Genomic DNA, 115,343 nt, shown 5'->3' on the forward strand with positions numbered 1-115,343 from the left:
GATCTCGCCCGAAACCGGCGCGTAGATGTCCGAAGCCGCTTTCACGGATTCGATCACCGCGACGGCGTCACCGGCCGTCACCGTGCGGCCGGCTTCCGGCAGTTCGAGAAAAACGATGTCGCCGAGCGCTTCCTGCGCGTGGTCGGTGATGCCGACCGTCAGCGTGCCGTCGGCTTCGGTGCGGACCCATTCGTGCGATTCGGTGTATTTCAGATCGGCCGGGATGCTCATCGGATGCTCCTGTTGCGTATGTTGGCTGTATTGGGCTTGAAGGATGGACGCGCGCGCGGCTCAGGCAGCGAGCACCTTGCCGTTGCGCACGAACGGCAGTTTTACCACGCTTGCGGGTAAGGCTTTGTCACGGATCTGCACATGGACGACGTCGCCCGGCTGCACGCCCTTCGGCACGCGCGCGAAGGCGATCGACTCCTGCATCGTCGGCGAAAACGTGCCGCTCGTGATTTCGCCGTCGCCGTGGGGCGTGACCACCTTCTGGTGCGCGCGCAGCACGCCGCCCGCCTTGCCGTTTTCCTTCTGCAGGATGAGACCGACGAACGCCGAGCGCGCGCCGTCCGCCTCCAGTTTCGCGCGTCCGACGAAGTCGCGCGCATTCACGAGATCGACGGTCCACGCGAGGCCTGCGTCGAGCGGCGAGACGGCGTCGTCCATATCCTGGCCGTACAGGTTCATGCCCGCTTCGAGGCGCAGCGTGTCGCGTGCGCCCAGACCGCACGGACGCACGCCCTGTGCCTGCAATGCCTTCCACAGCGCGTCGACGTGCGTGGCCGGCACGATGATCTCGAAGCCGTCTTCGCCCGTATAGCCGGTGCGCGCGACGGTCAGTTCGCCAAACGGCGTATCCGCGACGCGCGCGGCGTTGAAAGGCTTCAGTGCTTCGGTAGCGGCGCGGGCGGCCGGCACGGTCTGCCAGACCTTTTCGCGCGCGTTCGGGCCCTGAACGGCGACGATCGCGTAATCTCGGCGCGCTTCGATCTTCAGGCCGAAGCCCTGTTCTGCGTTCAGCTTGTTGAACCAGGCGAGGTCTTTGTTGGCGGTTCCGGCGTTCACGACGACGCGGAAGTAATCTTCGCTGAAGTAGTACACGATCAGGTCGTCGATCACGCCGCCTTCGGGGTTCAGCAGGCAGGAATAGAGCGCGCGGCCGGCCGTCTGCAGTTTGGCGACGTTGTTCGCAAGCGCGAAGGCGAAGAATTCGCGGACTTTGGCGCCCGTGAAGTCGACGACGCACATGTGCGAGACGTCGAACATGCCGGCGTCGGTACGCACGGCGTGATGTTCGTCGATCTGCGAGCCGTAGTTGACGGGCATGTCCCAGCCGCCAAAGTCGACCATGCGGGCGTTGAGCGCGCGATGCGTCGCGTGGAGCGGGGTGTGTTTGAGTTCAGTCATGGGGCCTCGGGCGTCTCGCGAATCATGAAAGGCCATGTGACGACAACGCCCGCAGCGCATGGCGGCGGGTGCTTCGATACATGACCCCTCTGTCCTCGATACCTGAGAGATTGCGCTACCGGATCAGTGAGCCTGCCACGGTGAACGCGCGCCCCTTCGGTGGGCAGCCTGCCGGTCGCGCGATGAAAGCGCAACGACGGCTACTGCCGCTCTCCAGAGTGCGAAAAACGCGGGATTGCGATGAGTCTGCAAGCCGGTTCTTCGACGCAGTCGGTCCTTTTGCCTGAGAGTTTGCGGGTGTGCCCCTTCGGCGGCGCGGCCTGCGATATTCAGCGGCCAGCACGCTCTCCCGACGCGTGCGGCGAATGTACGCGAGGCCCCCAGCCTTGTCAAATTGAGACGGCTGGCCCGCGCGGACGCTGCGTCAGCCGGGTTTGCGCACCCAAATGCCGGCTGCGGCTGGCGTCGCCGGAAGGCAGCGCCAGCGCCGCGTTCCGGCTCCCGTCGGCGCGCTCAGCCGATACGCTGGAACGGCAGGCGACGGCCTTCCTGCGCGCTCTCGTTTGCCAGCTCGATGATCGTCATGACGTCGACCGCTTCTTCCGGGCAGACCGGGAACGCGACGCCGTCGTGGATCGCCGCGGCCAGCGACCGGTAGAAGTTCGCGTATTCGCCGTCGCGGGTCGGAAGCGGGCGCTCGACCTCGAGCTCACCGTCCAGCTCGCGCAGCAGGCCGGGCTCGTTGCCGCCGCCGAATTCGACGTCGCCCGGATGCAGGCCGGCTTTCAGCTGGTCTTCCTGGGTGTCGAGGCCACATTTCACATAGCTGCCGCGTGTGCCGTGAATCGCGAAGCGCGGCGGCGCGATGGCCGCGAGCGCCGTGGCGTGCAGCACGACTTCCTTGTCCGGATAGCCGAGTTGCAGGTGAACGTAGTCCGGCGCCGTGCCTTCGTCGCGACGGATGCTGACCGTCGCCATGACCGTCGACGGCAGGCCGAACAGCACGAGCGCCTGGTCGATCAGATGCGGCCCGAGATCGAACAGCAGGCCGCCGCCGCGCGCCGCTTCCTCGCGCCAGCGTTGCTTGACGGCGGGCCGGAAGCGGTCGAAGTGCGATTCATAGTGCGTGATGCGCCCCAGTTCGCCGCTCGCGACCAGATCGCGCACCGTCAGGAAATCGCCGTCCCAGCGACGGTTGTGAAAGGGCGCGAACACGAGCTTCTTCTGGCGCGCGAGTTCGGCGAGCGTGCGGGCGTCGGCGGCGGAAAGCGTGACCGGCTTGTCGACAACGACGTGTTTGCCCGCTTCGAGCACGCGTTTTGCGAGATCGAAGTGCGTGTCGTTCGGCGTCGCGATGACCACGCATTCGATGTCGGGGAGGGCGAGCAGCGCACCGAGGTCCGGGACGATCGCGGCGTCCGGATAGTCGGCGAGCGCCTTGTCGGGCTGGCCTGTGGCGATCGCCGCGACACTCGCGCGGCCGCAGTTCTGGATTACGGGTGCATGGAACGTGGCGCCGGCAAAACCGTAGCCCATCAACCCTGTTTTCAGCGATGAAGACATGCGAACTTCCTGCAAGAGCGGCGCGCGGCGGGGGCGGCGCGCAACGCTGTAATTGTGACACGGTGGCCGGCGGCAGCGTTCTCCCGCGCCGCGTCATTGGGGCTTTCATCCGTGTTAACATCGCGGGTCTCGTGCTGGCGGTCCGGGCCGGAAAAGCGTGCCGTAGCAAGCGCTTACACGCAGCCGGAGCCCCGCCAGGCCGCATGCCTTCCGGGCGAGTGCTTACTCGCCCTCAACCGCACTACCTTCCACTCAACGATGTCCGCAGGCCTGAACTCCGCCCAGAACGAAGCGGTGCGCTATCTCGATGGTCCCTGTCTCGTGCTCGCCGGCGCGGGCAGCGGAAAGACGCGCGTGATCACCCAGAAAATCGCGCACCTGATCGAAGCCAAGGGTTTCGAGCCACGTCACATCGCCGCCGTTACGTTTACCAACAAGGCAGCCGCGGAAATGCGCGAGCGCGTCGGCAAGTTGCTCGAAGGCAAAACGCTGACGACGCCCGGCAAGGAAGGCCGCAAGGTGCCCGTCAACCAGTTGACCGTGTGTACATTCCACTCGCTGGGCGTGCAGATCCTGCGCCAGGAAGCCGAGCACGTCGGGCTGAAGCCGCAGTTTTCGATCATGGATTCCGACGACTGCTTCGGCATGATCCAGGAACAGGTCGGCTCGACGGACAAGGGTTTCATCCGCAAGATCCAGTCGATCATTTCGTTGTGGAAAAACGGCCTGATCATGCCCGAAGAGGCGATGACGCTCGCTTCGAACGAAGACGAGCATCAGGCTGCGATTGTCTACCGTAATTACGTCGCGACGCTGCACGCGTATCAGGCGGTCGATTTCGACGACCTGATCCGCCTGCCCGCCGAACTGTTCGCGAAGAACGAGCAGGTGCGCGACCGCTGGCAGAACAAGCTGCGTTATCTGCTGATCGACGAGTATCAGGATACCAACGCCTGCCAGTACGAGCTGCTCAAGCAGCTGGCCGGCCCGCGCGCCGCCTTCACCGCGGTGGGCGACGACGATCAGGCGATCTACGGCTGGCGCGGCGCCACGCTCGAAAACCTCGCGCAGCTCGGCAAGGATTTTCCGAAGCTGCACGTGATCAAGCTCGAGCAGAATTACCGGTCGACGGTGCGCATCCTGACCGCCGCGAACAACGTGATCGCGAACAATCCGAAGCTCTTCGAAAAGAAGCTGTGGTCGGAGCACGGCATGGGCGACACGATCACCGTCACCGGCTGTAACGACGAAGAGCACGAGGCCGAATCGGTGGTGTTCCGATTGTCGGCGCACAAGTTCGAGCGGCGCGCGCAGTTCCGCGACTACGCGATCCTGTATCGCGGCAACTTCCAGGCGCGCATCTTCGAGCAGGTGCTGCGGCGCGAGCGGATTCCGTATGTGCTGTCGGGTGGCCAGTCGTTTTTCGACAAGGCTGAGATCAAGGACATCTGCGCGTACCTGCGCCTCATCGCCAACGCCGACGACGATCCCGCGTTCATCCGCGCGATCACCACGCCGCGCCGGGGCGTCGGCAATACGACGCTCGAAGCGCTCGGCTCGTTCGCCGGCCAGGCGAAGGTGTCGCTGTTCGAGGCGGTGTATATGGGCGGCATCGAGGCGCGGCTGTCCGCGCGTCAGGTCGAGCCGCTGCGCACTTTCTGCGATTTCATGCAGCGCCTGACCGACCGCGCCGACAGCGATGCAGCGACCACGGTGCTCGACGACCTGATGGACGCGATCCACTACGAGGCGTACCTGTACGACGCGTTCGACGAGCGTCAGGCGCAGTCGAAGTGGCAGAACGTGCTGGAGTTTCTGGAGTGGCTCAAACGCAAGGGCACGAAGCCCGAGCCTGCAGCGGGCACTGAGCAGACCGGCTTCGACAACGCGGATGGCCTCGCCGACACCGGCAAGAATCTGCTGGGCCTGATCCAGACGGTCGCGCTGATGTCGATGCTTGAAGGCAAGGACGAAGACCCGGACGCCGTGCGTCTTTCGACGGTGCACGCGTCGAAAGGGCTCGAGTATCCGCACGTGTTTCTGGTGGGCGTCGAGGAAGGCATCATGCCGCACCGCGGCGGCTCCGATGACGGCCCCGTCGACGAAGGCCGCATCGAGGAAGAACGCCGCCTGATGTATGTTGCGATCACGCGTGCGCAGCGCAGCCTGCATCTGAACTGGTGCAAGAAACGCAAGCGCGCGCGGGAGACGGTGGTGTGCGAGCCATCGCGATTCATCCCCGAAATGGCGCTCGACGAAGGCCCGCCGCCCACGCCGGAAGAAGCGCCCATGTCGCCGAAAGACCGGCTGGCGAGCCTGAAGGCGCTGTTGCAGAAGCCTTGAACGTTGATTTTTACGTGATGCGGGGCGGCTAACGGCCAGCGAGGCAGACGAAAAAAATCCCTGCGACGCGCGATGCGTTCGCAGGGATTTTTGCTTTGCCTGCCTGCCTGCCTGCCTGCCTGCCTGCCGGCTTCGGTTTCGGACCGGTTTACTTCACCGCGCTGACCATGTAATCAACGGCGGCTTTCACGTCGGCGTCGGATGCGTTCGAGCCACCCTTCGGCGGCATTGCGCCCTTGCCGTGCAGCGCGTAGTTGTAGACCGTATCCATCGGCTCCTTCAGACGCGGCGCCCAGGCGTCCTTGTCGCCGTACTTCGGCGCGTTGAGCACGCCAGCCGCGTGGCACGCCTGACATACCTGCGTGTAAAGCGCCTTGCCGGCCTGGGAGGCGTCCGCGCTTTGCGCGGCGCCGGAAGCGGGCGCCGCCTGCGGGACGCTCGCCATGGCGGCCATGGCCGCAGCGGCCTGCGCTGCACCGGCATCTGACGCACCTGCCGCGGCTGCGCCCGAAGCTGCGGCGGCGCCCGATGCGCCTGCGGCCGCGCCGGCAACCGGCACCGGCGGATCGGTGAAATTGGCGCCCGCGTTGTTCGCCATGTAGGCGACGGCGCGGCCGATTTCGTAATCGCTGTAGTCGTCCGGGCTCGTGCCGCCGCGCGCGGGCATCGCGCCCTTGCCGGTCAGCGCCGTGTGCCACAACGTGTCGAAGCCCTGCGCGATGCGCGGCGCCCAGTCGCCGGTATTGGTGAATTTCGGCGCGCCCGCGGTGCCGGCGGCGTGACACGCGGAACAGACGGCTTTGTAGACTTCCTCGCCGGTTTTATAGACGCGCGGCGCATTGGCGTCGCGGATGTCGACCTGGGCTAGCGGGGTGATCCGCTGGTCGACGGCGGCGTCGGTGAGTCCATCGGTGCCGGCGCCGATGCGCGTGCCGTTGTCGACGTAGTAGGCCAGCAGAACGATGATGACAATCGGGACTGCAAATCCGGCGATGATCGCAGCGAACAGCTGTGCGGGGGTTTTGATCGGATTTCCGTGGGGTGCTTCGCTCATGCTTGTCTCGTCTCCGGGGATATTGTGAGCGGTACAGCGTGACGGCTACGACCTGTTCTTTTATTACGAGGACGATTATAGACGCAGAGTTTCGGCGGCGGCGAGCCGGCAGGACGCTCTTCAGTAGGCGTTTACGCGAATCGTCTGATGTGCGGTTGTTTCCGGATGACGCGCGTCGAAGGCCGCTGGACGGGCTTCAGCGGCCGGCGCGGTGGACGGGTCACCCGAAACCGGGTATCCTCTCGGTCTTGCTTTGGCGCTGCCTTCGTTGATTTTGCGGCGCTTTTTGTGAAATGCGCCCGTAGCTCAATGGATAGAGTACTGCCCTCCGAAGGCAGGGGTTGCTGGTTCGATCCCAGCCGGGCGCACCAATAGCCGTATGGCTTTTAGCGGTTTCTCTGCTTCCCCGACATAGCTGGCGGCGAGATAGCTTGCGACTTCCGGCCTGATATTGAGTCGGATGTTCACGAGTCAATCGGGATTTACTTCCCGAAGCCCCAGTTGAATCGCCCCTAGAGTTCGTTCTCCACGCACTAACGTCGTCCAACAGGCTCGATCTGGATAATAAGGGGTAATTTTGCCTCCTTCTCATCGCATCTCGGGGATGTCAACCGCATCAGCATGATACGGATGCTCGTCGGGCCTCTGCTGCCCTCGCATCGTCGACAAACAAGTTCAAAAACAAACTTAGCTCGAGGACTGTCAATCGTGAACTTCCTCGTGAAAAAACTGGCTAGCATTGCGGCCGTATTTTTGAGTTGCTCAGCAAGCGCTTATGCTGATCCTGCAGTCGTTGGTTATTGGCAGATGGACTCCTACTATCAGCCAGCTGGCGGTCATTTCAGCACGCAGATGATTTGCCTGAACGCCGACAATACCTGGTATTCAACGACCCAAGGGCCCTGGAACGGTAACTGGTTCCAAAACGGCAGTGGAGTTCAGATTTATGGCAGCCTCTCGGCAGGCGTTTCGGGCCAGATTGCGACATTCGGCACCGTCCAGTTTATGCAATCGACCACCATGAATGGCGAGTATGTAGAGTGGAGCGTTCCCGGTATGCCGCCCCTTCAGTGGGACCGACACTACACGATCACCATGACGTATCAGGGCTCAGCTTGTCCAGGTCCCGCCTGACGCTGTCAGTCGCGAGACGTGCAGCGCTGCGCCGCACGTCCCGCGTCATTGGCATTGCCCCATCGTTACGATTGAAATAGCCTCAAACCGCATGTGCGCCTCCAAAATGAGAGGGGCGCATTGTTACGTTTCAAGATTCAAACTTTCCTCATTTCTTTCCCCCGCGTTCGCACATAAGGAAGATGCTCGAGCACAGATCCGGATATTGCTGTCCAACCTTGTAACATCCCTCAAGATACTCTTTGGAGATGATGTCTGTTTGCAGCAGTCGATCCCACTGGAAGTTCGCTAGTGCTTTAAAGAAGATCCCCGACCGGTGAACCACCTTCAGCCCAGCGGCAGCGGCGTCGCGTTCAAGGGCGTCCAGTGTGTAGGTGCGTCTATGACCATGCTCTGCCTCAGCGGGTGTTACGGCGGAATTGTGCGAAATCAATCCCATCTTTACCGCAATCTGCCTTGATGGCGCGTTGGCATTTGGGCACACCAGAAAAAACCGGCCGTTCTCGGCCAACCAGTCATCATTGATACGCTTTAACACCCGTACCGGATCATCCAGATGTTCCAGCACGTGGGTTAGCACGATGTTGTCGTAGCGGCGAGGCAGGACCGCTTCCTCAAACGTCGCATTGACGAACTGAACGCGTTTGCCCAGTTTTTGCTGCGCGTCGCGTATTGCCTCATCGGAGGCATCCACACAAGTGATGTCGTGAAAGTGGTCGAGAAAACGCTGGGTAAACTGGCCTTGATAACTTCCAAGTTCCAGAAGGTTCCCCTGACGGAAGAACGGCTCAAATGAGCGGATCATGTATGGGTGCATCACGTCAAAGTCGAAGCTATAGGCATACTTCTCCTTTGCGACGTTGTCCCCGTCTTTCAACTCCTGGTTATAGTCTCTTGGTTCTGACATGATCAATTCCCTTCTTGCTTAAGATTCCAGTACGGCCAAACCAAACCCATGGCGGCCGAACTCATTGCCGTTGTACAGCATGTAAACCTTATCGTCGCAGTCGAACACATGCGGGTAACACTGCATTTGCGAGTCCCACCCTTCGGCGGAGACATCGATGCCCGCCAGGCTGTCGTCGCGCACCCAATTTTCCAGGTCGGTGGACCAGGCATAGCCGATGCGATAGGCGCGGTTGCTGTCTTGCCGAAAACCGTAAGCCTGCCGGTAGCAAAAATACATGTGATAAACGCCATTCAGACAGATTACTGTCGGCAAGGCTTGGCACTCGTCGGCATTCAACCGGTCGCTGACGATCTGCCGCCCGTCGCGTCGCCAGTTGACCCCGTCCTGCGATGTGGCATGGGCGATCTTGTACACGCGATCTGGCGGCTCGGACGCGGTGAACTTTTCCCACTTCGTGCCGAAGATGTACCACATGTGATAGTCGTCGCCGTATCTGGCGACGAATGCATCGCCGACCAGAAATGGCTCTTTCAGCGAGGCAGTCAGCAGTGGCCCGCTACCGTGCCGTGTGAAAGTTTCTCCTTCGTCGTGACTTACCGCGAGGCCGATAGACGCATCCACCGAAACCGAAACCTTGCGATTCCAGCCCGTCGTATACGCCACAATCTGCTTGCCATCTCGCAGCACATTGAACGGAAAAATGCCGTGCTCGTCGAAACAGCCCAGTCCGCCTAGCGCGATCACCGGCTGGGACGACACGCCCAGAAGTCTGCTCATGTCATGCGAATAATCGGCATACGCCACATGACTGAGATATTTGCCCACGTTGTCCCGTTCTCGGGTTGAAAAGTAGACCCGCACCCGGTCGGCCAGAACTAGCGTCTGCGGTGACTGGGCGAACTCCACACAACGGTTGGGAAGCTCGTGCTCGGTTGGGTTGAATATCTTGCCTAGCTTCCTCCACTTCATGCCTGCCCCCACTCTTCCGAAGATTGCAGCAACGCCAGCCCGAACCCGGCGCGCCCCATGCCGTTGCCTTGGTAAAGCATGTACGTCGAATTATCCAGTTCAAAGATATGCGGATAGTTGACCATTTCCGAATCCCATCCTGTTTCAGACAGTCCGATATTCAGCAGATCGTCATTGCGTTGCCAATTGGTCATGTCCGTCGATGAAGCGTAGCCGATGCGGTAGCCGCCCTCACTACTCTTGTAGTTGCGGATGTCACGGTAAGAAAAGAACATGTGGTATCGACCATTACGGTAGGACACATCCGGGCAGGCCTGGCACTCGTGCTCGCCCAGTTTGTCCGCAATCAGGTCGCGGCCGTGTCTGACCCAGTCGATTCCGTTGTCTGAAGTAGCCATGCGAATTTTATATACCGGCTCCGGCTTGCCGTCGGTCATTCGCCATTCCTTGCCGGCCACATACCAGAGCTGCCAATGTCCTTCGAACTTGCGGATGCGCGGGCTGCCAAGCAGGAAGGGCTCGTCCGGACTGTAGGACAGCACCGGTCCATCTCCCAGCCGGTTAAAGGTCTCGCCACCGTCATGGCTGATTGCCACGCCGATAGCAGCGTTGAATGGCACCGATTCGCAGCGAGTCCACCCGGCGTAATACGCGCGAACTTCGGCACCGTCGCGGATCACGGACGCTGGATACGTGCCAAACTCATCAAAAGTGCCGTATTTTCCCAAGTCCAACACTGGGTTCTCGCACACCCGCCGGATGTTGAGCAAGTTGTCGCGATCGACATCTATGAAGGAGATATAGCTGAGGTATTGTCCGTCCGGCGCCGGGGCCGGACGCGAGCAGAAAAACACTCGCACGAAACTATCTTCGATAAGTACAGACGGTGATTGTGCGAATTCATGCATCCAGCTTGCAGTCTTCAAATCCTTGGGATCGAATACTTTGCCAAGCTTCTTCCATCTAAACATAAGAGTCTTGTCCTAGTCGTCGGCCAACCGTCGCAGGTTACGCGCGCCTGTCTTCAGGCTGCCATAGTAGTAGTCGTTGAAACCGGCTGCGTCCATCAAGTCAAAGACCTTCTGCATGTCATATTCAACGCGATGCAGGGTGAAATCCCCTGTCTCGTAGACGGCGAATGCAGCTCGTGGATCGCCGTCCCTGGGCTGACCTACCGAACCGGGATTGCAGTAAATTTTCTCGCCGAACCGCTGAACGGTTTGAATGTGGGTATGTCCGGAGACGAATACGCTGCCTTGCACACGGTCGAAATACTCGGCGGTTGGCTTCAGATACTCGTCAATGGGGTCCCCCCAGCCACCATGCACCAGTCGTATCTCGTCGATACGCATTTGAACTGGAAAACTGCGCAGCCATTCGAGATGGTCATCCTCGATGATGGTGCGTTGATAAGCGAGGCAGTCGTTGACGCTGCGCGAGCGTGGGCAGAAGCCGCCGCCCGCCATGTACCAGTCGTGGTTGCCCATTACGCAGGGAATCTCACGCTCGCGCAGAGTCCGACAGCACTCGTTAATTTGCGAGTAGTAGCCGACGACGTCGCCGGCGCAGTAAATGCGATCTACGTCGAGCCGGTCGATATCCGCCAGCACCGATTTGAGCGCTTCGTAGTTACCGTGAATGTCAGAGATAAACGCCGTCTTCATAGAAAATCTGCTCGTCAGTGTAGCGGACTGCCCGACCGCGCCTGATCGCGGGTTGCGTCGGCTTTCGTTGATCCAGAAAGTAATCCAGGGCCATCGCGCTTTCGTTATAGCCGAATGCGGTTCGGATGGATGTAGAGGAAGAAATTCTCGGGTTAATCTCTAGCAACTTCGGACCGCCTGGGCAACGTCGAAACTGGAAATTGGTCGGCCCCAACGGGCGAAAAAGCTGACACAACTCGGCGATCGCCGGCGAGAATTCCGCCGTGTCCGCCACTTCGGCCTTGTCAGTAAAGCCGTCGGGCGACAGCTTGCGCCGCAGCGTCATGCCGGCAAAATAGCCGCCAAGCCCGTCACAAAACGCAGAGGTGGTGAACTCTTCTTCATCATTGCCCACGATTGGCTGTGCCATCAGGATAGTTCCGACGTCCTCGCGGTACCTAAGGAAAATCTCTTCCGACGTGACCCGTACGATTCCCTTCGATCCAAAACCTCGACGCGGCTTCAGCAAGAACGGTAGACCAAACCTTCGCGCCAGCGTATTGAAGTCCGGCTCCAGAGAGCTTTCAATGGCGCACGCTACGCCGGCCGCCTTCAACTGCTGGTAGAAGCCCCATTTATCCTTGCACAGTTCGATCAGTTCCTGAGCGTTAAGCAATGGCAACGCGCCGGTGGCGCGAATCTCGGATACGTGCTCGACCCAGTGATACATGTCGATTTCGATGGCGGGTATCAGCAGGTCGATGCGGTGCATGCGCAACGTGGCGAGCAGCCAGTCCAGGTATTCCGGTGCGTTGGTGGGTTTGGCCAACTCAAACGCATCGCAAAATGCAGGCGCCACCGAGTCGTTATAGATTGACGTGCCCACCAGGAAGCACGGCTGCCCGACTTGCCGCAGCGAGCGCAATACACCGTAACCGACGATGCCGCTGGCACCGGAAACCAGCACCCTCTTCATGACAGTACCTTTCTTCGCGCCGCTTCCTGTGGCATGCCTCGGGCCATCGAGATCTGCACGAAATGGGTGGTCCGATGACGCTGCTCGGCTTCAGCAGCAAAAATGTCCGTCGGAACGTTCAACTCATCCAACATGAAACGGATGCTATTGCTGTGATTGAATGGTGCGATAGACGCTGCCGCCGTTGCGGCAAGCGACTCAATGACAGGCTTCCGCCCGTGCGCGATCGAAGATTGTTCGCTCAAGATCTTTATCTTCATTCCGGCTTCCACATCATTTGGCCGAAACTTCAGCAAGTATCCCGCAACTCAGTTCGGGATAGTCGATACCAACCGCGCACAGACCATCAATGATCTTCCGGTCCAGTTGCAGATTAAGCAATTGGCGAGTGGTGAAAGGTTTCAGATATATGCCTTCAAGCCGATCGATCTCGCAATCCGCCTTGGTCACTTCGGCGCGCAAGCTCGACACGGTGTAATAGCGCTTGTGACCCAGCAAGTGATCATTTTCGGATAAGGTGGTCACGTCGTCCAATAATCCAGCCAGATGCCCCAGCCTGCGATTCAGTACTTCTGCGTTCGGCACGGCCAGGAACATCTTTCCGCCGGGCGCGAGAAAGGATCGATAGCGGCGCAAGATCTGCAGCGGATCATCCACGTGCTCAAGGATGAATCCCATGACGATCACGTCAAACCGTTCGTCGGTGGAAAACTCCTCGAAATAGGTTTCAATGATCTGCGCCCTGCTGGCCGGGTGTTTCTGACGGAAGTTCTGGATAATCGCGGGTGAGCCCTCCAGCACGACATGCCGTGGGAATTTGCTGGAGAAGATATCGACGGTGTGCCCGTGTCCCAGGCCCAGCTCCAGTAGCGAACTTCTGGCGCCTGCCTGATGCAAAATTCTTTGCGGATACCAGGTCATCAATATCTCGTTATCGAAATCGTACAGGTTGTCGCTTTGATAAGCGGCCACATGCGAATCCAGCGTATTGCTCATTTCATCCTCAAGCGGTAGTGCGTCTCACGTCAGATCAATTCGTAGCTATCTCTTACCTCGGCACGGACACGCTCTGGCGGGTTGAACATCAATACATCCACAATGGAAAGCCAGGGCACAAATGGCGCGTCAAACTGCGCGTATTCAAATGAAGTCGACCGTACGAATTTGAGTTCCATGCCCTGCGCCTGAAAGTCGCTTCTCGTATAAAGTTCGATCCCACCTATTGAGTTGACATAGGTTTTTGCACCCAGCGCCCTACACAGCCCTAGCACTTTGTCCTGCCCCCTCAGTTCGTGATCAATGTCGATTCCGGACGACACGCGGATTTCCGTATCCAGTTCGAGGTGCGCACATACACTGACGATGGAATGATGCAGATAGCGGAACAGATTGACATCGTCGTAACGCACAATCCGTTCAATCAGTGGGAATGTCTGTTCAAAATGCGGAGCATGTCTGTACGAACCGATGATCTGATTCAGTAGCTTGTCGCGTCTGAAATCCCCTGCGAGCTCACGTTCGCAAACGTCCAGCGAGTCCGAGCCGCTTTTCAAAGGCAAAGAAAAGATTGCATCGTGTCCATTCTGCAAAATCCGGTTGCGGTTGATCCAGCCTTTCTTTGTGTATTTGATGTTGTCGTACACAACAAACAGATCCACCGCCGCGATGAGCTGGAAATACCCGATGTAGGGAAGGAAGTATGGCTGCATGATGGCCAGTTTCATCCCCTCCCTCCCGACGCCGCTCGCCGAACCCGTATTCACGTTTTACTGGTCCGCAATGAAGCGAGTGATCTCATCGACCACCGATATTTCCAGGTCGGGGTAGATCGGCAAGCACAGAATTTGTTGTGATGAAGCTGTTGCCACTGGCAGATTCTCCCGATGGGCAGAAGGTAATCCGCGATACATGGGGAAATCCGAAATCAGTGGATAGAAATAGCGACGCGGATGAATGCCCCTATCCTTGAGCTTCTGATAAAGGTCGTCACGGCGGATTGGATAGTCGGCCTGGACCAGAATCGGAAAGTAGGCATAGTTAGCGATTTTCTCTCCTGCGCCCTTCAGACAATGAATGCCCTTTACGCCCTCCAGACGTTCACGGTAGGCAGTGTCAATCCTCTTTCGCCGGGCAAGCGCCTGATCAATGTACTTCAACTGCAGCAACCCCAGGGCCGCGTTGAATTCACTCATTTTTCCGTTAATACCAGGGGCCACTACAGTCACTTCGCCCACGTGACCGAAGTTTTTCAGTTGATCGATGCGTACTTTGGTTTTGGCATCGGGGCAGATGATGGCGCCGCCCTCAAACGTATTGAATACCTTAGTGGCATGAAAGCTGAGCACTGACAAATCACCGTGCCTGAGCACGCTGCCGGAATCGCATTCGACGCCAAAAGCGTGCGCCGCGTCGTAAATGACCTTCAAATTGTAGTTATCGGCGATTTTCTGAATGGCATCGATGTCGCAAGGATGCCCGTAACAATGCACCGGCATGATTGCCGTAGTCTGTGGAGTGATTGCTGCCTCGATCTTCGCAGGATCCAGGTTGAGCGTATCGCGATCGATATCGGCGAAAACGGGCTTGATGCCGTTCCACAACAATGAATGGGAGGTCGCGACGAATGAATAGGGCGTAGTGATGACTTCCCCTGTGATTCGCAAAGCCTGCAAGGCGGTAACCAATGCGAGGGTGCCATTCGTAAACAGGCAGATATGTTCTACGCCGAGATATTCACAAAGCTCCTTTTCCAGCTGTTCGTGGAACGGGCCTCCATTCGTCAGGACCTTGTTGTTCCAGATCTGTTGCAAGTAAGGGGCGAACTCGTCCAGGGGCGGCAAGGTCGGCTTGGTGACGAAAATGTTCTCGTTTCTCATGTATCAATCACTCAATGTTTGCGCTCAAGCCAGCACTTCGTTCATTCCCAGATGCGAAAGTCACTCGCGAATAAACAGTCCCCATACGATGCCTGCTCAAGCTGCTGAGGAAACGGTGCACCATCGGTCACGATTTCCTCGTTTTCAACCTTCTCAACCGAAGAGCGAGCCCGCGCGAGCGGCGGGAGGTGTCGCGAGGCAATGATGATTCGCTCGACTATGCACCTCGGGACGACGCGAAGTAATGTATTGGCGCTCATTTGTTCCTCTCGTCCCGCAAAAAAGTTGTCTGTTCGCACTCCGACGCGCGCGACGCCCCAAAGCGAACTCCGGTTCGACGGATCTCCTGGGGGATGGGCGGCATCGGAGCGGCCGGCGACACACAGGAAAGAGTCAAGGTTTCGGTAAGGGAGGCGATCTGGGTGGATTATGCAACCCGGCCGACCGTGCTGAACTGCGGATATGAGCCCGAAAGCCATGCCTGTTTGCGGGATCGCGAATGAGCCCGGAACCACTCCACAGCTTGCGGCCGCGCCCCGCAGGAATGGGCGCGACCCTGCAAACGTATCGGAGAGGAGCGCCCGCGACCAGGTCGAAAATAGCCCCTAAATCCGCCCCTGTTCCCCTGATTGAAGCGCCGTACTTGAAGCTACGATCCTGCCATCGAAAGACCGCATTGCGCGCCTGGCTGTATCACAACAGGCCACTGGCATGGCGGTGAATGCCGGCTGAAAGCATTGAATACCCAGGCAACGCAAAGGCAGTTCAATTACAGGAAGGATTCGCTTCAATGGCTACCGTCAGTATTCTGATTCCGGCATTCAAGGCCCAGTTTCTCGGCCGAGCGCTGATAAGTGCACAGCAGCAGACGTTCGAAGATGTCGAGATTCTCGTGGGCGATGACACGCCCCATGGCGACCTGGAAGCGCTTGTTCGGCGCGTTGGGGATTCGCGCGTGCAGTATTTCCATCACGGGTTTCAAAACGGTTCGGAAAACGCCCGCCAGTTGTGGCGGCGCGCGAGCGGTAAATACGTTAAATGGCTGTTCGACGATGACGTCTTGATGCCGAACTCGGTCGAAATCCTGATCGCCGCACTGCGTGAAAATCCAGAATCCGCGCTGGCGTTTCATGGCCGCGTGTTTATCGATGGTGATGATCAGGTGACGTTCGTTCCGCCCGCGCTGGTCAACGAAGGTGAGCGCGTGCTTCTCGATCGGGCATTCCTCGCGGAGCACATGGTCGCCAATCAAAATAATTTCGTGGGTGAGCCGAGCAATATCATGCTCAATCGCGAACTTGTCGAACTGGATGAACTGTTCGGTTATCGCGATCTCGACTTGTTGTTCCTCGCCGATGTAGCGATGTGTCTGAACCTCTCCGGGCGTGCACCGATTGTCGCGGTCGGTGGATACGGAAGCGCCTTCAGGCAGCACGCCGGTCAGAATTCCAGCCAGAGCAGCCCGCGCTTCAGCGCCGGGCTCTTCGAGTGGGAAATGATGTTGCGCGGCGAGGCCGCGGATGGTCGCCTGCACGGCGAGGCCCTTGCGGCGGCGAGAGATCGAATGAAAGCGATCTATACAGGCTGGGCAGGTAAACTCCCGGAACTCGGCGCACTGCTGGGCAATCTGGACGAGCTGACACAGCTTCCGTCAAACGAACTGTTTAACTCGGTGCAGTATCAGTCGAACCTGAAGAGCGCGCGCGACGCCGTAATGGAGCGAGTAACAGCACGCAAAAATCCAGCTGATACCCAGGACTTCTGTGTGATCTGCGAGCAACCCGTCGATACATGGTTGGCGCACCCGAACATCAATATGCGCATGGATTTCATGGAGCATACCGAGACGATCGGCTCGATTCTCGACAAGCACAACTGCCCGCATTGCTACTGCAACGACCGTGAGCGCCATGTATGGCTATATATCGCGTACTCCGGAATCCTCGAGGACGCGCCGGGAAAGCGCATCCTCCATATTGCCCCCGAAGTCCGAATCGAACAGCGCATTCGCCGGCTCCAGCCACGAGAGTACATCGCCGGCGACCTGTTTCCGCGTTCCCCGGACCACCGCAAGATCAACGTCGAAGCCCTCGATTTCCCCGACGGCTACTTCGACCTGATCATCTGCAATCACGTACTGGAGCATGTCGACAACCCAGATGTCGCGCTGGCCGAGTTCAGCCGTTGCCTCGCGCCCGGTGGTCACGTCGTGGCGCAGACGCCTTACTCGCCGATCCTCAAGCGCACGTTCGAACTGAACAAGCCGGCCTCGGTTCCGTTCAAGACGTGGTACTTCGGTCAGGACGACCATGTACGCCTCTTCGGCGCTGACATCGTCGATTACTTCCGCGACGCGGGTCTTAACGGCGACCTGTACCCTCATGCGACGGTACTGGGCAACATCGATGCAGATGTGGTGGGTTGCAACGTGCGCGAACCATTCTTCCTGTTCGCCAAGGACGAGGCGCCCGTGTTTGCGTCGTGAAGCGCGATAACAAACCTCGACTCCAGACCCGATCCATTCATGAAGCCCATTCGACTCGTCTGCGCCACCCGGCACTCGCGCGAACAGTTCGCCACGGAGTCAGCCCTTGGGCGCTCGCTGTCGATCTACAGACACACCACGCCGCCCGAATTCCTGCTCTATGAGAAGAATTCGTACGGCCTCTCGACCGTCTACAACGCCGCGATCGACCACGCCAAAGACAACCCCGCGATTCTGGTCTTCATCCACGACGACATTTCGCTCGTCGACTTCTACTGGGTCGAGCGCATTTACGAAGCCGCGGCGAAGTTCGACATCGCCGGCCTCGCGGGCAACACACGCCGCGTTCCATACCAGCCGGCGTGGGCATTCGTCAACGCGCAGTTCCAGTGGGATGAGCGACAGTACTTGAGCGGCGTCGTTGGCCACGGCAAGGGCTTTCCTTGCGAAAACATCAGCGTGTTCGGCCCGTCGGAGCGCGAATGCAAGCTGCTCGACGGACTGATGCTGATCGCCGACAGCGAGCGGCTCCATTCCGCCGGTGTCCGATTTGACGAACAGTTCATGTTCCATTTCTACGACATGGACTTCTGCCGTCAGGCCGAGCTCAAGGGCCTGAAGATGGGCACGTATCCGATCAGCGTCGTTCACGAAAGCGGCGGTGCGTTTGGTACGCCGACGTGGCGTGAGGGCTACCAGCGGTATCTGCAGAAATACCAGAGCTAGACCAGCCGCACGGACGGCGCTCGCCATGCGGGTGCCGTGATCGGGACGTGTCGGGGAATCGGGGAACGAGTTTAAGAACGCGATGGAACAGGCGAACGACGAAGAACAGCGGGCGGGGGGAAACGGTCACCGGGATGCGCAGAACGCGCGCCTTCCGGCGACTGGCCACGCCGATGCACCTTCGACCGTTTCCATCGCCGACACGCTGCAGGCAGCTTTCGCGCACCATCAGGCTGGACGCTTCACCGAGGCCGCCGCTCACTATCAGCAGATTCTTTCCCGCGAGCCTGATCACGCGGACGCCGTGCATTTTGTCGGTCTGCTCATCTGCGACGCGGGCGACATCGCGACCGGAATCGAATGGATCAGGCGGTCAATCGGGCTGTATCCCAACGCTATCTACTACAACAACCTCGGCAATGTGCTGACGCGCCGAGGCGAGCATCATCCGGCGATCGAGGCCTATCGCGAGGCGATCGCACTCCGGTCGGATTACGCGGAAGCGCACAGCAATCTCGGCAACGCGTTGCGCGTGGCGGGCGATCCGGCAGCCGCGATCGACAGCTGCGCTGCCGCGCTCGCACTGGCGCCCGGTTTCGCCGAGGCCTGGAACAATCTCGGGAACGCGTTCAAGGATCACGGCGACGCCGACGCCGCGATGAAGAGCTACGCGAAAGCGCTCAGCCTGCGGCCCGACTACGCCGAAGCACATAACAACCTCGGCAACGTGTACGAAAAGCAGAGCCATCTTGTCGAGGCGACGGCCTGTTATCGCCAGGCGATCGCCCTGAAGCCGAAGGTTGCGACGATGCACAACAACCTCGGCAACGTGCTGCGCGACCAGGGCCTGCTCGACGACGCTGCGATCAGCTTCCGCCAGGCCACCACGCTCGACCCCGATCTGCTCGCCGCGCGCAGCAATCTGCTGCTGCAACTCAACTTCATGCCGCAGGTTTCGCTCGAGGAACAGATCGCCGAAGCACGCCGCTTTGGCGACCATCAGGTCGCCCGCCTGAAGCGGTTGACGCATGAGGTGCCGACCGCGGTCGCATCGAAGCCGCGCCTGAAAATCGGTTTTGTTTCGGGCGATCTGCGAACGCATCCGGTCGGCTTCTTTCTGGAAAACGTCGTCGCGCAGATCGACACCGCGCAGATCGAACTGATCGCGTACGCCACTCAACGCGACGAAGACGCCCTGACCGCGCGTCTCAAGCCGCATTTTGCCGCGTGGCACTCCCTCGCCGGTCTCGACGACGAAACCGCCGCGCACCGGATCCGCGCGGATGGCATCGATATTCTCGTCGACCTGTCGGGCCATACGACGCACAACCGTCTTTCGATGTTCGCGTGGAAGCCGGCACCGGTTCAGGTGAGCTGGCTCGGCTACTTCGCGACAACCGGCGTCGACGCGATCGACTACATCCTCGGCGACCGGCACGTTTTGCCCGACGACGAAGCGTCGCACTTCGTCGAACGACCGTGGCGCATGCCGGACAGCTATGTGTGCTTCACGCCGCCGGCTTTCGACATTCCGCTCGGGCCGCTGCCCGCCTCGACAAAGGGCGCGCTCACGTTCGGCTGCTTCAACCATCTCGTGAAGCTGAACGACGCCGTCGTCGCGCTGTGGTCGCGTGTGTTGCACGCGGTTCCCGGCTCGCGGCTGCATCTGAAGACGAAGCAGCTTGACGACGCTTCGGTGCAGCTGTCGACGTCCGCGCGTTTTGCCGCACATGGCATCGATGTCGCGCGCCTGACGCTCGAAGGGCAGTCGCCGCGCGGCGAGTTGCTCGCGACGTATAACCGCGTCGACATCGCACTCGACCCGTATCCGTATCCCGGCGGCGTGACCACGGTCGAAGCGCTGTGGATGGGCGTGCCGGTGCTCACCCGTCGCGGCGACCGGTTCCTGTCGCACGTTGGCGAAAGCATTCTGAACACAGTCGACCTCGCCGGATGGATCGCCGCCAACGACGACGAATACGTCGCCAGGGCAGTCGCCTTTGCCGCAGACCGCGATCACCTGATGCACCTGAAAGCGGGTTTGCGTCAGCAACTTCTGGCATCGCCCCTGTGCGACGCGCCGCGCTTCGCGCGCAATCTCGAAGGCGCGTTTCGCGGCATGTGGCGCCAGTACGTCGCCGCTTCACAGACACATTCGCACGACGGCGCACGCGTGCCGCGCGCCGTCAATCCCGATCGCAATCAACTTGAGAACGCCCCGAACCACGCGGGACGCATTGCCCCATGAACGACTCCGGTAACCAGGGTCTGTCTGTGTCCGAAAGCGCGCGCGCTTCCGGACATCTCACGCCGACACCGCAGACGCTCGACCTCACATTCGCTGAAGCGCTTGTCCAGGGGCTCGCACACTACGAGGCAAATCGTCTCGTTGAAGCGGAGACGCTCTTTCGCCGCGTGCTCGCGATCGACCCGAACCACACCGATGCGATGCACCTGCTGGGTCTCGTCGCACATCAGGCTGGCCGGTACGCGGAGGCTTCAGAGCTGATCATGTCGGCGATCACGCAGAAGCCGCAGGCGCTGTACTACTTCAATCTCGGCAACGTGATGCAGTCGAACAACCGGCCCGCAGCGGCGGCCGAGTGCTTTCGGCAGGCCATCGCGATGGAGCCGGATCATATCGACGCGCACAACAACCTCGGCAATGCACTACGTCTGCTGAAGAAACACGAGGCAGCTGTGCAGTCGTTCTGCAACGCGATCAACCTGGCCCCGGAACATGCGCAGGCGTACAACAATCTCGCGAACACGCTGATGGAACTCGGCGAACTCGACGCGGCCATCGAAGCGTATCGAAGCGCGATCGCGCTGCGTCCGGATTTCGCCGAACCGCACAGCAACCTGCTGTTCGCGCTGAATTACCTCGCATCCACGACGCCGCAGCAATACCTCGACGAAGCGCGTCGCTTCGCCGCGCAGATCAGCACGCAGGCAAAACCGTGGAAGACCTGGCTGGTCGATGACGCGCCACGCACGGCGCGCCCGCTGCGCGTCGGCATCGTATCAGGCGATCTGAAAAAGCATCCGGTGGGCTATTTCATCGAAAGCGTCGTGGCTGAACTCGATCCGGCGCGAATCGAACTCATCGCGTATCCGACGCGCACGCTCGAAGACGACCTGACCGCGCGCATCAAGCCGCGCTTTAGCGCGTGGACGAGCATCGCCGGCATGAGCGACGAAGCCGCCGCGCAACGCATTCGCGACGATCGCATCGACGTGCTGCTTGATGGCTCCGGTCATACGGTCTACAACCGCCTGCCGCTGTTCGCGTGGAAGCCCGCGCCGGTGCAGGTGAGCTGGCCTGGTTTTTTTGCGAGCACGGGTCTGGACACGATCGATTACGTGCTTGGTGACCGTCACGTGTTGCCAGTGGAAGAAGCACATTTCGTCGAGAAGCTGTGGCGTCTGCCGGACAGCTATCTGTGCTTCACGCCGCCGCACGACGACGTGAAAGTCGGCCCGTTGCCGATGCTCGCGAACGGCGGCGCGGTGACGTTCGGCTGCTTCGGCCAGCTGGCGAAGATTACGGATCACGTCGTCGCGTTATGGTCGCGTCTGCTGCACGCCATGCCGCACGCGAAGCTGTTCCTGAAGGCCGAGCAGCTGGATACCTCGCATGTTCACGAAGCCACATTGGGCCGCTTCGCCGCGCATCGCATCGACGCTTCACGTCTGATTCTCGAAGGCCGCTCGCCGCGCGCGGAGTATCTGGCGGCCTACCACCGCGTCGATATCGCGCTGAGCCCGTTCCCGTATCCCGGCGGCACGACGACTGCCGAAGCCCTGTGGATGGGCGTGCCGGTGCTCTGCCGTCGCGGTAACCGCTTCCTGTCGCATATCTGCGAAAGCTTCCTGCATTCGGCCGGCCTCGACACCTGGATCGCCGCCGACGAAGAAGACTATCTCGCCCGCGCCATCGCGTTTGCCGCCGATAGCGCAAGCCTCGCCACGCTGCGCGCCGGCCTGCGCGAGCAGGTGGTCGCGTCGCCGCTGTGCGATGCGCCGCGCTTTGCACGAAATCTCGAAGCCGCCTTGCATGGCATGTGGGCGCAACACCTTATCGCTGTCATGGAGGTTGCAGAATGAATAACCAGTCCGCCCTGATTACCGGCGGCGCCGGCTTCGTCGGCTCGCATCTGTGCGACCGCCTCGTCGCTTCCGGCTACGACGTCATGTGCGTCGACAATTTCCACACGGGCAGCAAGCAGAACATCCAGCATCTGGTCGGCCGCGTGAACTTCGAGCTGATCCGGCACGACGTATGGCTGCCGCTCTATGTCGAAGCAGACCGCGTGTTCAACATGGCGTGTCCCGCGAGCCCCGTGCATTACCAGAGCGATCCCGTTTCGACCGTGAAGACCGCCGTGCTGGGCGCGATCAACATGCTTGGCCTTGCGAAGCGCTGCGGCGCGCGCATCCTGCAGGCGTCGACGAGCGAAGTCTATGGTGACGCGCAGCAGCATCCGCAGCAGGAAAGCTACTGGGGCAACGTGAACCCGACCGGCCCGCGCGCCTGTTACGACGAAGGCAAGCGGTGCGCCGAAACGCTCTTCTTCGATTACCACCGTCAGCATGGCGTGGATATCCGCGTCGTGCGGATTTTCAACACGTACGGTCCGCGCATGCGTCCGGACGACGGCCGCGTGGTGTCGAACTTCATCATGCAGGCGCTGCGCGGCGACCCGATCACGCTGTACGGGGACGGCAGCCAGACGCGCTCGTTCTGCTATGTCGACGATCTCGTCGAAGGCCTGTTGCGGATGATGGACCAGAACGAGGTGACGGGTCCGATCAACATCGGCAACCCGTCGGAAATCACGATCCGCGATCTCGCGGAAACGGTGTTGCGGCTGACCGGCTCGAAGAGCCGCATCGAGTATCGCCCGCTGCCGCAGGACGATCCCATTCAACGCAGGCCCGACATCACGAAGGCCCGCCAGCACCTCGACTGGCAACCGGGCGTCGGGCTCGAAGACGGTCTGAAAGAAACGATCGCGTACTTCAAACATCTGGTGAAATCATGAGTCTTGATCTTGTGGGGACGACCTGTCCCGTTTGCGCCCACTCGGTCGCGGCGCGCTTCTTTCCGGCTGGCGAACAGACGCTCGCGACGCTCGCGTGGCCCGCATCGGCCGAAGCCGCACGCGCGCTGCCGCGTCACGCGCAGGATTTCGTGCAGTGCCCATCGTGCTCGCATGTGTGGAACCACAAGTTTCACTACGACGCGATTCCGTACGAAAGCAACCCGAACCGCATGTTCAACAGCGGCGGCATCTGGAAGGGCCACCTCGCCGATACGCGCGACGTGCTGCTGAATCATCTGCCGGCCGCGCCGCTCGTCGTCGAAATCGGCTGCGGTGAAGGCCACTTTGTGCGCGGCCTCGCGCAGGCGCGCGAAGCGGGCCGCTTTATCGGCTTCGATCCGAACGCGAGCCCGGAGACGGGCAAGGGCGTCGAGTTTCACGCGCGTCTCTTCGATCCGCTCGTCGACATGAGCGCGTTCACGCCGGATGCGGTTGTGATCCGTCACGTCCTGGAACACCTCACCGAACCGGCGAAGCTGATCGAGCAACTCGCGTGGGGCGCGGCGATGCAGGGCAGCAAGGATTGCTGGCTGTTCGCCGAAGTGCCGTGTATCGACCGCGTCTTCGAAACGAACCGGCTGGCCGATTTCTTCTACGAACACGTCTCGCATTTCACGACGGAATCGTTTCGCACGCTGATGTCGCGCGCGGGCGAGATCGTCGTGCTTGAACACGGTTACGACGGCGAAGTGGTCTACGCGCTCGTGAAGCTCGGCGTGCCGGCGCACGCGCGTGAGCGTGCCGCTGCAGCGACGCGTTTTGCCGCGCGCACCGTCGAGAGCCGCGAGACGATCGCACAGCAGTTGTCAGGCCTCGCTGCTTCGGGCAAGCGCGTCGCGATCTGGGGCGGCACGGGCAAGGCAGCGGCCTTCATCCACCAGTTCGGCGCGGATGCCGCGCGCTTTCCGCTGGTTGTGGATTCGGATCCGCACAAGGCCGGCACGTATGTGCCGGGCACGGGCCAGAAGATCGAATTCCGCGACGTGCTGAAGGCCTCTGGCGTCGACGTCATCGTAATTCCGACGCAGTGGCGCGCGCGCGACATTATTGCGGAAATGTCCCGCGAAGGTATTGCGGCGCAAAGCGTGATGATCGAGCACAACGGCGCGCTGGTAGATTTCGGCGCCGAATCGCATCCGTACTGATTGAACCGGGCGGCGCGTGATGCGTCGCCCTTGCTGACGCACGAGTCCAGATCCATGCAGAACAATTCCCAAGTCCTCGCTAGCGCGCTGGCGCATCATCAGGTTGGTCAGCTGGCCGAAGCGCGGGCGCTGTACGGACAGATTCTGCAGACCGAGCCAGGCAATCCGGACGCGCTGCATTTTCTGGGGCTGCTCGCGTGTCAGCTGGGTCAGCACGATGCAGGTATCGGACTGATGGAGAAGTCGATCGCGGCGCATCCGAACGCGATCTACTACAACAACATCGGCAACATGCTGGGCCAGAAGGACCGGCTCGCGGATGCAATCGAGGCCTATCGACGCGCGGTCGGGCTGAAGCAGGATTATCCCGAGGCGCACAACAACCTCGGCAACGCGCTGCGCGAAGCGAAGCAGCCGGAGGCGGCAATGGCGAGTTGCATGCTTGCCATTGCGCAGCGTCCGGGCTATGCGGAAGCGCACAACAATCTCGGCAACGCGCAGCAGGATATCGGCGAACTGGAAGCAGCCGCGGCGAGCTACAGAGAGGCGATCCGCCTTAACCCGGATTACGCGGAAGCGCACAACAACCTCGGCAACGTTCTGCGTGCACAGGACAAGATGGACGACGCGATCGCCAGTTATCGCGCGGCTGTGGCGCTTAAACCCGATCTGCGGATTGCACACCACAGTCTCGGTCTGCTGCTGAAAGCGCGGGGCGAGCCGGAGGAAGCGATCCGCAGCCTGCGCCACGCGCTCGACCCGAACGACGCCGATGCACACAACAGCATCGGCACCGTGCTGCGCGACATCGGCGATCTGGATGCGGCACTCACGCACTTCGATACTGCGATCGCGCTGCGGCCGGACTTCGCGGAAGCGCATTGCAACCGCGGCAGCGTGCTGCGGCGTCAAAGCCGGTTCGAGGAGTCGGTGGAAAACTGCATCCGCGCGATCGAACTCGCGCCGACACTCGCCGAGGCATACAACAGCCTTGGCATCGCGTACTACGGTCTCGACAGACTCGAAGCCGCGACGCTGAGCCACAAACACGCGATCGAACTCGACCCGAACAACGCGGACGCGTATCACAACCTCGGCGTCGTTCTGCTGAAGCACGACAAGCCGCACGAAGCGCTCGAAAGCTGCCACAAGGCGCTCGAACTCGCCGACGTCTCCGCGCCGATGTACATCAGCCTCGGCGATATCCTGCGCGCACTCGGCGATCTCGACGGCGCGATCGACGCCTACCTGAAGGCGCTGCCGCTCGACCCCGATCCGGTGCAGACGTACAACCGTCTGCTGTTCAGCCTTGCAGGCTCCGCGAAGTTCGATGCCGACGCCTATCTGAAGCATGCGCGCCGCTTCGGCGAATTAATGTCGATGGGCGTGAAGCCGTATGTCCATACGCCCTCGCATGATGGCTCGCGTCTACGCGTGGGCATTGTGTCGGGCGACCTGCGCGCGCACCCGGCGGGCATTTTCCTCGAGAGCGTGTTCCGCTACGTGAACCCCGCGCGCGTGGATCTGGTTGCTTACGCAACGTATACGCTCGAAGACGAAGTCACCGCGCGTCTCAAACCGCACTTCAGCGCGTGGCGTGTGCTCGATGGCCTGAAAACAGAAGAAGCGGCACGGGTGATCCGCGAGGACAGGATCGACGTGCTGGTCGACCTGTCCGGCCATACAGCGTACACAGGCCTGCCGATTTTCGCGTGGAAGCCGGCGCCGGTTCAGGTGAGCTACCTCGGCTTCTTTGCCTCGACGGGCAGCGAGTCGATCGACTACTTCCTCGGCGACCGGTACGTGCTGCCGCCTGGCGAAGAATCACAGTTCGTCGAAAAACCGTGGCGCCTGCCGGACAGCTATCTGTGCTTCACGCCGCCTGTCGACGATGTGAAGGTCGGCCCGCTGCCGATGCTCGCCAACGGCGGCGCGGTGACGTTCGGCTGCTTTGGCAAGCTGATGAAGGTGAGCGATGAGGTCGTCGCGCTGTGGTCGCGTCTGCTGCATGCGGTGCCGGGTTCGCAGCTCTTCCTGAAGTCGCATGGTCTCGACACGAAGGGCGCGCAACTCACCACGCACAGGCGCTTCGCAGCGCATGGCATCGACGCTTCGCGGTTGATTCTTGAAGGCGCATCGCTTCGCCCCGAATATCTCGCGACATACAACCGCGTCGATATCGTGCTGAGTCCATTCCCGTATCCGGGCGGCACGACGACGGCGGAAGCGTTGTGGATGGGCGTGCCGGTGCTGTGCATGAAGGGCGACCGCTTCCTCACGCACATCTGCGAAAGCCTGTTGCAGACCGCAGATCTCGCCGACTGGATCGCCGTCGACGAGGAAGACTATCTCGCCAAAGCCATCGCTTTTGCATCCGATCCGCAGAAGCTGGCGGCGATGCGCGCGGGGCTTCGCGAGCATGTGCTGGCGTCGCCGTTGTGCGACGCGCCGCGCTTTGCGAAGAATCTCGAGGACGCGTTTCACGGTATGTGGGCGCGACATGTCGAAAACACGAAGGAAGTTGCGCCTTATGCCGACTGAGTCAACTTTGCTTGACGGACCTTCACTACTCGAGACGGCCCTGGCGCACCACCGGGTAGGGCAGCTGGGCGAAGCCCGCGTGCTTTACGGACAGATTCTACAATCGGAGCCGGGTCATCCGGATGCACTGCATTTTCTCGGGCTGCTTGCCTGCCAGATGGGCCAGCACGATGCGGGTCTAGCGCTGATCGAGCAGTCGATTGACTCGCACCCGAACGGGATTTACTACAACAACTTCGGTAACATGCTGCGCGAGAAGGGCCGACTTGTCGAGGCGATAGAAGCCTACCGCCGCGCCGTGGCCCTCGACCCAGGCTACCCCGAAGCGCACAACAACCTTGGCAATGCGCTGCGCGAGGCGAACCAGCCTGACGCCGCGATGCGCAGTTGCGCGCAGGCGATCGCGTTGAATCCCGATTACGCCGAGGCCTACAACAACCTCGCCAATGCGCTGCAGGATCTCGGCGATCTCGAAGCAGCTTCGCAGAGCTACAGCAGGGCGATCGAATTACACCCCGATTACGCCGAAGCGCACAACAACCTCGGTAACGTGCTGCGCGCCCAGAACCTGCCCGACGCAGCGATAGCGAGTTACCGCCGGGCGGTTGCACTGAAACCAGGCTTGCGTACGGCGCACTTCAACCTCAGCGTGCTGCTCAACGCGAACGGGCAACAGGACGAGGCGATCCGCAGCCTGCGCACCTCGCTTGATCCCGACGATGCGAACGCGCACAACAACTTCGGCATCCTGCTGCGCGACATTTGTGATTTTGAAAGCGCGCTTACGCATTTCGACAAGGCGCTTGCGCTCAAGCCGGATTTTGCCGAGGCGCACTGCAATCGTGGCAACGCGTTGAGACGGCTGAACCGTTTTGAGGAAGCCGTGCATAGCAGCCTGCGTGCGCTCGAACTCGATCCGGCGCTGGCCGAGGCACATAACGTCCTCGGCAGCGCGTATTTGGGGTTGAGCCAGCATGAGACTGCCGTGTTGCACCTTCGGCGCGCCACTGAACTCGATCCCGCCAATAGCGACGCGCACCACCACCTGGCATGGGCTTACTTCGCACTGGGCGAACCGGGCGAAGCGATGGAGAGTTGTCGCGCGGCGTTGTTGCTGGCACCTGGCGATGCGCGCATGTTCCTCACGCTTGGCGATATCCTGCGTGGTCTTGGCGATCTCGTGGGCGGATCGGCAGCATACCGTCAGGCGCTCGAAATCAACCCGGGTCTTGAGGGCGCGCATCAAGGGCTGATCTTCAGTTCGGCAAGCGCGGCGTGCGAGCCACCTGAGACGTTGGTTCTTGATGCGCGCCGATATGGCGAATACGTCACGGGGCAAGTCCGGCAGTTTCAGCACACAACGCAACGGAACATGGGCCCTTTGCGAATCGGCTTCGTTTCTGGCGATCTGAGGGAGCACCCCGTCGCGGTGTTTCTGGAGAGCGTACTCGCTCAACTGGACCCGGCGCGCGTGGAACTGTTTGCTTATGCGACACACCCGGACGAAGACGCTATGACCGCACGTCTGAAGCCGCAATTTGCGCGCTGGTCCCAGGTGTCCGGTATGACCGACGAGACGATGGCCCACAGGATCTACGACGACGATATCCATATCCTGCTCGATCTCGCCGGCCACACTTCGCACAACCGGCTGGGCGTTTTCGCATGGAAGCCGGCACCTGTGCAGGCGAGCTGGCTCGGCTTCTTCGCAACAACCGGCGTCGAAGCGGTCGACTACATTCTCGGTGACCGTCACGTTCTGCGGCTCGGGGAAGAATCGCACTTCGTCGAAAAGCTGTGGCGCCTGCCGGATAGTTACCTCTGCTTCACGCCACCACAAACGGAAATTGCGGTGGGTCCGCTGCCGATGCTGGCCAATGGTGTCGTGACGTTTGGCTGCCTGAACAATATCGGCAAGATCGGCGATGAGGTTGTCGCCCTGTGGTCGCGCGTGCTGCATGCTGTGCCGGGCTCGCGTCTGCTTCTCAAGGCGTCGCAGCTCGATCAGGCGATTCTGCGCGGTGACGTTATCATGCGTTTCGCGAGACGCGGGATTGATGCGGCGCGTCTGATTCTGGCCGGACGAAGCAGTCGCGATGCGCATCTCAATGCGTTCAATCAAATCGACATCGCGCTCGATCCGTTTCCCTATCCTGGTGGCACAACAAGCGTCGAAGGACTCTGGATGGGCGTGCCGGTACTGACGCGACAGGGAGATCGCTTTCTGTCGCACGTCGGCGAAAGCATCGTGAATACGGCCGGGCTGCCGGACTGGGTCGCCCGCGATAACGACGACTACGTCGAGAAAGCCGTCGCATTCTCGTCCGATCCTGCGCGCCTCGCGTCGTTGCGTGCCGGTTTGCGGCAGCAGCTTGTGGCATCTCCACTTTGCGATGCGCCGCGTTTCGCGCGCAACCTCGAAGATGCATTCGAGGACATGTGGAATGCATTCGCAGCAACCGCGGTGGCAACGTGATGCGTTGCAAGCGGAGGAAGCCGAAAGGTATCCGTTGAACGGAAACGAAAAAAAAGCCGCATCGCTGCGGCTTTCTTAATATGACTTAAAGATCCCACATTTTGTCATGCGGTGTCCGTTGTGTTACCCCGTGTTTATTCTTTGCTGACCTGTGGTGGCTGATACTTTGGCTATTGCGTTACAGCATGCCCGTGCGGTGATACAGGCTGACCGACTCGATGCGTTTCAGCGCCGCGCCATGCTGGGCAGCGAGACGGTCATGGCCGTTGCGGATGTACTCCCTGATCGACGCGTCGATGCGCTGGATGGCGCGGATCGTTTCGAGTGCCTGCGGGGTTTGCGTCGGGCTCAGCGACATCAGGAGCGGAGAACGTTCTTCTGCCAGTGCAGACGCACGCACCCAGTCGTCTTCTGCCACGGCGGTTTCGATTGCCTGGGTCAATCCAAGCGCGCGGTTCAGCGTATCGTCTGTCATTCTTTCCGTCCTGATGATCCGTCTGGCGACTAGCTTTTGTTCATCGTGCCAGTGTTGTTCGCGCCGCCGAACAGCTGCGTGAGGTACGCCGTGTTGTTCTGCGTCTCCGCCATCAGCGTGTTCAACGCCGTGAACTGCGCGTTGTATTGGGCGGTCAGCGTGTTCTGATAGTCCGTCAGCGCCGTTGCCTGATCCGAAAGACTGGAGAGGTCGCTGTTCAACGACGCCGTACGCTGGTCGATCGTGCCGCTCGATTCGACGTACGTGTTCACGAACGTATTGAGCGTCTGGCCGATGCCGTTCGTCGTATTGAAAATACCCTGAATCGCAGGGCTGTTGGCGGTCACAGCTGAAGTGAGGGCAGCCTGGTCGACGGACATCGTGCCGTCCGGCTGCAGGTCGATACCGATCGACGAAAGGCTGAACGTGCTACCGCCCGTTGTCACGCCGCCGCTGATCAGGCTCGCGAGACCGTTGTTGATCGAGTTGAGCATCGAGTCGCCGAGCAGTGTGCCGGCCTGCCCACTCGTAGTGTCGTAGCCGGACAGCCCCGACGCTGTGGTGACGTAGTTGTTGTACGCCGTGACGAAGTTGGTGATCGCGGTCGTGGTTGCGGTCGGATTAGTTGCAACGGTCACAGTCTGCGGCGTGCCAACGGCAGCGGCCGTCAGGTTCAGCGTCACGCCCGTCAGTGCACCCGTAATGGTATTGCTGGCGCTTGTCGCGGCGTTGCCGTCGATGCTGAACGCTGCATCCTGAGCGGCTGTCACCGTCGTGTAGCCGGAAGAATTCAGTTTCGAATTCAGACCGCTGCCCGCCGTCACCGAGACGGTGTTTGCCGCACCCGTCGCCGTCGACTGGATGACCAGATGCTGTCCGTCCGTCGATGTGATGACCGATGCCGACACGCCCGGATTGCTCGACGACGTATTGATCTGGCTTGCGATGTCCGAGAGCGACATGCCCGACGTCACGTTGAGCGACATCGAACCCGTGCTGCCAAGACCGATGGTCAGCGTGCCGCTGCCGATCGTGTCACTGCTGGTGAACGCCTGCGAAGAAAGCTTGTTGGCCGTCGCGATTTGCGTCACGTTGACCGTGTAGTTGCCGGCGGTTGCGCCGGTGGTCGTCGTTGCCGAGATCGCGGTGCTGCTGGTGGTGGCCGAGACGGCCGACAACGTGGAGCCGTCTGCAAGCCCACTCAGCGAGGTCTGCAGTGCTGCCAGCGCCGACTTGATCGAACCGATGGCCGATATTTCCGCGTTATCGAGCGACTGCTTGTTCACAATCGTTGCGTTTTGACCCGCTGTTTTCGCGGTGACGAGTGCAGACACGAGCGAGTCGACATCGAGCGTCGACTTGGTCGAACCGCTGATGATGGACTGTGCCGCCGATGCAAGCAGACTGCTTACGTCGGTTGAAGATGAAGACGCCGTCGTGGTCATGCGGATGCTCCGTTCGTCGATGCGGAAAAAGTCAGATCAAAACTATCGGTTGATACGGCGCGTAGAAACGCGTTGTGGGAGGCATGCCCCCCACTGGTCCAGCCGGTATTCGTTGCGGGAGCCGCGTTCGGCTGCGGCTCCTGCAATGCGGCGTTGTACGGCACGCCGCCCTTCAGTCAGTCTTACTGGAGAAGCTTCAGAACTTGTTGCGGCTGCGAGTTTGCTTGAGCCAGCACCGAGATACCCGCTTGTTGCAGCACTTGAGCCTTCGACAGGTTCGCCGTTTCCGACGCGAAGTCTGCGTCGGTGATCTGCGAACGCGCTGCGCTCATGTTCGTCGCTTGCGTGGTCGTCGTCGTGATGGCGGCTGTCATCGTGTTTTGCGTTGCGCCGAGCGTTGCCTGGAAGGTATTGACGCTTGCCAGTGCCGTATCGATCAGGCCCATCGCCGTCTGTGCCAGCGCTGCCGTCGAGACGCTCAGTGCCGTCACGCCCAGACCCGTTGCATTCCACACCGTTGCGCCGAACGATGCCGTGATTTGCTGACCAGCGAATGCGCCGATCTGGAACGTCACGTTACCTGCGCCCGACAGGACTGCCTTGCCGTTGAACGTCGTTTGAGCTGCAACACGGGTAATTTCCGTGATACGCGCCTGCACTTCCGAGTCCAGGTTAGCGAGTGCCTTCGAATCCAGCGAGCCGTCGCCTGCTTCCACCGCCAGCTGACGGATACGTTGCAGGTTGTCGACCGTCGATTGCAGCGCGCCGTTGGTCGTTTGAACCATCGACACTGCGTTGTTCGCGTTTGCTGCGCCTTGGGTCAGCGCATTGATCGACGCCGTTTGCGACGTTGCAATTGCGTTACCTGCCGCATCATCAGCAGCCGTGTTCACGCGCTTGCCCGACGACAGACGGTTAATGGCCTGCGACAGAGCGCTTTGCGAGCCATTGAGGTTGTTCTGTGCAGTCAGCGACAGAATGTTGGTGTTGATATTCAGCATTTGTTTCCTCGTTTGGAAAACGCCATGTAATTAGGCTGGTTCGGGTTCGGCGTAGCGCGTTTGACGAGTGGCGCTGCCCGCCTTTCCTGGTTGTCGGCGGCACGCGAACAAAACTTTAGGGGCTGGAGATAAAAGAGGGTGGGAACGGGACCTCCGCCTGCTGGCCGAAAGCCCGGAGAGGGGCACCCTGTGCGGATCCGCGAGGCAGCGTATGCTTGTCGGTCCGGACGCATTTCCCCTGGGAGAAGTCATGCAAAAACGCAATATTGGGACGTCGCAGATACAGGTCGCACCACTGGTTTTCGGCGGAAACGTGTTCGGCTGGTCCGCCGACGAAGCCACTTCGTTCTCGATTCTCGACGCCTTCGTCGACGCCGGGCTCGACTTCATCGACACCGCCGACGTCTATTCAGCGTGGGTGCCGGGACACCAGGGCGGCGAGTCGGAAACGATCATTGGCAAGTGGCTGAAGCAGGGCGGGAAGCGCGACAGGATCGTGCTCGCGACCAAGGTGGGCATGCTCGGCGCGCGAAAAGGACTGTCGGGCGGCAACATCCAGGCGGCAGTCGAAGACTCGTTGCGCCGCCTTCAAACCGATTACATCGACGTGTATTTTTCGCATCTCGACGACTCGGACATGCCGCTTGCCGAGACACTCGGCGCCTACCAGCGCCTGATCGAGGCCGGCAAGGTGCGGGTGATCGGCGCGTCCAACTATAGCGGCGCGCGTATCGAAGAGGCGCTTGCGGTCGCGCAGCAGCACGGTTTGCCGAAGTATCAGCTGTTGCAGCCCGAGTACAACCTGTATGATCGCGCTCCGTACGAAACCGGGATCGAGCCCGTTGCGCTTGCGCACCGGCTGGGGGTCGTGACGTATTACAGCCTTGCGAGCGGCTTTCTGTCGGGCAAATACCGCTCGAAGGCGGACCTCGGGAAAAGCAGCGCCCGCGGCAGCCGGGTCGAGAAATACCTGGACGAACGCGGCCTCGGAATCCTGAAAGCGCTCGATGAAGTCGCCGGCGGGCACGACAGCACGCCCGCGACGGTTGCGCTTGCGTGGCTGATCGCGCGTCCGGGCGTGACGGCGCCGATTGCCAGCGCGACCTCGGTCGACCAGCTGAAAAGCCTGGTCGCGGCGGTCCACCTGAGGCTCACGGATGCCGATATCCGCCGGCTGAACGACGCAAGTGCCTGAGCGGATTCGTGAAAGTGGTGGTGGGCACGAGTTTTTCCTGATATCATCGGGAGTGAATTGAGATCTTTGCCTGTTTCGTGGTCGATTTGTGGTTGAACGTCGGCGGTGAACCGGGCATCAGACGCGGCGCTGCATATGCGTCTGCCCGCGTTCTCGCGGTGAACTCCCCACCTCTCTTTTCCGGCCTCCGTGGCCGCTTTGCCTCTCGTTTTCGTCCATGGTTTCGTTTGCCTGTTATTGGCCATGAATCGAAACGACCGGAGTGCCGGCGCGTGAGCGGGTTGCCGCCACGCAATTAACCGTATCAAGCGATTTAGTTAGGAATTACATGACGACGATTCTTCTGAAAGAAAACGAGCCGTTCGAAGTGGCGATCCGCCGCTTTCGTCGCGCAATCGAAAAGAATGGCCTGATCGCCGAGCTGCGTGAGCGCCAATCGTACGAAAAGCCGACGACGGCACGTAAGCGCAAGAAGGCCGCTGCTGTGAAGCGCCTGCACAAGCGCCTGCGCAGCCAGCAACTGCCGAAAAAGCTGCACTAAGCACGCTTTTTAGCACGGCCAGACGGCGGTGTAGTTTCGAAAGAAGCTACACCGCCGTTCTCATTTGGTCGCCCGGAAACGGTAAAGGGCGGTCACGCTCGGGTACGCCGCGGTATCGCGGCAGACGAGAGTGCGGGCGCCCGAGCGCTGAAATGCTTCCCCGATGTGGCGCCGTTCTGGCGTTACGCCGCGGACTTCACGCGTTCGGCAGACAGGCCGAACTGCCGCGCGATCGAGCGCAGACGCTCCTGCCATTCCCACGTACCGAACACGTCGTGTACGTTCTGGAGGCAGCTGAGCAATTCGACGGTCGTGGCGTCGTAGATGTTGATGCGCGCGCGTAGCAGCGCCTTCTTGAGCGCCGCCACGCCGACATCCATGTACAGCGGCACATCGCGCGGATCTTTTCCGATGTAACGGACCGGAATGCCTTCCATCGCCGTCATGTAGTCGCCCGGCTTGATGAAATTGCCAATGGGACAGCCACCGCAGTGACCCCGGTATGCGCCGCCGCCGCGTGGCAGTAGCGCCGCGCGTTTCTGGCCAAACAGGTGGCCGACGGCCTGGTCGAAAATCTCCTGATGAGTCAGGAAGTTCAGGCTTTTCATGGTGCTTCTCCTCTGCGCTGGGCGCAGCGGTCGTTTGTTATTTGAGAACCTGCGGTGTTCCTCACAGCTATAACGGCTGAAATCGGGAAATATGTATTGGATCAAACCCGCAGCGGGCAATTTTGCCGTATTACACAGGCTTTTGCCAGGCCGCGTGCCGTAAGGCTGCCGTTCCAGTACGCCCGACAGGACCAAGGCGAACGGCGCACGCTGACCGCGAGACCTGCCGAGACGCCCCGGCGTCCAGCGTCGGGCTTCCGAGGCAGGCAACCGCCGGCGCGTGAAATGGGAGCCGGCTACCCCGATTTCCGGTTGCGTCCCTTTTTGCCAAGTGCGGCACAAGCTGCCCGGCATGCACAGTTGCGCTCGTGGTCGTTCACCATGCCGACTGCCTGCATGAACGAATAGCAGATCGTGGTGCCGACGAACTTGCAACCCCACCCTTTGAGCGCCTTGCTCAGCGCGTCCGAAATGGCGGTCGAAGCGGGTGCGTCCTTATAGCTTGCCCAGTCGTTCTGGATGGGCGTCTGGTCGACGAATGACCACACGAAATTCGCCAGTGAACCGTGCTCGGCCTGAATCTTCTGGATCGCGCGTGCGTTGGTGACCGCCGATTCGAGCTTGCCCCGATGGCGGACGATGCTGGCGTCGAGCAGCAGTGCGTCAATCTGTTTTGGGGCGAAGCCGGCCACAGTGTCGATATCGAAATCGGCGAATGCACGGCGATACCCCGCCCGCTTGTTGAGAATCGTCGACCACGACAGACCAGCCTGCGCGCCCTCCAGCACCAGGAGCTCAAACAGGTGCCGATCGTCGCGCGAAGGCACGCCCCATTCAGTATCGTGATATTGCGCAAGCGCTTCGGTCGCCGCCCAGTTGCATCGTTGTGTCACTTTCACACTCCTGCATGTATGAGTTGCCCAACTCGTTGAATCCCGCGAGGCAAGAATAGCGGAATGGATACGCGCCGCCACCTGGCCGGATGGCAGATTGCCGGATCGAATTGAACCCGATAGTCTCTGCATCATCCTTTCTATTCGACTGTATTCGATGACTTCAGACCTTTACCTCATCGGTGTCGACGGCGGCGGCTCAGGCACCCGTCTCGTCCTTGGCGACATTCAAGGTGCCGAACTCGCGCAGGCCACCGGCGGGCCATCGGGTCTCGGCCTCGGCGTCGAGCGCGCGTGGCAGTCGATCGAAGCCGCCAGCCGCGATGCATTCACCGCAGCGGGACTCGAGCTGGACTGGTCGCGCTGCATCCTGGGTTGCGGGCTGGCAGGCGTGAATAATCGCGACTGGCTCGCAGCGTTCTATGATCACGCGCCAAAAGTGGCCGGGCTCGCGGTGGAGAGCGACGCCTACACGACGCTCCTCGGTGCGCACGGCGGCGCGCATGGCGTGGTGGTTGCGCTCGGTACGGGCAGCGTAGCCGCAGCGGCCGACGGCGACGGACCATGGCGAATTGCGAGCGGATTCGGCTTCCCGTCGGGCGATGAGGCGAGCGGCGCCTGGCTGGGCATGCGGGCCAGCGTCTATGCCCAGCAGGCGCTCGATGGCCGCGTGCCACACGATAACTTCGCGCAGGCATTGCTCGACCGCATCGGCGCGCAGGACCGCGACAGCCTGATCGTCTGGCTTTGTGCCGCCAATCAGACTGCGTATGCGAGCCTCGCGCCTGTCGTCCTGCAGCATCGTACGCATCCATTTGCCGCCCGGCTGCTTGCCGAAGCCGGAACCGAAATCGCGAAGATGATCGACGCCCTGGATCCGACGGGCACTTTGCCGGTGGCGTTGTGCGGCGGCCTCGGTGAGCCACTGCGGCCTTATGTGCCGGCTTCGTACCATGCGCGTCTGCGCGCGCCACTGGCCGATTCGGCGCACGGCGGGCTGCAGCTTGCAAGAGTCGAGGCGCGCCAGATCAACGCATAAATGGGCGACGGAGCGGGGCTGCGTGCCTGGGGCGTTAAAATACGCCCTTTGAAGCCGCGAGCCCCTCACGACATGTACAAAGTTATCGCCACCGATCTCGACGGAACCCTGCTCAACAGCGACCATCAGGTGGACCCGCTCACCGTCTCGACGGTGCGTGCGCTCGAAGCGCAGGGGCTTCACTTTGTCATCGCGACCGGGCGCCATTATTCCGACGTCGCCGGCATTCGCGACGTGCTGGGTATCAAACCGTATCTGGTCACGTCGAATGGCGCGCGGGTGCATGCACCTGACAACACGTTGATATACGCGCGGGATCTCGCGCCAGATATCGTGCGGCGCCTTGTCGAGCCGGAAATCGCTGGCGAGCATGGCCGTGTGATCGTCAATCTGTTCGCCGATCAGGAATGGCTGATTGACCGCGACTCGCCTGAATTGCTGCGTTATCACCAGGACTCGGGCTTCACGTACGAAGTGATGGACCTGCGCAAGCACTCCGGCAAGGACATCGCAAAGGTGCTGTATATCGGCGATCCGGCAGACCTCGCGCGCGTCTCGGAGAATCTCGAGCGCGAATTCGGCGAAGCGCTGTACGTGACCTATTCGTTGCCCGACTGCCTCGAGGTGATGGCCGCGAACGTATCGAAGGGCACCGCGTTACGGGTCGTGCTGGAGCGTCTGGGCATCGATACGGCACGCTGCGTGGCCTTCGGCGACAACATGAACGATATCGACCTGCTGGAAACGGCAGGCTATCCGTTCATGATGAATAACGCCAACCCGGACCTCATCCGGCGGCTGCCGGACGTGCCACGCATCGGCAATAACTTCGAGGCCGGCGTCGCCCATCATCTGCGCAAGCTGTTCGCGATGGACGACGAACTGACGTCCTGAGCATTGCAAACGCGACGCCAAAGCGGACCACGGCCAAAGGGAAGGTTAAATGGAAAGGCCTCTGCGAAGTCTCCGCAGAGGCCATGCACGACAGGCTGGATGGTTGAATGACCGTCAGCCGTCAGCCGTCAGCCGTCAGCCGTCAGCCGTCAGCCGCCCGTTGATCAGCCGTGCCAGCCGTAGCCGCGATCACCACGCGCGTCCCAGCCGCCACGGCCGCCCCGGTCGTAGTCCCGGTGATCCCAGCGATGCGAGTCGTGCCCTTGATCGCGCCAGCCTCCGCGGTCCCAACCCGGATGGTCATACACGGGCTGAGGTGCCGCGTAGACCGGCGCCGGTCGCACGTACACGGGTGCCGGAACGCCAAGCGAAAGACCGATGCTCAGATCCGTATGCGCTTCGGCAACGCCGCACACGCCAACCGCAAGACCCGCGGCAACCAGCAGATGAGTAACGATGCGCTTCATGTTGTTCTCCTGTCTCGCGACATGTTTGTCGCACAGGTTCAATCTACGCATCGCAGACCCCTCGTGCTGCGACGAGATGTTACGGAGTGAAAGTATCGATTCCGGGTTGCGGCCGTGCGTCCCGTGGCGCCCGATCGTTTGACCTGGGGCCGGCAAAAGCCTGAACATCCCGGCGCCACGGGGCTTTCCGGCTGGCCTTGGCCGGAACCGCATTTTCCTGACAGGTCAGCATATCCGGATATGTCCCCAGCAGGAGTAAGGCGCTCTTACACTTGTGGCATCTATTAATATCCGCCGCAGCCCCGCTCCCTTCTGAAAGCAGAAAACCGGGCGCGAAACGCCCGGTTTCGAACGACTCGAAGTGTGAAATATCGGGCCTCTCCGGCGACCCGATTCAGTTCAACGCTTCCACACTCCGCGTCGCCCCACGTTCCCGGGCGACAACTGGATAAACCAGGCCCGCCACAACCGCACCGAGTACCGGCGCGAGCCAGAACAACCACAACTGGTCGACTGCGCCGCCGCCCACGAACAGCGCGGGCCCCGTCGACCGTGCCGGATTGACCGAGGTGTTCGTCACCGGAATCGAAATCAGATGGATCAGCGTGAGGCACAGGCCAATCGCGAGCGGTGCAAATCCCGCCGGCGCGCGACGGTCGGTTGCCCCGAGAATCACGAAGAGGAAGAAGCCGGTCATCACCACTTCGCAGATGAATGCGGCGAGCATCGAGTAGTGCCCGGGTGAGCGTCCGTCATATCCATTGGTTGCAAAGCCGCTCGCCACCAGATCGAACCCGGGTTTGCCGCATGCGATCAACGAGAGCGCGAACGCCCCCAGTATTGCGCCGGCCACCTGCGCCACGATGTACGGCACGAGGTCGCGGGCCGGGAAGCGGCCGGCAACCGTCAACCCGACGCTGACGGCCGGGTTCAGATGGCACCCGGAGATATGCCCGATCGTGTACGCCATCGTCAGCACAGTGAGGCCGAACGCGAGTGAGACTCCCGCATAGCCAATGCCCAAACCCTGCTCGGGACCCGAGAGACTCGCGGCCAGGACGGCGCTGCCGCACCCTCCCAGCACAAGCCAGAACGTGCCGAACATTTCGGCGGCGACACGTCGCGACAATTGCATTTGCGTATTCCTTTAAAGACGACTGCTATTGCGGCATCGCAAAAATCGCAATGCGCGCTCCAGTCGCGGATTTTAGGCAAACGCACCTGACGACGCTGTCAAGAATTGTCAAATTCGACGAAATGGCGCCGATTATTTCGGGATAAAGATTCGCGCAATTAAACTCCGGTTGTGACTTAATAATTATCAGATGATTTCCGGATATATCCGTCTGCCCCGCATTGCGAATTTCGCTAATTACAGTTAATCTCCGATCGAATGACTGCCGCGATAAGGGAGAGACCAGAATGTCATCACAATACGCAGATCTCAAGGTTCAGATAGCGCGGCTTCAGGCGCAGGCCGAAGAGGCACGTCGCACGGAAGTCGTGAATGTGATTGCGGAGATCCGTCACAAGATTGTCGAATACGGGCTTACCGCGCAGGATCTTGGCTTTGCCGAGGCCGCCCGCCGTGGCCGCCCGCCGAGGAAAGCGCCGTTGCCGCCGCGCTATCAGGACCCTAAAACCGGCAGTACGTGGAGCGGGCGCGGCAAACCGCCAAAATGGATTGCCGGGAAAAACCGTGAGCGGTTTCTGATCGAACAGTAATTCAGCCGCGTAACCGAAAGCTTTTTGAAGGAAATTGTGTGCACTAAACCATTGCGTGATACGGTTGTTTGACACCAATAAAAAAGCCGCCTTTTCAGGCGGCTTTTTGTTGCCCGGGAAATGAATCGTACGATTCACGCGCTACGCAATCGATTCACGCAGACGATTCACCTCGAATTAGCGCGTCAGCAGATCGGTCAGCCCACCGCAACCCGGCGCAGCACCGGGCGGCGCGTGGCTTCCAGAAGCGTCGTATACCCGTCGACGTAGTTCTGCGCCATCGTCTCCGACGTGAAGCGGCGCTCGAACTGCGCGCGGATTTCGGTGCGCGAAAGCGCGTCGATACGCTGGAGCGCGGCAACCGCGCCCTGCACGTCTTCGCAGACGTAGCCGGTCACACCATGATCGATCACTTCGGGCACTGAGCCGCGGTTGAATGCGATCACCGGTGTGCCGCACGCCATCGACTCGATCATCACGAGCCCAAACGGCTCGGACCAGTCGATCGGGAACAGCAGCGCCTTCGCGCCGGAAAGGAACTCGGGCTTCTGGGCCTCGTTGATCTCCCCTACGAATTCCACGTGCGCCTGCGAGAGCAGCGGCTCAATCTCAGTCTTGAAGTACTCCTGGTCGGCTTTGTCCACCTTGGCAGCGATCTTCAGCGGCAGGCCGCTCTGGGCCGCGATCCTGATGGCTGTATCGACGCGCTTCTCCGGACAGATACGGCCGAGAAACGCCAGATATTCGGGCTTCCTGTGCGTCTGCGGCGTCAGCAGCTGTGCCGGCAGACCGTGGTAGATGGTGTTGAGCCAGTTCGCCTGCGGCAGCGGCTGGCGCTGCGAATCGGAAATCGATACGACGGGCACGTCCGAAAACGCGTCGAACACCGGCTGAAGCTCAGGCAGATCGAGGCGGCCGTGCAGCGTCGTGACAAACGGCGTGTCCATCGTCGAGAACAGCGGGAACGGTAGATAGTCGAGGTGAAAATGCAGCACGTCGAACTCATGGGCGACGCGGCGCACCTGTTCCATCATCAGCACGTGGGGCGCCATCGCGTCGCGCACGGTCGGATCGAGGCGCAGCGCACGCGGCCAGCAGGCTTCCAGATTTGCGGAGGTCACCGAATCGCCACTCGCAAAGAGCGTAACGTCATGACCGAGGTTCACGAGCGCCTCTGTGAGATAAGAGACAACGCGCTCGGTGCCGCCGTAAAATTTCGGCGGGACAGCCTCGTAAAGCGGCGCGATTTGTGCGATTCGCATGGGGTTCTCCTTGTTCAGACGGCTTCGTGCGACGTTGCTCGGATAAGCAGGCGAATGCCTGGTCGGACGGACTGCGCGGCGTCTTCTGGTCGCAACGCGAGGATTGCCCGAACTGGATCGGGTTATCCCTTAGAGCCATTATCGGGATTGGGCGCGCTAATTCGAGTTATTTTTCAAACGCTTAATGTTGTTACAGCGCGATACACGGGCTGTTACGGTTTCTCCAGATTGCCCGGAAAGCCCGATAAAACGGAGATGCGATGCTTTCCACGGCCGTGCCGCAAAGCAGCACGGCACCTTGTTCGGGTGCGCGGCACACGGCGCTGCGGGCTTGGGGCAAGGCTGCGAAATGTGGGATACGCCGGTTTTTAATTGTGCCTATAATCCCGGCCACCGCTTCTGGCGCGACATCCGATACGCCAGAAAATCCCCCGCCACATCCCCGAAAAGCGATCGGTTACAGATCGTGTAGGAAAAATTCCTACACGATTAATGGACATTTCCGTCAAAACAACGGGCGGTCTGTCCGATTTCCGAATGGTTGTGCTTTCGACACAATGCTGGCAATGACCATAAACGGGCCGGTCGTGCGTTATAGGCGCGCGCGATTGAGCAAACGTTTCCGCAACGGCCTGACCAGCCAGATCGAACCGGGGGAATCATGACTGCCACTAGCGAAATGCTCAGTGAGATCAGAGAAGTAAACCTGTCCTACCTCCTGCTGGCCCAACGTCTTCTCCGTGAGGACAAACCCATGGGTATGTTCCGTATGGGTATCTCGGACCAGCTCGCTGATGTTCTCGCCAACCTCTCGCTTGCACAGACCGTCAAGCTGGCCGCTTCGAACCAGGTGCTTTGCCGCTTCCGGTTCGACGACCACGCAATTCTTTCGTCCCTCGCTGAAAAAGGCAAACAGGGCGTCGTTGCCCAGGCCCATTCGGCGATCCTGATGGCGAGCCAGCCGACCGAGCAGATCGGTTGAGGCGCACGCTGCAGTCCCTTGCGGTCGGCCATCCGGCCGGCCGGAGCTGGCACGGACGACAGAACGAGGGCGGATGGCAACGAAAAGCGTGATGACGGAAGTCAGGGAAATCACCCTGGCAATCGAACTGATCGAACTTGGGGCACGGTTGCAACTCCTCGAGGCGGAAACCAGCCTCTCGCGCGACCGGCTGATCAGGCTCTACAAGGAACTGAAGGGCGTCTCGCCGCCCAAGGGCATGCTGCCTTTCTCGACAGACTGGTTCATGACCTGGCAGCCGAATATCCATTCGTCACTGTTCTTCAATATTTACCGGTTCATCAACCTGCAGGGTGGGTGCGATCCGATCCAGTCGATCGTGAAAAGCTACCGGCTCTATATGGAACACGTCCAGTTGCAGCAGGACGAGCCCGTGTTGAGTCTCACGCGCGCGTGGACGCTGGTGCGCTTCTTCGACTCCGGCATGCTCCAGATGACGGCCTGCACGCGCTGCGGCGGACATTTTGTCGCGCATGCGCATGATCCGCAGCAGGGTTTCGTCTGCGGACTGTGCCAGCCGCCTTCGCGGGCCGGCAAGACGCGCAAGGCCGCCGAGGCAAAAGCCCGTCCGGCCGACCCTTCGATTCTCGCCGCCTGAGCGGGAACCGCCGCGAGAAAGGCCGGCGCACGCAGGGCCGTCCAGCGCGGCGGCCGGCGCATAAACCGGCGCTTCGCACGGCCGGCTGGCCGAGCCGGCCTGCGGCAAGCTGCATACGACGGCAGCGCGCGGCCTGCGGCGGATGTCCGATCGGCGCGTATCCCCGAGCCCATCTGGTTTACACCGGGTGGGCGGGTCCCTTTTCCCCCAAAGTTTTCTGTCCGCGTGCCGTAAACCAGTTTAACGACGGTCTCCGTCGCTTCTTTGTGAGGGCTCGGCAGTGTTGATTTTCGTGGGAACACTCGTAACGCTGTTGTCCGTCTTCGGCGGCTATGCGCTGGAAGGTGGCCATCTTGGCGCGCTGTTGCAGCCCGTCGAAGTGCTGATGATTGCGGGAGCGGGGCTTGGTGCGTTCATTCTCGGTAACGGGATGAAGACGATCAAGGCCACGGTTCGCGTGATACCGACGCTCTTCAAAGGTGCCAAATACAACAAGGACGTCTACATGGAGCTGATGGCGCTCCTGTACGTGCTGCTCGCGAAAGCGCGCAAGGAAGGCACGCTGACGCTCGAAGCCGATATCGACGATCCGCAGAAAAGCCCGATCTTCACGCAGTACCCGAAGATCCTGGCGGATCACCACATCGTCGAGTTCCTCACCGACTACCTGCGGTTGATGGTGGGCGGCAACATGAACGCCTTCGAAATCGAAAGCCTCATGGACGAGGAAATCGAAACCCACCATCACGAAGGCGAGGCTCCGGCCCACGCGCTGATGAAGGTCGGCGATGCGATGCCGGCGTTCGGGATTGTCGCGGCAGTGATGGGCGTGGTGCACACGATGGCGTCCGCGGACAAGCCGCCCGCGATTCTCGGCGAGATGATCGCCCAGGCGCTGGTCGGCACCTTCCTCGGGATTCTGCTGTCGTACGGGCTCATCGGGCCGCTCGCGAGCGTGGCTGAACAGCGCGTGACCGAGTCGACCAAGATGTTCCAGTGCATCAAGGTGACGATTCTCGCCAGCCTGAACGGCTATGCGCCGGCGATCGCCGTCGAGTTCGGCCGCAAGGTGCTCTTCTCGACCGAACGCCCGTCGTTCACCGAGCTGGAAGAGCACGTGCGCCGCGTCAAGGCGAAATAAGGCGACGGCCGGGGACTGGGAATGAGCAAGGATAAGGACCGCGCAATCGTCGTCAAGCGTTCGGCGCCGAGGAAGTCCGGCCATCACGGCGGCGCCTGGAAGCTGGCATACGCCGACTTCATGACCGCGATGATGGCGTTCTTCCTGTTGATGTGGCTGCTGAGCTCGGCATCGACAACGCAGCTGCGCGGCATTGCCGAGTACTTCAACCAGCCGCTCAAGGTTTCGTTGCTGGGCGGCGATCGCAGTGCCGAAGACTCGAGCATCCTGAAAGGCGGCGGTCGCGACATCTCGACCGACCAGCAGGGCATTACCCGTCAGAGTGACGGTTCGATGGCACGTGCCGAGAAGACCGCCGCCCACAACGACGACGACGCGGCCAATCAAACCCAGGGATCGCTCGAGCGCCGCGAGCAGGTTCGTCTGCATGACCTGCAGGTGAAGCTGATGGCGGCGATCGAGGCCAACCCGGTGCTGCGCCAGTTCAAGCAGCAGATCCGCATCGATTCGACGCTGACGGGCCTGCGCATCGAGATCGTCGATTCGCAGAAGCGGCCGATGTTCGCCACGGCGCGCGACATCGTCGAGCCGTACATGCGCGACATCCTGCGCGAGATCGGCAAGACGCTGAACGACGTGCCGAACCGCATCGTCGTGCAGGGCCACACCGACGCCGTGCAGTATGCCGGCGGCGAGAAGGGCTACAGCAACTGGGAGCTCTCGGCGGACCGCGCGAACGCGTCGCGGCGCGAACTGATCTCCGGTGGCATGGATGAAGCGAAGGTGCTGCGCGTGCTCGGTCTTGCGTCGACGCAGAACCTGAACAAGGCCGACCCGCTCGATCCGGAAAACCGTCGTATCAGCATCATCGTGCTCAACCGCAAGTCGGAAGAAGCGCTGATGCGGGACGACACCACGACGACGACGCTGTCGTCGGATGCAGCGGGCTCGGCGAAGCAGCCGCTGCTCGAAAAGATTTCGCAGCCGGTAACGGTTGCACCCAGAACGGCGCCGGCAGCGGCGACGCAGTAACGAAGGAACAGGCGGTTGTCTGGCCGGCAGAAGCGCCGGGGCGGCGCGGCAGGCCGGACAGCCCACAGTGAGCGCAGTGAGGATTTCATGATCAGGCACATTCTGGCCATCGACGACTCGGCAGCGATGCGGGAGATTCTCTCGGCGACGCTGACGGCGGCCGGCTATCAGGTGACGCTCGCGGCAGACGGCGAGGCAGGGCTGGAGAACGCGCTGGCAATGCCGTTCGACCTCGTGCTGACGGACCAGCACATGCCCGGCCGCACGGGCCTCGATCTGATCGCCGCGCTGCGCGACAACCCGGCGTATCAGGCGACGCCCATTCTTGTGCTGACGACCGAATCCGGCGACGCATTCAAGGCGGCGGCGCGCGATGCGGGCGCGACCGGCTGGATCGAAAAGCCGCTCGACCCCGACATGCTGACGGAGCTGGTCGCGGCGCTCGCCGAACCTGGCGTTGTCTGAGCGGCGACGGACGAAGCGAAACAAGACACAGCCCAGCCCAGACAGGATCTCTCGCGGTGACCCAGGCATGACACTCGACATCACTCAGTTCTACCAGACGTTTTTCGATGAAGCGGACGAACTGCTCGCGCAGATGGAGCAGCTGCTGCTCAATCTCGACATCGGCCATCCCGATCCGGAAGACCTCGCGGCGATTTTCCGCGCGGCGCACTCGATCAAGGGCGGCGCGGCGACCTTCGGCTTTACCGCACTGACCGAAACGACGCACATTCTCGAATCGCTGCTCGACCGCGCACGCAATAACGAACTCGTGCTGCGCAAGGACATGATCGATACGTTCCTCGAAACGAAGGACGTGCTCTCGGGTCAGCTCGCCGATTACCGTGCGAGCACTGAACCGGACGCGACGATCGCGAAGGCGATCCAGGCGCGCCTCGATTTTCTCTACAACGAAAGCCGCGGTATGGCAGCAGCGCCTGCCGCCACAGCCGCGCCCGCACCGGCCGCAGCAACACCCGCTGTGCGGGCGCCGGAGCACGTGGTTGAGCAGGCTGTGCAGGAAGTCGGCGAGAAGGCGGCCGGCGCGACGGCGGCGTCCGCCGCAGCGGGCGCGGGCAATGCGGGCGGACCGCATCTGAAGATTACGCTACGGGGAGTAGGTGAGAAGGACCAGGAACTGCTGACAGAAGAACTCGGCAACCTGGGGCATATCGTCGGACAGGTGAAGACAGGCAGCGATCTGACGCTGTGGCTCGAATCCGATGTGTCGTCCGACGACATCATCGCCGTGTGCTGTTTCGTGATTGACGACAGTCAGATCGAAATCGGCCGTGGCGCAGCGCCGGTGGACGAGTCGCAGGAGGGCGAACCTGGAGCGCCCGAACCTGAAGCCCAGAGCCCGGCGCACGCAGACAGCGTGACGGATGGAGGCGCGGGGGCGCCGACCGCCGCCGCGCCGGCTGCGGCAGTCGACGCGCATCCCGCGGAAGCGGCGAGCGCGTCTGTCGCGCCCGCGGCAGGAGCCGTTGCACCGGCCCCTGCCGCGCAGGGCAGCGCTGCGGCTGGCGGTACGGAAGCCGAGCGCAAGGGCGCCGCCCGCCCGGCGGCCGCCAACGCCGCGGAAGGCAGTTCGATCCGCGTCGGCGTCGAAAAAGTAGACCAGCTGATCAACCTCGTCGGTGAACTGGTGATCACGCAGGCCATGCTGGCAGAAACCACCAGCACCTTCGACCCGGCGTTGCACGACCGCCTCTTCAATGGCATGGCGCAGCTCGAGCGCAACGCGCGCGACCTGCAGGAAGCGGTGATGTCGATCCGCATGATGCCGATGGATTACGTCTTCAGCCGCTTCCCGCGTCTCGTGCGCGATCTCGCGGCGAAACTCGGCAAGGAAGTGGAACTCGTCACCTTCGGTCAGGCGACCGAACTCGACAAGAGCCTCATCGAACGCATCATCGATCCGCTGACCCACCTCGTGCGCAACAGTCTCGATCACGGCATCGAAACGGTGGAAGCGCGTCGCGCGGCGGGCAAGGATTCGACCGGGCAGCTCGTGCTGTCGGCCGCGCATCACGGCGGCAACATCGTGATCGAAGTCAGCGACGACGGCGCCGGCCTGCGTCGCGACAAGATTCTCGCAAAGGCAGCGAAGCAGGGCATGCAGGTCAGCGAAACCATGACCGACGAAGAGGTCTGGAACCTGATTTTCCTGCCGGGCTTCTCGACCGCCGAGCAGGTCACCGACGTCTCGGGCCGCGGTGTCGGTATGGACGTGGTGAAACGGAACATCCAGTCGATGGGCGGTCACGTCGAAATCACATCGCACGCGGGCAAGGGCAGCACGACACGCATCGTGTTGCCGCTCACGCTGGCGATCCTGGACGGCATGTCGGTGAAGGTGGGCAGCGAGATCTTTATTCTGCCGCTCAACTTCGTAATGGAGTCGCTCCAGCCGCAGGCCGAAGATATTTACAGCGTCGCCGCCGGCGAACGCGTGGTGCGCGTGCGTGGCGAATATCTGCCGCTCGTCGCGCTTCACGAAGTGTTCTCGGTGGAAGACGCGAAGGTCGACCCGACGCAGGGCATCGTCACGATCATGCAGACCGAAGGCAGGCGCTTCGCGATGCTGATCGACGAACTGGTCGGCCAGCAGCAGGTTGTGGTGAAGAACCTCGAAACGAATTACCGCAAGGTGCACGGCATTTCTGCCGCAACCATTCTCGGCGACGGCAGTGTCGCGCTGATTGTGGACGTCGCGGCACTGAACCGCGAAAACCGTGCAGCGCACGGCGCCCTGAACACTCTTTCCTAACCTATCAATTAACCCAACCGTTTGGGGGCTTACGTGGCAGACGTCCAATCCATCAATTCGACCGTGAGCGGCGCGAATGGCCGCCGCGATGCAGGACAGGCCGACGCAGGCGGTCAGGAATTCCTGGTCTTCACGCTCGGCGCGGAAGAATACGGCATCGACATCCTGAAGGTTCAGGAGATCCGCGGCTACGACAACGTCACGCGCATCGCGAACGCGCCCGAGTTCATCAAGGGCGTGATCAATCTGCGCGGCATCATCGTGCCGATCGTCGACATGCGTATCAAGTTTCATCTGGGCCGCGTCGAGTACGACCACCAGACCGTCGTGATCATCCTGAACGTCGCGCATCGCGTGGTCGGCATGGTGGTCGACGGTGTGTCGGACGTGCTCACGCTCGCAACCGACCAGATCATGCCCGCACCGGAATTCGGCGCGACGCTGACCACCGAGTATCTGACCGGCCTCGGCACGGTCGACGGCCGCATGCTGATCCTGATGGACATCGAAAAGCTGATGACCAGCCGGGAAATGGCGCTGATCGAGACGCTCGCGAAGTAAGCCGGGCGAGCATACGTACTTAGACAGGCAAAACGGGAGAACAGACGATGCTGGGCAAGTTGTCGATCCGCACCTCGCTGACAGCGGTGGGCGCCCTTCTGGTTGCGCTGACCGTGGTGGTCGGCGCACTCGGGCTGGCGGCGCTGAATCGTGCGAGCCAGTCGCTTGACTCGATCGCCAGTGGCGATCTGGTGGCGATTCACGCGCTCGACGACACGGCGTCGTACATGCTGCGCTCGCGCATTTCGCTGAACCGCTTCGAGGCGCTCACGGCAGCCGGCAACGCGGACGAAGCGAAGAAGGCGTTCGAGCGCGCGCAGGAACTGCTCGGCAAGTCAGGCGAAGCGTGGCAGCTCTATCTCGCGGCGCCGAAGAACAACGTCGATGGGGCGCTGCTGGACGAACTGCTGGCGCGCCACACGGCGGTGATGCGTGATGGCGTCGACCCCGAATTTGCGGCCTTGCGCGCAAACGATCTCGCGGCTTACCACGCAATCGCGGACACGAAAATCAGCCCGATGTTCGTCGCGTACGACAGCGCCTCGGTGCCGGTCGTGAAGGCGCTGCAGCAGAACGCCGTCGACGGCCACGAGGCTTCGCAGGCGAACATCTCGACGATGACGGCGCTCATTATCGGCGTGACGGTGCTCGCGCTCGTCATGGTGGTGCTGATCCGCTTCGCGCTGCGCGGCCTGATCGTGAAGCCGTTGAAGGATGCCGTTGACGCGTTCGAGCGCATCGCCTCGGGCGACCTGACCGAGCGCGTCGAAGTGTTCAGCACGAACGAATTCGGCGATCTGTTCCGCGCAATCCAGCACATGCAGGAGAGCCTCGCGACGATGGTGAAGTCGGTGCACGGCAGCGCCGGCTCGATCGACACCGGCGCGCGCGAGATCGCGATAGGCAACACCGACCTGTCGCAGCGCACCGAGCAGCAGGCGGCTTCGCTGCAGGAAACCGCATCGAGCATGGAGCAGCTGACGGGCACCGTGCGCCAGAACGCCGAGAACGCGCGCCAGGCGAGCCAGCTGGCCGTCAATGCGTCCGACATCGCGACGCGCGGCGGCGACGTGGTGAGCCAGGTCGTGAGCACGATGCAGGACATCGCGACGAGTTCGAACAAGGTCGTCGACATCATCGGCGTGATCGAAGGCATTGCGTTCCAGACCAACATTCTTGCGCTGAACGCCGCGGTCGAAGCGGCGCGTGCGGGCGAACAGGGCCGCGGCTTCGCGGTCGTCGCGGGCGAAGTGCGCAGTCTCGCGCAACGCAGCGCGAGCGCGGCGAAGGAAATCAAGGAACTGATCGGCACGTCCGCCGACAAGGTTCAGAGCGGCTCGGTGCTGGTCGGCCGTGCCGGTACGACGATGGACGAGATCGTGCAGGCCGTGCGCCGCGTGACCGACATCATGGGCGAGATCAGTGCGGCGTCGGAAGAGCAGTCGACCGGCATCGAGCAGGTCAACCGCGCCGTCGTGCAGATGGACGAAGTGACGCAACAGAACGCGGCGCTCGTCGAAGAAGCAGCGGCCGCCGCCGCATCGCTCGAAGAACAGACGCGCCAGTTGCAGACCGTGGTCGGCGGCTGGCGGGTAGCGGGCGGCGTGCAGGAGCAGCAGCGCAGCGTCGCGCGCGCGCAGCGTGCGCGTGCGCCGGTCACGCCGGCGGCGAAGCCCGCAGGGCAGGCCGCACCGGCGACGCCTTCGGCCGCTTCGGCCCAGGCAGCGCACGCAGCACCGGCAGCGCAGGCAGCAAAAGCACCGGCAGCAAAGGCGCCGGCAGCGCCGGCCGCAGCGGCACCGCTCCTGAGGCCCGAGCCTGCGGCACTCCGCTCCGACGCCCCGGTAAAGCAGAAAAAGACATCAGCAGGCACAGGTGAACCGGCAGCGCGCCCGGCTCCGCCGGCGTCCAGCACAGCCGGCCCGGATGCCGACTGGGAAACGTTCTAGGAAATTGGCGGTCAGGCATGATGGCAACGCGCGCAGAGCCGCGGCCCGAAAGGGCCGACGCAGTTCGCTCAGGTGATCAGGGACGTGATTTCGAGTTCACATCGGCGGATTTCGCACGTATTCGCGAACTGATTCACCGCAGCGCGGGGATTTCGCTGTCGGACCACAAGCGGGACATGGCATACAGCCGCCTCGCGCGGCGCCTGCGCGCCCGCGGCCTGGAAACCTTCAAGTCGTATCTTGACCTGCTCGAATCCGCCAACGATCCGGCCGAGTGGGAAGCGTTCACGAACGCGCTCACCACGAACCTGACGGCGTTTTTCCGCGAGGCACACCACTTCCCGATCCTTGCCGAATTCGTGAAGAAGCGCAGCTCGCCGGTATCCGTGTGGTGCTCGGCAGCGTCCACCGGCGAAGAGCCGTATTCGATCGCGATGACGCTGATCGAGGCGCTCGGCGACAGCGCGGCACGCAGCGCGACCGTGCTCGCCACCGACATCGACACGCAGGTGCTCGCCAAAGCCGAAGCCGGCACGTACCAGTTCGACCAGGTCAAGCATCTGTCGCCGGAGCGGTTGAAGCGTTTCTTTTTGCGCGGCACCGGCGCGCACGCCGGCATGGTGAAGGTGCGCCCCGAGGTGCGCGCGATGGTCCGCTTCGCGCAGCTCAACCTGACCGACCGTGACTACGCGTTGCGCTCCCAGTTCGACGCAATCTTTTGCCGCAACGTCATGATCTATTTCGACAAGCCGACGCAGTCACACGTGCTGTCGCGCTTCGAGCCGCTCGTCAAGCCCGGCGGCCTGCTGTTCGCCGGCCACTCCGAAAATTTCACGTACGTGACGCAGGCATTCAGGCTGCGCGGCCAGACCGTCTACGAACTGACGCGCGACGCCAGCGGCACGCGCGGCACGTCCCGCGCCTCATCGGGCATCGGCGCGCCGGCGATGGGTGAGGTCAGCGTATGAGCAGCACTCTGCCGATTGCGAACAATCTCTATTTCGACAATCACTTCAAGCGTCCCGGCGTCAAACTGCTGCCGAACGAGTTCTACACGACGTCCGAAGACATGGTGCTCGTCACCGTGCTCGGTTCGTGCGTGGCGGCGTGCATCCAGGATCGTACGGCGGGCATCGGCGGCATGAATCATTTCATGCTGCCCGACGACGGCGCCGATGTCGTCCAGGCCGCGTCGGATTCGATGCGCTACGGCGCGTACGCGATGGAAGTGCTGATCAACGAACTCATCAAGGCGGGCGGGCGGCGCGAACGCTTCGAAGCCAAGGTGTTCGGCGGCGCGGCCGTGCTCGCCGGCATGACGACGATGAACATCGGCGACCGCAACTCGGAGTTCGTGCGCCGTTATCTCGCGCTCGAAAAAATCCGCATCGTCGCCGAGGACCTGCAGGGCGGCCACCCGCGCAAGGTGGCATTCATGCCGCGCACGGGCCAGGTGATGGTGAAGAAGCTGCGTCTGCAACAGGATCAGGGGGTCGCCGAGCGCGAGCAGGCGCTCGCCCGGCCGACCGCCGAAGCGCGCGCCGAACGGCTCGCGCGGGCACGCGAGCGGGTCGAACTCTTTGCGCCGCCGACTGGCAGGCCGCGCATCGAACTCTTTGGCTCGAATCCGGCAGCAGGTACAGCATCTGCCGCCCAGCGGGCCGCCACGCCGGCGAAGCCGCGTATCGAACTGTCTGGCGCCACGCGCCCGACTATCCAGAACAACGCCAGGACCGTAGAGGAGGCGTGACAGCCGTGCAAAAAATCAAGGTATTGTGTGTCGACGATTCAGCGCTGATCCGCAGCCTGATGACTGAAATCATCAATGGCCAGCCGGACATGACGGTCGTCGCGACCGCGCCGGATCCACTCGTCGCGCGTGAGCTCATCAAGCAGCACAACCCGGATGTGCTGACGCTCGACGTCGAAATGCCGCGCATGGACGGTCTCGACTTCCTCGAGAAGCTGATGCGCCTGCGGCCGATGCCGGTCGTGATGGTGTCGTCGCTGACCGAGCGCGGCTCGGAAATCACGCTGCGCGCGCTCGAACTCGGCGCGGTCGATTTCGTGACGAAGCCGCGCGTCGGCATTCGCGACGGCATGCTCGACTACGCCGAAAAGCTCGCCGACAAGGTGCGTGCCGCGGCCCGCGCCCGCGTGCGCCAGGCCGCGCCCGCGCCGCAACCCGGTGCGCCCGCACACGCGCCGGCCGCCCCCGCGCCGCTCTTCAACAATCCGCTCGTGTCGACCGAAAAGCTGATCATCGTCGGCGCATCGACGGGCGGTACCGAAGCGATCCGCGAAGTGCTCGTACCGTTGCCGCCGGACGCGCCCGCTGTGTTGATCGCGCAACACATGCCGCCGGGATTTACAAAATCTTTTGCGCAACGGCTCAATGGTTTGTGCCGGATTACCGTTAAAGAAGCTGAGCACGGCGAACGCGTGCTGCCAGGGCACGCTTATATCGCGCCGGGCCACGCTCACCTCTTGCTGGCAAGGAGCGGTGCGAACTATATTGCTCACCTGTCCGACGAGCCGCCGGTGAACCGGCACCGTCCGTCGGTCGATGTGCTGTTCCGCTCGGCCGCGCAGCATGCGGGCAAGAACGCGCTCGGCGTGATCCTGACCGGTATGGGACGCGACGGTGCAGCAGGACTGCTGGATATGAAAAAGGCGGGCGCATACACGCTCGCTCAGGATGAGGCGAGTTGTATTGTGTTCGGGATGCCGCGCGAAGCCATTGCAATGGGCGCCGCGGATGAAATTGCATCGCTTTCCGATATGAGCCGGCGCGTGATGGCCCGTCTTGCGTCGATGGGCGACCGCGTACAGCGGGTATGATGCCGGCCGGGAACTGAACGAACAGGCGGACGCTCGCCGCACCTTCGAAGACATGGGAAAAGGGAATTGAAATGGACAAGGGAATGAAAATTCTGGTGGTGGACGACTTTCCGACGATGCGCCGGATCGTTCGCAACCTGCTGAAGGAACTGGGCTATTCGAACGTCGACGAGGCGGAAGATGGCGCGGTCGGGCTGTCGCGTCTGCGTAGCGGCCGCTATGACTTCGTGATCTCCGACTGGAACATGCCGAACCTCGACGGCCTCGCGATGCTGAAGGAAATCCGCGCCGACGCGAACCTGACGCACCTGCCGGTGCTGATGGTGACGGCGGAATCAAAGAAGGAAAACATCATCGCGGCGGCGCAGGCCGGTGCGAGCGGCTACGTGGTCAAGCCGTTCACGGCGGTGACGCTCGACGAGAAGCTCAACAAGATTCTCGAGAAAATGGCGAAGACGGGGAGCTGATTGTGACTGAGCCGACCGACGCGCAAGACGCCGATTCGCGGGACGACGGTAACGATCTCACGACCGACCGGATTCTCGCCCGCATCGGGCAACTGACGCGCAACCTGCGCGATTCGATGCGCGAACTGGGGCTCGACAAGCATGTCGAGCGCGCGGCAGAAGCCGTGCCGGACGCGCGCGACCGTCTGAAGTACGTTGCGACGATGACGGAGCAGGCCGCCGAACGCGTCCTGACCGCCATTGAAATCGCCAAGCCGGTGCAGGAGCAGTTGCAGAAAGACGCTGCCGTGCTGGAGTCGCGCTGGGACGAATGGTACGCCGCGCCCATCGAGCGCGAGGAAGTGCGCGCGCTGATGAGCGACACGCGCCTCTTCCTGAAGAACCTGCCCGATTCGACGACCGCGACGAGCTCGCAACTCCTCGAAATCATGCTCGCCCAGGATTTCCAGGATCTGACGGGTCAGGTCATCAAGAAGATCATGGACGTCGTGTACCTGATCGAGCAGCAACTGCTTGGCGTGCTGGTCGAGAACATCGCGCCGGAACGTCGCGAGCAGTTCGCGGCGACCGCGGCAGCGCTGGTGGCGTCCGAATCGATCTCGCCGACCGGCAGCCCGGAGGGCCTCCTCAACGGGCCGCAGATCAACCCCGAAGGCAAGGCCGACGTCGTGCAGGATCAGGCGCAGGTCGACGATCTGCTCGCGAGCCTCGGGTTTTAACGCAACGGCGTGGCGGCGCGCAGCGTAACGCGTGCCGGTTCGAGGTAGCGCGCGTTGCCGTCACGCGGCGTTTCGTAACGCGCCGTGACCTGAAGCAAGCCTGTCGCCACGGCAGAGATGGCTCTTTGAAATAATCCGCAGGCATACTACGGGCACAGGACGCTGTATGCCCGCATCACCCGGATCGCGGCGCATCGGCGGGCCAGTTCCAGAACTGCCGGTTCGCTGTCGTGCGAACCCGGCGGTCACTGCCAGGGGAGCCCGGGAATGTCGAAATCGAGTCGCCTCGCGCGCGTCGTTACGCTGACGTCGCTCGGATTGTGCTGTGCGTTGACCATGACCGCCCCTGCCGAGGCAGGGCTCGGCGGCAGCCCGATGACACCGCCCGCGGGGGCTTCCACCTCGTCGCGCGTCGTGCAGGGTTCGAGCGCTGTTTCCCGCGCCGCTTCCACTGCTTCTTCTGCTTCACTCTCCCAGTCTGCTCCCGCCAGCTACACCGTTCGCGAGACGACGTTCGGCTCCGGCACCGTCGTGCACGAGTACGTGTCGTCGGCGGGGACGGTGTTCGGCATCGCGTGGCAGGGCCCGCAGATGCCCGATCTCGCCGACCTGCTCGGCAGCTACTTCCCGCAATACGTCGCCGCCGAGCAAGCCGCGCGTGCGGCGCTTGGCCGGCGCGGCGTGAGCGCCGTCACCCAGGACACGCTGGTGGTGCGCTCCGGCGGTCATATGGGCGCGTTCGCGGGCGTCGCATGGCTGCCGCAGGCGCTGCCGGCGGGCGTCAGCGGCCAGGACATCCAGTGATCCCTTGACCACCAGGAGACGAAGCGTGCAAATCACAATGAAGCTCAAGGGATGGATGCAGGTTGCGGCGGTGGTCTTCGTGACCTCGCTCGTGGCGGCATGCGGCGGCGGAGGCGGCGACAACGGCACTAGCAACTCAGATAACAGCGGCATCAACTCGCTGCCGGCTGGCCCGACGCAGCAGCCCATCGCGGCAGGGGCGGCGAACACGGTGGCGATCACCGTGGACAAGGGGCTGAAAAACGTCATCAATATTCCCACCGTGAGCGTGCGCGTCTGCGCGCCGGGCACGGCGAACTGCCAGGTCATCGATCACGTGCAGCTCGATACGGGCTCGTACGGGCTGCGGATCGTGAGCACCGCGCTCAATGGGACGCTGGGGCCGGCGCTGCCGGTCACGACGGTCAACGGCTCGCAGAAGCTGGCTGAGTGCACGAGTTTCGCGGACGGCGTCACGTGGGGCTCCGTGCGTACCGCCGACGTGACGATCGGCCAGAAGCAGGCGACGAACCTGCCGATCCAGATCATCGGCGATATGCCGGCGGCTTCCCAGCCCGCGTCGTGCAGCGGCGTGCCGGAGAACACTGTCGACGACCTGCGCGTGAACGGCATCCTCGGCGTCGGCGTGATGCTGAACGACTGTGGCACGGCCTGTTCGAACCCGTCGCAGGCGCCGACCTCCAGCAACTACTATGGGTGCACCGGTAACGCGTGCACGCGCACGGTTGCCGCAACCAACGTGCAGGTGAGCAACCCCGTGCCGCTATTTTCCGGCGACAACAACGGGCTGATCGTGCAGTTGCCGCCGGTGTCGAATACCGGCGCGGCGTCGGCGCAGGGCACGCTCGTGTTCGGCATCAACACGCAGTCGAACAACGCGCTCGCCGCTTCGCAGACGTTCCTCTCCGACCCGGCGGGCGACCTGACGAGCAGTACGTTCAACGGCAAGCCCGCGACCGCGCTCTTCGATACGGGCTCGAACGGCTACTTTTTCGACGATTCGACGCTGCCCGCCTGCGGCGGCAACCAGCCGGGCTTCTACTGCCCGCCGACCGCGCAGACGCGGCCGTTCACGGTAAAGGGTGTTGGCAGCGCGACCGCGACGGTCAACATGAACGTCGTCAGCGTGGCGACGCTCGTCGCGAGCGGCACCAACTTCGCGTTCAACGACGTAGCCGGCGAAGGCATCCGGACCGGCTGGGTCGATCTCGGGCTGCCGTTTTTCTTCGGCCGGTATGTGTACTACGGCATGGACCTGCGCGCGACCACCGGTCAGGCGCCGTTTATCGCGTTCTGACCGGGCGGCCGGTTCCGCCTCGCGCGTAGCCGCACGGTCCTGGGTCTTGAGGGTCTACTACGCCGCCCGCCTTTGCGACCCCGGAGGGGCGGCCAGTTCATCCCCCGAAATGCCCCCCTTTCCCCGGCTTTATCCGCCGATCATCGCTCGACTTCTGCAGGAATAATCGCTCTCACTGAAAAAGGGCATGGTGCCCCGATCATCTGGAGAGCGCGTTGGCAGAGGATAGCGACCTCGATAAAACCGAATCAGCCACTCCCCGGCGCATTGAGAAGGCGCGGGAGGAGGGGCAGGTTGCGCGTTCCCGGGAGCTTTCGACCTTTGCGCTACTGTCGGCGGGCTTTTTCGGCACGTGGGCGATGTCCGGTTCGATCGGCGGGCACGTCCAGAACATGCTGCGCACCGCCTTGAAGTTCGACCATGCGACCGTCTTCGAAACCCGCAGCATGTTGATCGGCGCGGGCGTCGTGGGCCGCGAAGGCCTTTTCGTGCTGTTTCCGATTCTCGCGCTGACGGGCGCGGCCGCGCTGCTCGCGCCGCTCGCGCTCGGCGGCTGGATGATCTCGACGAAATCCTGGGAGCCGAGGTTCAGCCGGCTCAACCCGATCGCGGGCCTTGGACGCATGTTCTCGATCAATGGTCCGATCCAGCTCGGCATGTCGTTCGCGAAGACGCTGGTGGTCGGCATCATCGGCGCGACGGCGATCTGGAATCGCCGCGAAGAGATTCTCGCGCTCGGCATGCAGCCGATGAATGAAGCGTTTGCCAACGCGGTTCATCTGACCGGCGTGTGCTGTGGCATGACGGTGGCCGGCATGGCGCTTGTCGCCGGGCTCGACGTGCCATACCAGCTCTGGTCGTATCACAAGAAGTTGCGCATGACGAAGGACGAAGTGAAACGCGAACACCGCGAAAACGAAGGCGATCCGCACGTGAAGGGCCGCATCCGCCAGCAGCAGCGCGCGATCGCGCGTCGCCGGATGATGTCGGAAGTGCCGAAGGCGGACGTCGTCGTGACCAACCCGACGCACTTCGCCGTCGCATTGCAGTACACGGACGGCGAGATGCGCGCGCCGAAGGTCATCGCGAAAGGCGTGAACCTCGTGGCGGCACGCATCCGCGAGCTGGCCGTCGAAAACAACGTGCCGTTGCTCGAAGCGCCGCCGCTCGCGCGGGCGCTGTATCACAACGTCGAGCTGAACCGCGAGATTCCGGGCACGCTCTACGGCGCAGTCGCCGAAGTGCTCGCGTGGGTCTACCAGCTCAAACGGTTCAGGGACGAAGGCGGCGAAAAGCCGGTCGCACCCACCGAGTTCGACGTGCCCGCCGAACTCGACAAAGGCGGTGTCGCCGACGAAGAAGCCACACAGGAAGCCGCCGACGCACTCGGCGATGAAAACGAAGGCAAGGGAGCCTCAGCATGAACGCACGGGTAGGGTTCCTTTCACGACGGCCGGACGCACTGAGCGGCACGAATCTGCGGGCGCTGGCAGGGCCGCTGCTGATCGTCATGATCCTCGGCATGATGATCCTGCCGCTGCCGCCGTTCCTGCTGGATCTGCTGTTCACCTTCAACATCGCGCTTTCGGTGATGGTGCTGCTCGTCAGCATGTACACGATGAAGCCGCTCGATTTCGCGGCGTTCCCGAGCGTGCTGCTGTTCTCCACGCTGCTGCGGCTCTCGCTGAACGTGGCGTCCACGCGGGTTGTGCTGCTCGAAGGCCATACCGGCCCGGACGCGGCCGGCCAGGTGATCGAGTCGTTCGGTCACTTCCTCGTGGGCGGCAACTTCGCGGTCGGTATCGTCGTCTTCATTATTTTGATGGTCATCAACTTCATGGTGATCACGAAGGGTGCGGGGCGGATCGCGGAAGTGTCCGCGCGCTTCACGCTCGATGCGATGCCAGGCAAGCAGATGGCGATCGACGCCGACCTGAACGCCGGCCTCATCAACGAAGACCAGGCGCGTAAGCGCCGCTCGGAAATCTCGCAGGAAGCCGAGTTCTACGGTTCGATGGACGGCGCGAGCAAGTTCGTGCGCGGCGATGCGATCGCCGGTCTGCTGATCATGGTGATCAACATCTTCGGCGGGTTGATCGTGGGCGTCGCGCAGCACGGCATGGACTTCGCATCCGCAGGCAAGGTCTACACACTGCTGACGATCGGTGACGGCCTCGTCGCGCAGATTCCATCGCTCGTGATTTCGACAGCAGCCGGTGTGATTGTCTCGCGCGTCGCGACCAACGAAGACATCGGCACGCAGCTGACCGGCCAGCTTTTCACGAATCCGCGCGTACTGATCATCACGGGCGCGATTCTCGTGCTGATGGGCCTGATTCCGGGCATGCCGCACTTCGCGTTTCTGCTGCTCGGCGGCGGCCTCATCCAGCTTGGTCGCACGATGAAGAAGCGTGCGGCGCAAAGCAAGACGGCCGCGGCGCTCGTCAACGTCGCGCCGGCTGCGCTCACGCCGTCGGAATCCACGGAAGCAAGCTGGGACGACGTGACGATGATCGACACGCTCGGTCTGGAAGTCGGTTACCGGCTGATTCCGCTTGTCGACAAGAATTCCGACGGCGAACTGCTCAAGCGGATCAAGAGCATCCGCAAGAAATTCGCGCAGGAAATCGGCTTTCTACCGCCGGTCATCCACATTCGAGACAACCTGGAATTGCGGCCGAACGGCTACCGGATCGCGCTGAAGGGCGTAGAAGTAGGTGTCGGCGAGGCGTATCCGGGCCAGTGGCTCGCGATCAACCCGGGTCAGGTGACGGCCGCGCTGCCGGGCACGCCGACGCAGGATCCGGCCTTCGGTCTGCCGGCCATCTGGATCGATACGAATTTGCGCGAACAGGCGCAGGTGTACGGCTACACGGTGGTCGATTCGAGCACGGTCGTCGCAACGCACCTGAATCACCTCGTGGTGACGCACGCGTCGGAACTGCTCGGCCGTCAGGAAGTGCAGTCGCTCATCGAGCGGATGCAGAAAGACACGCCTTCGCTCGTCGACGATCTGGTGCCGAAAATCCTGCCGCTCACCACACTCCAGAAGGTGCTGCAAAACCTGCTGGAAGAAGGCGTGCCGATCCGCGACCTGCGCACGATTCTGGAGTCGCTCGCCGAACATGCGCCGAAGATCACGGATGCGCACGATCTCACGGCGGCGGTGCGCCTCTCGCTCGGTCGCGCGATTACGCAGCAGTGGTTCCCGGGCAGCGGCGACATGCAGGTAATGGGCCTCGATCCGAATCTCGAACGCGTGCTGTCACAGGCGCTCGCGACCGGTGCGAATCCGGGCCTCGAACCGGGCCTCGCGAACACGCTGCTGACCGAAGTGCAGAAAGCGATGCAGCGCCAGCAGCATCTGGGTCTCGCGCCGGTATTGCTCGTGCAGCACGCGCTGCGCGCGATGCTCGCGCGTTTCCTGCGCCGCAGCCTGCCACAACTGAAGGTGCTGTCCTACGCGGAAGTGCCCGATACGCGGCATGTGCGCGTCGCGAATGTGATCGGCGCCTGAGCGGCACGAACTTCTTCCCGGCTGGATCTTCTGGCCGTCCTGCCGCGCCGCTGGTTTGCAACCAGCGGCCTGCGCGCCCTTCGATTCCCCGTTCCCGTTGTGTTTCGCGCTGATTGCGGCCCGCAATCGCATCTATTCGCACATATTCGCGCGTATGAATCGCGCGCAAACGTGTGCCAGCGCCTGGTGCGACGCGCGCCTAATGCGCGAATTGCCCGCCTTTCCCGGTCTTTATCCACCGATGGGCGCTGGACTTAATTCGCAATAATCAGCCTCAATGGGAAGCGGTATGTTGCCGGTCCGTGACGCTCATCGGGAGTCAAGCTTGAACATTCGTAAATTTGTCGGCGCAACGAGCCGTGACGCGCTGCGTCTCGTTCGTGAAGCACTGGGCTCCGATGCAGTCGTCCTGTCGAATCGCACGATCGAAGACGGCACGGTCGAAATCGTCGCGCTTGCCGACAGTGACCTCGCCGCGATTTCTCCCCCGCAGCAAGCCGCCGAGAGCGTCGGTTCCGGAACGTCGTTCGGCGCTGGCAACAGTGCTAACGGCAGCTTTGGCCCCGGACTGAATGGTGGCGCAGGATTTTCTGGCGCAAACACCGCTTCCGCCTCGAACGGCAACGCGACGATGAGCACGGGTTTTGGCGGCGCGCCGGCACGTTCATCGGCCACGGTGCCCTCGATGGCCGTGAACCCGTACGCGAGCGGCATGCCGGATGTGTTCTCATCGGTGTTCGGCGCAAGTCCGGAAGCCGGCGCAGGCGCCGAGCGCGCCATCGCGACGGTCAGCGAAAACGAATCGAAGGAAGGCAACGCGCTTGCAGGCAACGCGAACGGCGCGACATCCGGTACGCGCGCGACGGATGAGGCGCGCATCGAGATCCGTGCGGAAGCGCGTCTCGAAAGCCGCCTCGACACGCGCGCCGATGGCCGCGCTTCAGGTCGCCCGGAAAGCCGCATCGAAGCCCGTCCGGATATGCCCGCACCGCCGTCCGCCATGACCCCGCTCGCCGCGATCGCCGAGGCGCCGGGCCGTCAACGCACGATGGTCGAAACGAATCCCTGGCTGATCGATCATGCGCGCCGCATCGCTGCAGCGGATGTCGCGCACACCGCGAAGCCGGTCATGACGCCTGCTGCCGCGATGGCGCGCGGTCTGGGTGCGCCGGTGGATGCGTCGTCTTCGATCGACGATCCGGCCACGCCCGAATGGGCGCGCGAAGGGGCAGAAATCGCTGCGCGCCGCGCTGCGCAACGCAATGCGCCGGCCCAGAGCGACGCGAAGGGCGGCGCGAATCCGCTCGCCGGTTTGCCTGCGGGCGCGGCGGCCGCCGTGACCGACGGCATCAAGGCGCGCATGGAGCAGATCGTCAACGAAACGGTGATGCACGAACTCGCGTCGATCCGCGGCATGATGGAAGAGCAGTTCACGGGCCTCCTGTGGGCCGACCGTCAGCGCCGCAACCCGACGCAGGCCGCGCTGACCAAGCATCTCTTCGCAGCCGGTTTCTCGGCGCAACTCGTGAAGATGATGGTCGAGAACCTGCCGGAGGTCGACAGCATGGACGCCGGCATGGAGTGGGTGCACTCGGTGCTCGGTGCAAACCTGCCGGTGATCGAGAACGAAGACGCGCTGATGGAGCGCGGCGGTGTGTTCGCACTGACGGGCCCGACGGGCGTCGGCAAGACAACCACGACGGCGAAGCTCGCGGCGCGCTGCGTGATGCGCTTCGGCGCCAGCAAGGTGGCGCTCCTGACGACCGACAGCTACCGGATCGGTGGCCATGAACAGCTGCGCATTTTCGGCAAGATCCTCGGTGTCTCGGTGCATGCGGTGAAAGACGGCGCGGACCTGCAACTCGCGCTCAACGAACTGCGCAACAAGCACATCGTGCTGATCGACACGATCGGCATGAGCCAGCGCGACCGCTCGGTGTCGGACCAGATCGCCATGCTGTGCGGCACGGGCCAGCCGGTCCAGCGTCTGCTGCTGCTGAACGCAACGAGCCACGGCGACACGCTCAACGAAGTGGTCCAGGCCTACCAGAAGTCGCCGGACAACCAGGCGCTCGCGGGCTGCATCCTGACCAAGCTCGATGAAGCGACGAATCTCGGCAGCGTGCTCGACACGGTGATCCGCTACAAGCTGCCGGTGCACTACGTGTCGACCGGACAGAAGGTGCCGGAAAACCTCTACGTCGCGACGAAGAAATTCCTGATCAAAAGTGCGTTCTGTATTCCGCGCGACGGCTCGCCGTTCGTGCCACAGGACGACGATATCCCAGCGCTGCTCTCGGCACTGTCGGCGCGTGCGACGGCCGACCTGCACGAGGTTCGCTTTGGATAAGTTCGTACTCGATCAGGCGGAAGGTTTGCGTCGTCTGCTCAACCGGTCGGGTTCGCGCGTGGTTGCAGTCACGGGTGGCTCGTCCGGTGCCGGTTGCACGACCACGGTGGTGAATCTCGCGGCTGCGCTCGCGGAACTGGGTCGCGAAGTCCTCGTGATTGATGAACGTTTTGGCAAGAACTCGGTAAACGGCATGCTCGGCGGCGTGCGCGGCGCGGGCAATTTCACGGCGGTCGTGCGCGGCGAGATGGCGCTCGCGGAAGCCGTCGGCCGGCACGCGCTCGGTTTTGGCGTGATCGTCGCTTCGCGCGGCAATCGCGAAGGCTGCACGCCGGAACAACTGGCGCTGCTGCTCGCCGGACCCGCCGATATCGTGCTGATCGACGCGGAGCTTGATCGCGATGGCGCGCTGTCGTCGCTTGCGATGCAGGCCAACGATGTCCTGATCGTCTCACGCATCGACGCGCAGGCGATCACCGATGCGTATGCGTGCATGAAACGCCTGCACTTCGCGCACGCGATTCCGCAGTTTCGTGTGCTGCTGAATCACGTCCAGAGCGCGGCGGACGCGCATGGCGCGTTTGAAAACCTGGCGGGTGTGGCGGGACGGTATCTGACCGTCGCGCTGGAAGAAGCCGGGTGTGTGGCGGCTGACCCGCGCATGGCGCGGGCCGTGGAGTTGTCGCGCTGCGTCGTCGATGCGTTTCCGTCGACACCGGCTGCGCGCGACTACCGGCACGTCGCCGGAGAACTGCAGTACTGGCCGATGCGGCCAGCGATGTCGTCACGGACGCCGGGGCTGGCTTCCGCGACAGTAACAGCGGCGAAGCACGCCGACCAACCGTCTGCGCAGCACGCCTGAGAGGCGGAGCGCGGAGACAAGGGGAGCACGATGTACAACGCTCAGGGAAAGATCTCCCAGGCCGACGTCCTGGCAAAATACGCACCGCTGGTGCGGCGCCTCGGCCTGCAGCTCGTCGCCAAGATGCCGGCGAGCGTCGATCTCGACGACCTGATCCAGGCCGGCATGATCGGCCTGCTGGATGCGGCTAGCCGGTACAAGGAAGATCAGGGCGCGCAGTTCGAAACCTATGCCAGCCAGCGGATTCGCGGCGCGATGCTCGACGAGCTGCGCAGCAACGACTGGTTGCCGCGCAGCCTGCGCCGCACGTCGCGCGAGGTGGAAACGGCCGTGCACAAGGTCGAACAGAATCTGGGCCGCTCGGCGAGCGAGACCGAGATCGCCGATCACCTGAAGATGCCGCTCGACGAATATCAGTCGATGCTGCAGGACCTGCACGGCAGCCAGCTGATCTATTACGAGGATTTCGATCGCTCGGCCGACGATGAGCCGTTCCTCGACCGCTACTGCGTCGATCATTCGGACCCGCTGTCGGCGCTGCTCGACGACAGCCTGCGCTCGGCGCTGGTCGAAGCCATCGACCGTCTGCCGGAACGCGAAAAGCTGCTGATGTCGCTGTACTACGAGCGCGGGCTGAACCTGCGCGAGATCGGCGCGGTGATGGAGGTCAGCGAATCGCGGGTGTGCCAGCTGCACAGCCAGGCGGTCGCGCGACTGCGCACACGGCTGCGCGAAATGGCGTGGGCGGGGGCGGAAGCAGGTTGATATCAGCCGGTTCCACGGCTTTGCCCTTGGCAGGATGTAACGCGGCGCTCCGGGCGCCGCGTTGCGTTTTCAGTCGGAGGTTCTGCACGGCCCGCTGAAGTCCGGCGGGCGGGATGTCGAAGTGGCTCACACTGCGCATCGACCGCAAAGGTCGCGCTCAAACGAAAACCGGCAGCACAAGGCTGCCGGTTAGCGCAAACGCCACGCATCGCGCGTGGCGCAAATCCAGAGATTCAGAAAGCGAGGCGGATGTTGCGGGCTTACAGCCCGTTGCTCGCCGGAATGCGTCCGTCCGCGCCGTAGAACCCGACGCGCTCGGTTCTCACCGCGATGTTGAGTGCTTCGAGCGCGCGCTGGTTGTAGTCCATCCGCGTGCGGATCAGCGAGCCGTTCAGGGTGTTCGAGCGGCGCGCGCGTTCGGCGGCCTGCTGCAGCAGCGACCATTGCGCGGCGAGACGCGCATCGGTGCCGGCGGCGAGTTCCATCCCCTGCCAGCCGGCCGGAAATCCGAGCTCAGCCAGTTGCGCGTCGCGCAATTGTTCCAGTGTGGAGAGTTTGCCGACCAGTTCGGTCTTCTTTTCGACGATAGGCGGGAGCGTTTCAAGCGGCTCAACCGCGGTGAGGGCCTTTTCTTCCAGGGCGAGAACCGAGGCAAAAGCTTCGACGGTCGAATATTCGTCGATGACAGTAGAAAGCAGGGCGTCTTTCATCACAACTCGCTAGACACGCTGGTCCGCGCGTTGCACGCGGACCCAGTTTGACAAACGCCGCCCGGCACGCGGCGCACCATGCACCGGTGCGTCAATCAGTTGCCGGCCGACGGGCTCTTCTTTTGCAACAGGTTGCGCGCCGTTTCCAGCACGCCATCGGCAATCTTGCCGGTGTCGATCTTCAGCGTGCCGTCCTTGATCGCCTGACGGATCGACTCGACGTTCGCCGTATCGATGTCAGCCGAGCCAGAAGTGGCAAGGCCGTGCAGATGGGCTGCGAGCCCCGACAGGCTGACGCTTGCGTCGCCCGACGTGCTGCCTGCGCCCGCCGCAGCTGCTGCACCCGCAGCCGTTGTGCCCGCGCTCGCCGGAGCGGCATCGCCGCCTTGCTGCGCACGCTGCACGGCGTCTTTCAACGCCGGCAGACCTGAATTGGATGTGGAATCGACTTTCACGATTGGCTTCCTGAACGATTTGAATCTAATAACGGCATTCGCAAATCGAAACTTTAGCTCAATCGATCCCGCCCGCTCCCGGTCTTCTTCCTGCCTGTCTGGCGCTTGTTGCGCCCCGGCGTTCCCCCATCCGGCCCCGAAAACTAGAGCTGGATCTCGACGGTTCCGCCGTCCTTCACGATGCCCTGGATCACCTGGCCACCGGCGGTCTTGACCCGCACCGGCTGGCCGGGCGCGGCGTTGTTCATCACACTGCCTTCCGCCGAAATCGCAAAACCCTGACCTTGCGCGACCACCTTCACCGTCTGGCCGATCGTCACCGATGACGCGCTCTTCAGCATGTCCACGCGCAGTGGCAGTCCGGCGGCCACGCGCATCGTGGTGGCCGAGCCGACGGCCTGTGACGGATCGGTCACGATCGCCTGCGGCAGCATCGTCAGATCGCCGTCACGCGCGACGAGGTCGGCGGCGGTGAGCGTCTCGCCGGGATTCATCGCGCGCGAGGCCACGTAGTAGGTGGCGTGCACGGTAATGCGTGCCTGCATGTACATCGTCCACGGACGTTCACCCGCACAGCGCACGCCGACGGTCGTGCGGCCCCAGAGGCGCGTGCCCGTCGGCATGAACGGTTCGAGCGTCGTACAGGCGGCGAGTCCGCGCGGGAACACTTGCGCCACCGTGATCTCGACCTTGCCCGGCAGACCGACGACCTGCTGCTGCAGGAACGCGAGCGCGGCGCGGCGGACGGCTTCGCCGTCCTGCTGGCCGGCGGGAACGGGCGGTGCGGGTTGTACGGGTTGTACGGGTTGTACGGGTTGCGCGGCCTGGACGGGTTGAACCGTCTGCAACGCGGCCGCCTGCACCTTCGGTTGCGAAGTGGGTGCGCTGCGCGCCGCTGCGTAAGCGTTCACGGCGCGCGCGGCGTTGGCGGCGCTGGCGCCGAGCTGGGGCGGCTCGCCGCGTGAGGCGAGCGTATCGAAGCCTGATGCGGCATTGCCCACGGGCGGGTTCACAGTAACGGGCTGTGCCGGCGCAGTGGTGCGCACGACGGGCTGTGAAGGTGCGACGACAACCGGCATCACCGTACGCATGCTGACGCGCATCACGCCCTGGGCGGGCGCAGCGGCGGGTGCTTCACCGGCGCCAGGAATGACGATCGCACCGTCCGCGCGTGCGGCATTGGCGAAGCGGTCGACGTTGTTGCGGTCGTTCGACGAAGCGGGACCTGTCGGCGCCGATGTTGCGCCAAACGGTGCGCGCTGCACGACTGTCGTGGGTGCCGGCGTGTTCAGGCGCTCGGTCATTGCGGCGAGCGCGGCCGGATTCGTCTCGGCGGGGCCCGCAATGGCGATGGGGCCACCGGCGTCTTCCGCGAAAGCGTGCAGGGGCAGCATCGCGCCACTCGCCCCGGCTGCGAGCGCGAGCCATGCCACGAGCGTCCGCGCGGCGCCCGCGCCCGCGCCGGCACGACGCGCGGTGTGCGGGAGAACGGAAGCGGACAGGGACATGGTGTTTCTCCATCGAAATGCACTGGTACGAATCGCATTCTAGAGAGCGCCCCTCTCAGGCAAACGTTGAATAGAGGCCCCCTTCCCCGGTTATTCGTCCGATTGCCGCTTGCGCACGGCCCCTAAGATGCACCACATGCAAAAAGGCCTTCATGGTCGCCATTCTTCGTTCGCTGCGCCTCGTGCGAAGCGCACATCGGCCGATCAGGAAGCCCCGGACCGTCATGGGGAAAGATCAATGCTGGACAAACTCGATGCCGAATTCGCTTTTGGCCGTCAGGCGCTCGATGTGCGCGCCTACCGTCAGGAGCTGCTGTCTTCCAATATCGCCAACGCCGACACGCCCGGCTACAAGGCGCGCGATGTCGACTTCGCGTCGTCGCTGGCGGGTGCGCTGAAGAAGACCGGCGCCGTTCAGGGCGCGTCGAACAGTTCGACGCTCGCCATGACGCAACCCGCCGGCGTGACGAGCGGCATGTCGATGGTCTCGACGGCGCCGGGACACCTGCCGGGCAAGCAGAGCCTGCAGGCAACCGGCGGCCCGACCGACGACTTCGGCACAGTCGCGTACCGCAATCCGACGCAACCGTCGCTCGATGGCAATACCGTCGATCTCGACGCGGAGCGCGTGCACTTCGCCGACAACTCGCTGCACTTCGAGTCGGGCATGACGGTGTTGTCGCAACAGATCAAGACCATGCTCTCGGCGATCACGTCGGGCTCGTAAGCAGGGCACGCAGGAACATCACGCTTTACCGCATCTGATTTGAGCACCGCCAGAAACCACACGCTACGGGATTAATAGCCGGACACCGGCAAGAGAGGTCGAGAAGCCATGCCTTCCCTGATGAATATTTTCAATGTCGCCGGTTCGGCGATGTCCGCGCAGTCGCAGCGGCTCAACGTTACGGCGTCGAACCTGGCGAATGCGGACAGTACGACGGGGCCCGACGGCCAGCCGTACAAGGCCAAGCAGGTCGTGTTCGGCGTCAGCCCGATCGCGGGCGGCGCGCGCACGCGCTCCGGCCAGCAGATCGGCGGCGTCCAGGTGACGGGTGTCGTCGATGACCCGACGCCGATGAAAACGTCGTATGACCCGGGCAATCCGGCCGCGAACGCCGACGGTTACGTCACGTTGCCGAACGTGGACCCGGTGCAGGAAATGGTCAACATGATTTCGGCCTCGCGCTCGTATCAGGCCAACGTTGAAACACTGAATACCGCGAAACAGCTGATGCTGAAAACGCTAACGATCGGAACCTGAGGAGCCTTTCCTTGACCACCAACACCACCATTGGCAACAACGGCGCGACCGTCTCGCAGACGTTGCTCGACACGATGAACGGCACGAGCAGTTCGTCGTCCTCGTCGTCTTCGAGCGCGACGAACGGCACCGACCTGCAGAACACGTTCCTGCAACTGCTCATCGCGCAGATGAAGAACCAGGACCCGACGAACCCGATGGACAGCTCGCAGATGACGTCGCAGCTCGCCCAGATCAACACGGTCACGGGTATCAGCCAGCTGAACACGTCGCTTACGTCGCTCTCGACGCAACTGACGGCCGGCCAGCAGACGCAGGCCGCGAACCTTATCGGTTCGACGGTGCTCGCTCCGGGCAACACGTTCCAGGTTGCGAGCGCCAAGGCGACCGGCTTCGGCGTCACGCTTGCGAACGATGCGTCCGATCTGCAGATCACGATCAAGAACGCGGCGGGCACGATCGTCAACACGCTTGATCTCGGCAAGCAGTCGGCGGGCACGGTGCCGGTGGGCTGGACGCCGGTAGACACAGCAGGCAACCCGCTGCCGGACGGCACCTACACGATCACCGCGAGCGGCACAGTTGGCGGCAAGGCTGCGACGGCAACGACGCTGTCCGCCGGCGTTGTTCAGGGCGTGGTCAAGCAACCGGACGGCACGGCAGGTCTCGTGCTGTCGACGGGCAGCACGGTCGGTTTGACGTCCATCGCCGCTGTCATCTAACTGCATCCAGATACTTCAGATACGGAGAATGTCATGGGTTATCAACAAGGCTTGAGCGGTCTGGCTGGCGCGTCGAGCGACCTCGATGTGATCGGCAACAATATCGCCAACGCGAATACCGTGGGCTTCAAACAGGGTTCGGCGCAGTTCGCCGACATGTACGCCAATTCGGTGGCCACCGCAGTGAACACGCAGATCGGTATCGGTTCGCGCCTCGCTTCGGTGCAGCAACAGTTTTCGCAAGGCACGATCACCACGACGAACCAGGCGCTCGACGTCGCGATCAACGGCAACGGCTTCTTCCAGATGTCGAACAATGGCTCGCTGACGTATTCACGTAACGGCGTGTTCCAGCTCGACAAGAACGGCTTCATCATCAACGCCGATGGCCTGCAACTGATGGGGTATGCCGCGAACGCAAACGGCATCATCAACTCGGCAAACACGGTGCCGCTGAAGGTGCCGACCGCGAACATTCCGCCGACCCAGACGACGACGATCACGGCCGGTCTGAACCTGAACGCGCAGGACAACCTGGTTCTTGGTACGCCGGGCGTGGCGATAACCTCCGCCGGGCTCACAAGCGGTGGCGCGACGATTACCAACGGCGCCGCGGGCACCAACGCCAACCCTTATACGATCACGTTTGGTGCCGGGGGTACTTACACCGTTAGCGACGGGAGTTCGGGCACCTACACCGCCGGAACACCGATCAAACTCGGCAACGGCGAAACGGTGACGCTTAACGGCACCGCTGCGGCCGGGGACACGGTTACCGTATCGCCGACTCCCGTGACGTTCAACCAGAACGACAACACGACCTACAGCTACTCGACTTCGGTGCCCGTGTACGACTCGCTCGGCGGCTCGCAGCAGGTCAACATGTACTTCGTGAAGACGGCCGCCGGTTCGTGGGACGTGTACGCGGGCGTCTCGACCGGTACGGCTTCGAAGATCGGCACAGCGCAGTTCGACAGCTCGGGCAATCTGCAAAGCACCCTGACGCCGGCGCTGCCGGGGCCTCCGGCTGTGCCAGCTGCTCCGACCGCAGTGGCAGGGGCGTTCAACTTCACGATTCCGACCACGGACGGTTCAGCCACGCCTCAAAGCATGACGCTGAACATCAACGGCACGACGCAGTTCGGCAGCAAGGACGGCACGAACGCGCTCGATCAGAACGGTTTCGCGGCAGGCACGCTGACGAACTTCACGATCGGCACGGATGGCACGCTCACGGGTAACTATTCGAACGGTCAGACGGCCGCCCTCGGCCAGATCGTGCTCGCGAACTTCGCGAACCAGAACGGTCTCGTCGATCTCGGCAACAACCAGTACGAAGCAACCGCCGCTTCGGGCGTCGCGCAGATCTCGGTGCCGGGCAGCACGAACCACGGCACGCTGCAGGGCGGCGCGGTGGAAAACTCGAACGTCGATCTGACGAGCGAACTGGTGAACCTGATCACGGCGCAACGCAATTACCAGGCGAACGCGCAGACGATCAAGACCCAGCAGGCCGTCGATAACACGTTGATCAACCTGTAAGCGCAGCACGCACCGACACCATCATGGACCGGCTCATATACACCGCGATGTCGGGCGCCACGCAGGCGCTCGAACAGCAGGCACTGGTCGCGAACAACCTCGCGAACACGTCGACAACGGGTTTTCGCGCGCAGCTCGCGACCTTCCGGGCCGTGCCGATGGCGTTCGGCGACGGCAGCACCATCAACAACGATACGACGCGCACTTTCGTGCTGTCGTCGACGCCGGGCGCGGATTACACGCCCGGCCCGATCCAGCAGACCGGCAACCCGCTCGACGTCGCCATTCAGGGCCCGGGCTGGCTGTCGGTGCTGACGCCCGACGGCAACGAAGCGTATACGCGCGCAGGCAACCTGCACGTCGACCAGAACGGTCAGATCGTGACCGCGAACAACCTGCCGGTGGTCGGCAATGGCGGCCCGCTGTCGGTGCCGCCGGATTCGGAAGTAACGATCGGCAAGGACGGCACGATCTCCGCGCTGACGCCGGGCGATCCGCCGACGTCGATTGCGATCATCGACCAGCTGAAGCTCGTGAACCCGGCGCCGGGCACGATGACGCGCGGCGACGACGGCCTCTTTCGCACCAGCGACGGCAACCCTGCCGACGCCGATCCGAACGTAGTGGTCACGGCAGGCGCGCTGGAAGGCAGCAACGTGAACCCGGTGGCGGCGATGGTCTCGATGATCACCAACGCGCGTCAGTTCCAGATGCAGACGAAGATGATCGAGTCCGCCGACCAGAACGAACAGTCGGCCAACAAGCTGCTCGACTTCAGCTAATACGGACTGCAGGCACGCCTGCACTCAGGAGAAGAAACACTGTGAACCGCTCACTCTATATCGCTGCAACCGGCATGAATGCGCAGCAGGCGCAGATGGACACGATCTCGAACAACCTCGCGAACGTGAGCACCAATGGCTTCAAGGGCTCGCGCGCCGTGTTCGAAGATCTGCTGTACCAGACCACCCGCCAGCCGGGCGCGAACTCCACACAGCAGACCGAACTGCCGTCGGGCCTTCAGGTCGGCACGGGCGTGCAGCAGGTCGCAACCGAGCGTCTCTACACGCAGGGCAACCTGCAGCAGACCGGCAACTCGAAAGACGTCGCGATCAACGGCGCGGGTTTCTTCCAGGTGCTGATGCCGGACGGCTCGAATGCGTACACGCGTGACGGCTCGTTCCAGACGAATGCGCAGGGTCAGCTCGTGACGTCGAGCGGCTATCAGGTCATTCCGGCCATCACGATTCCGCAGAACGCCACGTCGCTCACCATTGGCAGCGATGGTGTGGTGTCGATCACGCAGGCGGGTTCGAGCACGAGCACGCAGATCGGCTCGATGCAGATCGCCACGTTCATCAACCCGACCGGTCTCGACGCGAAGGGTGAAAACCTGTTTGCGGAAACCTCCTCATCGGGCGCGCCGATCGTCTCGCAACCGGGCCTGAACGGCGCGGGCGCGCTCAATCAGGGTTACGTGGAAGCGTCAAACGTGAACGTCGTGCAGGAACTGGTCAACATGATCCAGACCCAGCGCGCGTACGAAATCAACAGCAAGGCCGTGACGACCTCCGACCAGATGCTGCAAACCCTGAGCCAGATGCCGGTCTGACCGGTCGGTAAATGACAGGGTTAACAGAGACGGTAATCACGATGTCGCACTTCACACGTATCCCGGCAATCACGCGCGGCGCGCGCAGAGCCCTGCTGCTCGCGTTCGCCGGCACGTTTGCGGCCGCCCTTGGCGGCTGCGGACTCGTGCCGACGCAGCCGATCATCCAGCAGCCGATGACGGCCGTTCCGCCCCTGCCGCCCGTGCAGCAGACGCCCGGCTCGATTTTCAATCCGGGTTACGCGGGCCGGCCGCTCTTTGAAGACCAGCGGCCGCGCAATGTCGGCGACATCCTGACCATCGTGATCGCAGAAAACATCAACGCGACGAAGTCGTCGGCTGCGAACGCGAGCCGCGACGGCACGACGAAGTTCGGCGTGCCGACAGCCGGCTTTCTCGGCGGCTTTTTCGGCAAGCTGAACATCGACGCAAGCGGCGACAACACGTTCAAGGGTGCGGGCGGCGCGAATGCGTCGAACACGTTCAATGGCACGATCACCGTAACGGTGACGAGCGTGCTGCCGAACGGCAACCTGAACGTGAGCGGCGAAAAGCAGATGCTGATCAACCAGGGTAACGAGTTCGTGCGCTTTTCGGGTGTCGTCAATCCGAACACGATCTCCGGCCTGAACGCCGTGTACTCGACCCAGGTCGCCGACGCCAAGATCGAATACTCCGCGAAGGGCTATATCAACGAGGCCCAGAACATGGGCTGGCTGCAACGCTTCTTCCTTAACCTCGCGCCGTGGTGATCATGAGCTCCGCACTTTTTCGCCGCGCGGGCTCAACGCGCACCTCACGCCTCGGCCACGCCTGCCGTGCGCTCGCGCTCTTCGCGCTGGCGTGCGCGGCGCTGCCGCTCAGCACGCCCGTCGCGCATGCCGAGCGTCTGAAGGACCTCGTGTCGATCCAGGGCGTCCGCGACAACCCGCTGATCGGCTACGGCCTTGTCGTCGGTCTAGACGGCACAGGCGACCAGACGACGCAAACGCCGTTCACGACGCAGACGCTCGCGAACATGCTCGCAAACCTCGGCATCGCGATCAACAACCAGTCGGCGGGCCAGAATACGGGCGGCTCGTCGTCGTTGACCAGCATGCAGTTGAAGAACGTCGCCGCCGTCATGGTGACGGCCACGCTGCCGCCGTTCGCACGCCCCGGCGAAGCGCTCGACGTCACCGTGTCGTCGCTCGGTAACGCGAAAAGCCTGCGCGGCGGCACGCTCCTCCTCACGCCGCTGAAGGGCGCGGACGGTCAGGTGTACGCACTCGCGCAGGGCAACATGGCCGTGGGCGGTGCGGGCGCGAGCGCCAACGGCAGCAAGGTTCAGGTCAACCAGCTTGCGGCGGGCCGCATCACGGGCGGCGCGATCGTCGAACGTGCGGTGCAGACCACGATTTCGCAGTCGGGCACGATGCAGCTCGAACTGAACGACATGGACTACGACACGACGCAGCGCATCACGTCGGCAGTCAACAACGCGTTTGGTTTCGGCACGGCGGTGGCACTCGACGGCCGCACGATCCAGTTGCGTGCGCCGGCCGATCCGGCGCAGCAGGTGTCGTTCATGGCGCAGTTGCAGAACCTCGATGTGAAGCCGGCGCAGGCCGCGGCGAAGGTGATCCTGAACGCGCGCACCGGCTCGATCGTGATGAACCAGATGGTGACGCTGCAGAACTGCGCGGTCGCGCACGGCAATCTTTCGGTGATCGTCAATACGCAGCCGGTGGTGAGCCAGCCGGGCGCATTCTCGAACGGACAGACGGTGGTCGCCCAGCAGTCGCAGATCCAGCTCAAGCAGGACAACGGCGCAATCAAGTATGTGAGCGCAGGCGCGAACCTCGCCGAAGTCGTCAAGGCGCTCAACGCCCTCGGTGCCACGCCCGCGGATCTGATGTCGATCCTGCAGGCCATGAAGGCCGCCGGCTCGTTGCGCGCCGACCTCGAAATCATCTAGGGAACAGCGATGAATTCAGATCCCACCAGCGCAGCAAACGACCTGTCACAGCGGTTTGCGCTCGACGTACAGGGTTTCGACGCACTGCGCGCGCAGGCAAAGAACTCGCCGCAGGAAGCGATGAAGTCGGCGGCGAAGCAGTTCGACGCCGTGTTCACGCAGATGATGCTGAAAAGCATGCGTGACGCGACGCCTTCAGACGGTCCGTTCGATTCGCACGACTCGGCCACGTTCACGTCGATGATGGACCAGCAGCTTTCGCAGCAGTTGTCGAACAAGGGCATCGGCGTGGCAGACGCGATGTTGAAGCAGCTCATGCGCAATTCCGGCATGCAGACAGGCGACGCGAATGCGGGCAACAACGCCGCGCTCAACGCGCTCGCGAAGGCATACGCGAATCCGGCGAACAACGGCGCGCTGCAATCTGGCCGCGGTTATTCGGCAAACAGCGCCCTGACGCCGCCGGTGAAGGGTGACGGCAGCTCGCCGAAAGTCGACGCATTCGTCGACCGGCTCGCCGCACCGGCGCAGGCCGCGAGCGAGGCGACCGGCATTCCGGCGCGCTTCATCATCGGCCAGGCCGCGCTCGAATCGGGCTGGGGCAAGAACGAGATCAAGAAGGTGGACGGCTCGACCAGCCACAACGTCTTCGGCATCAAGGCGACGAAGGACTGGGCCGGCAAGACGGTGTCGACGGTGACGACGGAATACGTAAACGGCAAGCCGCAACGCGTCGTCGAGAAATTCCGCGCGTACGATTCGTACGCCGAGGCGATGACCGATTACGCGAGCATGCTGAAGTCGAATCCGCGTTACGCGCAGGTGCTCAACACCTCGCGCGACGTGAACGGTTTCGCGACCGGCATGCAGCGCGCCGGCTACGCGACGGACCCACATTACGCGAAAAAACTGATCTCGATCATGCAGAAGATGGGTTGAAAAAGGGCGTAGGGCCGAGCGATGGCGCGCGGCTTCCTGGTGCGCAGTGCCAGCGCCTCGGGCCGCCGCGAATTAAACGGTTGCCGGGAAAAATTAGCGGGAGCGCCCTAAACTTTGGGTTCGCGCTGCCGCTAATTAGTTACACCCGATACCGGAAAGGAACGAAAGCATTCCGGTTGAACGCGCGTTGACAGGCGACGGACGACGGCTCGCTTCAAAGGCCGCCCTCCCGCCCGGTAGACCGCCCGCAACAAAGGCATACTGGCAAGAACATGGATACCAACCAGTCGAACGGCGACAAGAATCAGGCGGAAGACCCCGGAAGCGGTAACGATTTCGGCCGCCGCAATCCGCTGGAAATCGGCGTCCAGCTTCGTAACCTCGTCACCCGTGGCGACTTTCTGACCGTGCAGTACAAGGGCGGCCAGCTCGTCACGAAGATCCTCGATGTCGACGTGCGCGCCCGCACGTTCACGTTCGACTGGGGTGGTCTTCCCGAGCAGAACGAGGGTCTGCTGGCCGCGCCGCGCGGCCGCTTTCACGCGTCGCCGGATGGCGTGCGCGTCGAGTTCTCAACCGCCACGCCGCGAGAAACCGAGTTCGAAGGCCGTCCGGCCTTCGTGTCCGAATTCCCCGAAGTGTTGTTCTACGTGCAGCGCCGCGAATATTTCCGCGTCGACGCGCCCGTGCTCAATCCGTACGTCTGCAAAGGCCATCTCGAGGATGGCAGCCCGTTCCGCTTTGAAGTGCACGACCTGTCGCTGGGCGGTGTCGGCATGCGCACGAACGACGAGCGCGTCGCAAAACTGCCGATGGGCGCGGTATTCAACGACTGCGAGCTGGTTCTCGGCGCGCTCGGCACGCTGTACCTCGATCTCGAACTCGTTTCGCATCGCGCGCTGACGCGGCCGAACGGCGCCGCCGGCTATCAACTCGGTTTCCGGTTTGTCACGTTGCCGGGCAACGCCGAAAACACGCTGCAACGGCTTATCACGCAGCTGGAAATGAAGCGCCGCTCGCTGGTGCGCGCCTGAGCCTTGCGGCGCCGGCCTGCGGCATCTGAATCACCCGCGCAGCACCCGCGAAAATCGCTTCGCGCAACGCAATTGGCCCTCAATGTTTTCGCGCGTGGGCCGATATACATGATGTTCAGTCAACTCGGCGGCGCATCAGCGTCGCCTCTCAGGATGACGCATGTCCAGTAACCTTTTCAGCATCGGCCTCAGCGGACTCAACGCAGCCCAATGGGGGCTGACGACGACCGGCCAGAACATCAGCAACCAGGCCACGCCCGGCTATTCGATCGAGCGTCCTGTCTACTCGGAAACGAGCGGACAGTACACCGGTTCCGGATATCTGCCGCAAGGCGTGTCGACCACAACCGTCCAGCGTCAGTGGAGCACGTACCTCGCGACCCAGCTGAACACCGCGCAGACGGGCGCCGGTTCCCTGTCTTCTTACTACAGCATGATTTCGCAGTTGAACAACCTGGTCGGCAGCCCGACCTCGGGTATTTCGACGGCGATCACGAGCTACTTCACCGGTCTGCAGAACGTCGCGAACAACGCGTCCGACAACTCGATGCGCCAGAGCGCGATGAGCAACGCGCAGGGGCTTGCCGACCAGATCACCGCCACCGGCGAACAGTACGACCAGTTGCGCCAGAGCGTAAACACGCAGCTCACCGACACCGTCGCGCAGGTCAACACCTACACCGCGCAGATCGCCGCGCTGAACGCGCAGATCGCCGTGCAAAGCACCTCCGGCCAGCCGCCTAACCAGCTGCTCGACCAGCGCGACCTCGCGGTGTCGAACCTGTCGTCGCTTGTCGGCCTGCAGGTCGTACAGAACGGCAGCGGTTACAACGTGTTCATGACCAACGGCCAGCCGCTCGTGATGAGCGACAAGAGCTTCAATCTGGCGACGCAGACTTCGCCCAGCGATCCGACTGAACTGTCGGTGGCGTTCGCGGGTCTCGCCGGTGCCACTTCGCCGCAGCCGACACAGCTCCTGTCGGACTCTTCGAACATCGGCGGCCAGCTTGGCGGGTTGCTCCAGTTCCGCAGCCAGTCGCTCGATCCGGCCGAAGCCCAGCTTGGCGCGATCGCCACGAGCTTTGCCGCGCAGGTGAACGCGCAGAACGCACTCGGTATCGACCTGTCGGGCAGCAAGGGCGGCGCACTGTTCACGGTTGGCGCGCCGACCGTCTACGCCAACGCGAAGAACACCAGCACGGCAACGCTGAGCGCAACATTCGCGAACGCCGCGCAACCGACGACAAGCGACTACACGCTCTCCTTCGACGGCACGAACTACACGCTGACGGATTCCGCGACGGGCAACGTCGTCGGCACGTCGACGAGCCTTGCATCGCCGATCGGCGGCCTGCAGCTTTCGGTTTCCGGCACGATGAACGCGGGCGACAAGTTCACGATCCAGCCGACACGCGGCGCACTCAACAATTTCGCGCTGACGACTTCCGACGGCTCGGCAATCGCGGCTTCGGCGCCGGTGCTGGCTTCGATCGTGTCGACCAACAGTGGCTCCGGCCAGATCACGCAGGGTTCAGTGTCGGCGGGCTACACGCTGCCGAGCTCGACCACGACGCTCACGTACAACTCAGGCACGGGCCAGCTGACCGGCTTCCCGGTGGGGTCGGTCGTCACGATCGGCGGAACGCCGCCTACGACGGTCACGATCGCCACGGCCGGCACGGGCGTGCCGTACAACCCGGCGACGGGCGCGACGCTGACGATCAACGCCGGCACGGGCGCTCCGCCGGCGGGTGGCTGGATGAACGGCGTGACGGTGACCCTGAGCGGCACGCCTTCGAACAACGACACATTCACGATCGCGGCGAACAGCGGTGGCGGCAAGGACGGCCGTAACGCCCAACTGCTGTCCGCGCTGGTGACGGCGAAGCAACTGAACGGCGGCACGGTGACGTTGACGAACGCGTACGCGAACTACGTCAACAACATCGGTAACCAGACGAACGAAGTCGAGGCGCAGAACACGGCGCAGGCCTCGCTCGTTACGCAGATCACGACCGCCCAGCAATCGGTTTCGGGTGTGAACATCAACGAGGAAGCCGCGAACCTGCTGCAGTACCAGCAGGCGTATCAGGCGAACAGCAAGGTGATCCAGACCGCGGACACGCTGTTCCAGACCATCCTCGGCATCTTTAATTGAGGCGTTGAACGGATATGCGCATTTCTACGACCCAGTATTTCGGCATGAACGTCCAGACGATGGACGATCAGCAAAGCCAGTTGACGCAGTTGTATCAGCAACTGTCGACGGGCGTGAGCCTTTCGACGCCGTCGGACAATCCGGTGGGCGCCGCGCAGGCGGTGCAGCTGAGCATGCAGGGCGCGACGCTGTCGCAGTATTCGAGCAACCAGAACACGGCGCTCTCCTCGTTGCAGGCGGAAGATTCGACGCTCGGCACGGTCAACACCATCCTGACGAACATCAATACGCTGCTCGTGCGTGCCGGCGACGGCTCGCTGAACGACGGCGACCGTAGCGCGCTCGCGACGCAACTGCAGGGCCTGCGTGCCCAACTGCTGTCGCAGGCGAACGCCACGGACGGCTCGGGCAATTATCTGTTTGCCGGTTTCCAGACCACGTCGCAGCCGTTCGGCACGAACGCGGCGGGTGCGGTGCAGTACAACGGCGACGGCGGCGTGCAGAACGTGCAGGTGACGGGTACCCGCCAGATCGCATCCGGCGACAACGGCGCGACGGTGTTCCTCGGCGTTTCGCCGACTGGCACGACCTCGATTCCGGCTGGCAACGCGGCCAACACGGGGTCGGGCACGATCGGCGCGGTGAGCACGACGAACGCATCCGATCCGACCAACGCCGACAAGTACACGATCAACTTCACGAGCCCGACCACGTACACGGTGACGGACCTGACGTTGGGTTCGACCACCGGACCGCAGACGTTCACGTCGGGCACGGCGATCACGCTGGGTGGTCAGAGTGTCGCGATTTCGGGCGCGCCGGCAGCGGGCGATGCGTTCTCGGTGACGCCGGCCACGCAGGCAGGCACGGACGTGTTCGCGAACATCGATGCGGCAGTGGTGGCATTGCAGACGCCGGTGACGGGCGCGGCCGCCACGGCGAACCTGAACAACGCGATGGCGACGGCGATGAGCAAGCTCGCGAACACGTTGAACAACGTGATCACGGTGCAGGCATCGGTGGGTGGACGGGAAAACGAAGTGACGGCGTTGCAGACGGTCACGCAGAGCAATAACCTGCAGACGCAGAGCAACCTGGCGGACCTGACGCAGACGAACCTGACGCAGGTGATCAGCAAATACACGATGACGCAGTTCTCGCTGCAGGCGGCGCAGCAGGGCTTTTCGATGATTCAGAAGATGTCGTTGTTTAACTACATCGGGAATTGATTCGGTGGTTTGCGTAGTGCGGATGTGGGAGCGGCCCGGGTCTGTTAAGACCCGGGCCGCTCCTGTTTTACGAAAGCGCTAACCGATCACAGATAGACCATCGAGAATGTGACGAGACCATCGAGCGGAATGTCCTGGTTCAGCGGCAATGCGCTGCCCTTGTTCACGCCAGCCATGATCGAGAAGTTCTGGCTGAAAACTGTATGAGCGGCGGGTGTCAGGGTGCCCGGGGTGGCCCACGAACGGAATTCCTTCGTCGGCGAGACGGCACTTGCGGTCGATGCCTTGGTCCAGGTCGTCGCGTTGTCGCTCCAGATATTGTCGACTGCGGCGCCGTCGCCGGTCCCTTGACCAGACATCCGTACTACATAGGCGCCGATATTGATGCCGTTCACCGTGCCGAGGCCGTAGCCGTCGACATCGTAATGGTTGCTGTCGATAGAGTGGACGACGCCCGACGCGAGGCTTGATGCGCGATTGTCCAGCAGCTTGATCGCGATGACCGCCGGTGCGTCGCACGTGACGGTGACGCTCGTCGTCTTTGTGCCAATGTTAGTAAAGCTATTTGCATTGATCGTCGAGGCCGGGATCGTGCCGAAGTCGACGACACCGCCGCCAGCGAGCGTGGGCGTGCACGACGTCGGCGCGATCGTACCGATGATTTTCAGGTCAACCGAATCGGCCGCAAAGGCGCCGACCGACGTTGCGGCCAGCAGGGCGGCCAGAAGGGTGTTTTTTGAAATGAGTTTCATCTTTAGGTCTTTGTAGGTTGATCAGCAAAAAGAACGCGACTAATTCAGTTGCGCCGAATTCATGAGTTGAATTCTGGCGATTCGCATCGCGTTGCCGAATAGTGGTTCATTGAAATCGTGGCGACCACATGAACGGTCGTAACTGCACTGGCGAGCAAGCTTATCGATTCTCGTCATTGGCGGACTGTGCCCACGAAACAGGTCGCTTCCTCAATATGTTTCCGGGAATGTGCGACCGGCCAGCCACAGATGCGACACCACGGCAAGCTCCCGCTTGAGTTGCTCAATGCGACCACACAGTCCGCGCAACATGGCTTCCCCAGATCCAGAAAACATCGCTGTTGAACTACACCAGGTGTTGATGCAGGTGTTTTTGTGGTCTGGATGTGAGAGCGGGCCGGAGCTGTGAAGAGCCGGCCCGCTTGCCACGTGTTGCCGGAAAATGCGTTGCCGGCTCACATGCTGCTGCGTATTACAGGTAGACCATCGAGATGGTTGCCAGGCCGTCGAGCGGCACGTCTTGCGATGCCGGCAGCGCGCTGCGCTTGTTGATGCCGATCGTTGCGTTCAGGTTGGTCGTCATCGTCGTGAATGCCTTCGGCACGCCGTTCGAATCCGATGCCGTTGCCAGCTTGTTCGTGTTCAGGTTGCGGTTCGCGTCCGTTGCGACGGCCCAGGTCGTGCCGTTGTCGAGCGAGATCGCGCCGTTGCCTGCGTTGCCGTCAGCGGTCGGATCGCTGAAGCCCAGCGTGTACGAACCGACGTTGGCCGTGCCAACCGTGCCGAGACCGAACGCGTCGGCGTCCGTCAGGCCTGCGACGAGCGTGCTGGCGATACCCGGCACGACGCTGCTTGCGCGGTCGTCGACCACATGCACTGCCACGCGAGCAGGCTGGTCGCAGGTGATCGTCAGTGCGCTCGTGTGCGAGCCGAGGTTCGTGAAGGCATTCGCGGCGATGGTGCCGCCGCTGATCGTGCCCAGATCGATAACGCCGCCACCAGACAATGTCGGCGTGCACGACGCTGGCGTGATCTGACCAATAACCTTCAGGTCGACCGAGTCAGCTGCAAATGCGCTGACCGACGCAGCAGCGAAGAGTGCAGCGAGGAGAGTGTTTTTCGAAACGAGTTTCATGGATATCTCTTGCAAAGTTGGTGAGGAAGAAGAACTCGACTGGTTTTTCGCGCCGTGTCCTTGATCCGAATCTTGATAAATTGCTCTGGATTGTTGAATCGCAATTTCTTTAAATGTGTCGGCTCACGTTGGTGGATGTCGCAAAAGGGTCCACATCGCCTTGCAACGTGAGACGGGCCACGTTGAAAATGCGGTAAGAAGCATAGGAAATTTCGTGTGATTGAGTAATTGGGCTCGATACACGATGCGACCTACGCACACTGAGAGAGGGACTCCGTCAGGAAAGATATCCATCACGCAGTGAGGTCGATCTGTTCAGGGCTCCGACCGCGTTTTCGTGCTATCGCCAGCTGGTTACAGATAGACCAGCGAGAATGTCGCCAGGCCGTCAAGCGGCACGACCTGATTGAGAGCGGGCAGATTAGCGGCCTTGTCAACCACCGCGGTCACGTTGAACATTTGGCTGATGGATTTGTAGGCACCAGGAGTCGGAGATCCCCACGCTTGAATCCGGGAACCGTCCGCTTTCATGGCATAGTGTGTGACGCCGCTGCTGGCGTCCCAAGTAGAGCCACCATCGTTGGAACTCGCATGCGGTGTCGATTTGCCGTCGGCATACCCAACCGTAGCGGAAGATGTCAAAGTATAAGTACCCACCTTCTTTCCGCCCACCATACCCAACCCAAATCCCATGGCGTCACTAAACGTGTAGCCGTCTGAATACTGAGCGGCGCCTGCGACCGCAGAGCCCGTGCGACCGTCGACGGCCTTGACTGCAACCACAGTAGGTTCGTCGCAAGCGAGGTTCAGCGTGACGGTCTTCGTTCCGAGTTTGTTAAGACTGGTCTGGCTAAGCGAAGCTGCGGGAATGTTGCCAAAGTCAACAACGCCACCGCCACTCAGCGTCGGCGTGCAAGATGGCGGCACGATTGTGCCGATGATCTTCAGGTCGACCGAATCAGCAGCGAAGGCGCCAACCGAAGCAGCTGCGAGCACGGCGGCCAGAAGAGTTTGCTTGGAAACGAGTTTCATGATTTACATTCAAAGTGAGTTTTAGGAAACAAGAACCCGGCTAGTCGTGTTGGCGCCGTGTCCTTGAGACGAATTCTGCGATGTCCTTCCGCTTTTCTGAATCGTAGTTTCCTTAAATCGCAGGTTAGGACCTGACGCATGGTTTATGCAGGTTCAGAAGAAACTGGAAATGATCCCGCGGCCAATAATTAGTAAACCTACGATTCACGCCTCGGACTGGTCTGTCCAGAATCCGCGTTCCGCGCGTGCCTTCCGCTTTGAGCAGGCATCAGCGCTCAACCGGAACGGACTCTCATGTTTTCTCTCCCTATCAGGCGCGCGCCCCTCGCGATCGCCGTATCACTCCTCGCTGCCGGTACATCCGCGCATGCATACGTTCTCGTGCCCAGCGGCGCGCGTGTTGTCACCGCCCAGACCACGCCCGACGACTACGAACTTCAGAATGCCGCCTCGCTGGAAGTGCAGCCGGGCGCGACCGTGTACGGCGTGCGCACCGGCTACACAGGCACCGGCGCACAGGTCCTGCTGGACTCGGGCGCGCAAATCTCCACACACGGTTTGCTCGTCAACGGTGGCGCGCTCGACGTAGCCGCGGCATCGGCGCCAGGTGTCCAGACGATCATCCGAAACGACGGCACGGCCAGCGATCTTGGCGATGCGGTACGTCTGAAAAACGGCAGCACGGGCACGCTGCGAGATGTGTTGCTGGAAAGCACCGCTGGCAACAGCTACGCCGGGCTTCAGGCGGAAACGAGTTCGACGGTTTCAGTCAGCGATGGGACCATCCGAAGCGCCGGATGGGGCGTGATCGGCGGGACTGGTGCGCAGATTGACCTGCAACGCGTGACGGTCGAAGCTGGCGCGAATACCGGCGCGTTTATTAGCGCCGGCGCACAGATGACCACGACCGACAGCAGCATCACCGGCCCGAAAGGGGTGGAAGTGCGTCAGCAGAACGCCAGCTTTACCGGCCATAACACTTCGATCACCGGAACAACTGGCGACGGCGTGACGATGGTCGGCGACGCATCGGTTGTGCTCGATAGCGGTTCGTCTGTGCAGGGCGCAAAGAACGGCATCGCCGTAGCACTGATTCCGGGCGCGCCGACTGGCAATAACACGATCAGCCTCACGGACACGTCGGTCACCGGCGCAAATGGCGCCGCGATTCTCGCCTCGTCGGCGAGTCACACGGATATCACCGTTGCGGGATCGAGCGTGTTGAACGGCTCGGACGGAAACCTGTTGCATGTTGGGCCAGGCAGTACCGCGAACTTCAACGTCATCGCCGCGAACCTGAAGGGCAACGTGACCGCTGATGATCGCTTCGGCGCCAACGTCTCGCTCACGAACGGCGCGACGCTTACGGGCAATCTGATTCGCGTCGGCGATGTCGCGGTCAGCAACGGCGCTGCGTGGAATCTGACCCAGAGCAACACGATCGGCAACCTGAGCCTGAATGGCGGCACGGTGGTGCTGGACAATGGAGTCGACAAGACGCTTACCATCGCGGGCAATCTGAGCGGGCAGGGCACGTTCGCAATCCACACGGATCTCGGCGACGTGCACGGCGACCTGATCGACGTGCAAGGCTCGGCGTCCGGTCAACATCAACTGCAGGTGCGCAACACCGGGCGCGAACCCGACGCACCGGGCGGCAAGCTGATGGTCGTCCAGACTGCAGGCGGCCCCGCGACGTTCTCTCTGAAGGGCGACAAGGTCGACGCGGGTGTCTACGAGTATCGTCTCGCGCAGCAGGGCACCGACTGGTATCTGCAGAACACCGCGGTGAATCCCGTGAATCCCGTCGACCCAGTCAACCCGGTTGATCCGTCCGACAACACGCCCGATACGCCGTCGTCGAACACGCCGGACAACAAGCCAGTGATCACGCCATCGGCCGCGACGATTTTGGGTCTCTTCACCGCGCCCGCCACCGTCGCTTATGAACAGATGGATGTTCTGCGCACGCGCATGGGCGAACTTCGTCGCGACGAACAGGGTAGCGGTGCGTGGGCACGCGGTTATGGCTCGAGCTATCGTGTTTCGAGTGCGGCCGGCCAGCCATTCACGCAGGACCAGAGCGGTGTCGCAATCGGTGGGGATCGCAAGTTCGTGGTGTCGGGTGGCAAGGTGCTCGTTGGCGGCAGCTTCGGATACACGAACGCGAACCTGACGTTCGCGCCGGGCGCGGACGGCGTCGTAGAAAGCCAGACACTCGGCGGCTACGTAACGTGGCTGCGCGACGACGGTTACTACGCCGATGCAGTGCTGCAGGCGAGCCGCTTCGCGAATCGCGGCGACGCGACGATGAGCGACGGCGTTCGTACGCATGGCAACAACGTCAACTATGGCTTTGGCAGTTCGCTGGAAGTGGGCCGCCATATTGGCGTGCAGGACAACTGGTTCGTGGAACCGTACGTGCAACTCGCTGGCCTGTTCTCGAGCGGCAGCAGCTTCTCGCTTGATAACGGCATGCAGGCCACCAACGGGCGCAACGCGTCGTTGCAGGCAAAGATCGGCGTCGCCGCGGGCAAGGATTTCAAGCTCAACGAAGGCAGCGTGATCCAGCCTTACGCAAAAGTCGCGTTCATCAACGAGTTCGCGCACAGCAATCCAGCGTACGTGAACGGCATTGAGTTCGCGACGGATCTCGCGGGTCCGCGCGGTGAACTGGCGGTCGGCGTAACTGCGCAGGTCAAGAAGTCATTCCATCTGTTCGCCGAATACAGCTACTCGAAGGGTGACAAGATCGAGAAGCCGTGGGCATTGACGGGCGGAATGCGTTACGTCTGGTAAAGATCCAGCTGCTAAAGAGAAAGGCCGTCGCGAATATTCACGACGGCCTTCTTTTTTAGCGCCCTACCGCGCCGTGAATCGGGAAGCTTGCGTCCTGATCGCCGCATCCAGTGTCTGGCAATCGGGCAGCACGCTACTCACGCAGTCGAGAAACGTCCGGCAGCGCGACGAAAGCACAGGCGGCTGCGGTTCGACAAGCGTAGCAGCGGGATGCCGAAGCGCAGCGTGATCAAGAAGCACATCGGGAATGCTGGTCTCGCCGCGCAGACGAAACAGCATCAGCAGTTCAATCGGCATCGCCTGTTCAACCGGGTGATCGAAATCGAACAACATTTGCCCCGAATCGAGGCGGCAATGTGACAGGTGCCGGTCCGCAAGTTGCTCCGCGAGCGGCGCGAAAACGGAGTCTGGCGTGTTCCACGAATCGATGACCTCGACGAGCAATTCCTCGCCTTTCTGGAACGTGCACGGCACGACCGGTACGTTCAGCCCCTTACCCGCCACGCTGACAATCATCCCTGTAATGCCACCCGGGACCGGACGCCCTGCGTGATCGACGTTGCCGCCAAACCAGCATTCGAGCACGTGCGCGGCAAGGTCGGGCCAGCCAAGTGTTACCAGCATTGCGATCAGCAACGCCATATCGCGGTCATAGATCTGACGACGGCGCGGACCTCTCCAGACGTCTTCGTAAATCGCAAGGGCGTAGGTGCCCGCCAGCGCTTCGAGAACGCCCTTCCTCAAGGCGTTCCAGTCCGGCTCAGTTGTGTCCTCGTTCACGTTCAGATCGATACCGCGCCACTGACGCAAACGTCCCAGCCAGTAAAGCGGTCGCGCAGCGCTTGGCAGCGGAATGGCGGCCGGCGCGCGGAAGAAATCCTTCAATGCGTCGCGATGCATGCCGTCAAGCGCGGACGCTTCGGCGTACGCCGCGTGAAGAATTATTTGACGTTGTTTGTCAGGATCGGATGAAGGTGGATTAAGCAACGTGGGGCCCCGGGCAGATGTGCATTTTGACCGCTGACCATACGGAGTTGCATGTGCTTGCGCCATCGTAGTTTTATGAATTTGCAGTGCGTTGAGCGTGTATCGCGCAACCTCAAAACAGAAAAGCGCTTTTTTAAAGGACTAATTCGAGATTTAAAGATTCTGCGATTCAGAAGACTCCCCGGTTCTTCCAAACTCAATGCATCGAGACACACGTCGTTGCACTCAGGCGGCGACCGAACCCAAGGAGCTTCAATCATGAAATCGATCCACTTCAAACTTCGTAACGTCGTCGTCGCTGCCGCCATGCTCGCGGGCTTTGCGAACGTCGCGATGGCAACCGGCATGGTGCCGGAAACATCGGTGGTTCTCGTCAACGAAGCAGATGGCGAAGCGACCATGAACGTGAAAAACAGCGAGAGCACACCGCAGCTTCTCTACACGTCGGTGACGCACATCGAAGAAGACCAGGAAAACCTGGTTGTGGTTACGCCGCCGGTTGCACGCGTTGAAGGCAGCCAGACGCAGACGGTGCGTTTCGTGTTGCAGAACAAGACGCCGCTGACCGTTGAGCGCCTCGAGCGCGCTGTCTTCGAAGGCATTCCGCCGCGTGATCCGAAAGCAGGCGCCCGCGTGACGATGACCGTCCGCCAGGATCTGCCGCTCGTGATTCACCCGAAGGGTCTCGCAGTCAATCGCGAACCGTGGAAGGAGCTGAAGGTATCGATCACCGGCGACGAGCTGACGATCGAAAACCCGAGCGCCTATGTCGTGCGTCTCGCACAGACGGTGCAGTTGCAGCCGCAACAGAAGAACGTCGAGTTGCCGCGTCCCTACGTGCTGCCGAACGGCGTCGATCAGCACGCCGATTACGGAGTCGCTCTCGTTCAACGCGTCCGCTTCCATGCAGACGCCCGGCTATCGCACGCTGACCGATACGACGCAGGACACGACGCAGAACTGGAACGACAACCACTATCGCGATCAGTACACCGCATCGGCAGCGTGGCTTCATCCGTGGCTGGGTGGCTTTACTGCCGGTTACACGCGCTCGAACCTGTTCAACGGCCAGACATCGCAACGCGTGACCGGCTCGTGGGGTCGCACGTTCAAGTACGCGACGGTCAATCTGAACATCGAGCACGCACTGGGTGGCGGCGCGTCCGGCAGCACGGGTAACTCGATTTACCTGACGGCGACGATTCCGTTCGGCAAGCGCAGCGTGAAGACGTACGTGAACTCGACGGACGGCAATGCACGTGTGGGTGCAACGTATAGCGAAGTAGTCAGCGATGAACTCAACTACACGCTGAACGGCGAACTGCAACCGAATAACGGCGCGGCGTCGAGCAGCGCAACGGCATCGATTACGCCGCACTACACGCAGATGAACGTCGGTGTGTCGCAAAACGGTACGAACTCGACGTCGTACAACGCGGAACTGCGCGGCGGTGTTGTGGCACACAAGCATGGCGTGACGTTCTCGCCGTATCCGGTGAGCGACACGTTCGGTATCGCGAAGACGAGCGATGTGGCGGGCGTCAAGATTTCGACGCCGCAAGGTCCGGTATGGACGGACTTCTGGGGTCAGGCAGTCATCCCGACGGAAGCCGCATATTCGACGAGCCGTATCGAAGTGTCAGGCAAGACGCTGCCGCGCAACGTCGATATCGGTAACGGATTTGCTCAGGTCAACCCGGGTCGCGGCTCGGTGAACTACGTGAACTTCGACATCGTCAAGGTGCGCCGCATTCTGCTGCGCGCCATCGACAAGCGCGGTCAGGTGCTGCCGAAGAACGCGTCCGTGCTCGACAAGGACGACAACTACCTCACCACCGTACTCGACGACGGCAACATCTTCCTGAATGGAAACGAGGGTGAAGAGCTTAAGGTTGTGGATCTGGATGGCAACCGCTGCTCGCTTGAATACAAGCTGGCTGAAAAGCCCGACCTGAAGAGCTACTTTGAAAATGCAGAGGCCGTGTGCCGTTAAGGCCACGCTTTCCTGAAGGAGAAACGTCATGAAACTCAAACTTTATCCTGTGCGCGCGCTGGGCACGATCGTTGCGCAAATCACGGCCGCCGCACTGCTCGCGATGGGCGGCTGTACCGCGGCGCAGGCACAAGGCCCAGGCGAATGCCAGATGACCGTGAACGATAGCTCGGTCGACTACGGTGTATTCACCCGCTATCAGCTTCAGGGCGAAAACCCGCAGGCACCGACGCTGAGTCTCGGCAAGCGTCAGCTAACGCTGAACATGAACTGCCGGATGCCGGTGACGATGGCCGTGGCTTTTCGCAGCGGCGCGAACGGAGCGGACTACAGCTTCGGCAATGGCGGCACGGTCACCGTGCGGATGACGGGCGCGCAGGTCGATGGAAGGCCCGCACTGGTGGGCAGCAGCGCCGGCGCCGGCATGATCCCGGCGAGCCCTGCGGCGATTGCACAGTTTGCGCCGGGTCAGGTGATCGTGCCGATCGTCGACGGACGCCCGGCCAAAGGCACAAGCTTCTCGGCGCAGGTTGAAGTCGATCCGCGGATCCCTGCTGCTAACGCGAGGGTTGCGGGCCGGACCAGTCTCGAAAGCAACGGATCGTTCCAGCTCATCACGCAGTAACAGTCGTACTGTCGATCTTTGCGCCGGCGGCTTGTGTGCGCCGGCGTTTCTGTTTCATCTAAACCCGCGATGCCGTTTCCGGATGCGCTTAACAGGGCAACCGGAGTCGTGCGTCGGATCAACCTCTACATCATGAAAGAAATCCGCCTGATGCAAGTCATGCTCCCCATCGTGGATATCCGTTGCCGCTTCAACCGCGTGCGGCGTGATCCGCTCTCCACAACGCCTCCAGATCCCGCGAGCACGCCATGAAAACAAAGACGGGGGCACTCCTGATCCATGGCCTCGGCGGCACTGAGTACGATCTGGGCGGTCTGAGAAAGACGCTCGGCAAAGCCGGCATCGACGCCCACGCGATCCTGCTGCCAGGCCACGGCGAAACACCGGAGCGTCTTGCAACGATCCGCGCCGAAGACTGGGTGGGCGCGGCGCTCGCACGCTACGAAGAACTCGCCGCGCAGTACGACGAGTTTCACATCATCGGCATGTGCATGGGCGCACTGGTGAGCATCGCGCTATGCGACGCCGTCGCGCATACCAAAGGCCGGCTGGTTTTACTGTCGCCGCCCGTTCATATCGATGGATGGAAGGTGCCCTGGTATGGGGCGATACGCCATCTGTTCTATCGCATTCCCGGGCTCGCGCGCCGGATGAAGGTGCGCGAAGCCGAGCCGTTCGGCATCAAGAATCCGCTGATGCGTGGAATCGTGCGCTCGCGAATGGAGCGCGGCCATAACCTTCACTATCGATGGGTGCCGCTCGCGTCGGTGAGACAGGTCGACCGGCTGCGCCGACGGGTCAAGCGTTGCGCCGGACGGATCACGTGTCCGACGGTCATCGCCCACGCGCGCGCGGATGAACTCACGAGCCTGCGGTCGGCGACGTTCCTCGAAAGCAGGATCGCCGACGCGCGCACCGTCGTGCTGGAAAACAGCTATCACATGATCTGTATCGACAACGACAGTCATCTCGTCGAGCAGACGGTGCTGAAGTTCCTCGGTCTGCCGGCGCAGGCGCCGAGCCGCTTTTCACGCAGGCTGCAGGAGCGCGCCCGAGCGGCGTGATGCCGGAACGCACGCGCGGGCGCGGCGTAAGCGAGTCGGCGCTTCACGCCGCAAAAAAAAGTTGCGTGCGCAACGCACGCGCACGCTATCTGAACTCCGCCGCCACGCGTCCCATCTCCTCGATGCCGCTGTCGAAGAGTCGCGAGAAATACGGAATCATGTTCGGCAGCATCAGCTGCACGAGGAGCAGGCCGACCAGCATCGTCAGCGGCAGGCCGACCTGGAACACGCCGATCTGCGGTGCTGCGCGGTTGAGAATGCCAAGCGCCAGGTTCGCGATCAGGAGCGCCGTCACAACTGGCATCGCCAGCAGCAATCCCGAAGTCAGCACCGTCGAACCATATCCCGCCAGCGCGCGCCAGCCGTTCGCCCCCAGAATGTTCGCCGAAACCGGAATCGACTGGAACGTCGCGATGAGGGCGCTCACCATCTGCAGGTGGCCGTCGAACGCGAGGAACGTCAGCATCGCGATCGTCCACATAAAGCGCGAGAGCACCGCGCTCGAGCCGCTTGCGTGCACGTCGAAGAACGTCGCGAAGCCAAGACCCATGCTAAGCCCGATGATGTCGCCGGTCGCCTCGACCGCCGCGAACACGATCTGCATCACGAAGCCGAGTGCAATCCCGATCAGGAACTGGTTGACGATGATCCACACGCCTTCGGCGGAAAACACGGTAGCCTGCGGCAGCGCGCCGAGCGTCGGCGCAATGATGAGCGTGACAAACGCGGCAAGTCCCACTTTCACCCGTACAGGTACCGACGTGTCGCCCAATGCGGGCGCAGCCGCCACGAGCGCGAGAATCCGCACGAAGGGCCACAGGAACGCAGTAAGCCATGTGTTCAGCTGCGCGTAGGTGACGGAGAACATGACGGGACGTGCAGCAGGAATGCGATCAGCTGGCGAGCGACGGAACGCTCGTGAGCATGTGGCGCATGTAGTCGAGCATCGTCGTGAGCATCCACGGTCCAGCGATGACGAGCGTGATGAGAATCGCGATCAGCTTCGGAATGAACGACAGCGTGGTTTCGTTGATCTGCGTCGCGGCCTGAAACAGGCTCACAAGCAGACCGACGACGAGCGCTACCATCAGCAGCGGCGCGGCCAGGATCATCGAAACGTACATCGCCTGGTGCGCGAGAGTGGTGACGGTTTCTGGCGTCATGGCCGGTCTCCTTCGTGTGCGCCGTTCAGACGAAGCTCTGCGCGAGCGAGCCGAGCAGCAACTGCCAGCCGTCCACGAGCACGAACAGCATCAGCTTGAACGGCAGCGAGATTGTCGCGGGCGAGATCATCATCATCCCCATCGACATCAGCACGCTCGCCACCACCATATCGATGATGAGAAACGGAATGAAGATCGTGAAGCCGATCTGGAACCCGGTTTTCAGCTCGCTCGTGATGAACGACGGCACCAGCAGCGACAGCGGCACGTCTTCCGGGCCTTGCATCGGAGCCGCATGCGAAATGCGGGCGAAAAGCGCGAGATCGCCTTCGCGGGTCTGGCGCAGCATGAACGTCTTGAACGGCAAAACGCCGCGCGAGACGGCCTGATCCATCTGCATCGTGCCGTCGGAGAACGGCTTGTAGCCGTCGGTGTACGCCTTGTCCAGCACCGGCGACATGATGAAGAGCGTAAGGAACAGCGCGAGGCCGACCAGCACCTGGTTGGGCGGCGTCGAGTTCGTGCCGAGCGCCTGGCGCAGCAGCGAAAGCACGATGATGATGCGCGTGAAGCTCGTCATCATCAGCACCATCGCCGGCAGGAACGACAGCATCGTGAGCAGCAGCATCGTCTGCACGCTCAGCGAGTACGTCGTGCCGCCGTTCGGACCGGGGCTCGTGTTGAAGGCGGGCAGGCCCGCCGTCTGCGCGAACGAAAGCGCCGGCAGCGTCAGCAGCAGCGCCGGCAGTGCGAGCGCGGCGGCGCGCTTCAGCACGGTGCGGGTCTTCGTCGGGGCGTGGCGGATCGGCGCGCAGACGTCCTGCGCCTCAGAATGATTGAACTGCATTTACTGTTCTCCGCTGACGCTTCGCTGGAAACGTTTGCCTGCTTCCTGTTTCAGCGCGTCGCGAAAGCGTTGTCCGAAGGAGCCGGGGAGGGCGCCGGGCGCAGCGGGTGCACCCGGTGTTGTGAATCCGGCTTCGGCTGATCCGGCCGGCATGGTGTGCAGCAGCCGGACGTTACCCGGCGCCGTGCCAAGCACGAGCCACGTGTCCCCGATTTCGACGACCGCGACACGCTCCTTGCCGCCGAGCGATGCGCCGCCGATCGTCTTCACGAGGCCGCCGCGTTGCGACGGTTGCAGGCCGAGGCGTCGCGCGAGCCACGCACAGCCGAACACCAGGCCGATCACGACAGCGAGGCCGACAACCGTCTGAAGCACGGCACCGACGCCCAGCGACGGAACCGCTGAACCCGCTCCCACGCTCGATGCGATTTTCGCCGCGTTGTTGACCGCGTTCATGTCGGCGGCGCGAGCCTGCGATGCGTGAAGCGCCGCGCCGGACATCAGCACCACCGAAGCACACGATGTCATGAGCGCGGCGAACCGGGTGCGTGCAGCGAGCGGCAGGCCGCCCGTTGCGATCGCGGCCCGGCGGGTGAGGCGTTTCATCGGTTGAGCTTCCGGATACGCTCGGACGGCGTGATGATGTCCGTGAGACGGATACCGAACTTGTCGTTCACGACGACCACTTCGCCCTGTGCGATCAGGCAGCCGTTGACGAGCACGTCCATCGGTTCGCCGGCGAGGCCGTCGAGTTCCACGACCGAGCCCTGTGCGAGTTGCAGCAGGTTGCGGATCGCGATTTTCGTGCGGCCGAGTTCGACAGTCATCTGGACGGGAATGTCCAGGATCATGTCGATATCGTTACGCGTTGTCGTCGGTTCTACTTTCGACAGCGGCTGGAACACGCCCGCGGCGGCCGGTGCCGGTTCCGGGTTGTTGTTCTGCTCGGCGAGCGCGCTTGCCCAGTCGTCCATTGCAATGTCGTCTTCTTCGGTTGCGATTGCGGCTGCAGCTGCTGCGGCCAGTTCCGGGTCGCCGGCGGGCAGGTCGTTCTCCGGCGTGGGGTTCAGCTCACTCATATCCACCTTCCTTCATCGTGTCGGCTGCGCTGATCATTTTCTGGACCCGCAACGCGTACTGACCATTGAAAATTCCGTAGCCGCATTCCATCACCGGCACGCCATCGACTTTCGCCGTGAGGGTTTCGGGGATGTTGACCGGCAGCACGTCGCCCTTGCGCAGGTTCAGGATCTGCTGGAACGTCACCGGGATGCTGGCGAGGTCTGCCGTCAGTTCCACTTCGGCGCTCTGCACCTGTTGCGAGAGCACGCGTACCCAGCGGCGGTCGATGTCCATCGCTTCGCCCTGGATCGGCGACGACAGCGTGTCGCGGATCGGTTCGATCATCGAGTACGGCATGCAGATGTGCAGCGTGCCGCCCGTCGAGCCGAACTCGATCGAGAACTGCGTGACGATGACGATTTCGTTCGGCGTTGCGACGTTGGCGAACTGCGTGTGCATTTCTGAGCGCACGAATTCGAACTGCAGCGGACGCACGTTCTTCCACGAAGCCGTGTAGTGCTCGAACACGAGGTTCAGCAGCTTGCCGATGATGCGCTGTTCGGTGGCGGTGAAATCGCGGCCTTCGACGCGCGTGTGGAAGCGGCCATCGCCGCCGAACAGGTTATCGACGACGAAGAACACCAGGTTCGGATCGAACACGAACAGCGACGTGCCGCGCAGCGGCTTCACGTGGACGAGGTTCAGGTTCGTCGGGATCGGCAGATTGCGGGTGAATTCGCTGTACTTCTGCACCTTCACCGGACCGACGGAGATTTCCGCCGTGCGACGCATGAAGTTGAAAATGCCGATACGCAGGAGGCGCGCGAAGCGGTCATTGATGATTTCGAGGCCGGGCATCCGGCCGCGAACGATACGTTCCTGCGTGGCGATGTTGTACGGGCGTACGCCGGTACGATCCGCGGAATCGGATTCCGAGTCGGATTCGCCGGTGACGCCCTTGAGGAGGGCATCGACCTCCTCCTGGGACATGAACTCTTCGTGGCCCATCCTGTTCCTCGTGCGTCCCGTGACGGTTATTGTTGGCAGTGACGCGGCACTGCGTTACTGCACGACGAATTCGGTGAACAGCACGCCGGCGACGTGAGCCGGCTGGCCGCCGGTTTCAGTCGGCTGTTCGATCAGCGCTTCGAGTTCTTTTGCGAGCGCGTGTTTTCCGTCGAGGGTTTGCAGTTCTTCCGGGTGCTTGTTCGACAGCGCGAGCAGGACGCGGCTGCGAATTTCCGGCATGTGTTCGTTGAGCTGGTCATGGGTGGCCTGGTCTGCGAGCTTGAGCGTGAGACCGATGCGCAGGAAGTGTTGCTGGCCGTCATCCGACTGCAGGTTGACCGTGAGCGGTTCGAGCGGGAAGAACACCGGAGCGGGCGCCGGGGCCGGGGCGGCCGGCGATGCGGTGGCCGGAGCGCGCTTCGACATGAAGAACCAGGTGCCCGTACCGGCGGCGCCTGCGGCGACCAGTACGATCAGCAGGATCATGAGGATGCGCTTCATCGGTCCGGGAGCGGACGGCGCGATTGCTTGCTGGTTTGCGGTCGTGGTTGCCATGGGGTTTCAGATAGCCTCAATGCTGTAGGTTGGATTTTCGGGTTTCTTCCAGGCTTGCGATGGGTCGAAAAGAAGGGGGAATCGGGGTTAGCTCGTGTATTTGCCCGTTCGGGCTTTTTCTGGTTTTCTCTGTTTTTGTTTTTTTGTTGATCTGGAATTTGTTGGCCTTTCCTTGTTTTGCTTTTGGTCTATTAGCGTCGCCCCTGTGCGGGGCGGCACCTACTTTTCTTTGTCCCCCAAGGGGACTTCCTTCGGGGCGTCTTGCCAAAGAAAAGTAGGCAAAAGAAAGGCGCCTCGATAACTCACCCCTTCCAGGTGTGTCGCCACCGGGGAATGGCAACCCGTGAGATGTCGCCCTCACAGCCCACACAACAATGGTCCGCGCACGAGACCGTCCTTCGCACAGCACCGTCAGTGACAAGGCACTCATTCACCCGGCTCCGCTGCGCGTCGCCGACCGGCAAACCGGTGCGCGGATGCCGGCATGCCAAACCGCGAGAGGTGCGGTTTATGATCCGACCGCGACGCACGAAGTGCGGAGTGGGGTGGATGAGCGCCTTGTCACTGACGGTGCTGTGCGAGGGACGGTCTCGTGCGCGGACCAGACGAGTTTCTGTGCGGTGACGACACCTCATGGGTTGCCATTCCCCGAAAGCGACACACCGGGAAGAGACAAGTTTTCGAAGCGCCTTTCTTTTGCTTACTTTTCTTTGGCAAGACAAAGAAAAGTAAGTGCCGCCCCGCACAGGGGCAACGCCACAAGACCGACACGAATACAAGGAAAGGCCAAAGCAAAGAAACCGCCTCGGCACGAAGAAACCGAAATGCCGCCCCGCACAAGGGGCAACACCAATAGACCGACACGAATACAAGGAAAAGCCAAAAAGCCAGAAAAAAATCAGACAAACGTATCCACAATCCCAACACTGCGCCGAACAGGCAACGAAGCAGAAGCAACAACATCATCCTCACTGCCGGAGGCAAAAGAAGAACCACTACGCCCACCAGAAGAACCAGACCCAGAACCTGAACCAGGCTGCTGCTGCCCCCCAGCCTGGCGGGCAAACCCATCACTCACACTTGCACTGCCAAGCCCGATCCCCCCTTGCTCCATCGCTTCGCGCAATTTGGGAAGCGCGGCCTCCACTGCTTCCCGAACCTGCTGGTGCTGTGAAACAAACAACGCATGTGCATGGTTATCGGCAACCTGCAACACGACCTGAAGCGGTCCCAGATCCTTCGGGTTGAGCGTGAGCTCCGCCGTCTGCTGGTGTGCATTCGACAGAAACACCACCTTCTGCCCCAACGCCTCTTCCCAGTCAGGCGTGCCAACCGGCGGCGCCAGTGCCGCGCCCGCCGCCGCCACAGCAGTCGGATTCGTTGTCTGCACCGAAGCGCTCGAAGCCGCCGCCGTCGCAGCCTGCGTCGCTTCAAGGCTCGCGCTCGCCGCGTCAGCCGTGCTCTTCAGGGCAGCAAGGCTGTCCTGTGCGGTCCCCGCGCTTGCTGCCGCCATTGCGTCCGCCACCCCGCGTGCCACCGATACCTGCGGCGTGGCCGTCGCCACAGCATTCGCGACGGCCTCTTTCGCGCCTTCACCCTTCGTGCCCTTGCCGTCGGCAAACGATGCACCCGCCGCCAGACCCTTACCCATGCCATGGCCGCCGAGACCGGCATCCGTCGCAGAACCCACGCCAGCCGACGATGCGCCCGGTGCGCCCGCCGTCGTGGCCGCTCCCGGAACCGCGCCCTGACCACTGGCCAGCGCGGCAAACGCCGCCTGCAGTCCGTCCTGCACAGACTTGGGATCGAGCGACGCAAGCTTCTTGCCGATCGTCGTCGCGCCCGTCGCGAGCGTGCTCGCAGCAGATGTCGTCGCAGCGACCGCGGCCGTGGCATCGACCGGAAGCACGTCGGCCGCTTTGGCCGCTGCCGTGTCCATCGCGACACTTGCCTGTGCCTGTGCCTGCGCGGCGGCCGCCGCAGCCGCAGCCGCAGCCGCGGCTGCAGCCGCCAGCGCTGCGGCCGTTGCCGGCGTGGTCGGCGCATCGGCGTTTTGTTGCGACTTCGTGTCCGTATCGGTGGTCTTGCCCGTGCCGTTGCCGGCCGTGGTCTGCTGGCCCGCGCCCGTCGAGGCGTCCGCCTTCGTCGCGCCGTCCGTGTCCTCTTTGCCGTCGGTCGCGCTCGCGCTGTTGGCCTTCGAAGTAGGCGTCGAAGCGTCATGCACGCTCGAAGTCGACGAAGACGAAGCCGTCGACGATGCCGAAGAGGACGCAGCCGTCGTCGAGCCAGACGATGACGAAGGTTGCGACGATTGCGACGACGACTTGCTGACCGGCGGCTTTGCCGCGCTGTTCTGCGAGTCGATGCTCTGCTGCAGCGTCTGCGAGAACGGCAGCGTGCTGCCGCCCGACGCGGAGGACGACCCGCCCGATGTCGCGCCGGTGGTCGCGCCAAGCAGCGAATTGAGGAGTGAGAGTGGCGTCATGCGTGATCCCGTATGTTCGTGTCGGTCAGGGCGTGGCGGCGTCAGGCGCCTTCCACGCGCATCCGGAGAATGCGTGCTGCGTGTTCGTCGGCGTCGCGTTGCTCGCGGCGCGCGGTCTTCGTTGCCTCGACGGCTTCGCCGCGCGCCTGCAGCACTTCGAACGAGCCGAGTTTCTGCTTCTGGCGCTGCCAGTCGGGTTTCGCGGCCTCGACACGCGCGGTCGCGGCGGCAAGCAGCCCGCGCTGCTGCTGGATCGCGGTGTCGAGTGTGTCGATGAACGCCTGAAAGTTGCGCATGTTGCCGGCAGGCATGCCCGATTGCGCCGTCGCCGTGAAACGACGGTGATATTCGTCGCGATACTGCACGAGCGAGTCGAGCTGCGCTTCGACGTCGTTGCGCTCGCGCTGCACGCGGCCAAGCCGTTGCGCGGCGGCGTCGACGTCGTCCTGCGCGAGACCAATCAGTGTCTTGATCGGAAAATGTTTCGACATCGACGTTCTCCCTATTCGAACAGCGCATCGAGCATCGCAAGGCTCGGCTCAAAGCCGGCGCTTTCGCGATAACCCTGTTGCAGGAACGCTTCCATGCGCGGATACAGCGCAATGGCCCGGTCGAGGAGCTGGTCGCGCCCGCTCGAATAAGCGCCGACGTTGATCAGATCGCGGTTGCGCTGGTAGCGCGACAGCATCTGCTTGAAAAGACGGGTGCGATCGAGATGCGCGTCATCGATCAGCGCGGTCATCGCGCGGCTGATCGACGCTTCAATATCGATCGCCGGATAGTGACCGGATTCGGCAAGCTGGCGCGAAAGCACGATGTGGCCGTCGAGAATCGCGCGCGCCGAATCGGCGATCGGATCCTGCTGGTCGTCGCCTTCGGTCAGCACTGTATAGAAGGCGGTAATCGAACCGCCGCCTTCCGGGCCGTTGCCGGTGCGCTCGACAAGCGCGGGCAGCTTCGCGAACACCGAAGGCGGGTAGCCCTTGGTCGCCGGCGGCTCGCCAACGGCCAGCGCGATCTCGCGCTGCGCCATCGCGTAACGCGTGAGCGAATCCATCAGCAGCAGCACGTGCTTGCCCTGATCGCGGAAATATTCGGCAAGCGACGTCGCGTACGCGGCGCCCTGCATCCGCAGCAACGGCGACACGTCGGCCGGCGCGGCAACGACGACGGAGCGCGCGCGCCCTTCGTCGCCGAGAATCTGTTCGATGAATTCCTTCACTTCGCGGCCGCGTTCGCCGATCAGGCCGATCACGATCACTTCGGCGCTCGTGTAGCGCGCCATCTGGCCGAGCAGCACCGATTTACCAACGCCCGAACCCGCGAAAAGCCCCATGCGCTGGCCGCGTCCGACGGTCAGCAGCGCATTGATCGCGCGCACGCCGACATCCAGTACCTTGTGAATCGGCTCTCGATGCAGCGGATTGATCGACGGCGCGGACAGCGGCGCGTCGTTCACCGCACCAAGCGGGCCGAGGCTGTCGAGCGGACGGCCCGATGCATCGACCACCCGTCCGAGCAGCTCCCAGCCGACCGGCAGACGCTTCGCGCCCGCCATCGGATCGGCGATCGGCGCGCTTTCGAGCGGATAGACGCGCGCGCCAGGCAAGAGGCCGTGGACTTCGGTCGTCGGCATCAGGAACAGCTTGTCGCCGGCAAAGCCGACCACTTCTGCTTCGGCAAACGCAATCGGGCTGCCCGCGGGCAGCTCGATCATCACTTCGGAACCCACTGACAGGCGCAGGCCGACGGCTTCAAGCACGAGACCGGCCGCGCGCGTCAGACGGCCGCAGGCGCGCAGCGGCCGCGCGATGGCGTTGCGGGCGCGCAGGCCATCGAGCCGGGCGCGCCACGCCTGGAAATGCAGGTTCTCCGCGAGCGCCGGATCCGGCACGAACGCGGGAGCGGACGTGCGCGGCGCGCGGCTCGCCGCGGCTTTGGCGCCAGCGACGGGCGCAACCGCGATAGAAGGCTTTGTTTCGGGCACGCCGAACGACGCCAGCGCGAGCTCACGTTCGAGCTCTGTCAGATCGCTGGATTCGATCTCGGCGAGCGTCGGCTTTACCATGTGCTGACCTTGCCCAGTGCCGCCGCGACACGTTCCCAGCGGGTGCCGATGGCGGCATCCACTTCGCCCGTGCTCGCGTGGGCGCGGCAGCCGCCGCGTTCCACCGACGGATCGGTGCGCACGGTCCAGCCGCGCGCCTGGAGTTCTTCAAGCAGATACGCTTCAACGACCGGCAGATCCGCCGGGCTCACGATCAGGCTCGGCGCGCCGACGAGCGCGGGTTCCGTCGCCAGCACTTCGCGGGCGGCCGCGATCAGCGCGGTCGGGTCGTGCTGCACGTGCTGGCGCACGACCTGCTGCGCGATGTCGAGCGCGAGCGCGACGAGCGTATCGGCGATTTCGCCGCGCGCGCCGCCCAATGCCGCGCTGAACGTGTCGGCGATCGCCGCGAGGCGCGCGGCTTCCGCGTGGGATTCGACGCGGCCCTGTTCGAGGCCCTGTGCGTATCCCTGTTCGTAGCCGGCCTGATAGCCAAGCGCCTGGCCGGCGACGTGGCCGGACGCGACGCCCTGCGCATGCGCTGCGTCGCGCAGGCGTTGCAGTTCGGCTTCGAAGGCGCCGTCGTCGACCGGTTCCGGTTCCGGCACCGGGTCGAACGAGGCCATCTCCCAGCGCTGGTAGGCCGAGAGGCTTTCCTTGCGCATGGAGTCCTGATCAGACATATGCATCTTCCGCCTTGCCGCCGATCACGATCTGGCCGCTTTCCGCCAGGTTGCGCACGATCTGCAGGATGCGGCGCTGCTGCGTCTCGACTTCCGAGACGCGCACCGGACCGCGTGCGTCGAGGTCTTCCGCGAGCAGTTCCGCGGCGCGTTGCGACATGTTCGACAGGAACTTCTGGCGCAGCGCAGGCGGCGCACCCTTGAGCGAGATGATGAGCGCTTCGGACTCGACTTCCTTGAGCAGCAACTGGATCGCGCGGTCTTCGAGGTCGAGCAGGTTTTCGAACACGAACATCTGGTCGACGATCTTCTGCGCGAGCTCCGCGTCGTACAGGCGCACGTTTTCCAGCACGCCTTCCTCGTGGTTGGCCGACATGAAGTTGAGAATTTCCGCCGCCGTGCGGATACCGCCCATCGGGCTGCGCTTCAGGTTGTCGCTGCCTGACAGCAGGCCCGTCAGCACGTCGTCGAGTTCGCGCAACGCGGCCGGCTGGATGCCGTCGAGCGTCGCGATACGCAACAGCACGTCATTGCGCAGCCGTTCCGTGAAGCACGCGACGATTTCCGACGCCTGATCGCGGTCCAGGTGGACGAGGATCGTCGCGATGATCTGCGGATGCTCGTTCTTGATGAGTTCGGCCACAGCGGACGAATCCATCCACTTGAGGCCTTCGATTCCGCTCGTGTCGCTGCCCTGCAGGATCCGGTCGATGATCGCGCCGGCCTTGTCGTCGCCGAGCGCCTTCGTGAGCACCGAGCGGATGTAGTCGCTCGAATCGAGCGACATGCCCGTGTGCTGTTCGGCTTCCTTTGCGAACTCCTGCAGCACCTCTTCGATCTGTTCGCGCGTGATGTTCTTCAGCGAAGCCATCGCGACGCCGATCTTTTGCACCTCGCGCGGCCCGAGGAACTTGAATACCTGCGCAGCCTCTTCCTCGCCAATCGACATCAGCAGGAGGGCGCTCTTCACTACGCCTTCAGCGCTCATCGGATACCCAGCTCTTGACAACAGTTGCTACGATTTTCGGATCCTGGCGCGCGATGTTGCGTGCGTAGTCCAGGTGGCGTTCATATCTGCGTTTGTCGCTTTCGAACGAAACGATGCTGTGCTCCTCGTCCTCTTCGGTGACGGCGGTCTTTTCCGGTGAAGGCAGGCCGTCGAGCAGCACCGGTTCGTCCTGCGAAGTCAGCGCGGCGACGACCGGCGCCGGTGGCGGGAACGCGCGGCGCATCGCCGGGCGCACCATCATGAAGTAGAGCACCAGCGCCACCAGACCGATCCCTGCGTACGTTGCGATCTGCTTTGCGAGCGCGATCATTTCCGGCGTACGCCACCACGGCAGGTTTGCGTTCGGGTCGATTTCCTGCGAGAACGCGCTGTTGACGACGTTCACCGAGTCGCCGCGCTTCGCGTCGTAACCCATCGCGTCCTTCACCAGCTGGTTCACCTGATCGAGCTTGTCGGCGGTGAGCGGCTGCATCGTGACGTGACCCTTCGCGTCGACCGTGCGCAGATAGTTGACCACCACCGCCACCGACAGACGCTTCACACCGCCCATCGCCTGTTCGGTGTGACGCACCGTCTTGTCGAGTTCGTAGTTGGTCGTCGTGTCCTTGTGGTCGCTGATCGGCGTCGTGCTCACGCCGCTGGCGCCGTTCGCGCTCGCGGTGATCGGCGCGGAAGCGGGCTGCGGCGGCTGGTTCGACAGCGCGCCCGGCACGCCCGACGCGCCACCCTGGCTCATCTCCGTCGCGGTGCTCGACTGCTGGCTGCGTACGGCGGCCTGCTCCGGGTTGCCGTTCGGGGCGTACTTCTCGGATGTCTGCTCGTTCTTCGTGAAGTCGACGTCGGCGCTCACCTGCGAATGCGCGTTGCCCGCACCGAACAGCGGCGCGAGGATCGCGTCGATCCGCTGCTGCGTGTTGTGCTCGATCTGCTGGACGTACTTGAGCTGCGTCGCGTCGAGACCGGTTCCGGAGGCGGCCTGCGTGAGCAGGTTGCCGTCCTGGTCGACGATCGTCACGTTGCGCACCGGCATGTCCGGCACCGCCGACGACACCATGTGCGTGATCGCCACGACCTGACCTTCGTCGAGTATGCGGCCCGGGTACAGGTTGACGAGCACCGACGCCGACGGCGCTTCGTGATCGCGCACGAACACGGAAGGCTTCGGAATCGCCAGATGCACCCGCGCCGACTTCACCGACGAGATCGATTCGATCGTTTGCTGAAGCTCGCCTTCGAGGGAGCGCTGGTAGTTGATCTGTTCGGCGAACTGGCTGATGCCGAATTTCTGGTTGTCCATCAGCTCGAAACCCACCGAGCCGGCCTTCGGCAAACCCTGGGAAGCGAGGCGCAGGCGCATTTCGTGAACCTGATCGGCCGGCACGAGGATCGCACCGCCGGTTTCGCTGAACTTGTAGGGGATGTTCGCCGTCTGGAGCGCGTTGATGATCGCGCCGCCGTCGCGGTCGGACAGATTGCTGTAGAGCACCTTGTAGTCCGGCGCCCGCGACCACATGACGAGACCCGCGACGATGGCGATCAGCAGCGCGACAGCGAAGATCAGCGGCGCGCGCGGGTTGCCGCGCATCTGCGAGAGCGAGGTCGGGAACGACAGGCGCTGCGAAAAATTACCGCCGAGGCCGCCACCGAGGTCCGCAGCACCGGCCTGGCCGGCGCCGCCGGCTCCGGCCTGCGCGCCAGCGAGGCCCATGCGGGCGTCGGGGGTGATCAAAGAGTTGGCTGACGAATCCATGCGTCGGGTATCTCCGGGATGCCTTGAGTCCTGCTCCGGCCCGCCGCGTCGGGCTTGACGGGCGCAGGGGCAGACACTTTCACGTTAGGGATTATCCTCACGGGCATGCAACCTGATTGGTCGAATAGAGCCGGGTTTTCCCCCTACTTTCACGTCTGTCGCAAAAGGGCCGCTGCTATGCTTCACTCCAGATCGGCACGCCCTGGCTCGCCGGTTTTCCTTCATCTGGAGAGAACATGACATTGCCCGTGAGCCCGCTTCTGTCGGCGCTACAGCAGATGCAGTCCATGGCTGCTCAGGCAGCCGGCGGCACCGCCCCGGCTGCTTCGGAGTCCGGTGCGGCCACGTCCGGCAACTTCGCCGCCGCGCTGAAGGCTTCGATCGACAAGATCAGCAGCGACCAGCAGACCTCCGTCAGCGAGGCGCATGCCTTTGAAATCGGTGCACCGAACGTTTCGCTGAACGATGTGATGGTCGACATGCAGAAGGCCAATGTGGGCTTCCAGTTCGGCCTGCAGGTCCGCAACAAGCTGGTCGCGGCCTACAACGACATCATGCAGACCCCTGTTTGAGCCTTTGCTTGCTCCCCTGTGGGCTAAAGCTTTACGCGTGTAATCCGATAACCCGGATACACGGATGACGGATCGCGGGCGGTTACGCCTCGCGACAGTCCGCCAGCCAATCGCAATCTGCATCACACAGGAGGAGCGCCGATGTTTTCCCCAGGACACGCTGGAGCCAACGCCTATGCACGCGTCGGCGTCGAGACGGGGGTGATGGGCGCAAGTCCGCACCGCCTGATCGTGATGCTGTACCAGGGCGCGCGGCAGGCGATTGCGCAGGCGCGCATGCATCTGCAGCAGGGCAATGTCCCGGCGCGGGGGGAAGCGATCGGCAAGGCGATCGAGATCATCGGCAGCGGGCTGCAGCAGTCGCTCAATCTGGAAGCCGGTGGCGAAATCGCGGAACGGCTCGACGGGCTGTACGCCTATATGGCGCGGCGGTTACTCGACGCGAACATCAAGCAGAACGAAGCCATGCTCGTCGAAGTCGACGGCTTGCTGGCGACGCTCGAAGAAGCCTGGATCGGGATTGCCCCGGAGATCGCGCGGATGGCGACACAGTCGTCCGCTGAAAGCATGAGATGACATCGAACGCACAATACTTCGCCCGTTATGAGGCGATCGCAGCGATTTCCGACCGGATGTTAGTGGCAGCGCGTGAAGCGCTCTGGAATGACCTCGTGGTGTTGCAGGAAGAATATCGTCGGCTGGTTGACGGGCTGAAGCACGCAGAAGAAGGCGTGAAGCTCGACGATGCAGAGCGCACACGCAAATACGAGCTGATCCGCCGCATCCTCGCCGACGACGCCGCGATCCGCGACCTCGCGAACCCGCGCATGGCGAAACTGTCGGCGCTGTTCGCAGCGACGTGCCCGGCCAGCGTGCTGAAGGAACTTTACCAGGCGCGCTGAGCGCTTTTATCGACCGCACTGTCGTCGGGGCGCATCGCCGCCGGCGACCACGCGCCAGAGGCGCGCGAGAGGAACCGGCATGAACGGAATCGACACGGCTGTGGCTTCGCTGCTGGCAACCCGCGTCGAGAGCCTCCTCTCGATCGGCTCGCGGGCTGACGCCGCCACGTCGCAGACGGGCGCGTCTGCACTGGCCGTCGATACACCGGTTACGCCTGGCGGCACGCTGCCTGCCGCTCCCACTCCACCTCAGCCTTCCGCGCAGACCGCGCTGTCCGCTGTCGCGCTTACGCTCGACGCGATCGCACGCTCGGGCGGCGACGCGACGCCCGCCGTAGTCGGCCAGACGCCGGTGTGGGCCGCCGCGCCCGCCATCGACGTGGCCATCGAAGGCATGCTGTTGCCGCTCTTCGACACGCCCGAACCGGGTGCTGCGGCAGGTCCAGCGGGTGCCACGGCCGGCGGGAATGCCGCGTCGAACGCGGGCGCCAACGCTACGGCGGGCACGACAGCGGCGAGCGTGGTCGCTTCGCCGCTGCCGGTTGTCGCGCTCGCGGCAGCGCTTCAGCGCACGGTGGCCGAAAGCGGTCTGTTCTACGAATCGCATCTGGCGCAGTGGCTCTCGGGGCAACGCACGCCCGCGTCGCTCGCCAGTGAACCGCAGAACCGGCTCGCCGACGCGGCCGCCCAGCTTCCGCTCGACTGGAGCACGGACGCCGACGCGGCCGCGCAGCCGTGGGCGTCTGGCGCAGCCGCGCAGGGCCGCGCGATGCCGGGCGCGAATCCGAATGCGAACGCCTTCGCGGGTGGCAGCGCGGCGGGCGCTCGCGGCGCAGCTGACGCCTCGCAGACGCAGGCGGCCCGTTTTGTCGCGCGCGAAATCGCCGCCGACGATGCATTCCCGACTTCCTCGCAGTCGCTGCGCTCGCTTTTGCATACAGCACCCGCCGACGCCGCTTCCAGCGCGAACGCCGCCAGCACGTCGCAGGAACTGGCCGCATCGATCCATCCCGCGACGATTCCGCTTGTGCGCCAGCAGCTCGATCTGCTCGCAACCGGCCAGTTCCGCTGGACCGGCGAAGCGTGGCCGGGCGCGCGGCTCGACTGGACGATCGAGCAGGACGGCGACGAATGGCAGCGCAGCGGCGGCGGCGCGGACGGCGACGAGCCGTATCCGTGGCGTACGCGGTTAACGCTGTCGCTGCCTTCGCTTGGCACCGTCGACGCCGATCTGACGCTGAACGGCGCGCAGCTGATGGTGCGGGTGCAGGCGAGCCCGAACGGCGCCGCGCGGCTTGCCGCGCAGGGCGAACTGTTCCGTCAGCGCCTCGCCGCGGCCGGCATCAATCTCAGTACGCTGTCGATCCGTGAGATCGGTGGCGCGGCGGTGGGCGGCTCGAACAATGGCGGCGCCAGCGCCGCCCAGGCGACGAGCGCGTACGCGCGCTCGGCCGCGGCAGCCAGCGAGGAAGCCAGCGTGGCGGCCCGTGCAGCGGCGGCCAGTTCAGTAGCGGGTATGGGCTCGGGCTCCGCGCCGCCGGACGCGGGTTACGACTGGGATCTCGCATGAGCCGCAGGAATCGCAAGAGCGCGGCGGCGCTCATCTATGATGCAAACGGCGGCGATGCTTCGCCGCGCGTGATCGCGAAGGGATACGGTCTTGTCGCCGACATGATCGTGCAGCGCGCGAAGGAAGCGGGCCTGTACGTGCACGAGTCGCCCGAAATGGTGTCGCTGCTGATGCAGGTCGATCTCGACACCCGTATCCCGCCGCAGCTGTATCAGGCTGTCGCGGAACTCCTTGCGTGGCTGCACCGGCTCGAAAGCGGCGCCGCCGACGACGCGCCCGGCACCGCCGTCGCGCCGGCCTCGTCTGCGGCATCGCCGTTCACGTCTTCGCGCTAGAAGCGCATCATCAGTTTGATCAGCGCGTTGAAGCGTCGTCCGTAGGGCGGTGCGACCAGTGCGCGCGCGTTCAGCCGGCCCTGCTGTAACACCGGCTTCATCTTCGAGAAGGTCACGAAGCCTTCGTAACCGTGATACGCGCCCATGCCGCTCGCGCCGACGCCGCCGAACGGCAGGCTCTCGCACGCCAGATGCATCAGCGTTTCGTTCACCGCCATCCCGCCCGCGATCGTTTCGTGCGTGACGCGTTCGATCGTCGCGGCGTCGTCGTCGTAGAGATAGAGCGACAACGGCCGCGGACGCGCGTTGATGTACGCGATGGCATCATCGAGCGTGTCGTACGGGACGATGGGCAGCAGCGGCCCGAAAATCTCTTCCTGCATCAGCGCGGACTGATCCGGCGCATTCGTGACCGCTATGAGTGGAAAACGCCGTGACGCAACATCGCCGGGCGTGTCGGTCAGCTCATGCAGTTGTGCGCCGCCGGCCGATGCTTCGTCGGCGAGACGTTGCAGGCGTTCGAAGTGACGCGCCGAGATGATCGACGTGTAGTCGCGGTTACGCGCGAAATCGGGGTAGAGCTTCGCCATCTGCACGCGGGCGCGGGCCACGAACGCCGCTTCGCTGCCACGCGGCACCAGCACGTAGTCAGGCGCGACGCAGGTTTGCCCCGCATTGAGCGTCTTGCCGGTGACAAGGCTGTCGACCGCATAGTCGAAACGCGCGTGCGGGCCGACGATCACGGGCGACTTGCCACCGAGTTCGAGCGTGACGGGCGTGAGGTTATCGGCGGCGGCGCGCATCACGTGACGGCCGACCTGCGTCGACCCGGTGAAGAGCAGATGATCGAAGGGCTGCGCGCTGAACGCGGCGGCGAACGCGGCGTCGCCGTTCACGACGGCGACATGATCGCGCTGGAACGTCTGTGCGACCAGCTGCTCGAAGAGCGCCGAAGTCCGCGGCGTCAGCTCCGACATCTTGATGATCGCGCGGTTGCCGGCGGCGAGCGCGCTGATGAGCGGCCCGGCCGCGAGCAGCACCGGATAGTTCCACGGCGCGATGATGCCGACGACGCCGAGCGGCTGCGGCACGACCTTCACGCGCGCGGGCAGCAGCCACCTGTTCGTGCTGCGTCGTTGCGCTTTCATCCAGCGCTTGCCGTGACGCAGCGCGCCGTCGATCTCACCCTTGACGAGCAGGAATTCCGCAAGCAGCACTTCCTGCTTCGCGCGATTGCCGAAGTCGGCGTTCATCGCTTCGGCGAGCGCGTCGCTGTTGTCGAGTAGCATCGCGCGTAGCGTTTTCAGATGCGTCGCGCGCGTTTCCCACGACGGGTACGGCGCGCGCAGATACGCCTGACGCTGTTCGCGCAGCAGCGCTTCGAGCGCCGCCACGTCGGGCAGGTCGTTTTTCATGGTGTTTCTCCCTCGATTCCTGTGAGGCGGTCCACGTGTGGCCGGCCTTTTTATGTGCGCTCAAACGGGGCGAAGCAGGCCGCCCGTTAAACGGGAAACGCGCGTTCGATGATCGCCGCGTGGTCGACCTGCGCGGGCAACGTGCCGTAGACGCGCCCGCTGTCGCCGCAGCCGTCGGCGAGACGCGTGGCGATGAATGCGTCGGCGATCGCGGCGGGCGCGTGTTGCACGAGCAGCGTTGCCTGCGCGACGAGCACGATCTGCTGCACGATCCGGCGGGCGCTGGCTTCGCGCAGTTCAGGCGCTGCACCCAGCGTCGCAACGAGCCGTTCCAGCGCCGTCCCGAGCGCGGAGTGGCCGTGCTGCTGCGCCGTCGCGCGCCAGGCGGCCAGCAGCGCCTGCGCGGCGTCCGGTTCGCGTTCCATCGCGCGCAGCACGTCGAGGCACATCACGTTGCCCGAACCTTCCCAGATCGAATTGACCGGCGCCTCGCGATAAAAGCGCGCCATCGGGCCTTCTTCGACGTAACCGTTGCCGCCCCAGACTTCCATCGCCTCGCCGGTGAATTCGAGCGCGCGCTTGCAAACCCAGAACTTCGCCGCTGGCGTGACGATGCGTCGCCAGGCGCGTTCTTCCGGCGTGTTGCCGGTGTCCTCGAACGCGCGGGCGAGCCGCATGAACAGCACCGTCGCTGCTTCGGATTCGAGCGCGAGATCGGCGAGCACGTTGCGCATCAGCGGCTGGTCGACGAGATGTTTGCCGAACGCGCTGCGATGCCGTGCATGGTGAACCGCCTGCACGAGCGCCGCGCGCATCAACGCGGCGCTGCCGATCACGCAGTCGAGCCGCGTGTAGTTCGCCATTTCGATGATGGTCGGCACGCCGCGTCCTTCGTCGCCGATCATGACGCCGTACGCGTCGACGAATTCGACCTCGCTGCTCGCGTTCGAGCGGTTGCCGAGCTTGTCTTTCAGACGCTGGACCTGCACGCCGTTTTTGCTGCCGTCCGGCACGAAGCGCGGCACGTAGAAGCACGAGAGGCCCGCGTGGTCGCCGGTGCGCGCGAGCACCAGATGCGCGTCGCACTGGGGCGCGGAAAAAAACCACTTGTGTCCGACGAGCCGGTAAGCGGCGCCGCGGCCTGCGCCGCCCGGTTGCGCGAATGCGCGCGTCTGGTTGCTGCGCACGTCCGAGCCACCCTGTTTCTCGGTCATGCCCATGCCGGTCATCATCGACTTCTTCTGCGCGAGCGGCATGTCGCGCGGATCGTGTTCGCGCGTGTACAGCTTGTCGCGCAACGTTTCGAAGAGCGCCGGTTCGCGCTGCAGCACGGGAATGCTGGCGAACGTCATGGTCAGCGGGCACAGCGAGCCGGATTCGAGCTGCGCGTGCAGGAAGTAGCCGGCGCAGCGCGCGACCATCGCGCCTTTTTGCGGATCGGAGAACGGCAACGCGTGCAGACCTTCGCGACGCAGCAGCGCGAGCAGGCTGTGCCACGACGGATGGAATTCCAGCGCGTCGATGCGTTCGCCGCGCGGCGAAAACGTGAAGAGTTCGGGCGTGTGACGGTTCGCGACTTCAGCGAGCGCGAGCACCTCGGGCGCGGAGAGCGCCGCGCCGTGACGCCGCAGCGCGTCGCGATGCCATGCCGCGCCTTCGCGTTCGACGGCGGCGGTGAGCGCCGCGTCGCTTTCGAAGAAGTTGTAGTCTGCGAGCGGCGGGACCTGATTGGTCACGTCGTGAGTCTTGCCGAAGCCTGGGAGTTCCATCTGTTGTCTCCGATCACCGGATGCATGCCCGGGTCTGTTTCTGGATCTGTGTTCGATCGATGCGCACCGTGGTGCGTTGCGAGAGGCGACGCCTGGTTTGACGCCTTTGAATGCCGCGCGGCGATGTCGTCCGAAGCCGGCGGCAGCTTTTCATCATAGGGGCGCAGGCGGCGTTTCGTTTAGAGGGATCGCTCTGACAGGATCGTGCCGCCCGTCCGGCAGGCTCCCTACAATGCGCGGAAACACACGCAGACAAGTGTGCACGAGACAGGCGCCGCGGGCAACGCGGCCCATCAGGAGGAGCGGATGCAATACGACTACATCATCGTCGGGGCGGGCTCTGGCGGCTGCGCGCTGGCGAGCCGGCTTGCGGACAGTTACCCGGACGCGTCGATCGCACTGATCGAGGCCGGCCCGCATACGGCGCGTAACCTGTTCGTCAACATGCCAGTCGGCGTCGCGGTCCTCGTGCCGCACAGGCTGAAAACCAACTACGGCTACGAAACCACGCCGCAACCAGGCCTCGGCGGACGGCGTGGCTATCAGCCACGCGGGCGCGGCTTCGGCGGATCGAGCGCGATCAACGCGATGGTCTATACGCGCGGCCATCCGCTCGATTACGACGACTGGGCGCGCATGGGTTGCGACGGCTGGTCGTGGCAGGACGTGCTGCCGTATTTCCGGCGCGCCGAAGGCAACGAACGCGGCGCCGACGCGCTGCACGGTGCCGATGGTCCGCTCACCGTTTCCGATCTGCGCTTTCGCAATCCGTTTTCGGAGCGCTTCGTGCGCGCGGCAGTCGAAGCCGGCTTCCGGCCTAACGACGACTTCAACGGTCCCGAACAGGAAGGCGTCGGCTTTTACCAGGTGACGCAGCGCGACGGCCGCCGCTGCAGCGTCGCGCGCGCCTACGTGTACGACCGGCCGCGCGCCAACCTCCATACGATCGCCGATGCCACGGTGTTGCGCGTGACGTTCGACGGCAAGCGGGCGAGCGGCGTTGAAGTAGCGCGCGGCGGTCGGATCGAAGTGCTCGAAGCACGCGCGGAAGTCGTGCTCGCAGCCGGCGCATTCAATTCGCCGCAGCTCCTGATGTGCTCCGGCGTCGGGCCGGCGGCGCATCTTCAGTCAGTCGGCGTGCCGGTCGTGCACGATGCGCCTGACGTCGGTCAGAACCTGATCGATCACGTCGACTTCACAATCAACAAGCGCACGCGTTCGATCGAGCCGACCGGCTTTTCGCTGCGCGGCATCGCGCGGATGGCGCCGCAGTTCGTCGACTTCATGCGGCACGGCCGCGGCATGCTGTCGAGCAACGTCGCCGAGGCGGGCGGCTTTATCAGAAGCCGGCCGACGCTCGACCGTCCGGATCTGCAACTGCACTTCTGCGCGGCGCTCGTCGACGATCACAACCGCCATATGCATTGGGGGCACGGCTATTCGCTGCATGCGTGCGTGCTGCGTCCGCATAGCCGTGGCAGCGTCACGCTGGCGGACAGGGACGCGCGCGTCGCTCCGGTGATCGATCCGCGTTTTCTGAGCGATTCACGCGACCTCGACCTGCTCGTCGAAGGCGCACGCATTTCGCGACGCATTCTCGATGCCCCGTCGCTCGCGATCTTCGGCGGCACGGAGTTGTATACGCATCCTGGCCACGGCGAAGCGGAACTGCGCGCGACCATCATCGAGCACGCCGACACGATCTATCACCCGGTGGGAACCTGCCGGATGGGCGGCGACGCGCGCTCGGTCGTCGATACGCAGTTGCGTGTGCGCGGCGTGACGGGTTTGCGCGTGGTGGATGCCTCGGTGATGCCGGCGCTGATCGGCGGTAACACGAACGCGCCGACGGTGATGATCGGCGAGCGCGCAGCCGGTTTCATCGCGGCGGCGCGCCGTGGCTCGCACATGGCTGCTGCGGCGACCGTCGCGTGACGTCCTATTTCGAAGCTGGCGTGCCGGCGATGCCGGGCGAGGGCGCGTGCATGAAATCGTCGCCGTCCTGGCCGGGCAGATTTTCGCGCGCCACTTCGAGCCAGGCGCGCGCCGCGTGTGACAGATAACCGTTGCGCCGCCAGCCGATCGCCACTTCCCACGGAATCTCCGGCGCCACGACGGGCCGACAGCTGAACTGCGTCGAATCGAGCCGCCGGCAATACGGTTCGGGCAACAGCGCAATGCCGACGCCCGCCAGCACCAGTGCCGCCATGAAATCCCAGTGGCCGCTGCGTCCGACGATCGTCGGCGAGAAACCCGCTTCGCGGCACGCGTTCTGCACGACGTCGTTCAGGGCGAGGCTTTCGCCGTAGAACACGAACGGCTCCGCGGCGAGATCGGCGAGCGCCACCTGCTGGACGTCGTCCCAGCGTGAGCCGCGACGCGTGACGAGCCACAGCAGCTGGCGCGTCATCGGCAGCACGTCGATCATTTCGGGATCGACCGGCAGCAGCACGCCGCCCAGTTCGAGTTCGCCTGAGATCAGCGCCGATTCGATCCCGCGCGAACCCTGTTCGAACAGCTTCAGGTCGATTTTCGGATAGCGTTGCCGGAACGCGGCGATGGCCGCGGTAAAGAGCGAACCGCCCATCGGCGGAATGCCGATGGTCAGCTCGCCGCTGCCGAGCGTGTCGAGATCGTTCAGCTCCGCCTGCAGTTGCGCATGCGCGGCAAGCACATCCTGACCGCGTTGATAGACGATGCGACCGGCGTCCGTCAGCACCATCTGGCGGCCGTCGCGCAACAGAAGCGGCGAGCCGATTTCGTCTTCCAGCGCCTTCACCATCTTGCTGATCGTCGGCTGCGTGACGAACATCTGCTCGGCTGCGACGGTGAAGCTCTGCTGGCGGACGACTTCCACGAAGTAGCGAAGCGCGCGCAATTCCACGTTTGAGTCTCCGGATTCCAGATTGGAATGAAGTGGATGATGTTAAGTCATTATATTTATGAAGTCATGATCCCTATACTGACTTTCATCCAGAAGTCACTCAGGGATTGCCATGACGACGACCACTTTTTCCATGCAAACGCTGCCGGCCGGCGTCCGCCCTGTCGCGCGGTTCGCCCGGATTGCCGTGCAAAGCGCCGCACTGGCCGTCGTATGGTATGTCGCCGATTTCATCGTGCGTCGCCTCGGATTGCCGGTGCCGGGCGGCGTGGTTGGCCTCGTCGCGATGCTGGCGCTGCTGTTCAGCGGCGGCCTGCCGGCGCGCTGGATCAAGTCCGGCGCCGACTGGCTTCTGTCCGACATGCTGCTGTTTTTCATCCCGGCGGCCGTCGCGGCCGTCCAGTATGGCGGCCTCTTCAGGGAAGACGGCTGGCGCCTCGCGCTCGTCGTTGTCGCGGGCACGTTGATGGTGATGGTGGCGGTCGCCTTCGCAGTGGAACAGGCCGCGCGCCTCGAACGGCGTCTCGCGCTGCGCCGCGTGCGGGTGACGCGTCACGCCGCGCGTGCGTGAACCCAGCGTCGCGCGCTCACATCGCTGAAGCCGCGCGGAGCGTCGCGAAAACCATGTCGAAAACGAAGCTGAAGCCATGAACGCCTTCTACGCATCCCTGTTCGCCGACGACGCCGCGCGGCTCATCGCCGCCGGCTGTTTCGTGACGACCGTCGCGCTGTATTTCGCGTCGAAGTATCTGTATGCGCGCTTCAAAAGCCCGTGGCTCACGCCGCTTGTCTCGGTACCCGTCGTGCTGGGCCTGCTCGTGCTGGTCGCGCATATCCCGTATCCGGTCTACTTTCAGGACACGCGCTGGCTGATGTGGCTGCTCGGCCCGGCAACCGTCGCGTTCGCGGTGCCGATCTACGAATACCGCGATCTGTTGAAGCGTCACTGGATCTCGCTCACCGTCGGCGTGACGGTCGGGATCATCGTCGCGGTGGGCGGCTCGCTCGTGCTCGCGAAGCTGCTGCATCTGTCCCCGGAACTGCAGCGCAGCCTGATGACACGCTCGGTGTCCACGCCGTTCGCGCTCGCCGTTTCCGACAGGATCGGCGCGCCGAAAGACCTGACGGCGCTCTTCGTGATCGCGACGGGCGTGTGCGGCATGCTGTTCGGTGAAATCGTGCTGGCGCTCGTGCCGCTGCGCACGCGTCTCGCGCGCGGCGCGCTGTTCGGCGCTGCCGCGCACGGCGTCGGCACCGCAAAGGCGCGCGAACTCGGCAGCGAAGAGGGCGTCGTCGCCAGCCTGACGATGATGATCGCGGGCGTCGTCATGGTGCTGCTCGCGCCGGCGCTCGGGGTTCTGCCTTTCTGAAGGCGTCGCCGTTTCAGCGGCGTATCCGCGTACTTTCACCGCGCACCGCGTTGCCCGTTCAGGGCGCGAGCACGTCGCCCGACTGCGCAAACCGGCAAGAAACGCCCGGAATCAGGCACATTTCGTTGATCCCTAACCCATCCTGATTTGCTACAATCGCCGTTCGTCTCCGAGGAGCGTTGCGACGGGTACCGCGAATCTGCATTCGCGAGCGGCCCGCCAGGCTCGGAGGCTTCAATCGGACGGCTAGAATGCGCCACGCGCTTTTTACCCACCGCATCGAACCGCGCTCACGTCAAATTTCTAGTCAATTTTTAGAAAGGAGGGCGTGATGAACGCCGCAGTTTACGATTCCAAAGACTCAAAAGATTACTTCGTTGCCGACATGTCGCTGGCCGACTGGGGTCGCAAGGAACTCAACATCGCCGAAACGGAAATGCCGGGCCTCGTGCAGACGCGCGAAGAATACAAGGCCACGCAACCGCTGAAGGGCGCGCGCATTGCAGGCTCGCTGCACATGACGATCCAGACCGGCGTGCTGATCGAAACGCTGACGGCGCTGGGCGCCGACGTGCGCTGGGCATCGTGCAACATCTTCTCGACGCAGGATCACGCAGCCGCTGCCATCGCGAAGGCCGGCACGCCGGTGTTCGCGTACAAGGGCGAATCGCTCGACGAATACTGGGAATTCTCGCACCGCATCTTCGAATGGCCGAACGGCGAATTCGCGAACATGATTCTCGACGACGGCGGCGACGCAACGCTGCTGCTGATCCTTGGTTCGAAGGCTGAGAAGGACCGCTCGGTCATCTCGAAGCCGACCAACGAAGAAGAAACCGCGCTGTACAAGTCGATCGCCGCGCATCTGGACGTGGACCCGACGTGGTACTCGAAGCGCCTCGTGCACATCAAGGGCGTCACGGAAGAAACCACGACCGGCGTGCACCGCCTGTACCAGATGGAAAAGGAAGGGCGTCTGCCGTTCCCGGCCATCAACGTGAACGATTCGGTCACGAAGTCAAAGTTCGACAACCTGTATGGCTGCCGCGAGTCGCTCGTCGACGGCATCAAGCGCGCCACCGACGTGATGATTGCGGGCAAGATCGCGGTCGTCGCCGGTTACGGCGATGTGGGCAAGGGCTGCGCGCAATCGCTGCGCGGTCTGGGCGCCACCGTGTGGGTCACGGAAATCGATCCGATCTGCGCACTGCAGGCGGCGATGGAAGGCTACCGCGTCGTGACGATGGAATACGCTGCCGACAAGGCCGACATCTTCGTGACGGCCACCGGCAACTACCACGTGATCGGCCACGACCATATGAAGGCGATGCGCCACAACGCGATCGTCTGCAACATCGGTCACTTCGATTCGGAAATCGACGTTGCGTCGACGCGCCAGTACCAGTGGGACAACATCAAGCCGCAGGTCGACCACATCATTTTCCCGGACGGCAAGCGCGTGATCCTGCTGGCTGAAGGCCGCCTCGTGAATCTGGGATGCGCAACGGGCCACCCGTCGTTCGTGATGTCGAACTCGTTCACGAACCAGACGCTCGCGCAGATCGAACTGTTCGTCGACGGCGCGAAGTACGAAAACAAGGTTTACGTGCTGCCGAAGCATCTCGACGAAAAGGTCGCGCGTCTGCATCTGGCGCGCATCGGCGCGAACCTGACCGTGCTGTCGGACGACCAGGCCGGCTACATCGGTGTCGACAAGAACGGTCCGTTCAAGCCGAACCACTACCGCTATTAAGGCGGTTGCCTTTGCCCGTACGTCTGCATGATCTCCATGTAACGCGCGGGCGAAGGTGCTGATCCTCATGCGGTGATGCAGTTGAATACGGGCAGCGCGGTGCAGTTTCTGCACCGCGCTGTTCCCATGCGCTGCGCTACCCGCGTGATCTCACTCCCGGACTTCACGCCCACAAGGAGCTTTACATGACTGTGCTGCTGACCTGGCTTGTTAATGCGCTTGCCCTGCTGATCATCACGTATCTGGTGCCGTCGATTCACATCCGCAGTTTCGGCACTGCACTGATCGTCGCGCTGGTACTCGGGCTCATCAACGCCGTGTTGCGGCCAGTGCTGATCCTGCTCACGCTGCCTGTCACGATTCTCACGCTCGGGCTCTTCATTCTGGTGGTCAATGCGCTGTGCTTCTGGCTGTGCGCTTCGCTTCTGAAGGGCTTCGAAGTGTCGGGTTTCTGGTCGGCGTTCTTCGGCTCGATCCTGTACAGCATCGTTTCGTGGCTGCTGTCCGCGCTCATTTTCGGCAATCGCAGCTTCGGCTGACGCGTCGCCGCACTGCTCGCGCCCGCAAGGGCGAGGCATGGTGAATCATGAACCCGATCGAACTCTCATTCGAATTCTTCCCGCCTAAAACGCAGGAAGGCGTCGACAAGCTGCGCGCCACGCGCGCAGAACTCGCGCCGCTCAAGCCCAAGTTCGTGTCCTGCACGTTCGGCGCGGGCGGCTCGACGCAGCAAGGCACGCTCGATACCGTGCTCGATATTGCGAAGGACGGCATCGAAGCCGCGCCGCATCTGTCGTGCGTCGGGTCGTCGAAAGAAAGCCTGCGCGCGATACTCAATGAATACCGCTCGCACGGCATCCGTCACATCGTCGCGCTGCGCGGCGACCTGCCTTCGGGCATGGGCTCAGTCGGCGAACTGCGTTACGCGTCGGAGCTGGTCGCGTTCATTCGCGCTGAAACCGGCGACTGGTTCAATATCGAAGTCGCGGCTTACCCGGAATATCACCCGCAGTCGCGCTCGCCCAGCGCCGATCTGGAAAACTTCG

General features: G+C 62.9%; 106 protein-coding genes, 1 tRNA gene, 1 pseudogene and 3 riboswitches (2 of these 111 running past the window's edge). Of the genes and pseudogenes, 64 read left to right on the forward strand and 44 right to left on the reverse strand.

Features of this window, described 5'->3' with window-relative positions; all coding sequences use genetic code 11:
- The 3 genes from gcvH to LPA36_RS19080 all read right to left on the reverse strand — a co-directional run.
- Positions 1-231, reverse strand: partial view of a glycine cleavage system protein GcvH gene (gene gcvH, locus LPA36_RS19070; protein WP_228879984.1) — the 5' portion only. 150 nt of this gene lie to the left of the window's left edge; the window shows 231 of its 381 coding nt (coding positions 1-231); its start codon is at positions 229-231; its stop codon lies off the left edge, out of view.
- Positions 232-291: 60 nt separating this feature from the next.
- The gene (gene gcvT / locus LPA36_RS19075) at positions 292-1,410 is read right to left on the reverse strand and encodes a glycine cleavage system aminomethyltransferase GcvT (RefSeq protein WP_228879987.1); all 1,119 of its coding nucleotides are present in this window, start codon (positions 1,408-1,410) and stop codon (positions 292-294) included.
- 79 nt (positions 1,411-1,489) lie between these two features.
- Positions 1,490-1,637, reverse strand: a riboswitch (glycine riboswitch).
- Positions 1,638-1,670: 33 nt separating this feature from the next.
- Positions 1,671-1,772, reverse strand: a riboswitch (glycine riboswitch).
- A 151-nt stretch (positions 1,773-1,923) separates the two neighbouring features.
- A complete protein-coding gene (locus tag LPA36_RS19080) occupies positions 1,924-2,973 on the reverse strand; it encodes an oxidoreductase (protein ID WP_228879990.1) in 1,050 nt (349 codons plus the stop codon).
- 258 nt (positions 2,974-3,231) lie between these two features.
- On the opposite strand from LPA36_RS19080, the gene LPA36_RS19085 reads away from it, so the two are divergent.
- Positions 3,232-5,316 carry a UvrD-helicase domain-containing protein gene (locus tag LPA36_RS19085; protein WP_228879992.1) on the forward strand — a complete coding sequence of 695 codons (2,085 nt, stop codon included), beginning with the start codon at positions 3,232-3,234 and terminating at the stop codon, positions 5,314-5,316.
- A gap of 148 nt (positions 5,317-5,464) precedes the next feature.
- Here LPA36_RS19085 and LPA36_RS19090 read toward each other — a convergent pair whose 3' ends face one another.
- Complete coding sequence (locus LPA36_RS19090; protein ID WP_228879995.1) at positions 5,465-6,370, reverse strand: c-type cytochrome; 906 nt, start codon at positions 6,368-6,370, stop codon at positions 5,465-5,467.
- Positions 6,371-6,665: 295 nt separating this feature from the next.
- On the opposite strand from LPA36_RS19090, the gene LPA36_RS19095 reads away from it, so the two are divergent.
- Together LPA36_RS19095 and LPA36_RS19100 are read left to right on the forward strand one after the other, a co-directional pair.
- A tRNA-Arg gene (locus LPA36_RS19095) sits at positions 6,666-6,741 on the forward strand.
- A gap of 337 nt (positions 6,742-7,078) precedes the next feature.
- On the forward strand, positions 7,079-7,504 hold the full coding sequence (locus LPA36_RS19100; RefSeq protein WP_228879998.1) for a hypothetical protein: 426 nt from the start codon (positions 7,079-7,081) through the stop codon (positions 7,502-7,504).
- A gap of 148 nt (positions 7,505-7,652) precedes the next feature.
- Here the strand turns inward: LPA36_RS19100 and LPA36_RS19105 are convergent, their stop codons facing one another.
- Genes LPA36_RS19105 through vioA form a run of 9 tightly spaced genes read right to left on the reverse strand, consistent with a single transcriptional unit; the run spans position 7,653 to position 14,878 of the window.
- A complete protein-coding gene (locus LPA36_RS19105) occupies positions 7,653-8,411 on the reverse strand; it encodes a class I SAM-dependent methyltransferase (protein ID WP_228880001.1) in 759 nt (252 codons plus the stop codon).
- 18 nt (positions 8,412-8,429) lie between these two features.
- Entirely contained in the window at positions 8,430-9,383 is a 954-nt protein-coding gene (locus LPA36_RS19110; RefSeq protein ID WP_228880004.1) for a glycoside hydrolase family protein, read from the reverse strand.
- Positions 9,380-10,354 (reverse strand): glycoside hydrolase family protein, encoded by a 975-nt coding sequence (locus tag LPA36_RS19115; protein ID WP_228880007.1) that lies wholly within the window; start codon positions 10,352-10,354, stop codon positions 9,380-9,382. The genes LPA36_RS19110 and LPA36_RS19115 overlap by 4 nt, the downstream gene beginning before the upstream one ends.
- 12 nt (positions 10,355-10,366) lie before the next feature.
- A complete protein-coding gene (locus tag LPA36_RS19120) occupies positions 10,367-11,047 on the reverse strand; it encodes a metallophosphoesterase family protein (protein ID WP_228880011.1) in 681 nt (226 codons plus the stop codon).
- Positions 11,025-12,002, reverse strand: a complete 978-nt coding sequence (locus LPA36_RS19125) for an ATP-grasp domain-containing protein (RefSeq protein ID WP_228880013.1) — start codon at positions 12,000-12,002, stop codon at positions 11,025-11,027. The genes LPA36_RS19120 and LPA36_RS19125 overlap by 23 nt, the downstream gene beginning before the upstream one ends.
- Entirely contained in the window at positions 11,999-12,262 is a 264-nt protein-coding gene (locus LPA36_RS19130; protein ID WP_228880016.1) for a hypothetical protein, read from the reverse strand. The genes LPA36_RS19125 and LPA36_RS19130 overlap by 4 nt, the downstream gene beginning before the upstream one ends.
- Positions 12,263-12,275: 13 nt before the next feature.
- Positions 12,276-12,998, reverse strand: a complete 723-nt coding sequence (locus LPA36_RS19135) for a class I SAM-dependent methyltransferase (RefSeq protein WP_228880019.1) — start codon at positions 12,996-12,998, stop codon at positions 12,276-12,278.
- A gap of 29 nt (positions 12,999-13,027) precedes the next feature.
- The gene (locus LPA36_RS19140) at positions 13,028-13,726 is read right to left on the reverse strand and encodes a WbqC family protein (protein ID WP_228880021.1); all 699 of its coding nucleotides are present in this window, start codon (positions 13,724-13,726) and stop codon (positions 13,028-13,030) included.
- A 42-nt stretch (positions 13,727-13,768) separates the two neighbouring features.
- Positions 13,769-14,878, reverse strand: a complete 1,110-nt coding sequence (gene vioA / locus LPA36_RS19145) for a dTDP-4-amino-4,6-dideoxy-D-glucose aminotransferase VioA (RefSeq protein ID WP_228880023.1) — start codon at positions 14,876-14,878, stop codon at positions 13,769-13,771.
- 790 nt (positions 14,879-15,668) lie between these two features.
- Here vioA and LPA36_RS19150 point away from each other — a divergent pair.
- The 8 genes from LPA36_RS19150 (at position 15,669) to LPA36_RS19185 (ending at position 29,356) form a co-directional block, all read left to right on the forward strand.
- Complete coding sequence (locus LPA36_RS19150) at positions 15,669-17,363, forward strand: methyltransferase domain-containing protein (RefSeq protein ID WP_228880026.1); 1,695 nt, start codon at positions 15,669-15,671, stop codon at positions 17,361-17,363.
- 39 nt (positions 17,364-17,402) lie between these two features.
- On the forward strand, positions 17,403-18,089 hold the full coding sequence (locus LPA36_RS19155) for a glycosyltransferase family 2 protein (RefSeq protein WP_228880028.1): 687 nt from the start codon (positions 17,403-17,405) through the stop codon (positions 18,087-18,089).
- An 82-nt stretch (positions 18,090-18,171) separates the two neighbouring features.
- On the forward strand, positions 18,172-20,337 hold the full coding sequence (locus tag LPA36_RS19160) for an O-linked N-acetylglucosamine transferase, SPINDLY family protein (protein ID WP_228880029.1): 2,166 nt from the start codon (positions 18,172-18,174) through the stop codon (positions 20,335-20,337).
- The gene (locus LPA36_RS19165; protein WP_228880032.1) at positions 20,334-22,196 is read left to right on the forward strand and encodes an O-linked N-acetylglucosamine transferase, SPINDLY family protein; all 1,863 of its coding nucleotides are present in this window, start codon (positions 20,334-20,336) and stop codon (positions 22,194-22,196) included. The genes LPA36_RS19160 and LPA36_RS19165 overlap by 4 nt, the downstream gene beginning before the upstream one ends.
- Complete coding sequence (locus LPA36_RS19170) at positions 22,193-23,134, forward strand: UDP-glucuronic acid decarboxylase family protein (RefSeq protein WP_228880033.1); 942 nt, start codon at positions 22,193-22,195, stop codon at positions 23,132-23,134. The genes LPA36_RS19165 and LPA36_RS19170 overlap by 4 nt, the downstream gene beginning before the upstream one ends.
- Positions 23,131-24,339: a class I SAM-dependent methyltransferase gene (locus LPA36_RS19175; RefSeq protein ID WP_228880034.1), complete on the forward strand. Its 1,209-nt coding sequence runs from the start codon at positions 23,131-23,133 to the stop codon at positions 24,337-24,339. The genes LPA36_RS19170 and LPA36_RS19175 overlap by 4 nt, the downstream gene beginning before the upstream one ends.
- Before the next feature lie 54 nt (positions 24,340-24,393).
- Positions 24,394-26,880, forward strand: coding sequence for a tetratricopeptide repeat protein (locus LPA36_RS19180; protein ID WP_228880036.1), 2,487 nt, complete (start codon positions 24,394-24,396; stop codon positions 26,878-26,880).
- Between the two features lie 7 nt (positions 26,881-26,887).
- A complete protein-coding gene (locus tag LPA36_RS19185; RefSeq protein ID WP_228880038.1) occupies positions 26,888-29,356 on the forward strand; it encodes a tetratricopeptide repeat protein in 2,469 nt (822 codons plus the stop codon).
- A gap of 178 nt (positions 29,357-29,534) precedes the next feature.
- Here the strand turns inward: LPA36_RS19185 and fliT are convergent, their stop codons facing one another.
- The 3 genes from fliT to LPA36_RS19200 all read right to left on the reverse strand — a co-directional run bounded on the left by fliT (position 29,535) and on the right by LPA36_RS19200 (position 32,277).
- Positions 29,535-29,831, reverse strand: coding sequence for a flagellar protein FliT (gene fliT / locus LPA36_RS19190; RefSeq protein ID WP_228880039.1), 297 nt, complete (start codon positions 29,829-29,831; stop codon positions 29,535-29,537).
- Positions 29,832-29,860: 29 nt separating this feature from the next.
- Complete coding sequence (fliD, locus tag LPA36_RS19195) at positions 29,861-31,276, reverse strand: flagellar filament capping protein FliD (RefSeq protein WP_228880041.1); 1,416 nt, start codon at positions 31,274-31,276, stop codon at positions 29,861-29,863.
- A 182-nt stretch (positions 31,277-31,458) separates the two neighbouring features.
- A complete protein-coding gene (locus tag LPA36_RS19200; protein WP_228880043.1) occupies positions 31,459-32,277 on the reverse strand; it encodes a flagellin domain-containing protein in 819 nt (272 codons plus the stop codon).
- Positions 32,278-32,527: 250 nt separating this feature from the next.
- On the opposite strand from LPA36_RS19200, the gene LPA36_RS19205 reads away from it, so the two are divergent.
- Together LPA36_RS19205 and rpsU are read left to right on the forward strand one after the other, a co-directional pair.
- On the forward strand, positions 32,528-33,472 hold the full coding sequence (locus LPA36_RS19205) for an aldo/keto reductase (protein ID WP_228880045.1): 945 nt from the start codon (positions 32,528-32,530) through the stop codon (positions 33,470-33,472).
- 328 nt (positions 33,473-33,800) lie between these two features.
- Complete coding sequence (rpsU, locus tag LPA36_RS19210) at positions 33,801-34,013, forward strand: 30S ribosomal protein S21 (protein ID WP_074262890.1); 213 nt, start codon at positions 33,801-33,803, stop codon at positions 34,011-34,013.
- 182 nt (positions 34,014-34,195) lie between these two features.
- Here the strand turns inward: rpsU and LPA36_RS19215 are convergent, their stop codons facing one another.
- Together LPA36_RS19215 and LPA36_RS19220 are read right to left on the reverse strand one after the other, a co-directional pair.
- Positions 34,196-34,621, reverse strand: coding sequence for a hypothetical protein (locus LPA36_RS19215; protein ID WP_228880054.1), 426 nt, complete (start codon positions 34,619-34,621; stop codon positions 34,196-34,198).
- A gap of 296 nt (positions 34,622-34,917) precedes the next feature.
- Complete coding sequence (locus LPA36_RS19220) at positions 34,918-35,514, reverse strand: DNA-3-methyladenine glycosylase I (protein WP_228880057.1); 597 nt, start codon at positions 35,512-35,514, stop codon at positions 34,918-34,920.
- Between the two features lie 157 nt (positions 35,515-35,671).
- Here LPA36_RS19220 and LPA36_RS19225 point away from each other — a divergent pair, with 157 nt between their 5' ends.
- Both LPA36_RS19225 and LPA36_RS19230 read left to right on the forward strand, forming a co-directional pair.
- Complete coding sequence (locus tag LPA36_RS19225) at positions 35,672-36,553, forward strand: BadF/BadG/BcrA/BcrD ATPase family protein (RefSeq protein ID WP_228880058.1); 882 nt, start codon at positions 35,672-35,674, stop codon at positions 36,551-36,553.
- 72 nt (positions 36,554-36,625) lie between these two features.
- Positions 36,626-37,447: a Cof-type HAD-IIB family hydrolase gene (locus tag LPA36_RS19230; RefSeq protein ID WP_228880062.1), complete on the forward strand. Its 822-nt coding sequence runs from the start codon at positions 36,626-36,628 to the stop codon at positions 37,445-37,447.
- A gap of 164 nt (positions 37,448-37,611) precedes the next feature.
- Here the strand turns inward: LPA36_RS19230 and LPA36_RS19235 are convergent, their stop codons facing one another.
- Positions 37,612-37,914 (reverse strand): PXPV repeat protein, encoded by a 303-nt coding sequence (locus LPA36_RS19235; protein ID WP_228880065.1) that lies wholly within the window; start codon positions 37,912-37,914, stop codon positions 37,612-37,614.
- 394 nt (positions 37,915-38,308) lie between these two features.
- Positions 38,309-39,049, reverse strand: coding sequence for an aquaporin Z (gene aqpZ, locus LPA36_RS19240; protein WP_228880066.1), 741 nt, complete (start codon positions 39,047-39,049; stop codon positions 38,309-38,311).
- 287 nt (positions 39,050-39,336) lie between these two features.
- On the opposite strand from aqpZ, the gene LPA36_RS19245 reads away from it, so the two are divergent.
- Positions 39,337-39,639: an H-NS histone family protein gene (locus tag LPA36_RS19245; RefSeq protein ID WP_090535148.1), complete on the forward strand. Its 303-nt coding sequence runs from the start codon at positions 39,337-39,339 to the stop codon at positions 39,637-39,639.
- A gap of 197 nt (positions 39,640-39,836) precedes the next feature.
- On the opposite strand, the gene LPA36_RS19250 is transcribed toward LPA36_RS19245, so the two are convergent.
- Positions 39,837-40,901: a glycosyltransferase family 4 protein gene (locus LPA36_RS19250; protein WP_228880069.1), complete on the reverse strand. Its 1,065-nt coding sequence runs from the start codon at positions 40,899-40,901 to the stop codon at positions 39,837-39,839.
- 661 nt (positions 40,902-41,562) lie between these two features.
- Here LPA36_RS19250 and flhD point away from each other — a divergent pair.
- The 20 genes from flhD (at position 41,563) to LPA36_RS19350 (ending at position 63,601) form a co-directional block, all read left to right on the forward strand.
- Positions 41,563-41,883: a flagellar transcriptional regulator FlhD gene (gene flhD, locus LPA36_RS19255; RefSeq protein ID WP_228880071.1), complete on the forward strand. Its 321-nt coding sequence runs from the start codon at positions 41,563-41,565 to the stop codon at positions 41,881-41,883.
- A 73-nt stretch (positions 41,884-41,956) separates the two neighbouring features.
- Positions 41,957-42,520 carry a flagellar transcriptional regulator FlhC gene (gene flhC / locus LPA36_RS19260; RefSeq protein ID WP_228880076.1) on the forward strand — a complete coding sequence of 188 codons (564 nt, stop codon included), beginning with the start codon at positions 41,957-41,959 and terminating at the stop codon, positions 42,518-42,520.
- Between the two features lie 280 nt (positions 42,521-42,800).
- Positions 42,801-43,661 carry a flagellar motor stator protein MotA gene (gene motA / locus LPA36_RS19265; RefSeq protein ID WP_228880079.1) on the forward strand — a complete coding sequence of 287 codons (861 nt, stop codon included), beginning with the start codon at positions 42,801-42,803 and terminating at the stop codon, positions 43,659-43,661.
- Positions 43,662-43,682: 21 nt separating this feature from the next.
- Positions 43,683-44,693: a flagellar motor protein MotB gene (gene motB, locus LPA36_RS19270; RefSeq protein ID WP_228880081.1), complete on the forward strand. Its 1,011-nt coding sequence runs from the start codon at positions 43,683-43,685 to the stop codon at positions 44,691-44,693.
- An 87-nt stretch (positions 44,694-44,780) separates the two neighbouring features.
- Positions 44,781-45,158 (forward strand): response regulator, encoded by a 378-nt coding sequence (locus LPA36_RS19275; protein WP_228880083.1) that lies wholly within the window; start codon positions 44,781-44,783, stop codon positions 45,156-45,158.
- A 67-nt stretch (positions 45,159-45,225) separates the two neighbouring features.
- On the forward strand, positions 45,226-47,469 hold the full coding sequence (gene cheA / locus LPA36_RS19280) for a chemotaxis protein CheA (protein WP_228880085.1): 2,244 nt from the start codon (positions 45,226-45,228) through the stop codon (positions 47,467-47,469).
- Positions 47,470-47,502: 33 nt separating this feature from the next.
- Positions 47,503-48,030, forward strand: coding sequence for a chemotaxis protein CheW (gene cheW, locus LPA36_RS19285; protein WP_228880086.1), 528 nt, complete (start codon positions 47,503-47,505; stop codon positions 48,028-48,030).
- Between the two features lie 47 nt (positions 48,031-48,077).
- A complete protein-coding gene (locus tag LPA36_RS19290) occupies positions 48,078-49,979 on the forward strand; it encodes a methyl-accepting chemotaxis protein (protein WP_228880088.1) in 1,902 nt (633 codons plus the stop codon).
- A gap of 17 nt (positions 49,980-49,996) precedes the next feature.
- Entirely contained in the window at positions 49,997-50,947 is a 951-nt protein-coding gene (locus LPA36_RS19295; protein WP_228880090.1) for a CheR family methyltransferase, read from the forward strand.
- Entirely contained in the window at positions 50,944-51,729 is a 786-nt protein-coding gene (gene cheD, locus LPA36_RS19300) for a chemoreceptor glutamine deamidase CheD (RefSeq protein WP_228880094.1), read from the forward strand. The genes LPA36_RS19295 and cheD overlap by 4 nt, the downstream gene beginning before the upstream one ends.
- Before the next feature lie 5 nt (positions 51,730-51,734).
- Positions 51,735-52,820, forward strand: coding sequence for a protein-glutamate methylesterase/protein-glutamine glutaminase (locus LPA36_RS19305; RefSeq protein ID WP_228880096.1), 1,086 nt, complete (start codon positions 51,735-51,737; stop codon positions 52,818-52,820).
- Between the two features lie 71 nt (positions 52,821-52,891).
- Entirely contained in the window at positions 52,892-53,287 is a 396-nt protein-coding gene (cheY, locus tag LPA36_RS19310) for a chemotaxis response regulator CheY (protein ID WP_090535160.1), read from the forward strand.
- A 2-nt stretch (positions 53,288-53,289) separates the two neighbouring features.
- Positions 53,290-54,006: a protein phosphatase CheZ gene (gene cheZ, locus LPA36_RS19315; RefSeq protein WP_228880098.1), complete on the forward strand. Its 717-nt coding sequence runs from the start codon at positions 53,290-53,292 to the stop codon at positions 54,004-54,006.
- 267 nt (positions 54,007-54,273) lie between these two features.
- The gene (locus tag LPA36_RS19320) at positions 54,274-54,810 is read left to right on the forward strand and encodes a DUF2844 domain-containing protein (protein ID WP_228880101.1); all 537 of its coding nucleotides are present in this window, start codon (positions 54,274-54,276) and stop codon (positions 54,808-54,810) included.
- A gap of 25 nt (positions 54,811-54,835) precedes the next feature.
- The gene (locus LPA36_RS19325; protein ID WP_324250953.1) at positions 54,836-56,107 is read left to right on the forward strand and encodes a DUF3443 domain-containing protein; all 1,272 of its coding nucleotides are present in this window, start codon (positions 54,836-54,838) and stop codon (positions 56,105-56,107) included.
- A gap of 215 nt (positions 56,108-56,322) precedes the next feature.
- Positions 56,323-57,531, forward strand: a complete 1,209-nt coding sequence (gene flhB, locus LPA36_RS19330) for a flagellar biosynthesis protein FlhB (RefSeq protein WP_228880104.1) — start codon at positions 56,323-56,325, stop codon at positions 57,529-57,531.
- On the forward strand, positions 57,528-59,624 hold the full coding sequence (gene flhA, locus LPA36_RS19335; RefSeq protein WP_228880108.1) for a flagellar biosynthesis protein FlhA: 2,097 nt from the start codon (positions 57,528-57,530) through the stop codon (positions 59,622-59,624). Before flhB ends, flhA begins: the two co-directional genes overlap by 4 nt.
- Before the next feature lie 325 nt (positions 59,625-59,949).
- Positions 59,950-61,974, forward strand: a complete 2,025-nt coding sequence (gene flhF / locus LPA36_RS19340) for a flagellar biosynthesis protein FlhF (RefSeq protein WP_228880109.1) — start codon at positions 59,950-59,952, stop codon at positions 61,972-61,974.
- A complete protein-coding gene (locus LPA36_RS19345; RefSeq protein ID WP_228880120.1) occupies positions 61,967-62,836 on the forward strand; it encodes a MinD/ParA family ATP-binding protein in 870 nt (289 codons plus the stop codon). Before flhF ends, LPA36_RS19345 begins: the two co-directional genes overlap by 8 nt.
- Positions 62,837-62,866: 30 nt before the next feature.
- The gene (locus tag LPA36_RS19350) at positions 62,867-63,601 is read left to right on the forward strand and encodes an RNA polymerase sigma factor FliA (RefSeq protein ID WP_228880121.1); all 735 of its coding nucleotides are present in this window, start codon (positions 62,867-62,869) and stop codon (positions 63,599-63,601) included.
- Positions 63,602-63,861: 260 nt separating this feature from the next.
- Here LPA36_RS19350 and LPA36_RS19355 read toward each other — a convergent pair whose 3' ends face one another.
- From LPA36_RS19355 to flgA, 3 genes are all read right to left on the reverse strand, one after another.
- Positions 63,862-64,311 carry a flagella synthesis protein FlgN gene (locus LPA36_RS19355; protein ID WP_228880122.1) on the reverse strand — a complete coding sequence of 150 codons (450 nt, stop codon included), beginning with the start codon at positions 64,309-64,311 and terminating at the stop codon, positions 63,862-63,864.
- Positions 64,312-64,406: 95 nt separating this feature from the next.
- Positions 64,407-64,766: a flagellar biosynthesis anti-sigma factor FlgM gene (flgM, locus tag LPA36_RS19360; RefSeq protein ID WP_228880123.1), complete on the reverse strand. Its 360-nt coding sequence runs from the start codon at positions 64,764-64,766 to the stop codon at positions 64,407-64,409.
- Between the two features lie 143 nt (positions 64,767-64,909).
- Positions 64,910-66,274, reverse strand: coding sequence for a flagellar basal body P-ring formation chaperone FlgA (gene flgA, locus LPA36_RS19365; RefSeq protein WP_228880124.1), 1,365 nt, complete (start codon positions 66,272-66,274; stop codon positions 64,910-64,912).
- Between the two features lie 238 nt (positions 66,275-66,512).
- Between flgA and flgB the strand changes: the two genes are divergently transcribed.
- The 12 genes from flgB to flgL all read left to right on the forward strand — a co-directional run bounded on the left by flgB (position 66,513) and on the right by flgL (position 78,731).
- Entirely contained in the window at positions 66,513-67,001 is a 489-nt protein-coding gene (gene flgB, locus LPA36_RS19370) for a flagellar basal body rod protein FlgB (protein ID WP_228880125.1), read from the forward strand.
- Between the two features lie 108 nt (positions 67,002-67,109).
- Positions 67,110-67,538 (forward strand): flagellar basal body rod protein FlgC, encoded by a 429-nt coding sequence (gene flgC, locus LPA36_RS19375; RefSeq protein WP_228880128.1) that lies wholly within the window; start codon positions 67,110-67,112, stop codon positions 67,536-67,538.
- 11 nt (positions 67,539-67,549) lie between these two features.
- Complete coding sequence (locus LPA36_RS19380) at positions 67,550-68,260, forward strand: flagellar hook assembly protein FlgD (RefSeq protein ID WP_228880131.1); 711 nt, start codon at positions 67,550-67,552, stop codon at positions 68,258-68,260.
- A 33-nt stretch (positions 68,261-68,293) separates the two neighbouring features.
- A complete protein-coding gene (locus LPA36_RS19385) occupies positions 68,294-69,802 on the forward strand; it encodes a flagellar hook protein FlgE (RefSeq protein ID WP_228880132.1) in 1,509 nt (502 codons plus the stop codon).
- Positions 69,803-69,825: 23 nt separating this feature from the next.
- Positions 69,826-70,584, forward strand: coding sequence for a flagellar basal-body rod protein FlgF (flgF, locus tag LPA36_RS19390; protein ID WP_228880134.1), 759 nt, complete (start codon positions 69,826-69,828; stop codon positions 70,582-70,584).
- A gap of 41 nt (positions 70,585-70,625) precedes the next feature.
- Positions 70,626-71,414 carry a flagellar basal-body rod protein FlgG gene (flgG, locus tag LPA36_RS19395; protein ID WP_228880136.1) on the forward strand — a complete coding sequence of 263 codons (789 nt, stop codon included), beginning with the start codon at positions 70,626-70,628 and terminating at the stop codon, positions 71,412-71,414.
- 41 nt (positions 71,415-71,455) lie between these two features.
- Positions 71,456-72,166, forward strand: coding sequence for a flagellar basal body L-ring protein FlgH (flgH, locus tag LPA36_RS19400; RefSeq protein ID WP_228880137.1), 711 nt, complete (start codon positions 71,456-71,458; stop codon positions 72,164-72,166).
- 2 nt (positions 72,167-72,168) lie between these two features.
- Positions 72,169-73,371: a flagellar basal body P-ring protein FlgI gene (locus LPA36_RS19405; RefSeq protein ID WP_228880139.1), complete on the forward strand. Its 1,203-nt coding sequence runs from the start codon at positions 72,169-72,171 to the stop codon at positions 73,369-73,371.
- Between the two features lie 9 nt (positions 73,372-73,380).
- Positions 73,381-74,310, forward strand: coding sequence for a flagellar assembly peptidoglycan hydrolase FlgJ (gene flgJ / locus LPA36_RS19410; RefSeq protein WP_228880141.1), 930 nt, complete (start codon positions 73,381-73,383; stop codon positions 74,308-74,310).
- 272 nt (positions 74,311-74,582) lie between these two features.
- Positions 74,583-75,344, forward strand: a complete 762-nt coding sequence (locus LPA36_RS19415) for a flagellar brake protein (protein ID WP_228880144.1) — start codon at positions 74,583-74,585, stop codon at positions 75,342-75,344.
- A 160-nt stretch (positions 75,345-75,504) separates the two neighbouring features.
- Positions 75,505-77,502: a flagellar hook-associated protein FlgK gene (gene flgK / locus LPA36_RS19420; protein WP_228880154.1), complete on the forward strand. Its 1,998-nt coding sequence runs from the start codon at positions 75,505-75,507 to the stop codon at positions 77,500-77,502.
- Positions 77,503-77,516: 14 nt separating this feature from the next.
- Positions 77,517-78,731, forward strand: a complete 1,215-nt coding sequence (gene flgL, locus LPA36_RS19425; protein ID WP_228880155.1) for a flagellar hook-associated protein FlgL — start codon at positions 77,517-77,519, stop codon at positions 78,729-78,731.
- An 86-nt stretch (positions 78,732-78,817) separates the two neighbouring features.
- On the opposite strand, the gene LPA36_RS19430 is transcribed toward flgL, so the two are convergent.
- The 3 genes from LPA36_RS19430 to LPA36_RS19440 all read right to left on the reverse strand — a co-directional run bounded on the left by LPA36_RS19430 (position 78,818) and on the right by LPA36_RS19440 (position 81,650).
- Positions 78,818-79,483 (reverse strand): DUF1120 domain-containing protein, encoded by a 666-nt coding sequence (locus tag LPA36_RS19430; protein WP_228880156.1) that lies wholly within the window; start codon positions 79,481-79,483, stop codon positions 78,818-78,820.
- 472 nt (positions 79,484-79,955) lie between these two features.
- On the reverse strand, positions 79,956-80,618 hold the full coding sequence (locus LPA36_RS19435; protein WP_228880158.1) for a DUF1120 domain-containing protein: 663 nt from the start codon (positions 80,616-80,618) through the stop codon (positions 79,956-79,958).
- A 354-nt stretch (positions 80,619-80,972) separates the two neighbouring features.
- Positions 80,973-81,650 carry a DUF1120 domain-containing protein gene (locus tag LPA36_RS19440; protein WP_228880159.1) on the reverse strand — a complete coding sequence of 226 codons (678 nt, stop codon included), beginning with the start codon at positions 81,648-81,650 and terminating at the stop codon, positions 80,973-80,975.
- Between the two features lie 294 nt (positions 81,651-81,944).
- Here LPA36_RS19440 and LPA36_RS19445 point away from each other — a divergent pair, with 294 nt between their 5' ends.
- Positions 81,945-84,449 (forward strand): autotransporter outer membrane beta-barrel domain-containing protein, encoded by a 2,505-nt coding sequence (locus tag LPA36_RS19445; RefSeq protein ID WP_228880160.1) that lies wholly within the window; start codon positions 81,945-81,947, stop codon positions 84,447-84,449.
- A 63-nt stretch (positions 84,450-84,512) separates the two neighbouring features.
- Here LPA36_RS19445 and LPA36_RS19450 read toward each other — a convergent pair whose 3' ends face one another.
- Complete coding sequence (locus LPA36_RS19450; RefSeq protein WP_228880161.1) at positions 84,513-85,349, reverse strand: hypothetical protein; 837 nt, start codon at positions 85,347-85,349, stop codon at positions 84,513-84,515.
- A 345-nt stretch (positions 85,350-85,694) separates the two neighbouring features.
- On the opposite strand from LPA36_RS19450, the pseudogene LPA36_RS19455 reads away from it, so the two are divergent.
- The 4 genes and pseudogenes from LPA36_RS19455 to LPA36_RS19470 all read left to right on the forward strand — a co-directional run.
- A pseudogene (locus LPA36_RS19455) lies at positions 85,695-86,285 on the forward strand (fimbria/pilus chaperone family protein); the annotation flags it as partial.
- A 55-nt stretch (positions 86,286-86,340) separates the two neighbouring features.
- Positions 86,341-87,429 (forward strand): fimbria/pilus outer membrane usher protein, encoded by a 1,089-nt coding sequence (locus tag LPA36_RS19460; RefSeq protein ID WP_228880163.1) that lies wholly within the window; start codon positions 86,341-86,343, stop codon positions 87,427-87,429.
- Between the two features lie 28 nt (positions 87,430-87,457).
- Complete coding sequence (locus LPA36_RS19465; protein WP_228880165.1) at positions 87,458-88,054, forward strand: DUF1120 domain-containing protein; 597 nt, start codon at positions 87,458-87,460, stop codon at positions 88,052-88,054.
- Positions 88,055-88,302: 248 nt separating this feature from the next.
- The gene (locus LPA36_RS19470) at positions 88,303-89,118 is read left to right on the forward strand and encodes an alpha/beta hydrolase (RefSeq protein WP_228880177.1); all 816 of its coding nucleotides are present in this window, start codon (positions 88,303-88,305) and stop codon (positions 89,116-89,118) included.
- 85 nt (positions 89,119-89,203) lie between these two features.
- Here LPA36_RS19470 and fliR read toward each other — a convergent pair whose 3' ends face one another.
- The 13 genes from fliR to fliF form a co-directional block, all read right to left on the reverse strand.
- Entirely contained in the window at positions 89,204-89,986 is a 783-nt protein-coding gene (fliR, locus tag LPA36_RS19475; RefSeq protein WP_228880179.1) for a flagellar biosynthetic protein FliR, read from the reverse strand.
- A 25-nt stretch (positions 89,987-90,011) separates the two neighbouring features.
- Complete coding sequence (gene fliQ / locus LPA36_RS19480; protein WP_228880181.1) at positions 90,012-90,281, reverse strand: flagellar biosynthesis protein FliQ; 270 nt, start codon at positions 90,279-90,281, stop codon at positions 90,012-90,014.
- A 25-nt stretch (positions 90,282-90,306) separates the two neighbouring features.
- Positions 90,307-91,128 (reverse strand): flagellar type III secretion system pore protein FliP, encoded by an 822-nt coding sequence (fliP, locus tag LPA36_RS19485; RefSeq protein ID WP_228880183.1) that lies wholly within the window; start codon positions 91,126-91,128, stop codon positions 90,307-90,309.
- Positions 91,129-91,734, reverse strand: a complete 606-nt coding sequence (gene fliO, locus LPA36_RS19490) for a flagellar biosynthetic protein FliO (protein WP_407674307.1) — start codon at positions 91,732-91,734, stop codon at positions 91,129-91,131.
- Positions 91,731-92,207, reverse strand: a complete 477-nt coding sequence (gene fliN, locus LPA36_RS19495; protein ID WP_228880185.1) for a flagellar motor switch protein FliN — start codon at positions 92,205-92,207, stop codon at positions 91,731-91,733. Before fliN ends, fliO begins: the two co-directional genes overlap by 4 nt.
- A complete protein-coding gene (gene fliM, locus LPA36_RS19500) occupies positions 92,200-93,198 on the reverse strand; it encodes a flagellar motor switch protein FliM (protein ID WP_228880188.1) in 999 nt (332 codons plus the stop codon). Before fliM ends, fliN begins: the two co-directional genes overlap by 8 nt.
- Before the next feature lie 54 nt (positions 93,199-93,252).
- Positions 93,253-93,753 carry a flagellar basal body-associated protein FliL gene (gene fliL, locus LPA36_RS19505; RefSeq protein WP_228880190.1) on the reverse strand — a complete coding sequence of 167 codons (501 nt, stop codon included), beginning with the start codon at positions 93,751-93,753 and terminating at the stop codon, positions 93,253-93,255.
- Positions 93,754-94,651: 898 nt separating this feature from the next.
- Positions 94,652-96,238, reverse strand: coding sequence for a flagellar hook-length control protein FliK (locus LPA36_RS19510; RefSeq protein WP_228880193.1), 1,587 nt, complete (start codon positions 96,236-96,238; stop codon positions 94,652-94,654).
- Positions 96,239-96,279: 41 nt separating this feature from the next.
- The gene (gene fliJ / locus LPA36_RS19515) at positions 96,280-96,729 is read right to left on the reverse strand and encodes a flagellar export protein FliJ (RefSeq protein ID WP_228880196.1); all 450 of its coding nucleotides are present in this window, start codon (positions 96,727-96,729) and stop codon (positions 96,280-96,282) included.
- Between the two features lie 11 nt (positions 96,730-96,740).
- Entirely contained in the window at positions 96,741-98,306 is a 1,566-nt protein-coding gene (gene fliI / locus LPA36_RS19520) for a flagellar protein export ATPase FliI (RefSeq protein WP_228880197.1), read from the reverse strand.
- The gene (gene fliH, locus LPA36_RS19525) at positions 98,300-98,974 is read right to left on the reverse strand and encodes a flagellar assembly protein FliH (protein ID WP_228880202.1); all 675 of its coding nucleotides are present in this window, start codon (positions 98,972-98,974) and stop codon (positions 98,300-98,302) included. The genes fliI and fliH overlap by 7 nt, the downstream gene beginning before the upstream one ends.
- Positions 98,961-99,956 (reverse strand): flagellar motor switch protein FliG, encoded by a 996-nt coding sequence (fliG, locus tag LPA36_RS19530; RefSeq protein WP_228880205.1) that lies wholly within the window; start codon positions 99,954-99,956, stop codon positions 98,961-98,963. Before fliG ends, fliH begins: the two co-directional genes overlap by 14 nt.
- A complete protein-coding gene (gene fliF / locus LPA36_RS19535; protein WP_228880208.1) occupies positions 99,946-101,727 on the reverse strand; it encodes a flagellar basal-body MS-ring/collar protein FliF in 1,782 nt (593 codons plus the stop codon). The genes fliG and fliF overlap by 11 nt, the downstream gene beginning before the upstream one ends.
- 236 nt (positions 101,728-101,963) lie before the next feature.
- Here fliF and fliE point away from each other — a divergent pair, with 236 nt between their 5' ends.
- The 5 genes from fliE (at position 101,964) to LPA36_RS19560 (ending at position 105,106) form a co-directional block, all read left to right on the forward strand.
- Positions 101,964-102,299, forward strand: coding sequence for a flagellar hook-basal body complex protein FliE (gene fliE / locus LPA36_RS19540; protein ID WP_228880209.1), 336 nt, complete (start codon positions 101,964-101,966; stop codon positions 102,297-102,299).
- Between the two features lie 141 nt (positions 102,300-102,440).
- Positions 102,441-102,875, forward strand: coding sequence for a flagellar export chaperone FliS (gene fliS, locus LPA36_RS19545; protein ID WP_228880212.1), 435 nt, complete (start codon positions 102,441-102,443; stop codon positions 102,873-102,875).
- Entirely contained in the window at positions 102,872-103,201 is a 330-nt protein-coding gene (locus tag LPA36_RS19550; RefSeq protein WP_228880215.1) for a flagellar protein FliT, read from the forward strand. Before fliS ends, LPA36_RS19550 begins: the two co-directional genes overlap by 4 nt.
- Before the next feature lie 79 nt (positions 103,202-103,280).
- Positions 103,281-104,771 (forward strand): flagellar hook-length control protein FliK, encoded by a 1,491-nt coding sequence (gene fliK, locus LPA36_RS19555; RefSeq protein ID WP_228880217.1) that lies wholly within the window; start codon positions 103,281-103,283, stop codon positions 104,769-104,771.
- Positions 104,768-105,106 carry an EscU/YscU/HrcU family type III secretion system export apparatus switch protein gene (locus LPA36_RS19560; RefSeq protein ID WP_228880220.1) on the forward strand — a complete coding sequence of 113 codons (339 nt, stop codon included), beginning with the start codon at positions 104,768-104,770 and terminating at the stop codon, positions 105,104-105,106. Before fliK ends, LPA36_RS19560 begins: the two co-directional genes overlap by 4 nt.
- On the opposite strand, the gene LPA36_RS19565 is transcribed toward LPA36_RS19560, so the two are convergent.
- Complete coding sequence (locus LPA36_RS19565; RefSeq protein WP_228880221.1) at positions 105,103-106,521, reverse strand: coniferyl aldehyde dehydrogenase; 1,419 nt, start codon at positions 106,519-106,521, stop codon at positions 105,103-105,105. The genes LPA36_RS19560 and LPA36_RS19565 overlap by 4 nt on opposite strands.
- Before the next feature lie 86 nt (positions 106,522-106,607).
- Positions 106,608-108,290 carry an isovaleryl-CoA dehydrogenase gene (locus LPA36_RS19570; protein WP_228880225.1) on the reverse strand — a complete coding sequence of 561 codons (1,683 nt, stop codon included), beginning with the start codon at positions 108,288-108,290 and terminating at the stop codon, positions 106,608-106,610.
- Between the two features lie 306 nt (positions 108,291-108,596).
- On the opposite strand from LPA36_RS19570, the gene LPA36_RS19575 reads away from it, so the two are divergent.
- Entirely contained in the window at positions 108,597-110,225 is a 1,629-nt protein-coding gene (locus tag LPA36_RS19575; RefSeq protein ID WP_228880228.1) for a GMC family oxidoreductase, read from the forward strand.
- A gap of 4 nt (positions 110,226-110,229) precedes the next feature.
- Here the strand turns inward: LPA36_RS19575 and LPA36_RS19580 are convergent, their stop codons facing one another.
- Positions 110,230-111,174, reverse strand: coding sequence for a LysR family transcriptional regulator (locus LPA36_RS19580; protein ID WP_228880229.1), 945 nt, complete (start codon positions 111,172-111,174; stop codon positions 110,230-110,232).
- Positions 111,175-111,286: 112 nt separating this feature from the next.
- On the opposite strand from LPA36_RS19580, the gene LPA36_RS19585 reads away from it, so the two are divergent.
- The 5 genes from LPA36_RS19585 to metF form a co-directional block, all read left to right on the forward strand.
- Positions 111,287-111,745 (forward strand): CidA/LrgA family protein, encoded by a 459-nt coding sequence (locus LPA36_RS19585; protein WP_228880232.1) that lies wholly within the window; start codon positions 111,287-111,289, stop codon positions 111,743-111,745.
- 76 nt (positions 111,746-111,821) lie between these two features.
- On the forward strand, positions 111,822-112,544 hold the full coding sequence (locus LPA36_RS19590; protein WP_228880236.1) for an LrgB family protein: 723 nt from the start codon (positions 111,822-111,824) through the stop codon (positions 112,542-112,544).
- A 165-nt stretch (positions 112,545-112,709) separates the two neighbouring features.
- Positions 112,710-112,843: riboswitch (S-adenosyl-L-homocysteine riboswitch) on the forward strand.
- 32 nt (positions 112,844-112,875) lie between these two features.
- Complete coding sequence (gene ahcY, locus LPA36_RS19595) at positions 112,876-114,297, forward strand: adenosylhomocysteinase (protein ID WP_228880239.1); 1,422 nt, start codon at positions 112,876-112,878, stop codon at positions 114,295-114,297.
- A 185-nt stretch (positions 114,298-114,482) separates the two neighbouring features.
- Positions 114,483-114,836, forward strand: coding sequence for a phage holin family protein (locus tag LPA36_RS19600; RefSeq protein ID WP_228880242.1), 354 nt, complete (start codon positions 114,483-114,485; stop codon positions 114,834-114,836).
- A gap of 47 nt (positions 114,837-114,883) precedes the next feature.
- A protein-coding gene (gene metF, locus LPA36_RS19605; RefSeq protein ID WP_228880244.1) for a methylenetetrahydrofolate reductase [NAD(P)H] crosses the window boundary here: on the forward strand, positions 114,884-115,343 show its 5' portion. It continues 374 nt past the right edge of the window; 460 of the gene's 834 nt are visible here — the first part of the coding sequence; its start codon is at positions 114,884-114,886; its stop codon lies beyond the right edge, outside the window.

The sequence above is a fragment of the Paraburkholderia saeva genome (assembly GCF_907164555.1).
Taxonomy (GTDB): Bacteria; Pseudomonadota; Gammaproteobacteria; order Burkholderiales; family Burkholderiaceae; genus Paraburkholderia; species Paraburkholderia saeva.

Bases quoted from the DNA above. Each gene is read 5' to 3' on its own strand.
- LPA36_RS19560 (WP_228880220.1), top strand. From the start codon at position 104,768: ATGAGCCGCAGGAATCGCAAGAGCGCGGCGGCGCTCATCTATGATGCA.
- flgL (WP_228880155.1), top strand. From the start codon at position 77,517: ATGCGCATTTCTACGACCCAGTATTTCGGCATGAACGTCCAGACGATG.
- LPA36_RS19385 (WP_228880132.1), top strand. From the start codon at position 68,294: ATGGGTTATCAACAAGGCTTGAGCGGTCTGGCTGGCGCGTCGAGCGAC.
- LPA36_RS19215 (WP_228880054.1), bottom strand. From the start codon at position 34,621: ATGAAAAGCCTGAACTTCCTGACTCATCAGGAGATTTTCGACCAGGCC.
- LPA36_RS19165 (WP_228880032.1), top strand. From the start codon at position 20,334: ATGAACGACTCCGGTAACCAGGGTCTGTCTGTGTCCGAAAGCGCGCGC.
- fliG (WP_228880205.1), bottom strand. From the start codon at position 99,956: ATGAGCGCTGAAGGCGTAGTGAAGAGCGCCCTCCTGCTGATGTCGATT.
- LPA36_RS19080 (WP_228879990.1), bottom strand. From the start codon at position 2,973: ATGTCTTCATCGCTGAAAACAGGGTTGATGGGCTACGGTTTTGCCGGC.
- flhA (WP_228880108.1), top strand. From the start codon at position 57,528: ATGAACGCACGGGTAGGGTTCCTTTCACGACGGCCGGACGCACTGAGC.
- LPA36_RS19585 (WP_228880232.1), top strand. From the start codon at position 111,287: ATGACGACGACCACTTTTTCCATGCAAACGCTGCCGGCCGGCGTCCGC.
- ahcY (WP_228880239.1), top strand. From the start codon at position 112,876: ATGAACGCCGCAGTTTACGATTCCAAAGACTCAAAAGATTACTTCGTT.
- fliS (WP_228880212.1), top strand. From the start codon at position 102,441: ATGTTTTCCCCAGGACACGCTGGAGCCAACGCCTATGCACGCGTCGGC.
- fliJ (WP_228880196.1), bottom strand. From the start codon at position 96,729: ATGTCGAAACATTTTCCGATCAAGACACTGATTGGTCTCGCGCAGGAC.
- fliL (WP_228880190.1), bottom strand. From the start codon at position 93,753: ATGGCAACCACGACCGCAAACCAGCAAGCAATCGCGCCGTCCGCTCCC.
- LPA36_RS19235 (WP_228880065.1), bottom strand. From the start codon at position 37,914: ATGAAGCGCATCGTTACTCATCTGCTGGTTGCCGCGGGTCTTGCGGTT.
- LPA36_RS19510 (WP_228880193.1), bottom strand. From the start codon at position 96,238: ATGACGCCACTCTCACTCCTCAATTCGCTGCTTGGCGCGACCACCGGC.
- fliM (WP_228880188.1), bottom strand. From the start codon at position 93,198: ATGGGCCACGAAGAGTTCATGTCCCAGGAGGAGGTCGATGCCCTCCTC.
- LPA36_RS19105 (WP_228880001.1), bottom strand. From the start codon at position 8,411: ATGTCAGAACCAAGAGACTATAACCAGGAGTTGAAAGACGGGGACAAC.
- LPA36_RS19450 (WP_228880161.1), bottom strand. From the start codon at position 85,349: ATGCATCGCGACGCATTGAAGGATTTCTTCCGCGCGCCGGCCGCCATT.
- LPA36_RS19405 (WP_228880139.1), top strand. From the start codon at position 72,169: ATGAGCTCCGCACTTTTTCGCCGCGCGGGCTCAACGCGCACCTCACGC.
- cheY (WP_090535160.1), top strand. From the start codon at position 52,892: ATGGACAAGGGAATGAAAATTCTGGTGGTGGACGACTTTCCGACGATG.
- LPA36_RS19275 (WP_228880083.1), top strand. From the start codon at position 44,781: ATGATCAGGCACATTCTGGCCATCGACGACTCGGCAGCGATGCGGGAG.
- LPA36_RS19445 (WP_228880160.1), top strand. From the start codon at position 81,945: ATGTTTTCTCTCCCTATCAGGCGCGCGCCCCTCGCGATCGCCGTATCA.
- LPA36_RS19465 (WP_228880165.1), top strand. From the start codon at position 87,458: ATGAAACTCAAACTTTATCCTGTGCGCGCGCTGGGCACGATCGTTGCG.
- LPA36_RS19225 (WP_228880058.1), top strand. From the start codon at position 35,672: ATGACTTCAGACCTTTACCTCATCGGTGTCGACGGCGGCGGCTCAGGC.
- LPA36_RS19180 (WP_228880036.1), top strand. From the start codon at position 24,394: ATGCAGAACAATTCCCAAGTCCTCGCTAGCGCGCTGGCGCATCATCAG.
- LPA36_RS19575 (WP_228880228.1), top strand. From the start codon at position 108,597: ATGCAATACGACTACATCATCGTCGGGGCGGGCTCTGGCGGCTGCGCG.
- LPA36_RS19250 (WP_228880069.1), bottom strand. From the start codon at position 40,901: ATGCGAATCGCACAAATCGCGCCGCTTTACGAGGCTGTCCCGCCGAAA.
- LPA36_RS19565 (WP_228880221.1), bottom strand. From the start codon at position 106,521: ATGAAAAACGACCTGCCCGACGTGGCGGCGCTCGAAGCGCTGCTGCGC.
- flgB (WP_228880125.1), top strand. From the start codon at position 66,513: ATGCTGGACAAACTCGATGCCGAATTCGCTTTTGGCCGTCAGGCGCTC.
- LPA36_RS19320 (WP_228880101.1), top strand. From the start codon at position 54,274: ATGTCGAAATCGAGTCGCCTCGCGCGCGTCGTTACGCTGACGTCGCTC.
- LPA36_RS19090 (WP_228879995.1), bottom strand. From the start codon at position 6,370: ATGAGCGAAGCACCCCACGGAAATCCGATCAAAACCCCCGCACAGCTG.
- motB (WP_228880081.1), top strand. From the start codon at position 43,683: ATGAGCAAGGATAAGGACCGCGCAATCGTCGTCAAGCGTTCGGCGCCG.
- flgA (WP_228880124.1), bottom strand. From the start codon at position 66,274: ATGTCCCTGTCCGCTTCCGTTCTCCCGCACACCGCGCGTCGTGCCGGC.
- LPA36_RS19200 (WP_228880043.1), bottom strand. From the start codon at position 32,277: ATGCTGAATATCAACACCAACATTCTGTCGCTGACTGCACAGAACAAC.
- LPA36_RS19570 (WP_228880225.1), bottom strand. From the start codon at position 108,290: ATGGAACTCCCAGGCTTCGGCAAGACTCACGACGTGACCAATCAGGTC.
- LPA36_RS19245 (WP_090535148.1), top strand. From the start codon at position 39,337: ATGTCATCACAATACGCAGATCTCAAGGTTCAGATAGCGCGGCTTCAG.
- fliD (WP_228880041.1), bottom strand. From the start codon at position 31,276: ATGACCACGACGGCGTCTTCATCTTCAACCGACGTAAGCAGTCTGCTT.
- LPA36_RS19355 (WP_228880122.1), bottom strand. From the start codon at position 64,311: ATGAAAGACGCCCTGCTTTCTACTGTCATCGACGAATATTCGACCGTC.
- LPA36_RS19600 (WP_228880242.1), top strand. From the start codon at position 114,483: ATGACTGTGCTGCTGACCTGGCTTGTTAATGCGCTTGCCCTGCTGATC.
- LPA36_RS19155 (WP_228880028.1), top strand. From the start codon at position 17,403: ATGAAGCCCATTCGACTCGTCTGCGCCACCCGGCACTCGCGCGAACAG.
- fliH (WP_228880202.1), bottom strand. From the start codon at position 98,974: ATGCATATGTCTGATCAGGACTCCATGCGCAAGGAAAGCCTCTCGGCC.
- LPA36_RS19230 (WP_228880062.1), top strand. From the start codon at position 36,626: ATGTACAAAGTTATCGCCACCGATCTCGACGGAACCCTGCTCAACAGC.
- LPA36_RS19460 (WP_228880163.1), top strand. From the start codon at position 86,341: ATGCAGACGCCCGGCTATCGCACGCTGACCGATACGACGCAGGACACG.
- LPA36_RS19590 (WP_228880236.1), top strand. From the start codon at position 111,822: ATGAACGCCTTCTACGCATCCCTGTTCGCCGACGACGCCGCGCGGCTC.
- LPA36_RS19290 (WP_228880088.1), top strand. From the start codon at position 48,078: ATGCTGGGCAAGTTGTCGATCCGCACCTCGCTGACAGCGGTGGGCGCC.
- fliP (WP_228880183.1), bottom strand. From the start codon at position 91,128: ATGCAGTTCAATCATTCTGAGGCGCAGGACGTCTGCGCGCCGATCCGC.
- cheA (WP_228880085.1), top strand. From the start codon at position 45,226: ATGACACTCGACATCACTCAGTTCTACCAGACGTTTTTCGATGAAGCG.
- LPA36_RS19175 (WP_228880034.1), top strand. From the start codon at position 23,131: ATGAGTCTTGATCTTGTGGGGACGACCTGTCCCGTTTGCGCCCACTCG.
- LPA36_RS19135 (WP_228880019.1), bottom strand. From the start codon at position 12,998: ATGAGCAATACGCTGGATTCGCATGTGGCCGCTTATCAAAGCGACAAC.
- LPA36_RS19160 (WP_228880029.1), top strand. From the start codon at position 18,172: ATGGAACAGGCGAACGACGAAGAACAGCGGGCGGGGGGAAACGGTCAC.
- LPA36_RS19430 (WP_228880156.1), bottom strand. From the start codon at position 79,483: ATGAAACTCATTTCAAAAAACACCCTTCTGGCCGCCCTGCTGGCCGCA.
- LPA36_RS19115 (WP_228880007.1), bottom strand. From the start codon at position 10,354: ATGTTTAGATGGAAGAAGCTTGGCAAAGTATTCGATCCCAAGGATTTG.
- fliN (WP_228880185.1), bottom strand. From the start codon at position 92,207: ATGAGTGAGCTGAACCCCACGCCGGAGAACGACCTGCCCGCCGGCGAC.
- cheD (WP_228880094.1), top strand. From the start codon at position 50,944: ATGAGCAGCACTCTGCCGATTGCGAACAATCTCTATTTCGACAATCAC.
- LPA36_RS19110 (WP_228880004.1), bottom strand. From the start codon at position 9,383: ATGAAGTGGAGGAAGCTAGGCAAGATATTCAACCCAACCGAGCACGAG.
- flgH (WP_228880137.1), top strand. From the start codon at position 71,456: ATGTCGCACTTCACACGTATCCCGGCAATCACGCGCGGCGCGCGCAGA.
- rpsU (WP_074262890.1), top strand. From the start codon at position 33,801: ATGACGACGATTCTTCTGAAAGAAAACGAGCCGTTCGAAGTGGCGATC.
- LPA36_RS19470 (WP_228880177.1), top strand. From the start codon at position 88,303: ATGAAAACAAAGACGGGGGCACTCCTGATCCATGGCCTCGGCGGCACT.
- LPA36_RS19125 (WP_228880013.1), bottom strand. From the start codon at position 12,002: ATGAAGAGGGTGCTGGTTTCCGGTGCCAGCGGCATCGTCGGTTACGGT.
- LPA36_RS19295 (WP_228880090.1), top strand. From the start codon at position 49,997: ATGATGGCAACGCGCGCAGAGCCGCGGCCCGAAAGGGCCGACGCAGTT.
- LPA36_RS19415 (WP_228880144.1), top strand. From the start codon at position 74,583: ATGGATACCAACCAGTCGAACGGCGACAAGAATCAGGCGGAAGACCCC.
- LPA36_RS19120 (WP_228880011.1), bottom strand. From the start codon at position 11,047: ATGAAGACGGCGTTTATCTCTGACATTCACGGTAACTACGAAGCGCTC.
- fliO (WP_407674307.1), bottom strand. From the start codon at position 91,734: ATGAAACGCCTCACCCGCCGGGCCGCGATCGCAACGGGCGGCCTGCCG.
- fliQ (WP_228880181.1), bottom strand. From the start codon at position 90,281: ATGACGCCAGAAACCGTCACCACTCTCGCGCACCAGGCGATGTACGTT.
- fliT (WP_228880039.1), bottom strand. From the start codon at position 29,831: ATGACAGACGATACGCTGAACCGCGCGCTTGGATTGACCCAGGCAATC.
- fliR (WP_228880179.1), bottom strand. From the start codon at position 89,986: ATGTTCTCCGTCACCTACGCGCAGCTGAACACATGGCTTACTGCGTTC.
- flgJ (WP_228880141.1), top strand. From the start codon at position 73,381: ATGAATTCAGATCCCACCAGCGCAGCAAACGACCTGTCACAGCGGTTT.
- LPA36_RS19205 (WP_228880045.1), top strand. From the start codon at position 32,528: ATGCAAAAACGCAATATTGGGACGTCGCAGATACAGGTCGCACCACTG.
- LPA36_RS19130 (WP_228880016.1), bottom strand. From the start codon at position 12,262: ATGAAGATAAAGATCTTGAGCGAACAATCTTCGATCGCGCACGGGCGG.
- LPA36_RS19440 (WP_228880159.1), bottom strand. From the start codon at position 81,650: ATGAAACTCGTTTCCAAGCAAACTCTTCTGGCCGCCGTGCTCGCAGCT.
- LPA36_RS19435 (WP_228880158.1), bottom strand. From the start codon at position 80,618: ATGAAACTCGTTTCGAAAAACACTCTCCTCGCTGCACTCTTCGCTGCT.
- LPA36_RS19350 (WP_228880121.1), top strand. From the start codon at position 62,867: ATGTACAACGCTCAGGGAAAGATCTCCCAGGCCGACGTCCTGGCAAAA.
- aqpZ (WP_228880066.1), bottom strand. From the start codon at position 39,049: ATGCAATTGTCGCGACGTGTCGCCGCCGAAATGTTCGGCACGTTCTGG.
- LPA36_RS19170 (WP_228880033.1), top strand. From the start codon at position 22,193: ATGAATAACCAGTCCGCCCTGATTACCGGCGGCGCCGGCTTCGTCGGC.
- LPA36_RS19140 (WP_228880021.1), bottom strand. From the start codon at position 13,726: ATGAAACTGGCCATCATGCAGCCATACTTCCTTCCCTACATCGGGTAT.
- fliE (WP_228880209.1), top strand. From the start codon at position 101,964: ATGACATTGCCCGTGAGCCCGCTTCTGTCGGCGCTACAGCAGATGCAG.
- LPA36_RS19550 (WP_228880215.1), top strand. From the start codon at position 102,872: ATGACATCGAACGCACAATACTTCGCCCGTTATGAGGCGATCGCAGCG.
- flgK (WP_228880154.1), top strand. From the start codon at position 75,505: ATGTCCAGTAACCTTTTCAGCATCGGCCTCAGCGGACTCAACGCAGCC.
- fliI (WP_228880197.1), bottom strand. From the start codon at position 98,306: ATGGTAAAGCCGACGCTCGCCGAGATCGAATCCAGCGATCTGACAGAG.
- vioA (WP_228880023.1), bottom strand. From the start codon at position 14,878: ATGAGAAACGAGAACATTTTCGTCACCAAGCCGACCTTGCCGCCCCTG.
- gcvT (WP_228879987.1), bottom strand. From the start codon at position 1,410: ATGACTGAACTCAAACACACCCCGCTCCACGCGACGCATCGCGCGCTC.
- flhC (WP_228880076.1), top strand. From the start codon at position 41,957: ATGGCAACGAAAAGCGTGATGACGGAAGTCAGGGAAATCACCCTGGCA.
- flgC (WP_228880128.1), top strand. From the start codon at position 67,110: ATGCCTTCCCTGATGAATATTTTCAATGTCGCCGGTTCGGCGATGTCC.
- flgF (WP_228880134.1), top strand. From the start codon at position 69,826: ATGGACCGGCTCATATACACCGCGATGTCGGGCGCCACGCAGGCGCTC.
- fliF (WP_228880208.1), bottom strand. From the start codon at position 101,727: ATGGATTCGTCAGCCAACTCTTTGATCACCCCCGACGCCCGCATGGGC.
- LPA36_RS19085 (WP_228879992.1), top strand. From the start codon at position 3,232: ATGTCCGCAGGCCTGAACTCCGCCCAGAACGAAGCGGTGCGCTATCTC.
- fliK (WP_228880217.1), top strand. From the start codon at position 103,281: ATGAACGGAATCGACACGGCTGTGGCTTCGCTGCTGGCAACCCGCGTC.
- flhD (WP_228880071.1), top strand. From the start codon at position 41,563: ATGACTGCCACTAGCGAAATGCTCAGTGAGATCAGAGAAGTAAACCTG.
- LPA36_RS19150 (WP_228880026.1), top strand. From the start codon at position 15,669: ATGGCTACCGTCAGTATTCTGATTCCGGCATTCAAGGCCCAGTTTCTC.